This is a genomic window from Pseudomonas sp. NPDC089392 (assembly GCF_044749595.1).
In the GTDB taxonomy this organism is placed as follows: domain Bacteria; phylum Pseudomonadota; class Gammaproteobacteria; order Pseudomonadales; family Pseudomonadaceae; genus Aquipseudomonas.
This window is the reverse complement of sequence record NZ_JBIVIF010000027.1, coordinates 1-92982: the sequence shown is the minus strand read 5'-3', so window position 1 is coordinate 92982 and position 92982 is coordinate 1. Positions and strand designations below refer to the sequence as shown.

Here is a 92982-nt window from a genome sequence, read left to right as displayed (position 1 = left end):
AGGCGGCAGCGCAGTTATCCGAGGGTCGTCAAACCCAAGCCTGCCAAATATCCGAAAAAGAAACCTGGGGAGCTTAACTGACTGGCATTAGGGCAAGCCCGCTCCCACATTTCTTTCGGGCCAGTCTCTCCTGAGCCTTAGGCGCGCGTACCCTGAGTGCATGGCTGGAGAATGACGAAAAGCAGCGGCGCAACCTTCGATATTGAATGGAACAGACAAGGGCTCGCGCGCCAATGGCACAGACATCATTGGCCCGAAACAAATGTGAGAGCGGGCTTGCCCCGCGAAGCGCCGCGCGGGCGGCGCTCGATCTCATAGGCGCTGAATCTGTGTCGGCGAGCTTGCAGCACCAACACGATTCGCGCCAAAAACAAAGGCCGCGTAAGCGGCCCAATGGCAAGATGGTACTCGCCCGGATAACTTGAAACTTGCCCGGCGCACCAGTACCACCCTGCAAATCACCCTACCCTCCGAAAATTTATGGGGCAAGTAGACGGCAAAGTGCTGCAATGCTTTTGATTGGGCTGTGGAGTCAGGATTTTCTGATTTTGCCAAAATGGCTGTCCAGCTTGCAGCTTGGGAAATATCCTACGAGCCGCGTCCCCTGCCATCACCTTCTCAGTGGGAACCACTGCCCTTAGGCTTAAACCGTCGCCGAATAACTTGGCGATCGGGTGTGGTAACCCGAACCAGGGAGAGTTTCTGGCAGTCTATGGCGGCTGTACGCGGGAGGCTTTGTGCCTGCCGGGTTTTGGGAACTCTCTCCGGTTTACCACCCCGTGTACAGCTGCCACCTAATCGCGTGGTAACGAATAGGTGGGGCATTTAAGCGAGAGTTTCCAATGAAAAAGATAGTCCCCGATCCACCCCTACCCAGCACCTCCACCCGCCCCTTTGGCCGCTGCGACGCCGGCCATGACCCACTCTTCACCGTCAACCCGAACATTTCCGCCGAGGACGCTCTGGTCCACGTAGCCCTGTACCTGCGCAGCGCCTACGAGGCCGGCTACAAAGCCTTGGACTACATGCGCGAAGAAGGTCGCGGCATGTTCTGGTCGAACCTGCATGCGATTGAAATGGCGGAGGGTGTGATTGAGGCGATTCTCGATGGGATTGAGTCGACCCCTCCACCGCAAACAGGGTGTGAAGGCTGACAGGCGCCTGCCTCGAGGGTTTCAGCCCCTGTGAAATCGAGCGCCGCCCGCGCGGCGCTCGATTTATGCAACACCACAAAAATCAATGCGAGCACCATTTCCTACGCGTTCTGTCGAACGCGATCACCTGCCCATCAGAAGACTTCCAATTTATGCTTTGCATTCCCAAGGTTCCCGACCATGGGATGTTGAGGTTTGTACCTAGGCTTGTACAATGATTCAGCTGGTGCCTGTCAGATTCATTAGCAGAAACCACCAAGCCTATTGCCCGTTCAGCATTGTTGCCCGGGCCGAGAAAAACCCGAGCCAGGCTTGCCTGGAAAGGATTTGAAGCAATGCATGTACTGACTTTTAGCCAGGCTCGCGCCGACCTGAAGCAGACGATGGATGATGTATGTCGGGATCACGAACCCGCGATCATTACGCGCCAGCGCGGTGAGCCGGTGGTCATGATCTCGCTTGAGGACTACAACGGCATGCAAGAGACCATGTACCTGCTGGGTTCTTCAGCCAATGCCAAGCGCTTGCGCGCATCCATTGATCAGCTGCGGTCGGGTAAAGCTGCTACTCATGAGCTGCCCATAGATGAACATGAAGTCAAAACAACGCAACAAGACTGAAGCTCGCAATTCTGTAAGCGTTGCGTTTACTTCAGAAGGTTGGGAAGACTACTGCCATTGGAAAGATGCTGACACTGATGTGTTTACGACGATCAACGCCCTGATCAAGGAGTGCCTGCGTACTCCTTTCAAAGGCACCGGCAAGCCTGAGCCACTCAAGGGCGACCTTTCAGGATTCTGGTCTCGTCGTATTACTCGCGAACATCGACTGGTCTACCTCTTCGAAGGTGGGCAGATGACAATCTTGCAGTGCCGATATCACTACGACGATTGATCATGCCCCGCCTTTGCTGGCAAACCCAATCCCAATCGGATAACACCGTACTCAAGGCCGAAACAGCACTTGTGGGAGCGGGTTCACCCGCGAACACCGGTGAAGCCGGTGCCATACACTGCGATGGCTTTTTCGCGGGTAAACCCGCTCCCACAGGAACAGACGTTAGCCCATCGTTTCGCAATACCTGTGGCTCAGGGGATAAGTACAGTCGAGCCTACAGTCCGACGCGCCGACAGCTCCGCCTGCGCCTTGGCCGCCTCACTCAGCGGATACCTTTGCTGGATATCCACAACCAACTTGCCACTGCCAATCATCGCAAACAGGTCATCGGCCATGGCCTGGGTGTTCTCGGCATTATTGGCATAGGTCGCCAGCGTCGGCCGGGTCACATACAGCGAACCCTTCTGCGCCAGAATCCCCAGGTTCACCCCGCTCACCGCGCCCGAGGCATTGCCGAAACTCACCATCAACCCACGCGGCTGCAGGCAGTCCAGCGAAGTCAGCCATGTATCGGCGCCCACGCCGTCATACACCACCGGGCATTTCTTGCCATCGGTCAGCTCCAGCACCCGCTTGGCCACGTCTTCATGGCTGTAGTCGATGGTCGCCCACGCGCCCAACGCCTTGGCCCGCTCGGCCTTCTCGGCGGAGCTGACGGTGCCGATCAACTTGGCCCCCAGCGCCTTGGCCCACTGGCACGCCAGCGAACCCACGCCACCCGCTGCGGCATGGAACAGGATCACGTCACCCGCCTTCACCTCATAGGTCTGCTTCAGCAGGTACTGCACGGTCAAACCCTTGAGCATCACCGCCGCCGCCTGCTCGAAGCTGATGTTGTCCGGCAGCTTGACCAGGTTGGCCTCCGGCAGCGTATGCACCTCGCTGTACGCGCCCAGAGGGCCGCCGGCATGGGCTACGCGGTCGCCGACCTTCAGCCGGGTCACGCCCTCGCCCACCGCCTCGACCACGCCCGCTGCTTCAGTACCCAGGCCCGAAGGCAGGGACGGCGGCGCATACAGCCCGCTGCGGAAGTAGGTATCGATGAAATTCAGGCCGATCGCATGGTTACACACACGCACCTGCTGTGGCCCGGGCGGGGCGGGTTCGAATTCCACAAACTGCAGCACTTCCGGGCCGCCATGCTGGCTGAACTGGATACGCTTGGCCATCTCGCACTCCTGTAGTCGGGATCGGGAAAGGCTTTCTATCGGACGCCTTTGCTTGATCGCCGTCAACTGCGGCGCGTGCGCTGGCGGTGGTATGCTACGCGGCGAATTCTTCCCTGCCCGTTCCTGGTGACCCGATGACTAGCCGCACCGAGGCCGTGAAAGCCTACCTGCTCGACCTGCAAGACCGCATCTGCTCTGCCCTCGAAGCTGAAGACGGCGGCGCCCGCTTCGTCGAGGACGCCTGGGTGCGCGAAGCTGGTGGCGGGGGCCGCACGCGGGTGATCGGCGACGGCAAGGTGATCGAGAAAGGCGGGGTCAACTTCTCCCACGTGTTCGGCGCCGGCCTGCCACCGTCGGCCAGTGCCCACCGCCCTGAACTGGCGGGCCGTGGTTTCGAGGCGTTGGGCGTGTCGCTGGTGATCCACCCGCACAACCCGCATGTGCCCACTTCCCACGCCAACGTGCGCTTCTTCATCGCCGAGAAGGAAGGTGAAGAGGCGGTCTGGTGGTTCGGTGGCGGCTTCGACCTGACCCCGTATTACGGCAATGAAGAAGACTGCATCCACTGGCACCGCGTGGCCGAACAGGCCTGCGCACCGTTCGGCGCCGACGTTTACCCACGCTACAAAGCCTGGTGCGACCGCTACTTCCACCTCAAGCACCGTGGCGAGCCACGCGGCATCGGCGGCCTGTTCTTCGATGACCTGAACGAGTGGGACTTCGACACCTGCTTCGCCTTCATCCGCGCCATCGGCGATGCCTATGTCGACGCCTACCTGCCGATCATCCAGCGCCGCAAAGACACGCCCTATACCGCGGAGCAACGCGAGTTCCAGGAATACCGCCGTGGCCGCTACGTGGAGTTCAACCTGGTCTACGACCGTGGCACGCTGTTCGGTTTGCAGTCCGGTGGCCGCACCGAATCGATCCTCATGTCGCTGCCGCCGCAGGTGCGCTGGGGCTACGACTGGAAGGCCGCGCCCGGCAGTGAAGAAGCGCGCCTGACTGAGTACTTCCTGCAAGACCGCGACTGGCTCGGCCAGTAAGCCTGTGCACAACCAAGGAGCCGTCATGGACCAGTACGTCGTTTTTGGTAACCCGATCGGCCACAGCAAGTCGCCGCTGATCCACCGCCTGTTCGCCGAACAGACCGGCCAGGACCTGGAATATGCCACCCTGTTGGCGCCGCTGGACGAATTCAGCGATTGCGCGCGCGGTTTCTTCAAGCAAGGCAGCGGCGGCAATGTCACGGTACCGTTCAAGGAAGAGGCCTACCGCCTGTGCGACAGCCTGACACCGCGGGCCCAACGCGCTGGCGCGGTGAACACGCTGAGCAAGCTGGCCGACGGCACCTTGCAGGGTGACAACACCGATGGCGCTGGCCTGGTGCGTGACCTGACGGTGAATGCCGGGGTCGAGCTGGCTGGCAAGCGCATTCTCATCCTCGGTGCTGGTGGTGCGGTGCGGGGCGTGCTGGAGCCGATTCTGGCGCACAAGCCGCAATCGCTGGTAATTGCCAACCGTACCGTGGAAAAGGCCGAGCAGCTGGCGCGCGAGTTCGATGAGCTGGGGCCGGTGGTGGCCAGTGGGTTTGCCTGGTTGCAGGAGCCGGTGGATGTGATCATCAACGCCACTTCGGCGAGTCTGGCGGGTGAACTGCCGCCGATTGCCGACAGCCTGGTCGAGGCGGGGCGCACGGTTTGCTACGACATGATGTATGGCAAGGAGCCGACGCCGTTTTGCCAGTGGGCCGAGAAGCTGGGCGCGGCCAAAGTGCTGGATGGGCTGGGGATGCTGGCTGAGCAGGCGGCTGAGGCGTTCTTTATCTGGCGTGGAGTGCGGCCGGATACTGCACCGGTTTTGGCTGAGTTGCGCCGGCAGCTCGCTCGGGGCTGAGATTGCTGGGGGCCGCTTTGCGGCCCATTGCAGGCAAGCCAGCTCCCACAGGGATATCACAAGGCCTGAGGTCGGCGCTGTCCCTGTAGGAGCTGGCTTGTCGTGGCGACGAACCGCTGCGATGGGCTGCGCAGCAGCCCCAGGATCTCAAGCTCACTCCTCAAAGCGGATCGGACACAACTCCACCCCTTCCAGCTTCTGCAACTCTTCGATCACCTGCGGCCTGGCCCGATGCAAGGTCAGACTCCCGCCCATCCGCCGCAACCGCCGCGCCTCGCGGTGCAACATATCCACACCCGAGTAATCGATAAAATTCACCTGCCGCGCATCGATCACCACATGCGGCCCTTGGCAGCGCTGCAAGCGCACCTGCAGGTAATGCGCTGCACCAAAGAAGATCGACCCACCCACCCTCAGCACATCCGCCTCCCCTTCACGGCTTTGCTGTACCCGTGGCCGCGACGTGCGCTTGAGATAGAAGAACAGCGACGCCAGTACCCCGGCATAGATCGCCGTCTGCAGCTCCAGCAACAAGGTCGCCGCCGCCGTCAGCGCCATCACCAGGAACTCGGAGCGGCTGACCCGGAACAGTGCACGAATCCCCCGGTGGTCCACCAACCCCCAGCAGATCAACAGGATGCTGCCAGCCATGGCCGGGATCGGCAGGTGCGCGATCAACCCGGCGCCGGTAACGGCGAACAATGCCACCCACAGCGCTGAAAACACCCCAGCCATGGGTGAGCGGGCGCCCGCCTCATAGCTCAGGCCCGAGCGGGTGAAGGAACCGGCAGACAGGTAACCGGAGAAAAATGCGCCGGCAATATTCGACAGGCCCTGTGCGCGTATTTCCTGGTCAGGGTCGATCAACTGTTCCGAGCGTGCCGACAACGAGCGGGCAATCGACAGGCTGGTGACCAGCCCCAGCATGCCCACCGCCACGGCGCTGGGCAGCAAGCGCAGCATGAGTTCCACGTCCAGCAACGGCAGCGGGCTGAAGGGTGGGAGTTGCCCGGTGAACGCCGCCACCCGTGGTACATGGCCGAAGTAGCCGGGCAATAGCCAGGCCAGCAGGCTGACCAGGATCAGACTTATCAACAGGCTCGGCCAACGTGAGCGCCATAGTTTGAAGGCCACGCCGATCAGCACGGTAGCCAAACCCAGCATCAAGGAAGGCACGTCGACCTCCCCGGCATGGTTGGCCAGGTCCTGTACGGTCTTCAGCGCCGTGGCCTGGCTGGGCAGGTCCATGCCCAGCAGGTTGGGCAGTTGGCCCAGGGCGATGACGATGGCGGCGCCGAGGGTGAAGCCGAGCACCACGGAATGCGAGACGAAATTGACCAGCGCGCCGAAGCGCAAAAGCCCCAGCAGCAACTGGAAGATGCCGCCGAGGAAGGTCAGCAGCAGCACCAGGGTGATGTAGTCGGCGCTGCCAGCCACGGCCAGTGGGCTGATGCTGGCGTACAACACGATGGATATGGCGGCGGTCGGGCCGCAGATCAGGTGCCAGGACGAGCCCCACAGGCAGGCGATCAGTACCGGCACGATGGCTGCGAACAGGCCGTATTCGGCGGGCAGGCCGGCGATCAGGGCGTAGGCGATGGATTGCGGCAGGGCGAGGATGGCACCGCTCAGGCCCACCAGCAGATCCTGGCGCAGGCTGCAGCCCGATTGGCGGGGGAGCCAGGAGAGGAAGGGCAGCAGGTGAGTGAGGCGATGCATGAGTCATCCACGTTTGTGAAGGTTCACTGTCCTGATGTAGGAGCGGGTTTACCCGCGAATGCGTCGGTACATTCAAAGCAGCATTCGCGGGTGAACCCGCTCCTACAAGGGGCGGGTCGAGTCTGAGACTACAGCTTGGCTTTGACGGCCTCCAGGGCATTGCCATCGGCCTTGGTAGTCACCCCAGCCAACCACCCCTCCAGCAACTCTGGATGCGCTTTCACCCAACCTTTGGCCGCTTCATCGAAGCCGATCTTCTTGTCCACAACCTCGGCCATGATGGTGTTTTCCATGTCCAATGTGAACTTCAGGTTACCCAGCAGCTTCGCCGCATTCGGGCAGGCTTGTGGATAACCCTTGCGGGTCAGGGTGTACACCTCGCCCTTGCTACCAAACCACTTCTCCCCACCCGTCAGGTAATGCATCTTCAATTTCACGTTCATCGGGTGCGGGGTCCAGCCGAGGAAGGTGATGAACTGCTGCTTCTTCACCGCCCGGTCGACCTGGGCCAGCATCGCCTGCTCGCTGGACTCCACCAGCTTCCACTGGCCGAGGTTGAATTCATTCTTGTCGATGATTTGCTTCAGCGACAGGTTGGCCGGTGCGCCGGAGCCAATCCCGTACAGCTTGTTGTTGAACTGGTCGGCGTGTTTCTGCAGGTCGGCGAAGTCCTTCACCCCGGCATTCCACACATAGTCGGGCACTGCCAGGGTAAATTCGGTTCCCTCCAGGTTGCGCGACAACTGCTGCACGTCACCATTGGCGATGAACTTGTCATGAAAGCCCTGCTGCGCCGGCATCCAGTTGCCGAGGAAGGCATCGACCTGGCCATCCTTGAGGCCGCCGTAGATGATCGGCACGGCCAGGCTGTCGATCTTCACCTGGTAACCCAGGCTTTCCAGCAGCAGGCGGGCTACGGCGTTGGTCGTGGCGATGTCGCTCCAGCCGGGGTCGGCCATTTTCACGGTGCTGCATTGCGCGTCGCTGTCGGCGGCGTGGGCCGTGGCGGTGCCCAGGCTCAGGGCCAGGGCGAACACAGCGGCGGAGAACTGGTGCATGGCGGCCTCTCTTCTCAATCCATGGGGGCGGGCTGTGGGTAACGTGCCTTGCGCTCGAGGTCGTCGAGATCGATGTGGTTGCGCATGTACTGTTGGCTGGCGTCCACCAGCGGTTGGTGGTCCCAGCTTTTCAGCTTGCCGATGGCCAGCGCCTCGGCCACCAGGCGGCGGCGCCGCTGGCTGGCCAGTACCTGCTGGCGCAGGCTGGGGATATCCCACCGCTGCCGTGCTTCATCGACAAATGCCTGCAGCAGCGCCTGGTGCTCCGGGCTGCCGGCGAGGTTCTCCCGCTCGTGCGGGTCGCGGCTCAGGTCATAGAGTAGGCAAGGGTCGTCTTCGCTGTACACGAATTTGTACGGCCCGCGGCGGATCATCATCAATGGGCCGACGGTGCCTTCGGCCATGTACTCGCCGATTACCTCGTCGTGGCCGCCCTGCCCTTGCAGGTGGCCGAGCAGCGAGCGGCCATCCAGGTGCAGGGCTTTATCCACAGCGCCGCCGGCCAGTTCGACCAGGGTTGGCAGCAGGTCGCAGGTAGACACCGAGGCGCTGACCCGGCCCGCAGCAAAGTGCTTAGGCGCATGGATGATCAACGGCACCCGCGCGGACATCTCGAACCAGTGCATCTTGTACCAGAGGCCACGCTCGCCAAGCATGTCGCCGTGGTCGCCGGAGAACACGATCAGGGTGTCGTCGGCCAGGTTGCACTCCTCCAGGGTCTGCAGCAGCTGGCCGATGTTGTCGTCGATATAGCTGCAGGCACCGAAGTAGGCGCGGCGGGCGTCGCGAATCTTGTCCACAGGCAGCGGCTTGTTCCACAGGTCGTAGACCTTCAGCAGGCGCTGCGAGTGGGGGTCGAGTTCTGCCTGGCTGAACTCGGCACGGGGCATGGGGATATCCACACCTTCATAGCGATCCCAGTAGCGCTTGGGAATCGTGTACGGGTCGTGCGGGTGGGTCATCGACACCGTCAGGCAGAACGGCCGGCCATCGTTTTCGCGCACATGGTCGTACAGGTACTGGCGCGCCTTGAACACCACCTCCTCATCGAAATCCAGCTGGTTGGTGCGCACGCACGGGCCGGCCTGCAGTACCGAAGACATGTTGTGGTACCAGCTTGGGCGCACATCCGGTTCATCCCAGTTCACCGCCCAGCCGTAGTCGGCCGGGTAGATGTCGCTGGTCAGGCGTTCTTCGTAGCCGTGCAACTGGTCCGGGCCGCAGAAGTGCATCTTGCCCGACAGTGCGGTGCGGTAGCCCAGGCGGCGCAGGTAGTGAGCGTAGGTCGGCACGTCGGCGGGGAAATCGGCGGCGTTGTCGTAGGCACCGATGCGGCTGGGCAACTGGCCGCTGACCAACGTGAAGCGCGACGGTGCACACAGCGGGCTGTTGCAGTAGGCCGAGTCGAACACCACGGCCTGTTCGGCCAGGCGGCTCAGGTGCGGCATCTGGATCGGCGAAGGTCCGTAGATCGGCAGCAATGGCGCCGCCATCTGGTCGGCCATGATGAACAGGATATTCGGACGCGTCATGGTGGCTCCATTGTTGAGGGTTATGCGAACCGCTTGCCTACCAAGATGCGACTATGGATAACATGGGTAAAGCCCATGGCGGGCAATGACTGGGATTAGCTGCGCTTATGTTTGACCACCTGGCCGAGTTGTCGCTGGATACATTGCGTGTGTTCGAGGCCGCAGCGCGGCTGCGTGGCTTTACGGCTGCAGCACTGGAGCTGGGTACCACGCAGCCGGCGGTGAGCCAGCAGGTGAAACGGCTGGAGGCGCAGTTGGGCACGCGCCTGTTCGACCGCATCTACCGGGGTATCGAGCTGACCGAGGCGGGCCAGGTGCTATTCGAACAGGTGCACCAAGGCTTGCAAGCCATGGATGATGGTATTGCCCAGGCCAGCGGGCGCGGCCAGCGAGAGGTGTTGCAGGTGGCCACCGACTTCGCCTTTGCGGCGTTCTGGTTGATGCCACGGCTACAGCGCTTTCACGAAGCTTATCCACAAGTGGACGTGAGCCTGGTGACCGGTGAGCGCAGCCAGGGCATGTTGCGCCCGGACATTGATGTGGCAGTGCTATTTGGCGATGGGCGCTTTCACCAGGGTGAGAGCCGCTGGCTGTTCGATGAGGAGGTTTTCCCGGTCTGCAGCCCCCGGCTGATTCATGGCAAACCCTTGTCAGCCGTGGCTTTGCAACGTTTGCCACTGTTGCATTTGAAGGGCGAGCAGGCCAGCCGCTGGTTTGACTGGGCGGGGGTGTTTCGCGGGTTTGGTGTGGCCAGCCCGCCGCCGGCTGGGCAGTTGCGGTTTGATAACTATACGTTGCTGATCCAGGCGGCGATTGCTGGGCAAGGCGTGGCGATTGGCTGGGGGCACTTGGTGGATGGGCTGGTGGAGCAAGGGTTGTTGTGCCGGCCGTTGGAAGGGAGTTTGCGTTCGGCGCGCGGGTATTACGCGGTGTTGCCGCCGCGTAAGCGGCGTGGGGCGTTGATCGAGCGGTTTGTGGATTGGTTGGAACATGAGCGCAGCCTGTGACATCCCGGTGCCGCTTTGCGGCGCGATCGCTGTAGGAGCGGGTTTACCCGCGAACACCGGCGTAGCCGGTGCCACACACCGAGTTGCATGCTTCGCGGGTAAACCCGCTCCTACAGGCGATGGGCTGCGCAGCAGCCCCGGCAATCTAGACCACGAAGTTCAGGTGCTCGCCCCGGTGCAAATCCAGCTCCAGCATATCCACCATCCCTGCTGCGACCCTGGCTAGCCGCTGCAGCGGCTCTGCCAGCCCCGGCTCCAGCGTGCCCTCGGTACTGCGAAAATGCTCCATGCCCAACCCACCCAGTTCCTGCGGCGCATTGATCAGTGTCCAGTGCAACGCACTGCGCTGCAGCCCATCGACCACCTGATCCACACATTCCCGCTCTATTTCGCTGTACTTGCCCGGCTCATCCAGCACTGCGAAATCGCCCACCAGCAACAGCCGGCGTATAGTCGTACGCTTAAGCCCCGCCAGCAGCGCCTCGCTCAAGCGTGCCTGCCCCGGCAGGTCACCCGGCGCCAGCGCAGGCAGCAGGGCAATCACCGCCGAGCCGCCTGCCGCGCCCTGCTCCGCCTGGTGGGCATCACCCAGGCCGCCTATCTTGAAGTGCAGGCCCGGGCGCGGGGCATGGCGGTTGAGGTCGTCGACCACGGCGGTGACTTCGTGCTGGCGCGACAGCAGCTCGACCATCAGGGCACTGCCCAGGCTGCTTTCAGGCCCGAACAGGACCAGTTTGAACACTGGGGTTTCGGCGTTTTTCACTGCATCACTCCCTTTGCAGGTGGTGATAATTGGACCGCAATCAGGAGTTATCGTGCAGAGGATCAAGGGTTATCACGCCCACGTGTATTACGACGCAACGACCATGGAGCAGGCCCGTGAACTGTGCGAAGAAGCGGCGCGGCTGTTTCCCGTGACCATGGGGCGCATGCACCAGAAACCGGTGGGGCCACACCCGGACTGGAGCTGCCAGCTGGCTTTTGAGCCCGAATTTGTTGGCGTGGTGTTGCCTTGGTTGGCGCTGTATCGGAAGGGGTTGGTGGTGTTCATGCACCCGCTGACTGGGGATGAATTGGCGGACCACCGCGATCATGCGATCTGGATGGGGGCTGTGCGGCCCTTGGATCTGTCGATTTTTGGTGGGTAGATCGAGGTAGCCTGGGCTGGCCTCTTCGCGGGTGAACCCGCTCCTACAGGGACTTGTAGGAGCGGGTTTACCCGCGAATCAGGCGGCGCGGTTCAGCGACGAGCGCCACGCACCCCTTCAGCCAGCGCCGAGCACAGGCTCAGCACGTCGCTCACCGCCTGCTCGCCAGTCTTGGCCTGGGCAATCTTGTCGACCAGCGCCGACCCCACCACCACACCATCCGCCAGGCGGGCGATATTCGCCGCCTGTTCTGGCGTACGAATGCCGAAACCAACGCTGATCGGCAAAGCGGTATGCCGACGCAGGCGGGCAATGGCTTCGGTCACGTGTTCGGTGGTCGCCGAGCCGGCACCGGTCACGCCGGCCACCGACACGTAGTAGACGAACCCGGAGCTGCGCTCCAGTACGCGCGGCAGGCGCGCGTCGTCGGTGGTCGGGGTGGTCAGGCGGATGAAGTCGATACCCGCAGCCTGGGCGGGGGTGGCCAGTTCGGCGTCGTGCTCTGGTGGCAGGTCGACGATGATCAGGCCATCGACACCGGCTTGCTTGGCTTCGGCCACGAACTGTTCCACGCCAAAGCGGTGGATCGGGTTGTAGTAGCCCATCAGCACGATCGGCGTAGTCTGGTTATCCACACGGAATTCGCGAACCATCTGCAGGGTCTTGGGCAAGGTCTGGCCAGCCTCCAGGGCGCGCAGGGTGGCCAGCTGGATCGCCACGCCATCGGCCATCGGGTCGGTGAACGGCATGCCCAGTTCGATCACGTCGGCGCCAGCGGCCGGCAGGCCCTTGAGGATCTGCAGCGAGGCGTCGTAGCCCGGGTCGCCTGCGGTGACGAAGGTGACCAGTGCCGAGCGGCCTTCGGCTTTCAGCTCGGCGAAACGTTGTTCAAGACGGCTCATGCCTGTTTCTCCTGGGCGGCCATGTGGCTCATGACGGTTTGCATGTCTTTGTCACCGCGGCCCGACAGGCAGATCACCATCAGGTGGTCCTTGGGCAGCTTCGGTGCGCGCTTGATCGCTTCGGCCAGGGCGTGGGAGCTTTCCAGGGCCGGGATGATGCCTTCCAGGCGGCAGCAGGCATGGAACGCGTCCAGCGCCTCGTCGTCGGTGATGCTGACGTATTCCACGCGCTTCACTTCGTGCAGGTAGGCGTGCTCCGGGCCGATGCCCGGGTAGTCCAGGCCGGCGGAAATCGAGTGGGCGTCGGTGATCTGGCCGTCTTCGTCCTGCAGCAGGTAGGTGCGGTTGCCGTGCAGCACGCCCGGTACGCCGCCGTTCAGGCTGGCGGCGTGCTTGTCGGTATGCACGCCGTGGCCACCGGCTTCGACGCCGATGATTTGCACGCTTGGCTCTTCGAGGAACTCATGGAACAGGCCCATGGCGTTGGAGCCACCGCCGACGCAGGCGACCAGGCTGTCTGGCAGGCGGCCTTCCTTTTCTTGCAGCTGGGCACGGGTTTCCTTGCCGATGATGGACTGGAAGTCTCGAACCATGGCTGGGTAGGGGTGTGGGCCAGCCACGGTGCCGATCAGGTAGAAGGTGTCTTCGACGTTGGTGACCCAGTCGCGCAGGGCTTCGTTCATGGCGTCTTTCAGGGTGCCGGTGCCGGCGGTAACCGGCACGATCTCGGCGCCCAGCAGCTTCATGCGGAACACGTTGGCCTGTTGGCGCTCGATGTCGGTGGCACCCATGTAGATCACACAAGGCAGGCCGAAGCGCGCGGCGACGGTGGCGGTGGCCACGCCGTGCATGCCAGCGCCGGTTTCGGCAATCAGGCGCTTCTTGCCCATGCGCTTGGCCAGCAGCACCTGGCCGATGCAGTTGTTCACCTTGTGCGCGCCGGTGTGGTTGAGCTCTTCACGCTTGAAGAAGATCTTGGCGCCGCCGCAGTGCTCGGTCAGGCGTTCGGCGAAGTACAGCGGGTTGGGGCGGCCGATGTAGTCGCGCTGGAAGTAGGCCAGCTCTTCGAGGAACTTGGGGTCGGCCTTGGCCGCTTCGTACTCGCGGGCCAGGTCCAGCACCAGTGGCATCAGGGTTTCGGCCACGTAGCGGCCGCCGAACGAGCCGAACAGGCCGTTGGCGTCGGGGCCGGGGCGGTATTGGGACTGGGTCATGGGGCGCTCCAGGGCGTAATGAATGAGTGATGGGCTTTACTCTAACCACGGCAAGCCCGGCTGAAAACCGATAAGATTGCGCAAACTTGTCAGAAAAACTCACAGGTAACATGGCCCACGACCTCCCTCCCCTGAATGCCCTGCGCGCCTTCGAGGCCACCGCCAGGCTCAACAGCGTCAGCCAGGCGGCCGAGGCGCTGCACGTCACCCATGGTGCCGTCAGCCGGCAGATCAAGGTGCTTGAAGAACACCTGGGCGTTGCCCTGTTCGTCAAGGATGGGCGTGGCATCAAACTCACAGATGCTGGCGTGCGCCTGCGCGATGCCAGTGGCGAGGCCTTCGACCGCTTGCGCAGCGTGTGTGCCGAGTTGAGCCGCGATGTCAGCGAGGCGCCGTTCGTGCTGGGCTGCTCGGGCAGCCTGCTGGCGCGCTGGTTCATCCCGCGGTTGGGGCGGTTGCAGGCGGATTTGCCCGAACTGCGCCTGCACCTTTCGGCGGGTGAAGGCGACCTTGACCCGCGGCGGCCTGGGTTGGATGCGCTGCTGGTGTACGCCGAGCCGCCTTGGCCTACGGACATGCAGGTGCATGTGCTGGCCGAAGAACGTATCGGGCCGGTGCTAAGCCCGCATTTTGCCGGCTTCGAGCGCTTGCAGAAGGCGCCTGCCAAGGCCTTGCTGGACGAGGCCCTGCTGCATACCACATCGCGCCCGCAGGCCTGGCCGACCTGGGCGCTGGAGCAAGGGTTGGACCCGGCGGCCGTCCACTATGGGCAGGCTTTCGAACACCTGTATTACTTGCTGGAAGCAGCCGTAGCGGGTTTGGGCGTAGCAATTGCGCCGCAGCCGTTGGTCGCCGATGACCTGCGGGCCGGCCGTTTGAGTGCGCCGTGGGGCTTTTCACCAACCCCTGCGGCGCTGGCCTTGTGGGTACCCCGGCGCGCCGCAGACGGGCGCGCCGAGCAGTTGGCGCAGTGGTTACGGGCCGAACTGGCGCGGCAGAGCGCCTAGTTACGCTTGCACAGCAGATACGCCGCCAGCAGGCCCAGCGCGCCAATGGCCACGCCGGCGGTGGTGTACGGGTGCTCCTGGGCGTAGTCACGGGTGGCGATGCCGGTCTGGCGGGTGCGTTGCTTCACCTCGTCGTAGGCATCGCTCAGCAAGCTGCGCGAATGACGAAGGGCGCTTTCGGCGTTGCTGCGCATCGCCTTCACTGACTTCTGGGTTTCCTCGGAGGCATCGTGCTTCAGGTGCTCCAGGCTTTTCAGCAGGCTTTCGATCTCCGCTTCCATGCTCTCCAGGGACGTTTTACGCAGCGAGTTGCGGTGCATGTTGACTCTCCTTTGCAGTATGGACTGTAAGAAGTGCGACCTTTGGCTTTCGTGAAAGTGCGATCGAACTTTTGCCATTGATGACGCCTCGCAGGTAAACCCGGCCTGCGCTGCTAGGCTCAATTTCACCGTCATCCAAGGAGAGCGCTCATGACCGATCATCACACTTACAAGAAGATCGAACTGGTGGGGTCTTCGCCCACCAGCATCGAAGATGCGATCAACAATGCCCTGGCCGAAGCCGGCAAGAGCATCAAGCACCTGGAATGGTTCGAAGTGGTCGATACCCGTGGCCATATCCGTGACAACAAGGCGGCGCACTTCCAGGTCACGCTGAAGGTTGGCTTCCGTATCGCCAATAGCTGATACATCGTCGGGCTAGATGATCCCGGCGTGATGGAGTATTTAAAGAAGGGGGCGCCTTGGCGGGCGCCCTTTCTGATTTCATCTGCACAAGGAAAGCGAGTGATGAACAAACTGATTCTGGCGCTGGGCCTGATGACCCTGGCCGGCGGTGCGCTGGCAGCAGGCAAGCCGTGCGAGGAGCTGAAGGCGGAGATTGCGGCCAAGCTGGATGCCAAGGGCGTTACCGGCTACAAGCTGGAGATCGTCAAAAAAGGCGACCCGGCGGGCAAGGTGATTGGTAGCTGCGAGGCCGGTAGCAAGGAGATTGTGTACCGCCGCGGTTAACGCGTTGGCTTCTTCGCGGGTAAACCCGCTCCCGCAGGTACGGTGCCGGTCTCAGGCCCAGTGTTATCCCTGTAGGAGCGGGTTCACCCGCGAAGAAGGTCACGCGGTCTTCAGGGCCTGCGCCATCAATTCATAGGACCGCACCCGGTCCGCATGCTCATACAAGTCACAGGTAAAGATCAGCTCATCCGCCCCAGTCTGTTCCAGCAGCACCTCCACCTTGGCCCGTACCTTCTGCGGGCTGCCGATCATCGCCAGGCCCAGGAAGCTGCCCACCGCATCCCGCTCATGGGGCAACCACAGCCCATCCATGCTCTCCACCGGCGGCTTCTGCATCAGGCTCTGCCCGCGAATCAGCGCAAGAATGCGCTGGTACACCGAGGTTGCCAGGTACTCGGCCTTTTCGTCGGTTTCCGCCACCACCATGGGGATGCCCAGCATCACATAGGGCTTGTCCAGTGTGGTCGAAGGCTTGAAGTGGTTGCGGTACACGCGGATCGCCTCGTGCATGTAGCGCGGCGCGAAATGCGAGGCAAAGGCGTAGGGCATGCCGCGCATGCCGGCCAGCTGGGCACTGAACAGGCTGGAACCAAGCAGCCACATTGGCACGTCGGTGTCGTGCCCGGGTACGGCGATTACTTTTTGATCATCGGTGCGCGGGCCGAGGTAGCGCGACAGCTCCTCGACATCGTCCGGGAAGTCGTCCGGGCCGCCAGCGCGGTCGCGGCGCAGGGCATAGGCCGTCATCTGGTCGGAGCCTGGTGCGCGGCCCAGGCCCAGGTCGATGCGCCCCGGGTACAGGCTGGCCAGTGTGCCGAACTGCTCGGCAACCACCAGCGGTGCATGGTTGGGCAGCATGACCCCGCCAGAGCCCACGCGAATGCTTGAGGTACCACCGGCCAGGTAGCCGATCAGCACCGCTGTGGCCGAGCTGGCGATACCGTCCATGTTGTGGTGCTCGGCCACCCAGAAACGGTTGTAGCCAAAGCGCTCGACGTGCTGCGCCAGGTCCAGCGAGTTGCGCAGCGACTGCGCCGGGCCGGTTTCGGCGCGTACCGGCACCAGGTCGAGGGTGGATATCTTCAGGTCACGCAGCTGCGTCATGGGGCCTCCGCAAAGGTGGTTGGCCAACGGCCTTTTCAACTCTGTATGGGCACATTCGACGGATTCAATGCTTGCCGGGCAATTGGTCTGAACTTGGGGTAGTTGACTGGCCTCTCAACCCATAAGCATGTAACCCAGCGACCAGGAGGCATCATGAAAAAGACAGCATCGGCAATCTGGCAAGGTGGCCTGAAGGATGGCCAAGGCCTGCTTTCGACGGAAAGTGGCGCGCTCAAGCAGAACCCTTACGGCTTCAACACTCGTTTCGAGGGCTCACCAGGCACCAACCCGGAAGAGCTGATCGGCGCAGCGCATGCCGGCTGCTTCTCGATGGCGCTGTCGATGATGCTGGGTGAAGCGGGGCTGACCGCGGAGCGGATCGACACGGCTGCCGAGGTGACCCTCGACAAGCAGGCGGATGGCTTTGCCATTACTGCCGTGCACCTGGTGCTCAGGGCCAAGGTGCCCGGGGCAAGCGAGGCGCAGTTCCTGGAGATCGCCAACAAGGCGAAGGAAGGCTGCCCGGTGTCCAAGGTGCTGAACGCGAAGATCAGCCTGGACGCAGCGTTAGTGGGTTGAACGGTGCAACAGTGGCAGTTTGCTGTAGTCTTAACAGCGTCGGCAGCACATTGCCCTTTGAGGAGCCGTTCCATGATTCGCGTAGCAATCGCCGTGTTGGCTTCCCTGGTCGCCACGTCTGCGTTGGCGGCGGTCAAGCCGTGCGAGGAGCTTAAAGCCGAGATCGAGGTCAAGATCCAGGCCCAGGGGGTATCGTCCTACACCCTGGAGATCGTGCCCAACAGCGAGGTCAAGGACCAGAGCATGGTGGTCGGGAGCTGCGATGGTGGGACCAAGAAGATCATTTACCAGAAGAATGATCGGTAAGATTTGAGATTTTGGGGCCGCTTTGCGGCCCATTCGCAGCAGCCCCAGAGTCACGGAATGCAGAACACTTCGCTAGGCTCGTTCACCACCACCGTGCGGCTGGCGTCATATAGCAGCACCTGCGGCTCCATCACCGGCGCCCGTGCCTCCAGGCGATAGCGCTCGCCGGCCTTGAAGTTATCAAAGCGCACTGTCAGGTAGCAGGTACGATCCCTGGGCTGGGTCATGAGGCCGCCCCCGTAAATCTCATAATCGAAGCGCACCACCAGTTCGTGTTTGCCGGGCGTCACCTGGAAGTAACGGCCGTCTTCAAGGCGTTTGCCGTCGAGGCGGTCGGCCATGATGACCCTGCCGGGGGTCATGGTGTAGAGGTCGACCCAGGCCTGCTTGGGGTCGACGGGCGGCAAGGGGCTGGCGCAAGCCCCCAGTGCACTGAGAGCGATCAGCATCATGGGCTGGCGCATGGCAAAACTCCCACTTGCGATTCACAAGTTACAAGCATAGCGCCGTTTGCGCGGTCAGGTGCGTTGGCAGCCTGCTGGAAGGCCCTGGCTGACCAGCTTTTGCTGGTGGTCATAAAGTTTGATCCACGGGCGGAAGCCGATGCTGCCGGCCTGCAACTGGTAACGCTGCCCTGCCCCGAAGTCCTTGAAGGTCAGCTTGACCTGGCAATCGCGCCACATCGGCTCGTTGACCGGGCCGATATTGCTGGGGGTAACCGGGAACTGGTAGCGCACGGTCAGCTCATGGCTGCCGGGCTGTACTTCGAAATAACGGCTGTCGAGCCAGTCGCGTTCATCGACCTGCACGGCGTCCAGCGAGGTATTGTCGTAGGGTGTGAGGTCGATCCAGGCCTGGTTCGGGTCCGGATTTGGCAGCGTGGAACAGGCAGATATCAGCAGCACCGAGCCGGCGACCAGCAATGCACGCATGGCGAAACTCCCCCTTGGCGAGATAGTCTTGGAATGAATCGGCCTTGAGCGAGTCAGACAGTCCCGGATGCTTCGACTTTTTCTTATTCAGCGCTCAGGCCCTGAGCCACTCGACCGCATTTTCACCCGTTTGGTTCCGCTGCTGGCGGTGATCCTGCTGAACGGTTGCAGCAGCGCTGGCTACTACGGTCAGTTGGCCGAAGGCCAGTGGCAGCTGTTGCGTGCGCGGCAGCCGGTGGGGAAGGTTGTGGCCGATCCGGCCACCTCCCCGCAGTTACGCACGCGCCTGGAACATGCCGAGCAGGCACGGGTGTTTGCCAGTCAGCAGCTGAAACTGCCGGATAACCGCAGCTATCGGGTGTACGCCGACCTTGGTCGGCCCTATGTAGTGTGGAATGTGTTTGCCACGCCCGAACTGTCGTTGCAGCCGGTGACGCACTGCTTTCCGATTGCCGGGTGCGTGGCTTACCGGGGCTATTACCAGCAAGGCGCGGCGCGCGGCGCGGCGGCGTTGATGCGCCAGCAAGGCCTGGATGTGTACGTGGGCGGCGTGGAAGCCTATTCGACGCTGGGCTGGTTCGACGATCCGATTCTCTCGTCGATGGTGGGTTGGGGCGACGAGCGCCTGGCCACGCTGATCTTCCATGAGCTGGCCCACCAGCGCTTTTATGTGCAGGACGATACCGAGTTCAACGAGTCGTTTGCTTCCTTCGTCGAGCAGGAAGGCACGCGGCAATGGCGCGTGGCGCGTGGGCTTGCGGAAGTTGGCGGGGAGCAGGGGCAGCAGCGTGACCAGTTCATCCGCTTGGTGCTGGCCAGCCGTGAGCGGTTGCAGGCGATGTATGCCGGGCCATTGGATGATGCGCATAAGCGGTTGGCCAAACAGGCGGAGTTTGAGCGGCTGAGGCGGGAGTACCGGCAGCTGCGTGATGGCCAGTGGGGCGGGGACAAGCGTTATGACGCCTGGGTGTATGGGCCGATGAGCAATGCCAAGTTGTTGCCGTTTGGGTTGTATGACCAATGGGTGCCGGCGTTTGCGGCGGTGTTTCGTGAGGTTGGTGGGGATTGGGGGCGGTTTTATGAGCGGGTCGAGCAGCTGGGCGGGCTGCCGATCGCTGAAAGGAAGGTGGTGTTGCAGAGCTTGATGGTTGGCCTGTGAGATTTTGGGGCCGCTTTGCGGCCCATCGCGACGCAAGGCCGCTCCTACAAAGGCCCTGCATACGCCGAAAAATGTAGGAGCGGCCTTGCGTCGCGATGGGCTGCAGAGCAGCCCCCAGGGCCCTCAAGCCTTGATGAATGCCTGGTGCAGCTCAGCCAAGGTAGCAAAGTGGAAAGCAGGCTCTTCGGACATCAACTCCTCTCGGCTACCAAACCCATACCCCACCGCCACCGCCTGCAAGCCATTGCTGCGCGCGCCAATCAGGTCATGCTTGCGGTCACCGATCATAAGCGTCTGCGCCGGGTCCAGCCCTTCTTCATCCAGCAAATGGCGAATCAGCTCGACCTTGTTGGTGCGCGTGCCGTCCAGTTCGCTGCCGTAGATCACTTTGAAGTGGTGGTCGAAGGCGAAGTGCCGGGCAATTTCACGGGCAAATTCCCACGGCTTGGAGGTGGCGATGTACAGCGTGCGGCCTTGGCCGTTCAGGGCTTCAAGCAATTCCGGCACGCCGGTGAACACCAGGTTCTCGTACAGCCCGGTAACCCGGAAACGCTCGCGATAGAAATTCACCGCCTCCCAGGCCTTGGCTTCGTCGAAGCTGTAGAACTGCATGAAGGCCTGCAGCAGGGGTGGGCCGATGAAGTGCTCAAGGCGGGCCAGGTCCGGCTCGTCGATGCCCAGCTTGGCCAGGGCGTACTGGATCGAGCGGGTGATGCCCAGGCGCGGGTCGGTCAGGGTGCCGTCGAGGTCGAAGAGGATGTTTTGCTGGTGCATTTATGGGGTTCCACTTGAGTGTTGCGTGGCCATCATTCGCGGGTAAACCCGCTCCCACAGGGATATCACAGGGCCAGAGATATCCGTGTGGGAGCGGGCGAGCCCGCGAATACGGTCATTCAGGTTGGTCGTAGCCTTCGGCCAGATGCTGGTCCTTGAGCTTCACATAGTTGCCGGCACTGTAGGAGAAGAATGCACGCTCCTGGTCGTTCAGCAGCCGGGCCTGTTTCACCGGGCTGCCCATGTACAGGTAGCCACTGACCAGGCGCTTGCCCGGCGGCACCAGGCTGCCGGCGCCGATGATCACTTCGTCCTCGACAATGGCGCCGTCCATGACGGTGCTGCCCATGCCGACCAGGATGCGGTTGCCCAGGGTGCAGCCATGCAGCATCACTTTGTGGCCGATGGTGACTTCGTCGCCGATGATCAGTGGAAAACCGTCCGGGTTGAACGGGCCGGCATGGGTAATGTGCAGCACGCTACCGTCCTGCACGCTGGTGCGCGCGCCAATGCGGATGCGGTGCATGTCACCGCGCACCACGGTCAACGGCCAGACCGAGCTGTCTTCGCCGATCTCCACGTCGCCCAAAACCACCGCCGAACGGTCGACAAAAGCCCTGGGTCCAACTTTCGGAGTGTGTTGCTGGAAGCTGCGGATGGCCATGATAGCGTCTCTCATCTGTGCCGATAGGCAGGCTGCCTGCTGCGGTCGGCGTCGATTGTAATTAAGATGGGGCAGTGTTTCTTCTGCCAAGGTATCCGAACCGTGAGTGCGAACAACCCGCTTCTGCAGCCGTACGATCTGCCGCCCTTCTCGCAAATCCGTGCCGAACACGTGTTGCCGGCGATCGAAGCGATCCTGGCCGACAACCGTAAAGCCATTGCCGAGATCCTGAAACAGCAAGGCAAGACCCCTACCTGGGCCGGCCTGGTGCTGGCCATGGACGAACTCAACGACCGCCTGGGTGCCGCCTGGAGCCCGGTCAGCCACCTTAATGCGGTGTGCAACAGCGCCGAGCTGCGCGATGCCTACGAGTCGTGCCTGCCGGCACTGAGTGCCTACTCTACCGAACTGGGCCAGAACCGTGCGCTGTTCGAAGCCTACCAGGCGTTGATCGCCAGCCCCGAGGCCGCCGGTTTCGACGTGGCGCAAAAAACTATTCTCGAGCACGCCCTGCGTGACTTCCGCCTGTCGGGCATCGACCTGCCGGCCGACAAGCAGCAGCGTTATGCCGAAGTGCAGAGCAAGCTCAGCGAGCTGGGCAGCCGCTTCTCCAACCAGCTGCTCGACGCCACCCAGGCCTGGACCAAGCACGTTACCGACGAAGCCGCGCTGGCCGGGCTGACCGATTCGGCCAAGGCGCAGATGGCTGCCGCCGCCCAGGCCAAGGGCCTCGATGGTTGGCTGATTACCCTGGAATTCCCCAGCTACTACGCAGTCATGACCTACGCCAGCGACCGCGCCCTGCGCGAAGAGCTGTACGCGGCCTACTGCACTCGTGCTTCGGACCAGGGCCCGAACGCCGGCCAGAACGACAACGGCCCGGTGATGCAGGAAATCCTCGACCTGCGCCAGGAACTGGCCGAGCTGCTCGGTTACAAGAACTACGCCGAGCTGAGCCTGGCGACCAAGATGGCCGAGTCCAGCGACCAGGTGCTGAGCTTCCTGCGTGACCTGGCCAAGCGTTCCAAGCCGTTTGCCGCCCAGGACCTGCAGCAGCTCAAGGCCTACGCTGCCGAGCAGGGCTGCCCTGAGCTGGCCAGCTGGGACGCCGGTTACTTCGGCGAGAAGCTGCGCGAGCAGCGCTACAGCGTGTCGCAGGAAGCCCTGCGCGCCTACTTCCCGATCGACAAGGTGCTGGGCGGCCTGTTCAGCATCGTGCAGCGCCTGTACGGCATCGAAATCGCCGAGCTCAAGGGCTTCGACAGCTGGCACCCCGACGTGCGCCTGTTCGAAATCAAGGAAAACGGCCAGCACGTCGGCCGCTTCTTCTTCGACCTGTATGCCCGCGCCAACAAGCGTGGCGGCGCCTGGATGGACGGTGCCCGCGACCGTCGCCGCACCGCTGGCGGCCAGCTGCAGAGCCCGGTGGCCAACTTGGTGTGCAACTTCACCCCGGCTGCGCCTGGCAAACCGGCGCTGCTGACCCACGATGAAGTCACCACGCTGTTCCACGAATTTGGCCATGGCCTGCACCACATGCTGACCCGTATCGAACATGCCGGGGTTTCCGGCATCAACGGCGTGGCCTGGGATGCGGTCGAGCTGCCAAGCCAGTTCATGGAAAACTGGTGCTGGGAGCCCGAAGGCCTGGCGCTGATCTCTGGCCACTATGAAACCGGTGCGGCCCTGCCCCAGGACCTGCTGGACAAGATGCTGGCGGCGAAAAACTTCCAGTCGGGCATGATGATGGTGCGCCAGTTGGAATTCTCGCTGTTCGACTTCGAGCTGCACGCCAGCCATGGCGACGGCCGCAGTGTGCTGCAGGTGCTCGAAGGCGTACGCGACGAGGTTTCGGTCATGCGCCCACCGGCGTACAACCGCTTCCCCAACAGCTTCGCGCACATCTTCGCGGGCGGTTATGCGGCGGGCTACTACAGCTACAAGTGGGCCGAAGTGCTGTCGGCTGATGCCTTCTCGCGCTTCGAAGAAGAAGGCGTGCTGAATGCCGATACTGGCCGTGCCTTCCGCGAGGCGATCCTGGCCCGTGGTGGTTCGCGCGAGCCGATGGAGCTGTTCGTCGACTTCCGCGGCCGTGAGCCTTCCATCGATGCGTTGCTGCGCCACAGTGGCCTGAGCGAGAGCGCTGCAGCATGAGCGAGGTAGCCGTGAACAAGACCAAGAAGCGCTTCATCGCCGGGGCGGTATGCCCGGCGTGCAGTGAGCCCGACAAGCTGATGATGTGGAACGAAGACGGCGTGCCGCACCGCGAGTGCGTGGCCTGCGGCTTTACCGACACCCTCAACGAACAGGGCTTGTCGGTGCCGAAGGAACTGGGCACCCGGGTTAACCATCTGGAGCCGAAAGCGGCGCCGGCCAAGGTGCAGACGGTGCAGTTCTTCCCTAACCCGAAGCTGAAGAAACCGGCTGAATAAAGCCACCCTGCCGCCCGGGCGCAATGCCCGGGCAGGCATGAATGGGTGGTAGATAGTCAGGCCACCCTTCCTCCGCTGGCCATCCATGCTCGCCTGATCCTCGATCAGCAGGCCATGCCCACCTGGGATGACATGGCCTGCAGTAGACAGACCAGAGGCGCTGGTAAGATCCATGCATGCGCGATACTGTACATAAGCACAGTATAGGGGCAGGCCATGATTACTCCAGCACCGCAAAAGGGCCGTGGCACGGCACACAACCCGCATAACCGCTTCGCGCCGAGCCATTCGGTGGCAGAGGATGACGGTTGGCATCAGGAGGTGCCGCAGACTCAGGGTACCGAGGTACGGATAGAAACCGCCAAGTCGGTGATCAGCCGCAATACCTCGCCCGACCTGCCCTTTGATCGCTCGATCAACCCTTACCGCGGCTGCGAGCATGGTTGCATCTACTGCTATGCGCGCCCTTCCCATGCCTATTGGGACCTGTCCCCCGGCCTGGACTTCGAGACCAAGCTGATCGCCAAGACCAACGCCGCCGAGGTGCTGGCGCAGCAGTTGAGCAAATCGGGCTATGTGTGTGCACCGATCAACCTGGGCTCCAACACCGACCCTTACCAGCCAATTGAGCGCGAGCAGTTGTTGACCCGGCGCCTGCTTGAAGTGCTGTTGCGTTTTCGTCACCCGGTGACCATTGTCACTAAAGGGTCACTGGTATTGCGCGATCTCGACCTGCTGGCCGAGATGGCCAGCCAACGCCTGGCGCGGGTGATGATCAGCCTGACCACACTGGACGACGACCTCAAGCGGGTACTGGAGCCGCGTGCGGCGTCACCCATGACGCGGTTGCGGGCGATCCGCGTATTGCGCGAGGCGGGGGTGCCGGTGGGCGTGTTGTGTTCGCCGATGATTCCAATGATCAACGACAGTGAACTGGAACGGCTGCTGGAGGCTGCCAAGGCGGCTGGCGCACAGAGTGCGGCCTATATGATGTTGCGCCTGCCGCTGGAAGTGGCGCCGCTGTTCGAACAATGGTTGCAGGACCATTACCCGCAGCGGGCGGCGCATGTCTTGAGCCTGATCCGCCAGAGCCGCGGTGGCGAGTTGTACGACAGCCGGTTTGGCGCACGCATGCGCGGCGAAGGGGTGTTTGCCGAATTGCTGGCGCAGCGCTTTGCCAAGGCCATGAAGCGGCTGGAGTTCGAAGGGCGGGAAGCGCAGGCGCTGGATTGCTCGGCGTTCTGCCCGCCGGGTGGGCAGATGGCGCTGTTCTGATGTTGAACGCTGCGCGGGCGCCTTGTAGGAGCGGGTTTACCCGCGAATCCGTCGGTGGCCTAAATGACGCATTCGCGGGTAAACCCGCTCCTACAAAGTCCGCGCTCTGCTCACAACCCTACTAATAACAGCCAATAATCAAGCTAATACATATTGGCATCTGATGTTTTTTTGCTATTATTCAGATCCCGCCTTGCTCATCTGGAACACCCGTTCTAGAGCCTTCGAATTAAGTTTCAGTTAAGTTTTCCCCGCTAGCGTAGGAAATCAGTCCACACCGACTGTGATCTATGGCCCGTGCGTGTCATCTAAATCCCTGCATAGCCAGAATCTTTCACCGGTAAAATGGATTTACCTACACACCGTCAAGAGGATGAATCATGCCCGTAAAGGACCCATCCAAGGTCGCTCCGCAGGTCCCCGCGGAGAGCGCCGATGCCGCCCTGAAGCACATTGTCGACGGCTTCCTGCGCTTTCACCATGATGTCTTCCCCGAGCAGCAAGAGCTGTTCAAGAAGCTCGCCACTGCGCAAACACCACGCGCCATGTTCATCACCTGTGCCGACTCGCGTATCGTTCCCGAGCTGATCACCCAGAGCTCGCCGGGCGACCTGTTCGTGACCCGTAACGTCGGCAACGTGGTACCGCCTTATGGCCAGATGAACGGCGGCGTTTCCAGCGCCATCGAATACGCCGTGCTGGCACTGGGCGTGCACCACATCATCGTCTGCGGCCACTCCGACTGCGGCGCCATGCGTGCCGTATTGAACCCGCAATCGCTGACCAAGATGCCGACCGTTTCCGCCTGGTTGCGCCATGCCGAAGTGGCCCGCACCGTGGTCGAGAACAACTGCTCGTGCGGCAGCGAACACGAAACCATGCAGGTGCTGACCAAGGAAAACGTCATTGCTCAGCTGCATCACCTGCGTACCCACCCTTCGGTTGCCTCGCGCCTGGCAGCCGGTGAGCTGTACATCCACGGCTGGGTCTACGACATCGAGACCAGCAAGATCGAAGCCTACGACGCCGCCACCGACAGCTTCCTGCCGCTGGCCGCTGGCGAGCCGGTCCCCTGCGCTACTCCGAGAGGCCGCTACTAAGCGACCCATCCACCGCTAGAACCTTGATTGCCGGCCGCACCCTCTAGGGGTGTGGCGCGGCCTTCGGCTGCCTTGAATTCCCTGACTGCCCTGCCGGCACGCCCGCTGGCGGCCCGCGCCTGCGCGCTCGTCAGGGGCAAACGTGCCCACGGCCAGGGGAATGGCCGTGCGACAGAGAAAGGAGAAACACGGTGAACATTACACAGTTGAAAGCGGCCCTGCCGCGTGAGTTGCTGGCGTCGGTGGTGGTCTTCCTGGTGGCCCTGCCGTTGTGCATGGGCATTGCGATCGCCTCGGGCATGCCGCCGGCCAAAGGCCTGATTACCGGCATTATCGGCGGCATTGTCGTGGGTTTCCTCGCCGGTTCGCCGCTGCAGGTCAGCGGCCCGGCTGCAGGCCTGGCGGTGCTGGTGTTCGAACTGGTGCGCGAGCATGGCATGGCCATGCTCGGGCCGATCTTGCTGCTGGCTGGGGTCCTGCAATTGCTGGCCGGGCGCCTGCGCCTGGGCTGCTGGTTCCGCGTCACTGCACCGGCAGTGGTGTACGGCATGCTGGCGGGCATTGGCGTGCTGATCGTGCTGTCGCAGGTGCATGTGATGTTCGACACCGCGCCGCAGCCATCGGGCATGCAGAACCTGCTGGAATTCCCGGCAACCGTGGCCGCTGCCCTGCCACAGGAAAGCGCTGGCTCCGGCTGGATAGCCGGTGCGCTGGGCCTGGGCACCATCGCCATCATGTGGGGCTGGGAGCGCCTGCGGCCCCAGCGCCTGCGGTTTGTTCCTGGCGCCTTGCTGGGTGTGACGGCGATGACCGCCATCGCCATGTGGCTGGCGTTGCCGGTAAACCGCGTGCAGGTGCCGGCGGACCTGTCGCAAGCCATCGACTGGATCCGCCCGGATGACCTGATGAAGTTGGCAGACCCTGCCCTGCTGGTAGCGGCCTTTGCCCTGGCTTTCATTGCCAGCGCAGAAACCTTGCTGTCGGCCGCGGCGGTCGACCGCATGCACAGCGGCCAACGCTCGGACTTCGACCGTGAGCTGTCGGCCCAGGGCATCGGCAATATGCTGTGCGGGGTGCTAGGTGCATTGCCGATGACCGGCGTGATCGTGCGCAGCTCGGCCAACGTTCAGGCCGGTGCGCAGACGCGGGCCTCGGCGATCTTCCACGGGCTGTGGTTGTTGGCGTTCGTGGTGGTGTTGAGCAGCGTGCTGCAGCAGATCCCGGTGGCGAGCCTGGCGGGTGTGCTGGTGTTTACCGGGGTCAAGCTGGTCGACTTCAAGGCGTTTCGTGGGCTGGGCCGCTATGGCCGCATGCCGATGTTCACCTACGCGGCGACGGCGCTGGCGATCATTTTTACCGACCTGCTGACTGGCGTGTTGCTGGGCTTTGCGCTGACCTTGCTGAAGCTGGCGTTCAAGGCGGCGCGGCTGAAGATCAACCTGGTCAGCCTGGAGAAGGCTGGGCATATGGAATTGCGGCTCAGTGGCGCGGCTACCTTCCTCAAGGTGCCGGCGTTGACCCAGGTGCTTGATGGCGTGCCAGCGGGGACTACGTTGCATGTGCCTCTGGGTAACCTGAGCTACATCGACCACTCGTGCCTTGAGTTGCTGGAAGACTGGGGCCGCAGCAATTCGGCTAATGGGTCGCGGTTGTTGGTTGAGCAGCGGCGGCTGAAGCGGCGGATCGAGGGGCGGATGCGGACTACGGCGGGGGTTGGGGCCTGAAGCTTAAGTTTTGTAGCGCCTGAACTGGCCTCTTCGCGGGTGAACCCGCTCCCACAGGTACTGCGCAGGCCTCGAAACCTGTGTTGAACCTGTGGGAGCGGGTTTACCCGCGAAGGGGCCGGGACAGGAATATCAGGCCGGCTGCCCCAACTCGACACCCAGCTGCCGCGACAGGCAAGGCCAGCGCTTCCAGGCCTCGCCGGTAGCCGGGCTGCTCAACTTCTCGCGGTAGGCCTCCACCGATTCCACCGCAAAGCTTGCTTCATTGAGCATCTCGTCGACCGAATGATGCACCACCTCATCCAGCTGGTTGGCGAATGCCTCGCCAATCAGCTGATGAGCAATCAGGTTGGCCATGGTGGTATCGAACGGAATCAGCGGCTGCTGGAAGTGGCGGATATACAGGTCGTTCACTTCTTCCACCAGGCGGTGCGCCAGGTAGGCCTCGTCCAGCAGGCAGTCCAGGCCCACATGCCCTTGCATCACGCTGGGCGGCTGCAGGAAGTAAGCCTCGGCAATTTTCAGTACCGGCTTGATCTGTGATTCGATCCCGGCCTCACGGGCGACCTCTTGTGCGGCCTCAAGCAGTTCCGGAACCTGGTCGATGTAGGCGCTGACGAAGCGCGCCAAAGTACCCTGGGCGTCCTGCTCAGGCAGTTGGATCGAGGGGTGCAGGTGGGGCAGTTGCAGCTCGAGACGCGCTTTCAATTGGCCGGTCTGGCCTTCATGTTGATGGGCTTGGCTTACCTGCTCGCGTACAGCAGCGATGTTCATGACAACTCCAGGGACATAACGTTTCAAACGGAAGACACTAAATTAGCTCGGTATACAGAATACCTAAGACGCATTTGTTATAAGTCGCGCAAACGTGTGCGTTCTCTGGCATATCCAGCGGCCATTATTGCGCCATACCCTCTCAAGCGCGCGGTTTTCAGGGCATGTGCTCATTTCGTGAAGTTCATTTCACGGGCTTCATTGCGTGCCATTGGTCGCTGACTATACTCCCGTTGAACGTGATTCGTTGATGAGGCCCAGCTGCTTTTAGCAGGGGCTCGGTCGTCGAAGCCAGCAGTCTTGACCGCCGTTCCCTCTTGCCGCAGGCCACGCCTCCGGGACAACAAGAACGAGAAGGGGAACCCGCAATGATGCGACATCCACATGTCTGGATGGGCCTCCTGTTGTGGTCAGTTTTTGGTCAGGCCAACGCCGCCTGGACCGTGAACATGCACCCGGGGGCGACGGAAGTCTCCAACGCCGTCTTCGACCTGCACATGACCATTTTCTGGATCTGCGTGATCATCGGCATCGTGGTATTCGGCGCGATGTTCTGGTCGATGGTCATCCACCGCCGCTCTACCGGCCAGCAGGCCGCGCATTTCCACGAGCACACCTGGGTGGAAATTCTGTGGACCGTGGTCCCTTTCCTGATCCTGGTGGCCATGGCCATACCGGCCACCAAGACCCTGATCGACATCTACGATGCCAGTGAGTCGGACATCGACATCCAGGTCACCGGTTACCAGTGGAAGTGGCACTACAAATACCTGGGCCAGGATGTGGAGTTCTTCAGTAACCTGGCCACCCCCGCCGATCAGATTCACAACAAGGCACCCAAGGACGAGCACTACCTGCTGGAGGTCGACCAGCCGCTGGTGCTGCCAGTGGGCGCAAAGGTGCGCTTCCTGGTGACCGCTGCCGACGTTATCCACTCCTGGTGGGTGCCGGCCTTTGCGGTCAAGCGTGACGCCATCCCCGGCTTCGTCAACGAAGCCTGGACCCGTATCGAAAAGCCCGGCATCTACCGCGGCCAGTGCACCGAGCTGTGCGGCAAGGACCACGGCTTCATGCCGGTGGTGGTCGAGGTCAAGTCCAAGGCCGATTACGACACCTGGCTTGGCGAGCGCAAGGCCGAGGCCGCCAAGCTCAAGGAACTGACCAGCAAGGAGTGGACCCTGGAAGAACTGGTGGAGCGCGGCGACAAGATCTACCACACCACTTGCGTGGCCTGTCACCAGGCCGAAGGCCAAGGCTTGCCGCCGATGTTCCCGGCGCTCAAGGGCTCGAAGATCGCCACCGGGCCGAAGGAAGGCCACCTGAGCATTGTCTTCCATGGCAAGCCTGGCACCGCCATGGCTGCCTTCGGCAAGCAACTGTCTGAGGTCGATATCGCCGCGGTGGTCACCTACGAGCGCAACGCCTGGGGCAACAACAAGGGCGACATGGTCACGCCGAAGGACGTGCTGGCGCTGAAGCAGGCAGAAGCCAAGTGAACCGGGTTACTCGCGGCAATCAATGGATTGCAGGAGACAGGACATGAGTGCAGTGATCGACGACCACGCCCACGGCCATGAGCATGCGCACGGCCCGGCCAAGGGCCTGATGCGCTGGGTGCTGACGACCAACCACAAAGACATCGGCACCATGTACCTGTGGTTCGCCTTCATCATGTTCCTGCTCGGTGGCTCGTTCGCCATGGTGATCCGCGCCGAGTTGTTCCAGCCCGGCCTGCAGATCGTGGAACCGGCGTTCTTCAACCAGATGACCACCATGCATGGGCTTATCATGGTGTTCGGTGCGGTGATGCCGGCGTTCGTCGGCCTGGCCAACTGGATGATCCCGCTGATGATTGGCGCGCCCGACATGGCCCTGCCGCGCATGAACAACTTCAGTTTCTGGCTGCTGCCAGCGGCCTTCCTGCTGCTGGTCTCGACCCTGTTCAGCCCGGGCGGCGGGCCGAACTTCGGCTGGACCTTCTACGCCCCGCTGTCCACCACCTACGCGCCAGCCAGCGTCACCTTCTTCATCTTCGCCATCCACCTGATGGGAATCAGCTCGATCATGGGCGCGATCAACGTGATCGCCACCATCCTCAACCTGCGTGCCCCGGGCATGACCCTGATGAAAATGCCGCTGTTCGTCTGGACCTGGCTGATTACCGCGTTCCTGCTGATTGCGGTGATGCCGGTGCTGGCCGGCGTGGTGACCATGATGCTGATGGACATTCACTTCGGTACCAGCTTCTTCAGTGCCGCGGGTGGCGGTGACCCGGTGCTGTTCCAGCACGTGTTCTGGTTCTTCGGCCACCCCGAGGTGTACATCATGATCCTGCCGGCCTTCGGCGCGGTCAGCTCGATCATCCCGGCGTTCTCGCGCAAGCCGCTATTCGGCTACACCTCGATGGTGTACGCCACCGGCGCCATCGCCTTCCTGTCGTTCATCGTCTGGGCCCACCACATGTTCGTGGTCGGCATTCCGGTGGTCGGCGAGCTGTTCTTCATGTACGCCACCATGCTGATTGCCGTGCCCACCGGGGTGAAGGTGTTCAACTGGGTCAGCACCATGTGGGAAGGCTCGCTCACCTTCGAAACACCGATGCTGTTCGCCATTGCCTTCGTCATCCTGTTCACCATCGGCGGCTTCAGCGGGTTGATGCTGGCGATTGCCCCGGCGGACTTCCAGTACCACGACACCTATTTCGTGGTGGCGCACTTCCACTACGTGCTGGTGCCTGGGGCCATCTTCGGCATCTTCGCCTCGGCCTACTACTGGCTGCCGAAATGGACTGGCCACATGTATGACGAAACCCTCGGCAAGCTGCACTTCTGGCTGTCGTTCATCGGCATGAACATGGCCTTCTTCCCCATGCACTTCGTGGGGTTGGCCGGCATGCCACGGCGCATCCCCGACTACAACCTGCAGTTCGCCGACTTCAACATGGTGTCGTCGATCGGTGCATTCATGTTCGGCGCCACGCAGATCTTCTTCCTGTTCATCGTCATCAAGTGCATCCGCGGCGGCGCGCCGGCACCGGCCAAGCCCTGGGATGGCGCCGAGGGCCTGGAGTGGTCGATCCCCTCACCTGCGCCTTACCACACCTTCCAGACACCACCGGAAGTGAAATAGGAACGCTGCCATGAAAGGCCTGTCGCTGAAACGCCTGGTCACGCGCCTGCTGATGCTGACGGTGGTGATGTTCGCCTTCGGCTTCGCCCTGGTGCCGATCTACGACGTGATGTGCAAGGCCTTCGGCATCAACGGCAAGACTGGCGGGCAGTACGAGGGCAGCCAGGTCAGCGACCCGACGCGCTCGGTGCGGGTGCAGTTCATGTCGACCAATGCCAGCGACATGGTCTGGGACTTCTACTCCACGGCCGACCAGCTGGAGGTCAACCCAGGCGCGGTTAACCAGATGATCTTCATCGCCCACAACCCGACCGACCGGCCGATGAGTGCGCAAGCCATACCCAGCATCACCCCGGCCGAGGCCGCGGCGTACTTCCACAAGACCGAGTGCTTCTGCTTTACCCAGCAGGTGCTGCAGCCCGGCGAACGCATCGAAATGCCAGTGCGCTTCATCGTCGACCGCGACCTGCCGGCCAGCGTGAAGCACCTGACACTGGCCTACACCTTGTTCGACATCACCGCTCGCCACCCGCCGGTCGCGCATGTTGCGGCCCAGGACGTCCAGGGCGCCCGTTAAGGGAAGGAGAACAGCAATGGCAAGTCATGAGCACTACTACGTCCCGGCGCAGAGCAAGTGGCCGATCATCGCCACCATCGGCATGTTCATCACGGTGTTCGGCTTGGGCACCTGGTTCAACGACATGAAGGCCGGCCACCCGGATTCGCACGGGCCGCTGATTTTCTTCGTGGGTGCGTTGTTCCTGGCCTACATGCTGTTCGGCTGGTTTGGCTCGGTGGTGCGAGAGAGCCGCGCGGGGCTGTACAGCCCGCAGCTGGACCGCTCGTTCCGCTGGGGCATGAGCTGGTTCATCTTCTCCGAGGTGATGTTCTTCCTGGCCTTCTTTGGTGCGCTGTTCTATGTGCGCGTGCTGGCCGGGCCATGGCTGGGGGGCGAAGGGGCCAAGGGCGTTGCGCACATGCTGTGGCCGACCTTCGAATTTACCTGGCCGCTGCTGCACACGCCCGACCCGAAACTGTTCCCGCCGCCCAAGGAGGTGATCGACCCGTGGCACCTGCCGCTGATCAACACCATCTTGCTGGTCAGCTCCAGCGTGACCATCACCATTGCCCACCACGCCCTGCGCCGGGGGCACCGTGGGCCACTGAAGTTCTGGATGGCGCTGACCATTCTGTTGGGCATCAGCTTTATCGCGCTGCAGGCCTTCGAGTACCACGAGGCCTATACCAAGCTGGGGTTGACGCTGGGCTCGGGGATCTATGGGGCGACGTTCTTCATGCTCACCGGCTTCCACGGCGCCCACGTGACCTTGGGCACGATCATCCTGATCGTGATGTTCGTGCGGATTTTGCGTGGGCACTTCAACCCGGAGAAACACTTCGGCTTCGAGGCGGCCAGTTGGTACTGGCACTTCGTTGATGTGGTTTGGGTGGGGTTGTTCATCTTTGTGTATGTGCTCTAGGGCCAATCGCCGGCAAGCCAGCTCCCACAGGGGCTCACTGGGCCTTGAGGCATGTGGGATACCTGTGGGAGCTGGCTTGCCGGCGATGAGGCCATCAAAGCAAATGCAGATTCAGAAGGGGGCATGTGAAACCAGCTGACCACTGATGAAGCCCCAGGCGACCAGGCCGATAGTCAGCGCCGCCAGGGTCACCCGCACAGTCAGCGCTTTCAGCAGGCGGGTCGAGTTTTCATCGTCCTTGACCAGAAACACCAGGCCACTGAACAGGCTGGCAATCGTGGCCAACAGCATCAGGACAATCGCGGCCTTGAGCATGGCGCTACTCCGGGGGGATGCGGTGATGTTGATAAGTATAGCGATTGACCCGGCGAGGCTTCGATGAGGCCATTCAGTCCGGGCTGGATACCGACCCTGGTAGTGCTTGCGCTGCTGCCGGGGCTGATCGCGCTTGGCTGCTGGCAACTGGGCCGCGCCGAGGAAAAGCGCGTGCTGCTGGCCAACTACGCCGAGCGTCGCGTCGAGGCGCCGTTGGCCACGGCCCAGCTGACAGCGGATGACGACAACGCCTTCCGTCGCGTGCACCTGTATGGCCGCTTCGACGCCGAGCACAGCCTGTTGCTGGATAACCGCATGCGCGACGGCCAGGCCGGTGTCGAGTTGCTGCAACCTTTCCATGACCAGGCCAGCGGCTTGTGGCTGCTGGTCAACCGCGGCTGGCTGCCATGGCCGGACCGCCGCGTGCCGGTGCACTTCGAAACCCCTGCCAAGGCCTTGGCGCTGGACGCTTCGGTGTATGTCGCGCCCGGCAGCTCCTTCCAGCTGCACCCGGACCCTGTTGGCGGCCAATGGCCGCATCTGTTGACCGCCATCGATGCCGCGCAGCTATGGCCGCAGCTCGGTCGCGAAGGTTACGCCCACGAATTGCGCCTGGAGCCCGGCCCGGCGACCTATCGCCTGGATTGGCCGGTAGTCGCCATGGGGCCGGAAAAACACTTGGGCTATGCCGTGCAGTGGTTTGCCCTGGCTGCCGCTCTGGTACTGCTCTACCTCTACTTCGGCTGGCACCAAAACAAGGAGAAACGCCATGGCCACCGCCACTCCACTGGAAGTGCCTGAACGTAGCAAACCCAGAGCCCGCGGGCGTTTGCAGCTACTGCTGATCCTGCTGGTGGTGCTCGGGCCGATGATCCTGGCCACCAGCATGTACAAGCTGAACTTCTGGGTGCCCGATGGCCGCAGTTACCACGGCGCCATGATTGGCAACGGTGAAAACCGCGCCGATCTCGGCGTGGCTGGCCAGGACGAGCGCTGGCAGCTGCTGGTCAGTGCGCCCGAAGCCTGTGCCGAGGACTGCCAGCGCCTGGTGTACCTGGCCCGGCAGATCCAGGTCGGCCTGGGCCGCGATGCCAGCCGCGCCAGCCATGCGCTGGCCGCCGCCCAGCCGGTGAGTGCTGATTACCAGGCATTGCTGGGTCGCGAGTACCCGCAATTGCAACGCTACCCGCTGGATGCCCAGCGCTATCGGCAGCAGGTGGGCGAACCCGGCCCGCAGCTGTGGATCGTCGACCCGCACGGCAACCTGGTGCTGCGATATGACGCCAAGGTCAACGGCAAGCATGTGCTGGATGACCTGCGCCATCTGCTGAAGCTGTCCAACATCGGCTAGGAGCCTGCCATGGCCAGACCCGGATTTCGCCTTGCTGTGTTCGCCACCCTGCTGGCACTGCTGGTTGTCCTGCTCGGTGCCTATACCCGCCTGACCCACGCCGGCCTCGGCTGCCCTGACTGGCCGGGCTGCTACGGCTTCATCAGCGTGCCCAAGAGCGAAGCGCAGCTGGCCCATGCCGAGCTGCACTTCCCCGAGCACCCGGTGGAGGCAGCCAAAGGCTGGGCCGAGATGGTCCATCGCTACTTCGCCGGCACCCTGGCCGTGGTGATTGCCCTGCTCGCCTTGCAGGCAGTGCGTCGGCATGCCCGCGATGGCCAGCCGTATCGCCTGCCGGTGCTGTTGCTGGGCGTGGTGCTGGCCCAGGCAGCCTTCGGCATGTGGACGGTCACCTTGAAGTTGTGGCCGCAGGTGGTCACCGCGCATTTACTGGGTGGCTTCACGACCCTGAGCTTGCTGTTGCTGTTGTCCCTGCGTCTATCCCGGGCCTTTGCACCTTTGCCAAAACTGCCGTTAAGCCTGCGCCGGATCGCCGCGTTGGCCCTGCTGGTGGTGATCGGCCAGATTGCCCTGGGCGGCTGGGTCAGTGCCAACTACGCGGCGGTCGCCTGTATCGACCTGCCCACCTGCCATGGCCAGTGGTGGCCGGCGGCGGACTTCAGCAATGGCTTCCATTTGACCCAGCACGTCGGCCCCAATTACCTGGGCGGGCAACTGGACAGTGATGCGCGCACGGCCATCCACATCAGCCACCGCCTGGGCGCGCTGCTGGTGACCTGTGTGCTGCTGATGCTCAGCTGGAAGCTGCACCGCTGTGGCCTGCCCGGCCTGGCACGGCTGGTGTTGTTGGCGCTGGCCCTGCAAGTCGGCCTGGGCATCAGCAACGTACTGTTCCACCTGCCGCTGGCTGTGGCGGTGGCGCACAACGCTGGCGGGGCGCTGTTGTTGCTGAGCATGGTGCTGGTGAACTACCGCATTCGCGTGGTCGACAAGGTGCGCGTGGGTGTCGGCCAAGGCTGGCGCCTGCGGCCGGTGGCTGGCGTGGGCATTTCCCATCACATGAGGAACGATTCGTGGCGACGCTTCTGAGCGTACGGCGGGCCAGTTGGCGCGACTACCTGGAGCTGACCAAGCCCAAAGTGGTGGTGCTGATGCTGATCACTTCGCTGGCGGGCATGTTCCTCGCCACCCGCGCGGGTGTGAGCTGGAGTGTGCTGCTGTTCGGTAACCTGGGCATCGGCCTGTGTGCCGGCGCTGCGGCGATGGTCAACCATGTGGTGGACCGGCGCATCGATGCGCTGATGGCACGTACCCACAAGCGGCCACTGGCCCAAGGCCGTGTCGAGCCGCTGCCGGCGTTGCTGTTCGCCCTGGCCCTGGCGCTGCTGGGCATGGCCCTGCTGCTGGTGTTCACCAACGCCCTCACCGCCTGGCTGACCCTGGCCTCCCTGCTGGGCTATGCGGTGCTCTACACCGGCTTTCTCAAGCGTGCCACGCCACAGAACATCGTTATCGGCGGCCTGGCTGGGGCTGCACCGCCATTGCTCGGCTGGGTAGCGGTCAGCGGCCATGTCAGCGCCGAGCCGCTGCTGCTGGTGCTGATCATCTTCGCCTGGACCCCGCCGCACTTCTGGGCCCTGGCCATCCACCGCAAGGAGGAGTACGCCAAGGTCGATATCCCGATGTTGCCGGTGACCCACGGTGAGCGTTACACCAAGCTGCATATCCTGCTGTACACCCTGGTTTTGCTGGCGGTGAGCCTGCTGCCGTATGCCATCCACATGAGCGGCCCGCTGTACCTGGCCTGTGCCCTGGTGCTGGGCCTGCGCTTCCTGCAATGGGCCTGGGTGTTGTACCGTGGCAGCCGGCCGCACGCGGCGATCGGTACCTTCAAGTACTCTATCGGCTACCTGTTCGCGTTGTTCATCGCGTTGCTTCTCGACCACTACCTGTTGCTGAACCTATGACCCGAACCCAGAAAACCGTCTTCATTCTCGTTGCCCTGGTCGCGTTGATCCTGGGCCTGACCGTCAACAAGGTGCTCAATGGCCGCGACCAGCCCAACCCCACCGAGCTGATTGATGCCGGCATCATCCTGCTGCCGCAGAGCCGCACCGTGGCCGACGTGACCATGACCAACCAGGACGGCCAGCCGGTGCAATTGGATGACCTGAAAGGCAAATGGTCGCTGCTGTTCTTTGGCTACACCTACTGCCCGGACATCTGCCCGACCACCCTGGCCCAGTTGCGCCAGGTGAAGAGCGAGCTGCCCAAGGAAGCCGTCGACCGGCTGCAGGTGGTGCTGGTGAGCGTGGACCCGAACCGCGACACGCCGAACCAGCTGAAGCAGTACCTGGGCTATTTCGACAAGGACTTTGTCGGGGTGGCGGGGTCGATCGAGGATACCCAGAAGCTGGCCAATGCCTTGAGCATTCCGTTCATTCCGGCGGATACCAGCAAGCCGGGGTACACCGTGGACCACAGCGGCAACCTGGCGGTTGTGGGGCCGGATGGGCGTCAGCGTGGGTTTATTCGGGCGCCGTTCAACAACCAGAAGCTGGTGGCGCAGTTGCCGGGGCTGGTCAAGCGGGATTGATGGGGCTTTAAAAGCTTCGCGGGTAAACCCGCTCCTACAGGGATTTCACAAGGCTTCTAGCCTGCACTGCTCCTGTGGGAGCGGGTTTACCCGCGAAGAATCCAGCGCGATTGTTCGGCTTAGAACGCCGGAACCACAGCGCCTTTGTACTTCTCGTTGATGAACTGCTTCACCTCAGGCGAGTGCAGCGCTGCTGCCAGCTTCTTCATGGCATCGGAGTCCTTGTTGTCCGGGCGGGCAACCAGGATGTTCACGTAAGGCGAGTCGCTGCCTTCGATGGCCAGGGCGTCTTTCTCAGGGTTCAGCTTGGCTTCCAGCGCGTAGTTGGTGTTGATCAGGGCAGCATCGACCTGGGTCAGCACGCGCGGGATGGTGGCTGCTTCCAGCTCGCGGAATTTCAGGCCTTTCGGGTTCTCGGCAACATCCTTCACGGTCGACAGGATGTTCTTGTTGTCCTTCAGCTTGATCACACCGGCCTTGTCCAGCAGCAGCAGGGCGCGGCCGCCGTTGGTGGCGTCGTTGGGGATGACCACGGTGGCGCCGGAGGACAGCTCATCCAGCTTCTTGATCTTGGTCGAGTACACGCCCAGCGGCTCGATGTGCACGCCAGCCACGCTCACCAGGTTGGTGCCCTTGGCCTTGTTGAACTCATCCAGGTACGGCTGGTGCTGGAAGAAGTTGGCATCCAGGCGCTTTTCGGCAACCTGCACGTTCGGCTGGATGTAGTCGGTGAATTCCTTGACCTTCAGCTCCACGCCTTCTTTGGCCAGCGCAGGTTTGACGAAGTTGAGGATCTCGGCGTGCGGCACCGGGGTGGCGGCAACGGTCAGGGACTCGGCGTGGGCCGAGAAGGCCGCGACAGCGGCGACAACAGCAAGCAGCTTCTTCATTGATCACTCCTTGTGAGGGCCGCGACGGCCCCCGAACGGGTCGGCCGGGCCGACCCCATTGGGGTTACTTACGGGAAAAATGCACAACCAGTTTGTCGCCCACGCTTTGCAGCACCTGAACCAGTACCAGCAACAGCACCACGGTCACTACCATCACATCGGTCTGGAAGCGCTGGTAGCCGAAGCGGATGGCCAGGTCGCCGAGGCCGCCGGCACCGACCACACCGGCCATGGCGGTGTACGAAACCAGGGTGATGGCGGTTACGGTAATGGCTGCGAAGATACCTGGGCGGGCCTCCGGCAGCAGGGCGCTGGTGATGATCTGGCGGGTGGTGGCGCCCATCGACTGGGTGGCTTCGATGATGCCGCGGTCCACTTCACGCAGGGCGGTTTCCACCAGGCGGGCGAAGAACGGCGTAGCACCTACCACCAGCGGCGGGATAGCGCCGGCGACGCCCAGCGAGGTGCCGGTGATCAGCACGGTGAACGGGATCATCACGATCAGCAGGATGATGAACGGCAGCGAGCGCAGGATGTTCACCACCAGCGACAGCAGCGCATACACGCCCTTCTGTTCGAACATCTGCTTTGGCCCGCAGAGGAACAGCAGCACGCCCAGCGGCAGGCCCAGCAGCACGGTGAAGAACAGCGAGCCGAACAGCATGATCATGGTGTCGATGGTGGCCAGCCAGATTTCGGCCCAGTCGACGTTGGCAAAGAAATTCAGGGCGTCCATCAACGCAGTACCTCCATATGTACGTCAGCTGCCTTGAAGCGGGCGAACGCCGCTTCCATGTCTCCGCCGATCAGGGCGAGGGTGAGCTGGCCATAGGGGACATCCTTGATGCGGTCGATACGCCCGGCGAGGATGCTGTAGTCCACACCGGTTTCGCGGGCCACGGTGCCCAGCAGCGGCGCGTAGGTGGCGTCGCCCTGGAAGGTCAGGCGCACGATGCGGCCCGGCACGTGGGCAAAGTCGTCGCGCTGCTCGCCTTCGTCGACCTGCTCGTCTTCCTGGACAAAACGCTTGGTGGTGGCGTGCTGCGGGTGCAGGAACACGTCGGCCACCGAGCCTTGCTCGACGATCTGGCCGGCGTCCATCACTGCCACGCGGTCGCAGACCCGGCGGATCACGTCCATCTCGTGGGTGATCAGCACGATGGTCAGCTTCAGTTCACGGTTGATCTCGGCCAGCAGTTGCAGGACCGAAGCCGTGGTTTGCGGGTCGAGGGCGCTGGTGGCCTCGTCGCACAGCAGGATCTTCGGGTTGGTGGACAAGGCGCGGGCGATGCCGACGCGCTGCTTTTGGCCGCCGGACAGCTGCGCCGGGTACTTTTTGGCGTGGTCCGATAGGCCGACGCGGGCCAGCAGCTCGGTGACGCGCTTGTCGATTTCGCTGCGCGACAGCTCGCCGGCCAGGGTCAGTGGCAGGGCGACGTTGTCGGCAACGGTCTTGGAGGCCAGCAGGTTGAAGTGCTGGAAGATCATGCCGACCTGCTGGCGGAAGCCGCGCAGCTGGTTGGCGTTGAACGCGGTGACGTCTTCGCCGTCGACGATGATCTTGCCGCCGGAAGGCTCTTCCAGGCGGTTGATCAGGCGCAGCATGGTGCTTTTGCCGGCGCCGGAATGGCCGATCAGGCCGAACACCTGGCCATCTTCGATGGTCAGGCTGGTCGGATTCAGTGCGGGGATTTCCCTACCGGCAACGCGGTAGGTTTTATGTACCTGTTGGAACTCGATCACGTAGCGAACCTTGTGGGGCGCATGGAATTTGGGTCAGCGGTTAGCTGGGTCGCGCATTTTAGCCTTTTCCCATAGCTGTTCTTAGCATTTATTTCGTAATGCACCAATCCTTCGGGCATATCGCGACAACCGGTAATCCTGATTGAACGCTCGGCAAAGCCTCCCAGTCACTACTTGCACAAGCCCGCAACGGGCACGCCTGAAGACTGATGAGGAGAGCCGACCATGCCCAGCAAGAACACGGACGCGCCAAAGCACAGTGAAGCCGCCGGCACGCAGACCCCGGACCGGGCCAACACCAATGCCAAGCTGCAAAGCCTGGAGGATGTGCGCAGCGATGCCACTGGCCAGGCCCTGCGCACCAACCAGGGGGTGCGAATCGCTGACAACCAGAACACCTTGAAGGCGGGTGATCGTGGCCCCTCGCTGCTTGAAGACTTCATCATGCGCGAGAAGATTACCCATTTTGACCACGAGCGTATCCCCGAGCGTATCGTGCATGCCCGCGGCACGGGCGCGCATGGCTTTTTCCAGAGCTATGGCGACCACGCCGAGCTGACAAAAGCAGGCTTCTTGCGGGACCCTGAGAAAATCACGCCTGTATTCGTGCGATTTTCCACTGTACAAGGCCCTCGTGGTTCCGGGGACACAGTGCGTGATGTGCGCGGTTTCGCGGTCAAGTTCTTTACCGACGAAGGTAACTTCGATCTGGTCGGCAACAACATGCCTGTATTCTTCATCCAGGACGCGATCAAGTTCCCCGATTTTGTCCATGCGGTCAAACCCGAACCGCATAACGAAATCCCTACCGGGGGCTCGGCGCACGACACGTTCTGGGACTTTGTTTCGCTGGTGCCGGAGTCGGCCCACATGGTGATGTGGGCCATGTCCGACCGTGCTATCCCACGCAGCTTGCGTATGATGGAAGGTTTCGGCGTGCATACCTTCCGCCTGATCAACGCCGAGGGCGTGGCCAGTTTCGTCAAGTTTCACTGGAAGCCGCGACAGGGTGTGCATTCGCTGTTGTGGGACGAGGCGCAGAAACTGGCGGGCAAGGACACTGATTTCCAGCGCCGTGACCTGTGGGAAGCGATCGAGACGGGTGATTACCCGGAATGGGAACTGGGCGTGCAGATTGTGCCCGAGGCCGACGAGCATAAGTTCGACTTTGACTTGTTGGACCCGACCAAAATCATTCCGGAAGAGCTGGTGCCCGTAACGCCACTGGGCAAGATGGTGCTGAACCGCAACCCTGACAATTTCTTCGCCGAGGTTGAACAGGTCGCGTTTTGCCCTGGCCATATCGTACCGGGAATCGACTTTACCAACGACCCGCTGCTTCAGGGCCGGCTGTTCTCGTACACCGATACGCAGATCAGCCGCCTGGGTGGGCCGAATTTCCACCAGATTCCGATCAACCGCCCCGTAGCGCCTAACTACAATAACCAGCGTGATGCGATGCATCAGCACGTCGTGCACAAGGGTCGGGCTTCCTACGAGCCCAACTCGATTGACGGCGGCTGGCCGAAGGAAACCCCGCCTGCAGCGCAAGACGGCGGCTTCGAGAGTTACCAAGAGCGTGTCGATGCGCACAAGATTCGTCAGCGCAGCGAGTCGTTCGGCGATCATTTCTCGCAGGCCCGGCTGTTCTTCCAGAGCATGAGTGCGACCGAGCAACTCCACATCATCAAGGCCTACAGCTTTGAGCTGGGTAAAGTTGAGCGCGAACATATCCGTGCCCGGGAAGTGAATGAAATTCTCGCCAATATCGATTTGAAACTGGCGGCGGCGGTTGCAGCCAACTTGGGCCTGCCTGCGCCGAAAGCGGGAACGGTACAGGTGAAGGGTAGCCAGCTGGCGCAATCGCCTGCCTTGAGCCAGATGAACCACCCAGGTTCGGTAGGTATCAAGGGGCGCAAGATTGCCGTGCTGGTGGCCAATGGCGTGGACGCTGTCAGCGTGGACAAACTGGTCAAGGCGCTTGAAGCGCACAGCGCCCGGCCGATGCTGTTGGGGCCGACCTCGGCGCCGGTGAAGGCGGCCGATGGCAAACAGCTGCCGGTGGATGCGTCGATGGAGGGGATGCCCTCGATCATGTTCGACGGGATTGTGGTGCCGGGAGGTAAAGCTTCAACGGATGCCCTGGCGGCTAGCGGGTTGGCCAAGCACTTCTTGCTGGAGGGCTACAAGCACTTGAAGGCGCTGGTGTTGACCCAGGAATTGGTCAAGGCGCTGGGGCTCAAGGAGGACAAGGGGTTGTTGCTGGGGGATGAGCAGAAGGTGGTGGATGCCTTTGTCAAAGCGGTAGAGGGGCATCGGGTGTGGGAGCGGGAGGCGGCTGCGGAGGCTATTCCAGCCTGATAGGGCCTCTTCGCGGGTAAACCCGCTCCCACAGGTACAGCACCGACCTCGAAACTTGTGCTATCCCTGTGGGAGCGGGTTCACCCGAGAAGCTTTTTACTGCTGATGCGGAACCAGCACCACCCGCGCTGGCAGCGTACGCTGGATTTCATGCTTCTGCTTCAGCTCAAACCCGCTGTCGATCTTGCGCACGCGTTTCTCCAGCAAGGTCTTCAGCCACGGCGCATCGTCAGTGCGCGGCACCTGGAACACCACTTCACAGTCATAGCTCACCACATCGGCAGCAATTTCATCCAGCTGGCGGCGCATGGCGCGGCTGTCGGTGGTCTTCAACGCCACCACGGTGCTAGGCGCGGTCGGGTCGATGATGCGTGCCCTGGGCTTGGCTTCGGCGGCCTTCAACGCAGCCTCGGCCTTCTCCAGCTCCGCCTTGCGGGCCTGGGAAAGGGGATCGCCACCGGTCACTGCCGGGGCCTGCGGCATCAGTGCACGGGCGCGGGCCAGGGCCGTCGCCGCCGCGTTCACATCGCCCTTCTGCAGCACGACCTGGCTGCGGCGCAGGTAGGCTTCAGCGAGCTGGCGCTGGTATTGCTCCAGGCGTGCGTCATCCGGGGACTGGGCCTGCAGGGCTGCCAGCTGGTCTTCGGCGGTGGCCAGCTCGTTGCTGGCGATGTTCTGTTGCAACTGCTGCCAGGCATCGGCTTGGGCAGGTGCGGTGGCCTGTTCGACCGGCGCGCTGGAGCAGGCAGCCAGGAACAGGGAAAACGCGGCAACAAGCAGATAACGGGAGGCGAACGGCTTCATTCCTGCGACTCTCTATTTGCGCAAAAAGCGAGCAAGTCTACACCCAGGTGCGCACGCTCGAAAACAGGTCTTACAGACCCTTTACCCGGCAATGGGTTGCAAGGCGTGCCGGCACACGCCCTGTTTTCAGCGCTTTGGCAGGGCCAGGCTCAGCAAGAATAGCACCGCTGCACAGACCACGATCGACGGGCCGGCGGGGGTGTCCTTGAACCAGGACATGGCCAGGCCGCCGCAGACGGCGGTGACGCCCAGCAGGCTGGCGCCCAGGGCCATCTGCTCGGGCGAGCGGGCGTGACGCTGCGCCGCAGCAGCGGGGATGATCAGCAGCGAGGTGATCAGCAATACGCCGACAATCTTCATGGCCACGGCAATCACCACCGCGATCAGCAGCATCAGCGCCATGCGCAGGCCGGCAACGGGCAGGCCTTCGACCATGGCCAGCTCTTCGTGCACGGTGACTGCCAGCAATGGCCGCCACAGCGCTGCAAGCAGCAGCAGGACCAGCGCACTGCCACCCAGGATCCAGGCCAGGTCGGTGGTGCTGATGGCCAGCAGGTCGCCGAACAGGTAGGCCATCAGGTCGATGCGCACGTCATGCATGAAGCTCAGCACCACCAGGCCCAGCGACAAGGTGCTGGGGGCGAGGATACCGAGCAGGGTGTCGGAAGCCAGCGGTTGGCGTTGTTGCAACGTCACCAGCAGGATCGCCAGCAACAGGCAGCCGACGGTTACCGCCAAGGCCGGGCTCACATCCAGTACGAAGCCCATCGCCACGCCCAGCAGTGCGGCGTGGGATAGGGTGTCGCCGAAATACGCCATGCGCCGCCACACCACGAAAGAGCCGAGCGGGCCCGCAACGACTGCCAGGGAAAGGCCCGCAAGCAAGGCGTAAAGAAGAAAATCAGCCATGCTTGCAGTGCTCTCCGTGAACATGGGTGCCGGGGGCGACGACCGAGCCGTGCAGGTCGTGGCTGTGGTCGTGATGGTGGTGGTAAACGGCCAGGCTCGGGGCGTTCTGGCCGAACAGCTCGACGAAGGCCGGGTCGTTGCTGACTTGCTCCGGGTGGCCCGAGCAGCACACGTGGCGGTTCAGGCACACCACCTGGTCGGTAGCGCTCATGACCAGGTGCAGGTCATGGGAAACCATCAGCACGCCGCAGCCGTGACGGTCGCGCAGGCGGGTGATGAGGTTGTACAGCTCGGTCTGGCCGACCACGTCCACGCCTTGAACCGGCTCGTCGAGCACCAGCAGCTGGGGCTCGCGCAGCAGGGCGCGGGCCAGCAGCACGCGCTGCATCTCACCACCGGAAATGGTCTGGATCGGGCTGTCGATGACTTGTTCGGCGCCCACTTCCTGCAGCGCCGACAAGGCTGCCGCGCGGTCTACGCCGGGCACCAGGCGCAAGAAGCGCAGCACCGACAGCGGCAGCGTGGCATCGACCTGGATCTTTTGCGGCATGTAGCCAATGCGCAGCTTCGGCTTGCGCCATACCTTGCCGCGGTGCGGCTTGAGCAGCCCGAGCACGGCGCGCACCAGGGTGGTCTTGCCCGCCCCGTTGGGGCCGATCAGGGTGACGATCTGGCCCGGTGCGACCGACAGGTCGATGCTGTCGAGCACCGCCTCGCCGCCAAAGGTGACGCCGACCTGCTCCAGGCGGATCAGTGCGTCGCTCATGCCGCGCTCCGGCAGTTGCCGCACAGCCCGACCACTTCCACGGTCTGGGTCTCGACGGCGAAGTCCACGCCCTTGGCGCTGTTGATAATCGCCTCGCTAATGCTGCTCTGCTCCAGCTCGATGGCCACATGGCAGGTGCGGCAGATCAGGAACTGGCCCTGGTGCACGTGCTCCGGGTGGCTGCAGCCAATGAAGGCGTTGAGCGAAGCGATGCGGTGCACCAGGCCGTTTTCCAGCAGGAAATCCAGTGCGCGGTACACCGTAGGCGGCGCGGCGCGGCGGCCGTCCTGCTCGCTGAGCACGGCGAGGATGTCGTAGGCGCCCAGTGGCTTGTGGCTTTGCCACACCAGCTCCAGCACCCGGCGGCGCAGCGCGGTCAGGCGCAGGCCCTGGCGGGTGCACAAGGCGTCGGCTTCAGCCAGTGCGCTGTGTACGCAATGGGAATGATCGTGAGGACGGTTGGCCAGCGGCGTGATGGACATGGGCAGCGACGGTTCTGGATGGAGACGTTATTATGTTACCTGTTTCTGACGACTCGAGTATCCACCGTGTCCCGATTCCTAGCTCTGTTTGTCGCTTTCATCGCATTTTCCGCCCAGGCCGACGTGCGTGTGCTGACCAGTATCAAGCCCCTGCAACAGATTGCCGCCGCCGTGCAGGAGGGTGTCGGCAGCCCGGAAGTTTTGTTGCCACCAGGTGCTTCGCCGCACCACTACGCGCTGCGCCCGTCTGACGTACGGCGTGTAGGCGATGCCGACCTGCTGTACTGGATCGGGCCGGACATGGAGAACTTCCTGCCACGCGTACTGGGCAGCCGCAGCAAAGCCACCGTGGCCGTGCAGTCGCTGCCAGGCATGAAGCTGCGTCACTTTGGCGAGGACAGCCATTCCCATGAGGAAGCGGATCATGACGACCATGACCATGACCACCGCCCGGGCAGCCTGGATGCGCACTTGTGGTTGTCGTCGGTTAACGCGCGGGTAATCGCGGCGAAAATGGCAGATGACCTGGCCCAGGCCGATCCGGCCAACGCGGCGCGCTACCAGAGCAACCTTAAGACCTTCTTAGGCCGTATGGATGCGCTGGACGGGCGGATCAAGGCGCGGGTGGCGGGTATTGCGGACAAACCGTACTTCGTGTTCCACGAGGCGTTCGATTATTTCGAGGCTGAGTATGGCCTGAAGCATACCGGCGTGTTCAGCGTGGCATCCGAGGTGCAGCCGGGGGCCCAGCATGTGGCGGCCATGCGCAAGCGCCTGCAGGAAGTGGGCAAGACCTGTGTGTTCAGCGAGCCGCCACTGCGACCGCGGCTGGCCGAGACACTGACTGCCGGGCTGCCGGTGCGCCTGGCTGAGCTGGATGCACTTGGTGGTACTGATCCGGTGGATGGCAAGGGCTATGAGCGGTTGCTGGAGAAGCTTGGGGGTGACCTGGCTGGGTGCCTGGAGCAGTTGTAAGCCGGGTTTTGCTGGAGATTGCATCAGGGCGGACAGGTGCTTGTCTTGATTTTTGTGTGTTGCGGAGATCGAGCGCCGCCCGCGCGGCGCTTCGCAGCACAAGGCTGCTCCTACATCTGTTTCGGGCCAGTAACGCCTGTGCCAATGCGCGCGACCGCCTTGTTTGTCCGACACGATATCGAGGTGAACACTAAGGGGCCGCGCGCCTTTGCCTCAGGAATAATTGGCCCGAAACAGATGTAGGAGCAGCCTTTTGCTGCGAAGCGCCGCGCGGGCGGCGCTCGATCTTACAGGCGCAGAAAGCATCAAGGCGGGCACCTGTCAGCCCTCCCCCAACCCCGCGCCAGGCACCACCAGCCTCACATCTGAAGCAGTGCGCGCCCGTTGTAGGAGCGGCCTTGTGTCGCGATAGGGCCGCAGAGCGGCCCCAGGATCCCAGCGTCGCAGCAGAAATTGCTGGGGCCGCTTTGCGGCCCTATCGCGACACAAGGCCGCTCCTACAAAGAGCAATCGCGGCTGGGTTCAGAGCGCAAACGGCAGGTGCAACGCCACCTGCTGGCGCTGCGCCAAACGCACTTCGAACTCGCTCGGGTCATGGATCATCACATCCATCCCGGCAAACGATTCCGCCGCAATCAGACGCGACAGCCAGAAACGCACACAACCTACCCGCAACATTTCCGGCCACAGCTCGGCCTCGGCTGCAGTGAACGGCCGCAGCGCCGCATAGGCTGCCAGCAGTGCCTGGGCGCGGGGCACATCGACCGCACCGTGCTCGTCCAGGCACCAGTCGTTCACGGTAATGGCGATGTCATACAGCATCGGCCCCGAGCAGGCGTTGTAGAAGTCGATCACGCCGGTCAGGTGGGTGCCTTCGAACATCACGTTGTCGCGGAACAGGTCGGCATGCAGGTTGGCCCGTGGCAACGCCAGGATCTGCGCCTTGTGCGCGCTGATCTCGTCCAGTGCCGGCTGCAGCAGCGCAGCTTGTTCGGCAGTCAGGCGTGGCAGCAACTCGGCACCGGAGGCCAGCATCCAGTCCAGGCCACGGTCGGTGCGGCGCTCGATGATGTGCTCGCGGGTGGCCAGGTGGATGTGTGCCAGCAGCTCGCCGACCTGGGCGCAGTGCTGGGCGTTGGGGGCCTTGATGTGCTTGCCCGACAGCCGTGGCTGCAGCAGCGCTGGCTTGCCACACAGCTCGCGCAGGCCGTTGCCGTCGCGGTCACGAATGGCATACGGCACCGGCATGTCGGCCGCGTGCAGGGTGTCGAGCAGCTCGATGAAGAACGGCATGTCCTCGCTGGGCCCACGCTCGATCAGCGTCAGGACGAACTCCCCCTGTTCGAGGCTGACGAAGAAATTGCTGTTCTCGGTGCCGGCGGCAATGCCCTGGAAGTCGAGCAGACGGCCCAGCTCGTACGGCGCCAGAAAGGTTTCCAGCTCAGGCCGGGTCACGGGGGTGAAGACTGACATGATGAAAAATTGCCCATACGGGCACTTCCGCCGGGAAGTGCCGGGTTGATGTGAACGGTGCGCGTCAGATTACCACTCGAAGATCTTCCAGGACGGAATCAGCATGTCCGGCTGGTCGGATCGAATGAAATTGCCATCAGAGCCATCGGCGCGTACCAGGAAATAAGGCTTGCCGTTTTTCGGCGTGATCTTGATTGCATACAGGAAGCCGTTCTGCCGGTATTCCTGGATGGTCTTGTCGCCTTCCGTGCGAATGGTCACCTCGGGATCGGCCGAGGGGGCGTCTTCCGCCGCCAGGGTGACGACAGGCATGGTTGCCAACAGGCCGAGCAGTAACAGGCGATTGAGTGTACGCATGATAACCTAGTCCCTTTGTCGTCAATGATTCTGGCTATTCTAGCGCCGGACCCGTCGAAAAGGTTGATTCTGCTCATGAGCCAAGCGCCCCTCGTCCTGGTGGACGGTTCCTCCTACCTGTACCGCGCCTTCCACGCGCTGCCGCCGCTGACCACGTCCAAGGGCATGCCGACCGGTGCGGTGAAGGGTGTGCTGAACATGCTCAAGAGCCTGCGCAAGCAATACCCCGACAGCCTGTTCGCAGTGGTGTTCGACGCCAAGGGTGGCACCTTCCGTGATGCCATGTTCGCCGACTACAAGGCCAACCGCCCGAGCATGCCCGACGACCTGCGGGTACAGGTCGAGCCGCTGCACGCCAGTGTCAAGGCGCTGGGCTACCCGCTGCTGTGCGTCGAAGGCGTCGAGGCCGATGACGTGATCGGCACCCTGGCGCGCAGCAGTGCCACCCAGGGCCGCCCGGTGATCATCTCGACCGGCGACAAGGACATGGCGCAACTGGTGGACGGCCACGTGACGCTGGTCAACACCATGACCGGCAGCGTGATGGACGTTGCCGGCGTGCACGAGAAGTTTGGTGTCGGCCCGGAACACATCATCGACTTCCTCGCCCTGATGGGCGACAAGGTCGACAACATCCCCGGCGTGCCGGGTGTAGGCGAAAAGACCGCGGTCGGCCTGCTGACCGGTATCGGCGGCGGCCTCAGTGACCTGTACGCCAACCTCGACAAGGTCCCGACCCTGGCCATCCGCGGCGCCAAGACCCTGCCGGCCAAACTTGAAGAACACCGCGACTCGGCGTTCCTGTCCTACGAACTGGCCACCATCAAGTGCGACGTGCCACTGGATGTCGAGGTCGAGGCGCTGGTTTGCGGTGAGCCGGACCGCGAGGCGCTGCTGGCGCTGTACACCGAAATGGAGTTCAAGAGCTGGGTCGCCGAGGTGCAGCGCGAGGCGAGCAAGGCTGGCGATGTTGTCGCCCCGGTTGCTGACGAGCCGGCTGCCAAGGTCGAGCCCAAGTACGAAACCATCCTCGACCAGACCCGTTTCGATGCCTGGCTGGAGAAGCTGCGCCAGGCGCCGCTGTTCGCCTTCGACACCGAAACCACCGGCCTGGACGCCCAGCAGGCGCAGCTTGTGGGCCTGTCGTTCGCGGTCGAGCCGCATGTAGCGGCCTATGTGCCGCTGGCCCACGACTACGAAGGCGCGCCGGCCCAGCTGGACCGCGAGGCCGTGCTGCTGGCGCTGAAGCCACTGCTGGAAGACCCGGCCAAGGCCAAGGTCGGGCAGAACGCCAAGTACGACATCAACATCCTCGCCAATGCCTCGCCGGCCATCGAAATGCGTGGCGTTGCTTACGACACCATGCTTGAGTCGTATGTGCTCAATTCCACCGCCACCCGTCACGACATGGACAGCCTGGCGCAGAAGTACCTCGACCACACCACCATCGCCTTCGAGGACATCGCCGGCAAGGGCGCCAAACAGCTGACTTTCAACCAGATCAACCTGGACAAGGCCGGCCCCTACGCTGCCGAAGACGCCGACATCACCCTGCGCCTGCACCATGCGCTACAGGCACGCCTGGCGCAGACGCCAAGCGTACAGCCGGTGCTGATGGACATCGAGATGCCGCTGGTGCCGGTGCTGGCCAAGATCGAGCGCCAAGGCGCGCTGGTCGATGCCGCACTGCTGCATGTGCAAAGCGGTGAGCTGGGCGTGAAGATGGCCGAGCTGGAGCAGCGCGCGTACGAGCTGGCCGGTGAAGAATTCAACCTCGGCTCACCCAAGCAGCTGGGCGCGATCCTGTACGACAAGCTGGGCATGCCGGTGCTGAGCAAAACTGCCAAGGGCCAGCCCTCCACCGCCGAAGCGGTGCTCGACGAACTGGCCGAGCAAGGCTATCCGCTGCCTGAGGTACTGATGCAGTACCGCAGCCTGAGCAAGCTCAAGAGCACTTACACCGACAAGCTGCCGGGGCAGATCAACCCGCGCACGGGGCGTATCCACACCTCGTACCAGCAGGCGGTGGCGGCTACCGGCCGGCTGTCGTCGAGCGACCCGAACCTGCAGAACATTCCGATCCGTACCGCCGAAGGCCGGCGCATCCGCCAGGCGTTTGTCGCCAGCCCGGGCTACAAGCTGCTGGCGGCGGACTATTCGCAGATCGAGCTGCGCATCATGGCCCACCTGGCCAAGGACGAAGGCTTGCTGCATGCCTTCCGCAACGACCTCGACGTGCACCGCGCCACGGCTGCGGAAGTCTTTGGCGTGGCGTTGGAAAACGTCACCACCGACCAGCGCCGCAGCGCCAAGGCCATCAACTTTGGCCTGATCTACGGCATGAGCGCGTTTGGCCTGGCCAAGCAGATCGGCGTCGACCGCAAGCAGTCGCAGGACTACATCGACCGCTACTTTGCCCGCTACCCGGGCGTGCTGGCCTACATGGAGCGCACTCGCGCCCAGGCAGCCGAGCAAGGCTTTGTCGAAACCCTGTTCGGCCGTCGCCTTTACCTGCCAGACATCAATGCCAAGAACCCGGCCCTGCGCAAAGGCGCCGAGCGCACGGCGATCAACGCGCCGATGCAGGGCACTGCGGCCGACATCATCAAGCGGGCCATGGTCAATGTGGATAACTGGCTGAGCGAGAGCGGGCTGGATGCGCGGGTGATCCTGCAGGTACACGACGAACTGGTGCTGGAAGTGCGCGAAGACCAGGTAGGCCAGGTGAAAGATGAAATTCGCCAGCACATGAGCCGGGCCGCGCAACTGGATGTACCGCTGCTGGTGGAGGCAGGAATTGGTGCGAATTGGGACGAAGCTCACTGATTGAGCGGGGAAAGCTGTGTAGGATCTGCGACGTAGTGACGCGGATCCTGGCACCGCTAGTGCCATTGGTGCTGAGGTTTCATGAAACTATCGCAAATAGTTTTCAGGGCTTCGGAACTAAACCGGTGAACCGGAACTCAGAGTAACTGAATGGCTGGTGAAGCCCTTCGATGCTCCTATGTTGTGTTAAGTGTTGGCAGATATCTGGACCCCGCCCTAGCGGTCCGGACTTGGACCCCGAACTTCCCCCTCCCCATACGAAGTCCGGGGTTTTTTTTGCCCGGAATTTGACCTGAGTCTGGTGAAGAACCCTGTAGGAGCGGGTTTACCCGCGAATGCGATGCCGCTTGCACCGCCGCATTCGCGGGTAAACCCGCTCCTACAAGGATACGGGCAAACCTTTAGATGGCTGGCTTGTCTTCCAGCTCCATCCAGTCCGCCAGCACCCGGTAGGCGTCTTCCACGCCCAGGCGCTTGGGCGCCGAGAACAGCTGGATGGTCACGCCATCGCCCCAGCCCTTTCTAATCTCCGACTGCACCTTCAGCAGGGTGTTCTTGCCCGCGCCGTGGGTCAGCTTGTCGGCCTTGGTCAGCAGGATGTGCATCGGCATGCCGCTGGCCTTGGACCAGTCGAGCATCATCTTGTCGAAGTCGGTCATCGGGTGGCGCACGTCCATCATCAAGATGATGCCGCGCAGGCATTCCCGGCTGCCCAGGTAGGCTTCAAGGTGTTTCTGCCAGTGCTGCTTGAGCGGAATCGGGACTTTTGCATAACCGTAGCCCGGCAGGTCGACCAAACGCCGTTCATCGTCCAGACTGAAGAAATTCAAAAGCTGGGTGCGCCCTGGAGTTTTCGAGGTACGCGCCAGGCTGGCATGAGTCAGGGTGTTGAGGGCGCTGGATTTGCCGGCGTTGGAGCGGCCGGCGAAAGCCACCTCGTAACCCTGGTCGTCCGGGCATTGTTCGACCTTGGCTGCGCTGAGGGCGAATTTGGCTTTCTGGCAGAGGCCGAGGATGGGGTTCTTGACTTGCATGGGATATCCGATGTGGGTGTTGCCAAAGCCTAGGCCGGCAAGCGGTGTCGTTTCCGTTTGGCTGACAGAAGTATATAATGCCCCAGTTTTTGTGTGCCCATTCTCCCAGCGAAGGAGAACGGGCATGGGGTGCCGAACTATAGCTTGCGCATCAGAACGCAGCGCGTCCCCCAACCCTGTCAGGTCGTTTCGCCTGGCGAAATGGCTGCTAGCTGTCGGTATGTTCCTGCCGTATTTCAGCGCACAGGCTACACAGGATCCCGAGGTGTTGTACAACCGCACGTGTGCGGCCTGTCACACCGGGCAGTTGCCACAGGCACCCAGGCAGGGTGACCGGGCAGCGTGGGAGCCAAGGCTGGCGCAAGGCATGGATGTACTGGTGAAGCACGTGACCCAGGGTTTCAAGGCTATGCCGCCGCGTGGATTGTGCATGGACTGCAGTGCCGAGGACTACCGTTTGGTCATCCTTTGGATGAGCGGCAGTCCCGATACATAACATTTCACCCTTAGCCGTGTTGGATTAGCTGATGAACAAACTAGTCGTGAGTCTGCTGTTGACCCTGGGTGTCGCAGGTGCGGCCACTGCTGCGCAACCTATCAAAGGCGATGCCGCCGCTGGCCAGGCCAAAACAGCCGTCTGTGGCGCCTGCCACAACCCAGACGGCAACAGCCTGGCACCGAACTTCCCGAAACTGGCTGGCCAGGGCCAGCGCTACCTGGAAAAACAACTGCACGATATCAAGTCGGGCAAGCGTACCGTGCTGGAGATGACCGGCATGCTGGCTGCGTTCAGTGACCAGGACCTTGCCGACATTGCCGCCTACTTCTCCAGCCAGAAAGGCAGCGTGGGCGCTGCCGATCCCAAGCTGGTCGAGCGTGGCCGTGCGCTGTTCAACGGTGGCGACATGGAAAAAGGCATGCCGGCCTGTACGGGTTGCCACTCGCCGAACGGCGCGGGCATCGCCCTGGCTGGCTTCCCGCACCTGGGCGGTCAGCACTCGCAATACGTGACCAAGCAGCTGACCGACTTCCGCGAAGGTAACCGCACCAATGATGGCGATGCCATGACCATGCGCACCATCGCCGGCAAGCTGAGCAACCACGATATCGAGGCGTTGGCCAGCTATATCCAGGGCCTGCACTGACTAGCGGCGCGGTCCCTTTGTAGGAGCGGGTTTACCCGCGAATGCGGTGGCGGCTGCAACAGCGAACGGCCAGGAATATTGGCCCGCAGGCCGGGCCTCTTCGCGGGTGAACCCGCTCCTACAGGTGCTGTACATGCCTTCAAGGGCGCTGCATTAACTTTCAGTTAATGTTGTAGGCCAATGATGAAAGGGCGGCCGGGCCGCCCTTTTTTCAGTCCGCAGCCGTTACACTACAGAACTCGAGCCCTTCCCGGCCTGTCTCAGTGCAAGTCGTGTCGTGGCGACCCATGAATGCTCAGGAGTAAAGCATGCGTAAAATGATTCTCAGCGCTGCGCTGGTCGCCGCCAGCGTATTCGGTATGACCGCCGTACAGGCCGCCGAGCCTGTCGCCGGCAAGGAATACCTGGAGCTGAGCAACCCTGTTCCGGTGTCTGTACCTGGCAAGATCGAAGTGGTCGAGCTGTTCTGGTACGGCTGCCCACATTGCTACCACTTCGAGCCGACCATCAACCCATGGGTTGAAAAACTGCCCAAGGACGTCAACTTCAAGCGCGTGCCAGCCATGTTCGGCGGCCCGTGGGACGCTCACGGCCAGATGTTCCTCACCCTCGAAGCCATGGGTGTCGAGAACAAGGTACACGCGGCGGTGTTCGATGCCATCCAGAACCAGAAGAAGCGCCTGACTGACAAAAACGACATGGCCGACTTCCTCGCCACCCAGGGCGTGGACAAGGACAAGTTCCTCGCCACCTTCGATTCGTTCGCCATCAAGGGCCAGGTCAACCAGGCCAAGGAACTGGCGAAGAAGTACGAAATCACTGGCGTACCGGCCATGGTGGTCAACGGCAAATACCGCTTCGACCTGGGTACCGCTGGCGGGCCGGAAGGCGTGCTGAACGTCGCCGACCAGCTGATCGCCAAGGAGCGCGCCGCCAAGTAGGCGGCGTAACCCATGCCCCGCTTCAGAACTACGCGTGGCATTGGCCTGCACCAGCCGCAGGTCAACGAGCATCACCTGCTGGCCTCTGGCCTGCCTGAGGATGGTCGCCTGCGGCTGCTCAGCTTCAACATCCAGGTGGGGATCAGCACCGAGCGCTACCGGCATTACCTGACCCGTAGTTGGCAGCACCTGCTGCCGCATAACGGGCGTGCCGGCAACCTGCAGAAGATCGGTGAGCTGCTGGGCGACTTCGACCTGGTAGCCTTGCAGGAAGCCGATGGCGGCAGCCTGCGCTCGGGTTACGTCAACCAGGTCGAACACCTGGCTCATCTGGGCGCCTTCCCCTACTGGTACCAGCAACTCAACCGCAACCTCGGGCGTTTCGCCCAGCACAGCAATGGCGTGCTCAGCCGCCTGAAGCCGCAACTGCTCGAAGACCACCCATTGCCCGGCCCTTCAGGGCGTGGTGCGATCCTGGTGCGTTTTGGCGAGGGTGAAGATGCGCTGATCGTGGTGATGATGCATCTGGCCCTCGGCGCCAAGACCCGCGCCCTGCAACTGGGCTACATCCGCGAGCTGATTGGCGGTTATCGCCATCAGGTGCTGATGGGCGACATGAATACCCATGCCACCGACCTGCTGGAGCACTCACCGCTGCGTGACCTGGGCCTGATTGCCCCACAAGTCGAAGCCACCTTCCCCAGCTGGCGACCGCAACGTTGCCTGGACCACATCCTGCTCAGCCCAAGCCTCACGCTGGAGCGTGTCGAGGTGCTGGCGCGGCCAATTTCCGACCACCTTCCCGTTGCTGTCGAGATTCGATTGCCTGATGCATTGACTGTGGATACGCTGCCGGTCTTGAGCTAATTGCCATCACCGTTTGCGGACCCAGGCATGACTGAAGACGCTGAGCGCTGGAAAGAAAAGTACCTTAAAAGCATCGAGCAGCAGGAAAAGCTCGAACGCCGTTGGGACGCCCGTCTCGACCTGCTGCGTCGCGGCCTGGTGCGCAGCACCCTGGCTGCCGAAGGCAGTGACAAGGTAGTCGACGAGTGCATGAAGGAAATGCGCGAGGTCATCCGCAGCGACACCATGGACGCTGGCCTTGCCGGGTTGATTCCGCGCCTTGAGAAAGCGGTGCTGGACTCTGAGCAGCGCCGTGAAACCCGCATGATCCAGGTCAGTGATGCACTGACCGCGCTGGTTGGCCAACTGCAAGTGCTGCCGCTGCCAAGCGATATCTCGCGGCCATTGAAAAAACTGGCGAAGAAGCTCGACGGTGGTGTTAGCCAGTCACGCGACCTGCCGCCGTTGCTGGGCGAATTGAGCGGCCTGCAGGGGCGCGCGCTGTCGGCCCTTGGCAAACCGGGTGAAGAAGCCCGGCCCGGGTTTCTACAACGCTTGTTCGGCAGCCGTGACGATGACGCCCAAGGCGAGCCAGAGCTTGCGCTGGCGGCTGCTCCTGCTGCCCTGATGCAGGCCCAGGCGGTGCCGGGCATCGCCGAAGCCTCGCAACCTGACGATGCAGATGCGCTACAACCGCTGGCAGTCCCTGCTGCCGAGCCAGACGCAGTGCCCGAACCCACTCAGGAGGCTTCAGGCCCGGCGCTGATCGACGCCGCAGAGACGCAGCCAGGCCCGCTGCAGCAAATGCCAGAACCGCAAGCTGGCGATGCACTGGCTCAAGCAAAACCGACAAGCACACTCGAAGAAACCTTCGGTGAAGACGGCCCCTATGCCCTGCCCTACGCCGTGGAACCGCCTTACAGTCAGGTCGCTGCGCACATCGAGCAGACCTTGCTCGGCCTGCTCGACGACCTCAGCCTGCCCGAGCGGCACAAGGCCCAGGCCTTGGCAATGCGAGAGCGAGTCGCCCGCGGTTTGAACTGGTATGAGCTGATCCCGGTGCTGGATGACCTGGCCGTGCTCATGTTGGCGATCACCGACAGCGGCCAGCACGAATTCGAGACCTACCTGCAGCAGCTCAACGAGCGCCTGGAAGGCTTCCAGAGCCACCTGCACGAGGCCAGCGCCGGCCACGCCGACAACAGCTCCGCCGCCCGCGCGCTGGATAGCCAACTGCGTGAGCAGGTCGACGGTTTGCAGACCAGCGTGCAGGGTGCCGCTGACGTGGACAGCCTCAAGCACATCCTGGAAAACCGGCTGGAAGGGCTGCTGGTGACCATGGACGAACACAAGCATGAGCGTGATCGCCGCGAGCAAGAGCTGGCAGGTCGCCTGCAAGGGTTGTCCGAGCGGGTGGCGAGCATGGAGCATGAGGCGCTCGGCTACCGCGAGCACCTTGAGGAGCAGCGGCAGAAGGCCCTGCTTGACCCTCTCACCGGCCTGCCCAACCGCGCGGCCTGGAGCGAGCAGGTCGAGCGCGAAGTGCTCGATTGGCAGGAAAACGGCGGCCACCTGGCGATGGCGATCCTCGACTTGGACCATTTCAAGCGCATCAACGACAGCTATGGGCACCTGGCCGGCGACAAAGTACTGAAGATCGTCGCTGACCAGCTGCGCAAGCGCCTGCGCGGCCGTGACTTCATTGCCCGCTTTGGCGGTGAGGAGTTCGTGCTGCTGTTGCCACAGACCTCGCCGGCCGCGGCCGCCCAGGTGGCCGAGGTATTGCGGGCCACGGTTGAAGCGTGCCCGTTCCACTTCAAGGGCGAACGGGTAGTGATCACCACGTCCATCGGCCTGGGCGCATTCCATTCAGGCGAGCGCGCCGATCAGGTGCTCAAGCGTGCAGATGCAGCGTTGTACCGGGCCAAGGAGCATGGGCGCAATCGCGTCGAGCAGGGGTAGATAGTTACCGCATCCTTGGTGGTAAGTGGATCGACACTGGCAGGCCTGGCTAGCAGGTGGCTGGCCATCGTCGATCCACACAAGGAACCGGAACATGAAAATTCGAGCATGCTGCGTGGCGCTCATGATCGGGCTGGCCTTCCAGACCGGCGCCCATGCTAGGGAAACCGTCCTGACAGCACATGTAGCCGCAGATGGCACGCTGCTGCAGCAATCCCCTCAATGGATCAGCAGCGTTGAACTGCAAGCACAACCCAACTACTACAACCAGTACAAGGTTTTGCTCAAGCCTTCCGCCATGCCAGGCAAGCCTCGTTTCTGCGTGGCTTCGCCTATCGATGCCAGTAGCTATGAGCGGCAACTTCATGGCCAGGCCAAAGTCATCGGAGTACCGCGAGCCAGCCATGTAACGGTGATGACCCAGTTAGTGGATGTGCAAGGCCCAAGCGGCGACAACGCGCTGGAGTTCATGCTGATGTGCAGCCGCTGACTCGCGGTAAGCGCGGCCGTGGAGAGCACGTTATACTGTAGCGCTCATACGCTGAGGCCACTGATGTGCTTTCCACGCTTAAAAAAACCCTGATTTCCTTCCTGCTGTTGTCTGTCGCCGGTTGCTCGACGGGCCTGCGCATCGACCGCAGCCACCCTTCTGCCAACCAGGACAACCGCATCCAGTTCGTTGTCCTGCACTACACCAATGCCTCCCTTGAGCGTTCTCTGGCGTTGCTGACCCATGGTGAAGTCAGTAGCCATTACCTGATTGGTGACGGCCCGGCCACGGTCTACCAGCTGGTGGATGAAAACCGCCGCGCCTGGCACGCTGGTGATAGCCAATGGCAGGGGCGGACCTGGCTGAACTCTTCGTCGATTGGCATCGAAATCGTCAACCCGGGGTTCACCGATACACCCAATGGCCGAGTCTGGCACCCTTACAGCGAAGCGCAGGTCCAGTCGCTGATCGCGTTGCTCAAGGACATCGTCAAACGTAACAACATCGAACCACGGCACATCATTGGTCACAGCGATATTGCGCCGATGCGCAAGCTGGACCCGGGGCCATTGTTCCCATGGAAGCGCCTGGCCGATGCCGGGCTGGGTGTCTGGCCGGATGCGAATGCAGTGGCGCGCCAGCAGGCCTATTTCAGTGTCAACCCGCCGAGCATAGGTTGGTACCAGCAGGAACTGGCGCGGTTTGGCTATGCGATCGTTCAGACCGGCGTACTGGATGTCGCCACCCGCAATGTGATCGCTGCGTTCCAGATGCGCTTCCGCCCACAGCGTTTTGATGGCATGCCGGATGCGCAGACGGCGGCGATGCTCCAGGTACTCAATCGGATGCGTTGAGCCGCCAATTGCGGGGCCGCTTTGCGGCCTTTTCGCGACACTTGGGCGCCTACGCAAGTTCCTGCTCAGCTTGCTACAAGGCGCCAAACGGTGAGGGTGATTCTCGATTCAGTTGCTATACCTTAGTAATCAACTGGATGCCCTCGATGTCAGCTCTTATTACTACGCTGCGCCAATTTTTCTACCGCCCCTGGATGCTGGCCACCCTGGCAGCACTGGCCAGCGCTGCAATATTGCTCTCTGCCAGCATCGGCATTGCCCTGCAACAGATGAAGCAAAGCGAGAGCGAACAGATGAATGCCCAGGGCGAGCGCTTTCTCGATCGGCTCGAGCAGGTGTTTGGCCAGTTACGTGAAGGGGTCGACCTGCTGCAGGCGCAGCCTTTGCGTGGTTGCAGCCCGGCGATGCTGGCGGCATTGCAGCAGGTTGGCCTGAGTTCGCGGTTCATTTATGAAGCAGCTTACGTGGACGGCAACGTTGCCTGCTCCAACCGCGGTGATGAACGGGCGTTTGAGCCCTTGCGGGCACCGGACATCCAGGGGCCGACCTACAGCTACTGGCTGAACACCACGACCGAACCCAACGAGAACCTGGCCGCACTGATGCTGGGGCGGGGCAAGTTCGTGGTTTCCACCTCTCGCGGGCACCTGACCGATGTCGTCGACCTGCCCCCCGGCGGCAGCCTGGTGGTGGTATTGGACAACGGCACCCGCGCCATCCCCGTATTGGGCCCGCCACAGGTATGGCCGCCGCCCTCGGCCTGGTCGACCAGCCACAAGTCGCTGCTTGAACTCAGCGACCGGTTGATCTACCGCATGCCAACCAAGTCACCGGATTATCAACTGGTGCTGATTGCCCCACGGGCCAGCCTGCCCATCAGGATGAACGGCATGCTCTGGCTGCTGTTCCCAGGCAGTGTGCTGGCGGCCTGCTGTATTGGCTGGCTGGTGCTGCAACTGATCCTGCAACGGCGGTCGATGAGCTCGGAATTGCAGAATGCCTTGCGCCGCGGCGAGCTGCAGGTGCTGTACCAACCGATCTTCGAGCTCGACAGCCGGCGCTGTGTGGGTGCTGAAGCACTGGTGCGATGGCGGCGCCCGGACGGCACGCTGACCAGCCCGGACCTGTTCATCCCGCTGGCAGAGAACACCGGGCAGATCCGCCAGATCACCGACTTTGTCCTGCAGCGCGTACTTGAACAGCTGGGCCAGCTGTTGCGCTCGCATCCTAAACTGTACATATCGGTAAACCTGGCGGCCTGCGATGTGATGGTGCCGCGTATTGGCCGGGTGGCAGCACGTTTGCTGGCCTTGCACAGGGTGGCGGCCAGCCAGATTGCCTTTGAGGTGACCGAACGTGGCCTGATCGACGTGGTGGTGGCCCGTGACAACCTGCAGGCCCTGCGCTCTGTGGGGCATCAGGTGCTGATCGACGACTTCGGTACTGGCTATTGCAGCCTGGCCTACCTGCAGACCTTGCCGGTGGACTGCCTGAAGATCGACAAGGCGTTCATCGATGCCTTGGGGCATGACGCTGCCAGTAGCGGTGTCGCCCCGCATATCATCCGCATGGCCCATGACCTGCACCTGCGGGTGATTGCCGAAGGCATCGAATGCGAGGACCAGGCGGTGCTGCTCAACAGTGAAGGGGTGAATTATGGCCAAGGCTGGCTGTTTGCCAGGCCACTGAATGCCCGCCAGTTTGCCGAGCTGGTGACTCGCGGGCAGGTGCCGCGGCGGGTTGAGCATTGAGCCTCGTCACCCCAGCCATGTGCAGTACCTGTAGGAGCGGCCTTGTGTCGCGATAGGGCTGCGAAGCAGCCCCAGGGTTTCAGCACAGATGCACAAATTGCTGGGGCTGCTTCGCAGCCCTATCGCGACACAAGGCCGCTCCTACAAGGGCTGCCAGTGCAGGCTGTACTCAGACCGGCAGCGCCATATAGAACTGGGTCCCCTGCCCCGGCCGGGAAAACACGCCCATGCGCCCGCCATGCAGCTGCACGATCTCCTTGCACAGCGCCAGCCCCAGCCCCGCGCCACCTTTCTTGCGCCCTACCTGCACGAAAGGCTCAAAAATGCGCCCCTGCTGCCCATAGGCAATGCCCTCGCCGTTGTCCTCGACACTGATGATCACCCGCTCCGCATGCCGCCGTGCATGCAGGCGGATACGGCCGCCATTGGCGGTATGGCGGATGGCGTTGTGCAACAGGTTGTCCAGCACCCGGTCGAGCTGGCCAACATCGGCCTGGATACGCGGCAATGGCGGTTCAAGCGCGTGGAGCAACTCGATCTGCTTGTTCGCAGCCTGCTCGGCAAAGCGCAGTTGCGCGCGGTCCAACAGCTCGCCGATGGCGCAAGGGGCCAGCTCAAGTTTCTGTAGCCCGCTCTGGTAGCGGGAAAAGTTGAGCAGGTCGTTTATCAGCTGGGTCAGGCGCTGCATTTCTTCGCCAATGGTTTCCAGCAGGTCATTCTCGCGCGCCTCGGGCGGGAACTTGACCCGCTCGCGCAGCAGGCCGAAGGCCATGTGCATACCGGTTACCGGGGTACGCAGCTCGTGGGATGCGCGCAGTACGAACTCGCTGCGCACGCGTTCGAAAGCCCTTTGTTCGGTGACATCGTGCAGCACCATGACAGCACCAAGGATCGGCCCTTGCGGGTGGCTGACCGGGGTCAGGCTATAGGTGAGCAGGCGCGCTTCTTCATCGACCTCCATGTTCAGGTCGTCCGGCGGGCGATCGAGGCTGCCGCCGCGCAACACCTGGCGTAATTGCTGCTCCAGCTCTGGGCGTTGCAGGGCTTCTGCCAGGCCACTGCCCACGCGGCTGTCATTCCAGCCCAGCTGGCGCTGCGCCACGGGGTTGAGATGTTCCAGGCGGCCCTGGCGATCAATGATCAGCAGGCCATCGTCGATGCTGTCGAGCACGGCCTGCAAGCGTTGCTGGCCGGCCAGCAGCTCATCGACATTGGTGGCCTGGTGCTTGCGCAAGGCATCGGCCATGAGGCCGAAGCGGCGGGTCAGCTGGTTCAACTCAGTGGCCTGGGTGACCGGCAGGGTGATGTCGAAATTGCCTTTGCCCAGCTGGTCGGCGGCTTTGGCCAAGGCTTCGATCGGCTGGCCGAAACGCCGGGCGATGTTGTGCGCGGTGATGAAACCCAGCACCAGTACCACCAGGCCCATCATGCCCAGTACGCCGCTCACCAGCAGGGCGCGGTCACGGCTGTGTTCCTCGCTGCGGGTAACAAGCTCCAGGGCCTGCTTGTGGGAGTCGATCAGGTCGGTGCGCACCTGGTTGAACGCAGCGCCCAACGGCTGTTCGACACCCATGCTGCGGGCCGGCGCGGGGCTGTCGCGGTAGGCCTGGAGGAAGGCCTGGTAGTTGCTGCTGGCCTTGCTGAAGCCGGTGCGTTCGCCGCCTTGCTCCAGCCCTTGGCTCAATAGGGTCTGGAAGTTGTCCTGCAGCAGCCGCAGGTTTTCCGGCGCGGTGTCTTCATCGAGGATCAGGGTCAACTGTTCGCCGAGGTTCTGGCGCAACTTCAGCCCTACTTCCAGCGCATGGGTGGTATCGCGCACCAACTGCTGTTGCACTGTGGCCATCTGCAGCACGCTGACCAGGCCCAGCAGCAGCCCGAGCAAGGCCACGGTGACCAGCGCCGAGATACTCAGGAAAAGCCGCGTGCGCAGCTTCATGGGGGGCCATTTCATAGGTTGTACTGCTTGCGCTTGCGGTACAGCGTGGAGGCATCGATCCCCAGGGTCTTGGCGGCTTGGTCGAGGGTGTCGCTGGCGGCCAGCACCGCGCCGATGTGGGCACGCTCCAGCTCATCCAGGCTCAGCGCGGCGCCGACGCGCGGGGCATTGCCGGCAGGCTGCTCGCCCATGCCCAGGTGGCTGATTTCAACACGCTCCTGCGGGCAGATGATGCTGGCCCGCTCCACCACGTTGCGCAGCTCGCGAATGTTGCCGGGCCAGCGATAATTGAGCAGGGCCGTTCGGGCTTCGTCACTGAAGCCACGGGCGGGGCGGGAGTATTCCTTGACGAAGCGGGCGAGGAAGCGGTCGGCCAGGGTCAGAATGTCTTCGCTGCGCTCGCGCAGGGGTGGCAAGTGCAGGGTGATGACGTTCAGGCGATACAGCAGGTCTTCGCGGAAGCGGCTTTCGCGCACCATTTCTTCAAGGTTGAGGTTGGTGGCGGCCAGAATACGCACATCGGCGCGGCGGGTGACCGGGTCGCCGACGCGTTCGTATTCCTTGTCCTGGATGAAGCGCAGCAGTTTCGGCTGCAAGGTCAGCGGGAAATCGCCGATTTCGTCGAGGAACAGCGTGCCGCCGTCGGCCTGGTTGACCCGCCCCAGGGTGCTTTCACTGGCGCCGGTGAAAGCGCCGCGGGTGTGGCCGAACAGCTCGCTTTCCATCAGCTCGGCGTTCAGCGACGGGCAGTTGATGGTCACGCAGGCTTTGCGCGCCCGCTTGCTCCAGCCATGGATGGCGCGGGCCAATTCACCTTTACCGGTGCCAGACTCGCCAAGGATAAGGATGTTGGCGTCGGTGATAGCGACCTGGCGGGCGGTTTCCAGCACCGCCATCATGGCCGGGCTGTGCGAGTCCAGGCCGTCCTTGGGTTTGCGTACTTCGCCTTCCAGGGCCTCCAGGCGCGCGGAAAGCTGGCGTACTTCCAGCTGCTTGGCAGTGGCCAGGCGCAACTGGTCGGGGCTGCACGGCTTGACCAGGTAATCGGCGGCGCCGGCCTGGATGGCGTCAACCGCCGTGTCGATTGCCGAATGCGCGGTAACGATCACCACCCGCATCCAGGGCGCCTGGATACGCATCTGCGCCAGTACGTCGAGGCCGTTGTCCTCGCCCAGGCGCAAATCGAGGAAGCACAGGTCGAATACCTGGCGCTGCAGCAGGGTTTCGGCCTGGGCTGCGCTGTTGGCCGTGGCCACGCTATACCCTTCGTCCTCCAGGCAGTAACGGAAGGTGCGCAGGATTGCGGACTCGTCATCCACCAGCAGAATGCGGCCTTGGTTGTCCTGAGCTGATTCCATTTCCTGCGCTCCTTAGGGTTAGGTCTTCAATTAGTGTGGGAAAAATCGGGCAAGTTGCATGGTCAATTCTGAAGGATTCTGTCCTTTGCATGCTAGCCAATGGCCAATGGACGCCTGCAGACCGCTCTATCCCGATGATTTGCTTAGAGCTACGCAGTGGCACATTGGTTGCGATGATTTTCAGATTTTGCCTATAAAAGGAGGCACTGCCATGCCCTTCTCCATCCGTAAAGCCGTGTTGGCAGCCACCCTGCTGCCGGTATTTACCCCGGTATTCGCTGACCCTGTGCAGGACGCTCGCCTGGAAGGCGCCCTGCAAACCGCCCTGTCGCTGAACCGCATGCTCGACCTGTTCCGCATTGAAGTGGAAGTGGACGGCAAGCAGGCGCGGCTGTCCGGTGAGGTGGAGAACGACGTCGAGCGCCAGCTGGCCGAGGATGTCGCTCTGGCTACCCACGGCATCGAGCAGGTGGATAACCAGCTGCGGGTCAATGCTCAGTTGGTGGAGCGCCCACTGGCGCTGCGTGCCTACGCCCAGCGCCTGGAGGACGCTACCCTGGCAGCGGTGATTCGTGCACGGTTGCTATGGAGCCGCACCACCGAAAAAGCGCCTATAGAAGTGCATAGCAGCGAAGGTGTGGTGACGCTACGCGGGAAGGTCGACAGTGCAGAAGCCAAGGAGCTGGCGGGTGTGGTGGCGCGAACCACCGTCGGCGTGCACCTGGTCAACAACCTGGTCAGCCTCGACACCGCCGCCATGGCCAAGGCCCGGGAAACCCCAGTAGGGGCACCGACCGGGCCGCAACCGAGCGACAGCTGGATCATCGACAAAATCCAGAACAGCTACCGCTTCAGCCGCAACCTCGATGGCCTGAACCTGAAAGTGGCCAGTGAACAGGGCCTGGTACGGCTGTCGGGCGAGGTGGTCAGTACCCAGCAGAAAACCATCGCCGTGGAGATCGCCCGGCAGATCATCGGCGTGCGCGGTGTGGATGCCGACCTGCTCAAGGTGGCGTCCAAGGTAGAAGGCTGATCGTGCAATTCGCACGATAGCAGGGGCGGCATCGTGCAGGATACGTCCCGATTGATGTCGCTACTTTGAGGTAACGTATTGATTTGGATGGATTTTTATAGATAGCAAAGGCTGGCATGCAGGCTGCAATTACTTGTTCAGGTGAACAAAAATTACAGCAGGAGGAGCCGGCATGAACCGTCAATCCGTCAACCGCTCACAGACCGCCGCACTGCCCCTGCGCCAGATGCTGTCACTCGGCATGGCGCTGCTGCTGACCTTGGCCGCTGGCCTCTTCTATTACAGCTGGCAGACCGCGCGCCTGGCCGAGCAAGTGGCGGCGCAGACCGCCCTGTTGACGCAGATTCAGGCAACCCGTGCCAGCACCCTGGTCAAGGCTGCTGAACCGCTGCCAACTGGCCAGGCTACTGCCTCACCGGCCACCTTGGAACATGTCGTGCCCCAGGACCGCTGGGTGTTCTGAGCTGCTGGCCAGACCCATTCCAAAAAAGAAAGGAGAACCACCATGCTGAGTTGGGCTATCACTTTCCTCATCATCGCCATTGTCGCCGCCGTACTGGGCTTCGGTGGTATCGCGGGCGCTGCCACGGGTATCGCGAAGATTCTGTTCATTGTCTTCCTGGTGCTGTTCGTAGCCTCCTTCTTCTTTGGACGTGGACGAGGTTGAACAACGGCAGAAAGCTTTGCCGGGGAACGCTTGGGCAATTGGGTGGTCAATTCGACCGCACGAAGGCAACGCTGCAAGCGCAGCACAAGCGTGACCCGCATCGGTATCGAGCATTTGCAGCCGGTACGGATGAAAGGTCACCCACTGTCACGTAATAGAAGCTGAACCTTTCTATATTTCAGCATTCTACGATGCGCCGCCCCGAGGAGGGGCTGCACATGACCAAGGGGCCGGGCTGTTCTGATTGTTGCAGGATCGGAGTGGCCTAGGGGTACAGGGAGTGCCTCCAGACATGGGCCGGGTCAGGAAAGGCGGAATCGGAAGTATCAGGTCGGCGGTGTCATAGGGGATACCTTGCCAGACCTGACTTCCGAGGAGCCCTGTAGGAAACGTCGCTATCCTTGCGCGTTTTTTCTTCTGAGACACATTTTGTCTCGACCGTACATCAAATTTTTTTCGACCTTCCTGGTGCTTGTACAAGCGGCATTTCTGCCATTCGGATTGTCGAACAAGCCATCTGCCCTGTCCTTTCCCCACTGCCAAATCTGCCGAAATATGGCGGTTTGGTCTTGTTCGGGATTCCGAACGTTGTAAATCAAGCACTTGCGAGCACCCTGTTTTGGTGCAAAACAGTATGCATAACCGGTATAGGGTATGCGCTTCCGGCATTAGATTTCCCCCTTTGCCATCGCAATAGTTGCCGCCTTTTTCGCTGGCCAGAGCGCCCTGTCGCTCGCCTGCGGTGTCCTTACATGAAGTCGCCGGATGGAACATTTGCTGCCCGTGACCAAGCCAAAGGCTCTGTCACGTGTATTTCCGTTGGGTGCCATGACCACTAGAACAAAGGGTAAAGACATGAAGAAGGCAAAACTGAGCCTCGCCTGGCAGATCGTTATCGGTCTGGTCCTGGGCGTTGCAATCGGCGCGCTGCTGAACCACTTCAGCGCGGAAAAGGCCTGGTGGATCAGTAACGTCCTCCAGCCCGCCGGTGACATCTTCATTCGCCTGATCAAGATGATCGTCGTCCCGATCGTGATTTCGTCGCTGATCGTGGGTATCGCCGGGGTTGGCGACGCGAAGAAACTGGGCAGTATCGGCCTGAAAACCATCATCTACTTCGAGGTGGTGACCACCATCGCCATCGTCGTTGGTCTGGTGCTGGCCAACCTGTTCCACCCGGGCGCCGGCATCGACATGAGCACCCTGGGTACCGTGGACATCTCCAAGTACCAGGCCACTGCGGCTGAAGTGCAGCATGAGCATGCATTCATCGAAACCCTGCTGAACCTGATTCCGTCGAACATCTTCGCAGCGCTGATGCGTGGCGAGATGCTGCCGATCATCTTCTTCTCGGTATTGTTCGGCCTGGGCCTGTCGAGCCTGCAGGCGGACCTGCGTGACCCACTGGTACGCACCTTCCAGGGCGTATCGGAAACCATGTTCAAGGTCACCCACATGATCATGAACTACGCCCCGATCGGCGTGTTCGCCCTGATCGCCGTGACCGTCGCCAACTTCGGCTTCAGCTCGCTGCTGCCGCTGGCCAAGCTGGTGCTGCTGGTGTACTTCGCCATCGCCTTCTTCGCCTTCATGGTGCTGGGCCTGGTCGCCCGCCTGTTTGGCTTCTCGGTGATCAAGATCATGCGCATCATGAAAGATGAGCTGATCCTGGCTTACTCCACCTCCAGCTCGGAAACCGTGCTGCCGCGCGTAATCGAGAAGATGGAGAAGTACGGCGCGCCGAAGTCGATCTGCTCGTTCGTGGTACCGACCGGCTACTCGTTCAACCTCGACGGTTCGACCCTGTACCAGAGCATCGCGGCCATCTTCATTGCCCAGCTGTACGGTATCGACCTGTCGTGGAGCCAGCAGTTGCTGCTGGTACTGACCCTGATGGTCACCTCCAAAGGTATCGCAGGCGTGCCGGGCGTATCGTTCGTGGTGCTGCTGGCCACCCTGGGCAGCGTCGGCATTCCACTGGAAGGCCTGGCCTTTATCGCCGGTGTCGACCGCATCATGGACATGGCCCGTACCGCGCTGAACGTGATCGGCAACGCCCTGGCGGCACTGGTCATCTCCCGCTGGGAAGGCATGTACGATGCGGCCAAGGGCGAGCAGTACTACGCCTCGCTGATGGCCGACAAGCAGCAAGCAGCGGTGGTTGGCGAAGCTGCCAAGCGCTGAGCCTGATGGCTGATTGATCAAAAAGCCCCGACTTGTCGGGGCTTTTTGTTGTCTGTGATTCCCCAGGCATTCGCGGGCCCTTGTGTAGGAGCGGGTTCACCCGCGAACACCGGCGGAGCCGGTGCCATGCTCCGCGTTGCCTGATTCGCGGGTAAACCCGCTCCCACAGGGCCGGCGTAATGCCTACGTTCGCCAGCCATGGGCTGCGATACGCTATCATTCGGGCATTTTTCAGGGGGAACATACGGATGCTCAACGGCCTTTGGCTCGGCTTTTTCCTGGTGGCGGCAGTCTCCGCCCTGGCCCAATGGCTGGTAGGCGGCAACGCCGGCATCTTCGCAGCAATGGTCGAAAGCATCTTCGCCATGGCCAAGCTGTCGGTCGAGGTGATGGTGCTGCTGTTCGGCACGCTGACCCTGTGGCTGGGCTTTCTCAAGATCGCCGAAAAGGCTGGCATCGTCGAATGGTTGGCCAAGGTGCTGGGCCCGCTGTTTGCCCGCCTGATGCCAGAGGTACCGCCCGGTCACCCTGCCCTGGGCCTGATCACCATGAACTTTGCCGCCAACGGCCTGGGCCTGGACAACGCCGCCACGCCGATTGGCCTGAAGGCAATGCGCGCGCTGCAGGAGCTGAATCCCAGCAGCACCACGGCGAGCAACGCACAGATCCTGTTCCTGGTGCTCAACGCCTCGTCGCTGACCCTGCTGCCGGTAACCATCTTCATGTACCGGGCCCAGCAAGGTGCGCCGGACCCGACCATGGTGTTCCTGCCGATCCTGCTGGCCACCAGCGTCTCGACCCTGGTCGGCCTGCTGTCGGTGGCTGTGATGCAGCGCCTGCGCCTGTGGGACCCGGTGGTGCTCGCCTACTTCATCCCCGGCGCCTTGCTGCTGGGTGGCTTCATGGCTTTCCTTGGCACATTGTCGGCGGCGGCTCTGGCCAGCCTGTCGTCGATCCTGGGTAACCTCACGCTGTTTGGCGTGATCATCCTGTTCCTGGTAATCGGTGCCTTGAAGCGGGTGAAGGTGTACGAAGCCTTTGTCGAAGGCGCCAAGGAAGGCTTTGACGTGGCCAAGAACCTGTTGCCCTACCTGGTGGCGATGCTGGTGGCGGTGGGTGTACTGCGTGCTTCAGGCGCCTTGGAACTGGCCCTGGACGGTATTCGCCATGCAGTGAACTGGATGGGCCTGGACACCCGCTTCGTCGAGGGCCTGCCGACGGCGCTGGTCAAGCCATTCTCTGGCAGTGCGGCGCGGGCGATGCTGATCGAGACCATGCAGACCCAAGGCGTGGACAGCTTCCCGGCGCTGGTGGCGGCGACTATCCAGGGCAGTACCGAAACCACCTTCTACGTGCTGGCGGTGTACTTTGGCGCCGTGGGTATCCAGCGCGTGCGCCATGCGGTCGGCTGCGCACTGCTGGCCGAATTCTCCGGTGTGGTCGCCGCGATCTTCGTCTGCTACTGGTTCTTCGCCTGAGTTATCTGCCGGGTATGCACAGCCCCTTGTAGGAGCGGCCTTGCGTCGCGATGGGGCGCGAAGCGGCCCCGGCGATTTCAGCATTGACGCCCACATCTGGGGGCCGCTTCGCGGCCCATCGCGACACAAGGCCGCTCCTACAACAGCGAGCAGGCCTTCAGCGGCTTGAGATACTGCCAGCCTGGGCAATCGTCCACCCCACCACCTGCCCGCTCAGCTGGTCACACGCCTGACCAAACCCGACCACCACCGCTGACACCTGCTTGTCAGCCAGCGGCTGGCGAATCTCGAAGCGCTTGCTGGCGAGAATTCGCTGGGTACGGCCTTGCACCAGGCGCGCGTCATAGCGGATCACCACCTCCACCACGCCATCCTCACGGTATTCACTCTGGAACGCCTGCAGTTCACCGGCCAGCTCGTAGTCGGCCTGCAGGTTGCTGTCATCGGCGCTCAGGCGCTGTACCTGGCCATCCCGCTGGAAACCGTCGAGCAGGCGGTTGCGCAGCAGTACCGGCGCCGCATCGCTCCAGCGCGCGCCCTTGTAGCTGCTGATCACATTACCCTGGGGAATCACGGCAATCCGTGGTCCGGCCAGCACCTCGCTGGCCAGCGGTTTGTTCAGGCGCAACGACCAGTCCAGTGCCGGCGCCGTACGGCTGGGCTGGTTGACCGGCAGGCGGTAGAGGTCGACGGGTTCGCTCTGCGGCAGGATCGAGCAGGCACTGGCCAGGCTCAGCGCGGCGGCCACGGCCAGCAGGCGCAGCGACGGTTTCATGGCTGGAACTCCTTGTTGTTGTCGCGGCCAAGCAGGTAGCCGCTAGGGTCGGCCTCCAGTTGCCGGGAAATGCCTTTGAGTGCGTTGAGGGTTTCGCGCAGTTCGCGAATGGCAGGCGTCAGCTGGTTCAGGCCCTGGGCGCCGTCGCCGATGGCCTCGCTGTTGTTCTTGAGCAGGTTGTTGATGGTGGCAGTGCTTTCGGCCAGCGACTGCATGGCCTGCTCGGCGCTACCGATGGCCTGCTTGCCCTCGCTGCCCAGCAGGCCGTCGGCATTGCGCATCAGCGCCTGGGTTTCGGCCAGGGTAGCGCTGGCCTGCTTGCCGACCTGCACCAGTTGCCCGATGGCCTCGGCGATGCCGCCGTGCTGGCCGGCAAAGGCGCCGGTGGTCTTGTCGAGGTTGGCCAGGGTGTTGCTGAGGTGGCCGATGTTATCTTCGGAGAACATCTGGTTGGCGTTGTGCAGCAGCAGGTTGATGTTGGTCACCAGGTCGCTGCTGTCATTGAGCAGGCGCGAAATGGGTGACGGCGAGGCGATGATCACCGGCAGCTTGCCGTCCTTGCCCTTCAGTTCAGGGCTCTGCGGGGTGCCGCCGCTAAGCTGGATGAACGAGTTGCCGGTAACGCCAGCCAAGGTCAGTTTGGCCTGGGTATCCTCCTTCACCGGGGTGTCGGCGCTAAGGCGCACGCGGGCCAATACCCGGCGCGGGTCTTTCGGGTCCAGGCGCAGGGTGGACACATCACCCACCTTGATGCCGTTGTACTGCACCGGGCTGCCGCGGGACAGGCCGGAGACAGCCTCGTTGAACACCACTTCGTAGTCCTTGAAGGCGTCGTCGACACTGGATTTGGCCAGCCACAGGCCAAACAGCATGGCGCCGGCTACCACCAGGACGGTGACCAGGCCGATAAGGACGTGATGGGCTCGGGTTTCCATTGCTCAGCGCTCCTGCCCGGCACGGGTGGCGGCCTGTTCGGCGGCGCGCCCGCGGGGGCCGTGAAAGTATTCTTGAATCCAGCTGTCGTTGGTCTGCTCGACTTCGGCCAGCGGGCCGGCCACCAGGACCTTCTTCTGTGACAGTACGGCGATGCGGTCGGTAATGGTGTACAGGGTGTCGAGGTCGTGGGTGATGAGGAACACCGACAGGCCAAGGGCGTCGCGCAGGGTCAGGATCAGCTGGTCGAATGCGGCAGCACCGATCGGGTCCAGGCCGGCGGTGGGCTCGTCGAGGAAAAGGATGTCCGGGTCCAGTGCCAGGGCTCGGGCCAGCGCCGCGCGCTTGATCATGCCCCCCGACAGCGAGGCCGGGTACTTGTCGGCGGCCGAGATCGGCAGCCCGGCGAGGGCCAGCTTGACCCCGGCCAGGTGCTCGGCATCGGCGCGGGACAGCCCGGCATGCTCGATCAGCGGCAAGGCCACGTTCTCGGTCACCGTCAGCGAAGAGAACAACGCGCCCTTCTGGAACAGCACGCCAAAGCGCCGCTCGACCAGTGAGCGCTGTTCTTCGCGCAGGCCGGCCAGGTCCTGGTCGAACACCTTGATCTGCCCTTCATTGGGGCGGCGCAGGCCGATGATGCTGCGCAGCAACACCGACTTGCCGCTGCCTGAGCCGCCAACCACGGCAAGGATTTCGCCGCGGTACAGGTCCAGGTCGAGGTTTTCGTGCACCACCTGGCGGCCGAAGCGGTTGCAGATGCCGCGGGCTTCGATCACGCGCTGTTTGCCACTCACCAACCCATCTCCATACAGAACAGGGCAGCCACCGCGTCCAGCACGATAACCACGAAAATCGACTGCACCACTGCCGAGGTGGTGTGTGCCCCCACCGATTCGGCGCTGCCGCTGACCTTGAAGCCTTCCAGGCAGCCGATGGCGGCGATCAGGAAGGCGAAGAACGGTGCCTTGGCCAGGCCGACCAGGAAGTGCTGCACGCCGATGTCGCTTTGCAGCAGCGACAGGAACATGGCTGGCGAGATATCCAGCGTCAGGGCACAGACCACTGCGCCGCCAACGATGCCGCAGATCATTGCGACAAAGGTCAGCAAGGGCAGCGATATCAACAGGGCCAGTACCCGCGGCACCACTAGTAGTTCCATGGGGTTCAGGCCCAGGGTACGGATGGCGTCGATTTCTTCGTTGGCTTTCATCGAGCCGATCTGCGCGGTGAACGCGCTGGCGGTGCGGCCGGCCATCAGGATGGCGGTCAGCAGCACGGCGAATTCGCGCAGGAACGAAAAGGCCACCAGGTCGACGGTGAAGATGCTCGCGCCGAAGTCAGCCAGCACCGTGGCGCCGAGAAAGGCCACCACCGCACCCACCAAAAAGGTCAGCAGGGCGACGATGGGGGCCGCGTCCAGGCCGGTCTGTTCGATGTGTGCCACGACCGGGGTGAAGCGCCAGCGGTGCGGCTGCAGGGCGCGGCGTAGCAGGGTTTCGAGAATTACGCCGACGAAGCCGAGCAGCTGCATGGTGTCTTGCCACAGTGTGCCGACAGCACAGCCGATGCGCTCTAGCAGCAACAGCAATACGTTGCGTTCGGGCTCCCTGACCGGGATGCAGTAGTCCTGTACCGAGCAATAGACGTTCTTGAGCAGTGCGCGGCTGGCTTCAGGCAGTTCGTGGGTGCAACGCGACAGTCGCTCGGAGCCAAGCAGCTCGGCCAGCAGCGAGGCGCCAGCAGTGTCCAGGCGGCCCAGCTGGCTGAGGTCGGCAATGGTGTCGGCGGCGTACTGCTCGCGCAGGCGCTCGCTTTCACGCTTGAGGCTGGCGTAGTGCGCCAGGGTCCAGTCACCGGTAATGCGCAGGCAGGCCGGTTGGCTGCTGGTGTCCAGGGTGGCGCTGGGGGTGGTCATAGGCTCCATGCAATTGACTCGGCGCTAAGGCTTAGGGGCTGATCATAGCGCAGCGGGCATGGGCTGTTTGTTGATAATGTGCTGTCTGTACTGGCCTAGGGGGCCGCTTTGCGGCCCATCGCGACACAAGGCCGCTCCTACAGGCGACCGCGTACCCCTGTAGGAGCGGCCTTGTGTCGCGATGGGGCGCAAAGCGCCCCCTTTCAATCACTGCGCTGGTGCATCGTCCACCACCTTGAAGCGCAGCACACCAATCACCTGGCCATCTTCGGTCAGCACCCGCACCTGCCACTTGCCCACCGGGTTCGGCGGGAAGTTCTGCTTGTGTGTCCAGGCCCGGTAGCCTTCCTTGCGCCCGCCATGGATGTCCAGGGCAATGCGGTCGACCTCCTGGCCGTCCTTCTGCCATACATGGTAGATCCGCTCGTTCAGGCCGCGTGGCGCGTTGATAGCGGTGTAGGCATACAGGCCGCTGCTACGGATGCGACTGGCGGCAATCTCTTCCAGTGAATCACCCGGCTGGCGGTTCAGCACTTCGGTGCTCACCGCCACTTCGGTCATCCACAACGTCGCGGGTGGCACCCAGGAGCGCAGCAGCCAACCCCCGGCGCCGACCGACAGGGTGACCAGCACCAGGGCCACGGCGCGGCGCCAGTTGTTGATCGGGAAGCTGCTGGCCAGGCTGGGGAACGACAGGGCCATGGCCGCGATCAAGGCCAGCTTGAAGCTTTGCGCGGTGGTCAGGTGCAGGATGATCGGCAGCGCGGTCAGCAGCGCGGCGAACAGGGTCAGGGTATGCAGCGCCAGGAACAGCCAGCGCCGTGGTGCCAGCCATTTGTAGTAGAGAGGGTCGGTGATCGAAATCAGGCCCGCAGCGCCAAGCAGGCCGGTGAACACCAGCTGGCCGCTGTTCCAGGTGGTGGTGATGAAGAAGAACGGCAACACGAAGAACAGCGTTTCCTGGTGGATCATCTGCGTTGCATAGCGCAACAGCGGCTGCGGGATTTCGCGGTTGAAGGTGCGTGCGAACAGGCCGGTGAGGGTGTTTTCCAGCATCAGCCACACCCAGCTGACCAGCATCAGTATGGCCACCCAACTGGCCAGGCCGGCCTGGCGGTCGACCAGGATGAAGCTACCGATACCGGAGAGGAAACCGCAAAGCGCGATGATGCCGGGGTAGCGTTTGAGCAGTTCGATGATGCGCAGGACGATATGGGGGATTTGGGGCATTGGGTCTACAACAGGGAGGAATGGGGTGGCTGTGCTGGCCTATTCGCGGGTGAACCCGCTCCCACAGGGTTAGTGCAATGGCTGAAGTTTGCACTGCACCTTGTGGGAGCGGGTTTACCCGCGAAAGGGCCGGTACTGGCAAAAGGATACCGCCGATTCACCGCTGCCGTGTAGCACCACTCGGCCTTTCAGGCCCACGCCGCCGCCAGCGCAGCAGCCCGGCCGCCAAAATCAGCCCCGCCAGCAAGGCCACCAGCCCGTAAAGCTCGTCATAACCCAGCAACGGCTTTTCGATGCGCACATAGCCATCTTCCTTGAGCAACTCCTTCAGCGCCTCGTTGGCCTGCGCCAGGCTGACCTGGCGCAGCTTGCGCACCGGGTTGGCAAAGCGCCCGTCGGTATAGTCGTTCAGCGCCCCCCAGTAGTAGTCGGCCAGGGCGCTGTTGCCTTGGGTACTCCAGCTTTCCTTGGCGACACTGGCGTCTTTGATGCGGGCGAAGGTGTCCGGGTCGAGGCCTTCCTTGCGCAGATGGTCGAACAACGCCTGCATCACCGCGACGGCCTTGTTGATGTCGTCGCGCTCAAGGTCTGCATTGAGGCTGAGCAGGCCGGTGTCACCGAAGCTTTCACGTTGTATCGACGGGCCGTAGGACAGCCCGTTGCGCAGGCGTAGCTGGTCGTACATCGCCCAGTCCAGGTAGCGCGAGAGCACGTCGAGGGTGGCCTGGTGGTCGTTGTCCAGCACCGGCTCGATGAACAGCCAATGCAGTTTGACGCTGTCGCCCAGCCAGCCGCGGGTCAGGTCGCGGCGTTGCTCGGCTTGCTGGGTGATGCTTTCCAGGGTACGGCGTTCCTCCGGCTCGGTGGCCGGCAGTTCGCCAAAGGTACGCTCCAGATAGGCCGGCAGCAGGCGGTCGAGGCCACCGACGACGATCAGGGTCATGTTGTTGGCCGCGTACCAGCGGTCACGCAGGGCCTGTACCTGCTCCAGGGTCATGTTGTCGAGGTTGGAGCGCTCCGGGCACTTCAGGCCAAGCTCGGTGGCCAGCTGATCGCTGGCGGGGTGGCCAATGTCCTGGCGGTCGAGCCAGCGCTGCAGGTGGCCATAGTGGCCGCCATCTTCACGTTCGATGATGCGCTTGGCGGTGGCCAGGGCCTTGGCATCGATACGGGTGTCGCGGATCACCGCCAACAGCAGGTCGAGGACTTTGCGCTGGTTGCGCGCCGGGGCTTCGATGACGAAGGTGGTGTCGGCACTGCTGGTATAGGCGTTCCACTCGCCGCCAAGCGATTGCAGGCGTTCTTCCAGGCCGCCCTCGCCCGTTTCGTCGATGCCGCTGAACAGCAGGTGTTCGAGCAGGTGTGGCAGCTCTTTCTGCTCGCAACTGAAGTCGTCGAGGCCCACCCCGACCACCAGGCGGATCGCCACATGGTCACGTTCGTAGCCGTTTTTCAGGATGACCTGCAGGCCGTTGGGCAGCAGGTAGCCTTCAACCCGCGAGCGGTCGAGGGCGAATGAGGTCAGGCTGCAGATCAGCAAGCATACGAACATCAGGCAACGCATGGGCGAGCGTGGGTCCTCTGGTAGGCGAAATCACGGCAGACGGGCTTCGTCCGGCACGCTGTCGAGCATCAGCCCGCCCGTGTCCGAGCCGCCCAGTACCACATAGGCACTGCTACAGAACAAAGAGTTCAACCGCTTCATGTCGGCGATCAGCTCCAAGTGTAGCGAACTGGTCTCGATACTTTGCATAACCTTGCGCTGCAGGCGGCTGACATGGGCGTGGGCAAGGCGCCGTTCGTGGGCGCGAAAACGGCGCTTTTCCCGCAGCAGCAAGCGGGCGCTTTCCGGGTCGGCGCTGAGGAACACCGACAGGCCTAGGCGCAGGTTGGCCAATAGCTGTTCCTGCAGGCCGGTCAGTTCTTCAAGGCCCACTTGGGAAAACTCCCGGCGCTGGCTGGTTTTCTGCTGCTGGACCTTGCGCAGCATGCGCTCTATCAGGTCACTGGCCAGCTTGAGATTGATCGCTAATTCGATGATTTCGGCCCAACGGCGGTTGTCCTGCTCGCTGAGGTCTTCGCGTGACATCTGCGCCAGGTACAGCTTGATCGCGCTGTACAAGGCTTCGGCGTCCTCGCCCAGTTCGCGGACCTGCTGCGGCAATGCCGTGTGGGTGCCGCGCAGGGCGCCGAGCATGGCCTCGAGCAGGCTGTCGACGATATCGCCCAGGCGCAGGGTTTCGCGGGCAGCATTGGCCAAGGCAAGGCTGGGTGTTTCCAGCGCCGAGGTGTCGAGGTGGCGCGGGCGCACCTGGCCGTTGCTGGCTTCCCGCTCGGGCAGCAGGATGTTGCACAGCCGGCCCATGGGTTTGACCGTCGGCAGCATGAGCAGGCAGCGCAACGTGTTGTAGAGCAGGTGGAAGCCGATAACCAGCTCCTGCGGGCTGAAGCTGAGCGAGTCCATCCACTCCACCAGCGGGTGCAGCACAGGGATGATCAGCAGCAGGCCGATCAGCTTGTATAGCAAGCTGCCCAAGGCCACGCGGCGCCCGGCGGCGTTCTGCATGCTGGTGCTGATGAAGGCCAGCAGGCCGCTGCCGATGTTGGCGCCGACCACCAGGCCAATGGCCACCGGCAGGCTGATGACTTCGGCACCGGCCAGGGTTGCGGTTAGCAGTACGGCGGCCAGGCTGGAATAGGAAACCATGGCGAACATGGCGCCGACCAAGGCGTCGAGCATGATGTCGCCGGTCAGCGAGGCGAACAGCACTTTCACGCCCTGGGCGTGGGTGATCGGCGCAGCTGCCTGCACGATCAGCTCCAGTGCCAGAATGATCAAGCCAAGCCCGATGCCTACCCTGCCCAGTTGGCCGGCCCGCGTCTGCTTGCGCGAGAGGAAGAAGATCACGCCCAGGAAGATCAGCAGCGGCGACAGCCACGACAGGTCGAATGTCAGCACCCGGGCCATCAGCGCGGTACCCACATCAGCACCGAGCATGATTGCCAGGGCCGGCGTCATGGCCATCAGGCCCTGGCCGACGAACGAGGTGACCAACATGGCCGTGGCGTTGCTGCTTTGCACCATGGCGGTGACCAGAATACCGGCGATGAACGCCAGCGGGCGCTTGTTCATGTTCTGGCTGATGATGCGCCGCAGGTCCGAGCCGAATACCCGGAGGATGCCGGTACGCACGATGTGGGTGCCCCAGACCAGTAGCGTCACGGCCGAAAGCAGGTTGAGCAGGGTCAGCATGGCGAAGGCCCCCTGTGCACTGGCCCAGTGGGCCAAGAGAAGAAGCGTGAGCGTTTGAAGAATTTTCAGTGCTCACTCAAAGCTTTAGTTGTTTTGCGCAGCTGTCGCCAGCTTCGCATGGTGGTCATTTATTTGAAATACATAGGAGATGAATGTTGCCTGTGCCGGCCTCTTCGCGGGTGAACCCGCTCCTACAGGGAGCGCGTAACCTTGTAGGAGCGGGTTTACCCGCGAAGAGACCCGCACTGTAAAAGCCGTTTTCCAGCCATCCAGAAATGAAAAAGGGCCCCGAAGGGCCCTTTCTGTCCTGCACTTCCTGATCTTATTGACCCGGAATGTCCTTGCGCAGTTTCACCGGCTCATGCTCTTTGCCTTCCTTGCGGGCCAAGGCAGTACGCATGCGGATGTTGATCGCTTCCACCGCCAGCGAGAAGGCCATGGCGAAGTAGACGTAGCCTTTCGGCACATGCACGTCGAAAGCTTCGGCGATCAGCACGGTACCGACCACGATCAGGAACGACAGCGCGAGCATCTTCAGCGACGGGTGTTTGTCGATGAAATCGCTGATGGCGCCAGCGCACAGCATCATCACCAGCACGGCAACGACGATGGCAGCGATCATCACCGGTACGTGGGAAACCATGCCCACCGCGGTAATCACCGAGTCCAGCGAGAACACGATGTCGATGATGGCGATCTGGATGATGGTGTAGAAGAACTTGCCGCCCGCACCTTTCGGTTCGTCGGCGTTCTCGTCCTCGCCTTCCAGGCCGTGGTAGATCTCTTGCGAGCTTTTCCACAGCAGGAACAGGCCACCGAAGAACAGGATCAGGTCACGCCCGGAGATACCTTGGCCGAACACCACGAACAGGTCGGCGGTAAGGCGCATGACCCAGGTAATGGACAGCAACAGCATGATACGGGTGACCATGGCCAGGGCCAGGCCGAAGATCCGGGTACGCGGCTGCATGTGCTTGGGCATGCGGCTGACCAGGATCGAGATCATGATGATGTTGTCGATCCCGAGGACGATCTCAAGCGCGGTAAGGGTAAAAAAGGCAACCCAGATTTCCGGGCTGGTCAGCCATTCCATGTTTTTTCCTTCGAACGGTAAAGGCGACGCGCCCCAACATGGGGCGCGTCGCGGTAGGGTAATACGTGTTTATTAAAGACTACTGAACAGCGGGAAAATGCCCATCAGCAGCGCGGCGAACATTATGCACAGGCATACCAGCACTGCCCACTTGAGCGTGAAGCGCTGATGGTCGCCGAATTCGATGCCGGCCAGGGCCACCAGCAGGTAGGTGGACGGTACCAAGGGGCTGAGCAGGTGTACCGGCTGGCCGACGATCGACGCACGGGCCATTTCCACCGGGCTGATGCCGTAGTGGCTGGCGGCTTCGGCCAGCACTGGCAGTACGCCGTAGTAGAACGCATCGTTGGACATGAAGAAGGTGAACGGCATGCTCACGATTGCAGTAATCACCGCCAGGTAAGGGCCCAGCGCCTCGGGGATGACCGCCAGCAGGCTCTTGGACATCGCGTCGACCATGCCGGTGCCCGACAGGATGCCGGTGAAGATGCCCGCAGCGAAGATCAAACCGGTCACCGCCAGCACGCTGCCGGCGTGGGCGGCGATGCGGTCTTTCTGCTGCTGCAGGCACGGGTAATTGACGATCATGGCGATGCTGAAGGCGATCATGAACAGCACCGGCAACGGCAGCACACCGGCGATCAGGGCGACCATCAGGGCGGCGGTCAGGGCGCCGTTGAAGTACAGCAGCTTGGGGCGGCGCGCTTCAGGGAACTGTGAAACGGTGATTTCGCTGTGGTCGATGTCGTCGGTAGGCAGGTGCAGTTCGCCCAGGCGGGCACGTTCGCGCTTGCCGTACATGTAGGCAATGGCCAGGATCGCCAGCACACCGAACAGCATGGCCGGGATCATCGGCACGAAGATGTCTGACGGGTCCACGTGCAGGGCGCTGGCGGCGCGGGCAGTCGGGCCACCCCAGGGGGTCATGTTCATCACACCGCCGGCGAGGATGATCAGGCCGGCCATGATCCGCGGGCTCATCCCAAGGCGGCTGTACATTGGCAGCATGGCGGCGCAGCAGATCATGTAGGTGGTGGCACCGTCACCGTCGAGCGAGACCACCAGGGCCAGCACGGCGGTACCTACCGAGACTTTCAGCGGGTCACCCTTTACCAGTTTGAGGATCTTGCGCACGGCCGGGTCGAACAGGCCGGAGTCGATCATCAGGGCGAAGTAGAGGATGGCGAACATCAGCATCACGCCAGTAGGCGCGAGCTTGCTGATGCCCTCGAGCATCATGGGGCCGATCTTGGCGGAGAAACCGCCGAACATGGCGAACAGGATCGGTACCAGGATCAGCGCGATCAAGGCCGACAGGCGCTTGGTCATGATCAGGTACATGAAGGTGATGACCATGGCAAAGCCGAGGAAGGTCAGCATGGCAATACTCCAGGCGTGGCGCTACGAAAGGAAAATCGATTCGGGCAGATCAGCGCGTTGGGCGCTGCGCGGGGAGCATGCGGAGGGGGACTGCAGGAAGGCGGGCACAGGAATACATCAGAATCACCATTGTTGTTGTTGATTGGGCCGGGCGCGGTATTGACCGGGAGCCCTGGCTGACCGGTCTTGTGCCGGTAGTGGGGGCTATCCTATGAGGGGAAGCTTTCAGCCAGCTTTCGCTGAAACAAAGGCGACGAGAGGTAGGTGATGCAGGATGTAACCGAAGGTGGCTGCCATTGCGGCGCCTTGCGATATCGCTTGGAGGGTGACCTGACGGACATTGCCCACTGCCACTGTTCGATCTGCCGGCGGGTCAGCGGCGGGCTGGTGGTGACCTGGCTTACCCTGCCCCGTTCGGGGTTCAGGTGGTTGGCGGGTGAGCCGAGTTGCTATGTGGCACCGGCCAGTTGCAGCCGGTACTTCTGTGGGCATTGCGGGGCGCATGTGGCGCTGGTGACCACGCACAGCCCGGAGACGGTCGATGTGACGGTGGCGACGCTGGACCACCCGGAGCGGGTACGGGCCAACCGGCATATCTGGGTGGGTAGCCGGTTGCCTTGGTTGCACCTGGATGAGGATTTGCCTTCGGAGACAGAGGAAAGGCTGTAGGCCTTGTGCTGCCTGCACTGGCCTCTTCGCGGGTAAACCCGCTCCTACACAGGTACGGCGCAGACCTCAAGTGCTGTATAGATCCTGTGGGAGCGGGCTTGCCCGCGAAGAGGCCAGCCCTGCAAACATCACAACTGCAGGCCACCGGCAGCCTTGTGTAGCGCCCGCAAATGTTCACCGATCTCCTTCACATTGGCCTCGACCGCAGCAATTTCCTTGGCCCGCGAAGGCTCCAGCAGCGCCCTCACCTCTTTGTCCAGGTTCGTGCTCAAGCGCAACAACTTTGCCTGCCGCTCGCTGCTCTCCTGCTCCAGGTGCTTGCGCTCCTCCGGCTGCGGCAGCCCGTAGCCCTTGGCATCGAGCAACTCTGCCGGGCGACTGAGGAAGCCGCTATTGGCCAGCATCTGCTTGAGGGTTGCATCGGCCTTGTTGATGCTGCCGTCTTTCAGCGCTGCGGCATTCAGGTAGCGTTGCTTGACCTCGTCCTGGGCCAGCAGCAGTTGCTGGCGCAGGCTGGCCTGTTCAAGCAGGAGCAAGGCAGCGCTGGTGCGCAGGTCGGCCTTGGCGAACCAGGGGCGGCGTTGTTCGGCACTCAGGGCCAGCCAGTCTTCAACCTGGGCCTGCTTGATCGGCAGTTGCTTGCGCAGTACGCCGAACATGGCCTGGTAGCGGTCGCGGTAAGAATCGAAGCGATAGCCCAGGCGCAACGCCTCGCGCGGGTTGTCGAGCACGCTGGTGTCGGCCAGCCCCCTCCCCTTGAGCACGGCCAGCAAGCCATTGGGCATGATGCTGTCGAGGTCGTTCAGGTGCGGGTTGGCGGTGCCGCTGCGCAACAGTTTCAACGATTCCACCGCACAGTTGTTGGACAGGAACCAGTAGTTGCCATCGTAGCTCCAGTGCATCTCGGCAGCCTGGCGCACCAGGTTCTCGACTTCATCACGGTTGAGCTTCAGGGGCACCGAGGCCAGGCTGCGCAGTTCGGTCTTGGTGTATTCGTCAATCACCTGGCCCAGCGGCAGCACGAACAAGCGCGAGGGGTAGGCGCCGACCAGGCCATCCCAGCTGGACAGCTGTACGTCGTTGACGAAGGCGCGGTACGACAGCACCAAACTCTGGTCGAGGTCCAGGCGGCAGTCCGGCCCGCGTGGGCGGCCAGGTTTGCAGATCACCAGGCGCAGCATGCTGTGGCCCCAGCGGCTGACCAGGTTCTGGTTGGCTTCGGCCAGCAGGTAATCCACCTCATAGACCCGTTCGGGGTCGATTTCGCCCAGTGGTTGGCGGGCGAAGTCGCTGCCGGCATTCAGGAACGGCAAGCCCTTGGCGCAGGTGTCCTGTTGTGGTGCCCAGCCGAAGTGATCACGCAGGTACTGGTTGAGCGCCGGTCGACGGCACGCGTAGCTCGGGTCGAGGAGGAAGTACTCCATGTTGACCGCGATGTATTCCTTGGGGCTGCTCAGCTCGTAGCTGTCGGGGCTGCGAACGAACTGGCCGTTCTGCTGTTCGCGTTCGCCGCGGCGGCCGACGTATTGCTGCCAGCCGGCCAGGTCGAGCAGGCGTGGGTCGTCACTGAGGGTGAAGCGGCGCTCGGCCTGGCCACGGCACTCTTCGGGCAGGCCGACCTTGCCCAATGTGCCTTGGCGGCGCTTGCAACGGGTGATCAGCGCACTTTCGGCGCTGGGCCACAGCCGGGCGCGGTCGTAGATGTGGGTGAGTTCGTGCAGGACGGTGGCCAGTAGCTCTTCACGCACGGTGCCATGGGGGCGGTTGGTACGTTCGGTGGCGGCACTGCCATCAGTCAAACCGGGCAGCAGACGGCGGTTGAGCGCCAGGGTCGATCCCAGAGATGCCTGGCCATAGGCATCGGCAGGCATGTTGTCGCTCCAGCTGACTGTGACGCGCCTGTCCAGCTGTTGCTTGAAGCGTGGCGGCAACTTGCCCAGCGCCTCGTCGAGCAGGGCATGGGTGGCTTGCGCCTGCTGTGGGTCGAGGCCGGCCGCCTGCAGGTCCAGCTGCAGGTCGGCCAGGGCGGGCGAGCCCAGCAGCGTCAGGGCGCAGCCGAGCAGCCAGGCACGCACACGGTTCACAGCGCGAGGATGGCTTCGGCCAGTACCTGGTCGCTGGCATCGCGAGCTTCAGGTACGCGCTCGCGAAGGGTGTGGAATGCGGCTTCGAGTTGCGCGCCACGGATATCGCCATTGCTGGCGACGAAGCTGGCGGCGTCGTCATGGGCCTCGCGCACGACCTTGGAGTCGCGGATCGAGGTGGTGGTGTCAGAGGTGAAGTCGATCGAACGGCCAAAGGCACGCACGATGATGTTGCTGGTGGCCACCAAGGTCTGTGCCTGGGCCAGGTCGGCCAGCAGCAGCATGCCGAGGGTAGCGGCAATCAGCGGTTTACGCATGGAGCATCTCCGAAAAATACAGGGAGTCAGGTGTAGTTATTGGACGAGAATTGCTTCTGCCAGTTCAAGGTCACCGACGGAGTGCCGGGCGCAGTTGTGACGCAGCGAGTCGAGTGCCGCTTCCAGGCGCGCACCGCGGATCAGGCCATCGGTGGCAACGAATGCGGCGGCATCGTCGCGAGCCTGTCTGACCAGTTTGCGATCGAAAGGTGCGGTGGTGACCTGGCTGGTGACATAGCCCGTGATGACCAGGCCTTGCGTGGTGGTATCCATGGCATGGGCGCTGGCCATGCCAGCGGCGGTGAACAGCAACGGCAACAGATAACGCATGGGCTTTCTTGAAGGCTAGGAAAATGGACGGCGAAGGCTACCCCAGGTGCGAGGGCCGTAGCCAACGCACCTGTTTTGCATAGCGTGTATCAGATCGCCAGGATGGCCTGGGCCAACTGTGCATCGCTGGCTTGCAGAGCCGGCATGCTCGAACGGATGTGCAGGAAAGCGCTTTCCAGTCGGGCGCCGCGGATAGCGCCTTGAGTGCCGACGAAGCTGGCAGCGTCATCGCGCGCAGCCTGAACAATCTTGTCGTCGCGGAACGACGAGGTCAGGTCGGAAGTGGCGTCGGTGGAGGCAGCAACAGCGCGTACGACTGCATCCGTGGTGACAACGAAACTGCTGGCGTTGGCAGTGCCGGCCAAGCCGAGCAGCAAGGCGGCGCCAATCAGGTGTTTACGGGACATGATCTTGGACTCCTGGGTAGGGTCAGTTTGGTTCTGCGTTATCGGACGCTTGCACGGCTCGTCGCGGTACTTTTTCAACAACTGGTTCTAAACCAGACTGTTTGGCAAAGCGTATCACGCACTGCTGTATCTGGAGGTTAATGAGTGCTTTACCGGTCAACTGTTATGGTTTGTTCTTGGTGGTTTTGAAATTGTACTGGTATTTGACTCGACCGCTCTGGAGCAAGCCTTTCGGGCAACAAAAAACCCGCTGCAGTCGCCTGCAACGGGTTTGGGAATTCGCGGTGCCGGCAGAAGCCGGCTAGCCGGAGCTTAGCGCCAGAAAGGCTTGCTCAGCTCTTCGTAACGCTGCGACTCGCTGATACCGGCGTCAGCCAGCAGGCGGCCGTCCAGGCGAGCCAATTGACGGCGGCTGGCCATACGGCGCTGCCACAGCAGCAGGGTGGACAGGGCACGCAGCGGCAGCGAGGCGTTGGATTGTTGGGTGTTGCTTTCAAAAACCAGACCGGAACTGAGGGTACGTTCCATGATGTTTCATCCTTCCGCTCATGGCGGGATTAGGTAGTGATTTAACTGATGCCAATGATCCTCCTCTGCTGTCCATAACAGTAGATACAGTTCAGTTGAAAGACGATGGCTCAGTTAACTGTGTAACCCTACTGTTGCACTCGAAATAGGCGCAACTGTACTGGTCTGCACCTGAATGGTGCGTTTTGGCTTTGGTAAAGGGATTCATGAAGCGAGGAAGAGTGAAATTACCAGTACAGTAGTACAGTTTATGCTGACTGTTGACCGCAAGGTGTTCTGATAGAAGGATTTGACTGTTATGGCCCTCTCGCGGGCAAGCCCGCGAAGAGGCCGGAACAGCGGAAGCAGGGCCGCTGTTCCGTACCACCGCTGGATCAGCTGGCCAGCATGCGACCGGTTTCTTCCAGGTTTTCGTGCCAGCTCAGCGCTTCACGCAGAATGTGCGGGGTGTGGCCCCCACGCTGGCAGGCGCGATCGAAGTAGTCGTTCAGCGCAGCGCGGTAGTCTGGGTGCACACAGTTGTCGATGATCGCCCGTGCACGCTCGCGCGGTGCCAGGCCACGCAGGTCGGCCAGGCCTTGCTCGGTGACCAGGATGTCCACGTCGTGCTCGGTATGGTCGACATGGCTGACCATTGGCACCACGCTGGAAATCGCGCCGCCTTTGGCAATCGACTTGGTGACGAACACTGCCAGGTGGGCATTACGGGCGAAGTCACCCGAGCCACCGATGCCGTTCATCATCTTGGTGCCACACACGTGGGTGGAGTTGACGTTGCCGTAGATATCGAACTCCAGTGCGGTGTTGATACCGATGATGCCCAAGCGACGTACCACTTCCGGGTGGTTGGAAATTTCTTGCGGGCGCAGTACCAGCTTGTCTTTGTAGCGCTCCAGGTTGCCGAACACATCGGCATTACGGCGCGTCGACAGCGTAATCGAGCTGCCCGAGGCAAAGCTCAGCTTGCCGGCGTCGATCAGGTCGAAGGTAGAGTCCTGCAGTACTTCGGAGTACATGGTCAGGTCTTCGAACGGCGACTCGATCAGGCCGCACATCACCGCGTTGGCGATGCTGCCGATGCCTGCCTGCAGCGGGCCGAGTTTGTTGGTCATGCGGCCAGCTTCCACTTCCTGCTTGAGGAAGTTGATCAGGTGGTCGGCGATGCCCTGGGTTTCGTCATCCGGCGGCAGCACGGTGGACGGCGAGTCTGGCTGGTCGCTGATGACGATGCCAACGATCTTGGCGGGGTCGATCGGGATTGCAGTGCTGCCGATACGGTCGTCGACCTTTACCAGCGGGATAGGCGTGCGGGTCGGGCGGTAGGTCGGGATATAGATGTCGTGCAGGCCTTCGAGGTTGGCGTTGTGCGACAGGTTGATCTCGACGATCACTTGCTTGGCGAAAATTGCGAAGCTGGCCGAGTTGCCCACCGAAGTGGTTGGCACGATGTGGCCTTGCTCAGTGATGGCCACGGCTTCGATGACCGCGATGTCCGGCAGCTTCAGCTGCTGGTTGCGCAGTTGCTCGACGGTTTCCGACAGGTGCTGGTCAATGAACATCACCTGGCCGTCGTTGATGGCCTTGCGCAGGGTGCTGTCGACCTGGAACGGCATGCGGCGAGCCAGCACGCCGGCCTCGGTCAGTTGCTTGTCCAGGTCATTACCCAGGCTGGCGCCGGTCATCAGGCTGATTTTCAGTGGCGACTGCTTGGCACGTTCGGCCAGTGCATGTGGTACGGCCTTGGCTTCGCCGGCGCGGGTGAAACCGCTCATGCCGACGGTCATGCCGTCCTCGATCAGACCAGCGGCATCAGCCGCACTCATTACCTTGCTGTGCAGGGAGGACAAGCGGATACGATCACGGTACATGGATTGTTATCTCGGGCTACTGAAACTACTGCAGCGCAGTCTAGAGATTTCGCCCAGTGCCGTCCCACGACCATGGTCGTATGAGAAGCCTTGAAGTAGAGCCGTTGATCCGGATCAATAAAAGAAAAGCCCCGGCAGATTCTGACCGGGGCTTCCTTTATATCAGCTGGTTTGCAGCGGCAGGTCTCACTCCACCGCCTTGACCATGTCTTCGATGACCTTCTTGGCGTCGCCGAACACCATCATGGTCTTGTCCAGGTAGAACAGTTCGTTATCCAGGCCGGCATAGCCGCTGGCCATGGAGCGCTTGTTGACGATGATGGTCTTGGCCTTGAACGCTTCGAGGATCGGCATGCCGGCGATGGGCGACTTGGGATCGTTCTTCGCCGCCGGGTTGACCACGTCGTTTGCGCCCAACACCAGCACCACGTCGGCCTGGCCGAACTCGGCGTTGATGTCTTCCATCTCGAACACCTGGTCGTATGGCACTTCGGCCTCGGCCAGCAGCACGTTCATGTGCCCGGGCATACGCCCCGCCACCGGGTGGATCGCGTACTTCACGGTCACGCCGTTGTGGGTCAGCTTCTCGGTCAGTTCCTTCAGTGCGTGCTGGGCACGGGCTACCGCCAGGCCATAACCCGGGACGATGATCACGCTGTCGGCGTTGCTCAGCAGGAAGGTGGCATCGTCGGCCGAGCCGGACTTCACCGGGCGCTGTTCTTGCGAACCTTGCGCGGCGCCGGCATCGGTATCGCCGCCGAAGCCGCCGAGAATGACGTTGAAGAACGAACGGTTCATCGCCTTGCACATGATGTACGAGAGGATGGCACCGGACGAGCCGACCAGGGAGCCTGCGATGATCAGCATCGAGTTGTTCAGCGAGAAGCCGATACCGGCCGCCGCCCAGCCCGAATAACTGTTGAGCATCGACACCACCACCGGCATGTCGGCGCCGCCGATCGGGATAATGATCAGCACGCCCATGATGAAGGCCAGAACCAGCATCAGGGTGAAGGCACTGTAATGGCCGGTGAAGGTGAACAGCAGGCCCAGGGCGATGGTGGTCAGGCCGAGGATCAGGTTCAGCTTGTGCTGGCCGGCGAACTGTACCGGTGCGCCCTGGAACAGGCGGAACTTGTACTTGCCCGACAGCTTGCCAAAGGCGATCACCGAACCGGAGAAGGTAATGGCACCGATGGCTGCGCCAAGGAACAGCTCCAGACGGTTACCGGTGGGGATCGGGTCGCTGATGGCGGCAACGATGCCCATCGACTGTGGCTCCAGCACGGCGGCGATGGCAATGAACACCGCAGCCAGGCCGATCATGCTGTGCATGAAGGCCACCAGCTCAGGCATCTTGGTCATCTCGACGCGCTTGGCCATGATCGAGCCGGCGGTGCCGCCGACCAGCAGGCCGACGATCACGTAGCCGATGCCGGCAGTAGCAAGCTCAGCCCCCAGCTTATAGATGAGGCCAACCGTGGTGAGGATGGCGATCCCCATGCCGATCATGCCGTACAGGTTGCCGCGCCGCGAGGTAGTCGGGTGCGACAGGCCTTTGAGCGCCTGGATGAAGCACACCGAGGCGACGAGGTAGAGGAGCGTTACCAGATTCATGCTCATGCTTACTTCTGCGCCTCGTTCTTGGTTTTCTTCTTGAACATCTCAAGCATGCGGCGGGTGACCAGGAAGCCACCGAACACATTGACCGCGGCCAGGGCCACGGCGAGGGTGCCCATCAGCTTGCCGGCCGGGGTCACGGTCAGGGCCGCAGCCAGCATCGCGCCGACGATGACGATCGCCGAGATGGCGTTGGTGACCGCCATCAGCGGGGTGTGCAGCGCCGGGGTAACGTTCCACACCACGTGGTAGCCCACATAGATGGCCAGCACGAAGATGATCAGGTTGTAGATGCCATGGGAAATCAGCATGTCTTCCATTGTCGTGCTCCTTAGCCGTTCTTGCGGACGACCTGACCATCGCGGCACATCAGGCAGGCCGCGACGATGTCGTCTTCGAGGTTGATGACCAGTGCGCCGTCCTTGTCGAACAGCAGCTTCATGAAGTCCAGCAGGTTGCGTGCATACAGCGCCGAGGCATCGGCACCCACCTGGGCCGGCAGGTTGGTAGGGCCAACGATGATCACACCGTTTTCCTGCACCGCCTGGTCGGCGACGGTCAGCGGGCAGTTGCCGCCCTGGGCTGCCGCGAGGTCGATGACCACCGAGCCGGGCTTCATCTGCGCGACGGTTTCGGCGCTGAGCAGGGTCGGTGCCTTGCGGCCGGGGATCAGCGCGGTAGTGATGACGATATCGGCCTGCTTGGCGCGCTCGTGCACGGCCTGGGCCTGGCGTTGCATCCAGCTGGCCGGCATCGGGCGGGCATAGCCGCCTACGCCTTCGGCGCACTCGCGTTCCTCATCGGTCTCGTAGGGCACGTCGATGAACTTGGCGCCCAGCGACTCGATCTGCTCCTTCACGGCCGGGCGTACGTCGGACGCCTCGATCACCGCGCCCAGGCGCTTGGCCGTGGCGATGGCCTGCAGGCCGGCAACGCCCGCCCCCAGGATCAACACCCGCGCGGCCTTCACGGTACCGGCCGCGGTCATCAGCATGGGCATGAAGCGAGGGTAGTGATGGGCAGCCAGCAACACGGCCTTGTAACCGGCGATGTTGGCCTGCGACGACAGCACGTCCAGGCTCTGCGCCCGTGAAGTGCGCGGCGCGGCTTCCAGGGCGAAGGCGGTAATACCGCATTCGGCCATCTTGCCGATCAGCTCGCTGTTGAAGGGGTTGAGCATGCCCACCAGGAGGCTGCCGCTGTTGATCAGGGCCAGTTCCTGGTCGTTGGGAGCGACCACTTTGAGGACCAATTGGGCGCCGTAGGCATCGGCTGCGCTCCCCAGGGAAGCACCCACGGCCTCATAGGCACTGTCCGGAATGCTGGCGTTGAGCCCTGCCCCCCGTTGGACGGTGACCTGATGGCCCTGGCCAATCAGTTTCTTGATGGTTTCCGGGGTCGCAGCGACCCTTGTCTCACCGGTCTGCGTCTCGAGAGGAACACCAATGTGCACGACTATTTCTCCTGCGGTGACCTTTTGTCTTTGTAAAAGCCAGCACACTTCGGATGGTGCGCTGGGGCGGCTGTGGAGCGCCAGCCCGCCGGATTCCGGGCGGGCGAAGCATTTTGCAGACGAACCCAGAGGCCTTCAACCGGTTCTGGAGCGAAACTAAGTTAAAACTACAAGTCACCCTGTGACCGCTTGTCGCAGCTGTAAGGCCGCAGCCCGTCAACCATAGGCTATTGGCAGATTAGGAGAAAAAATGAAAAAAATTGCGGTCAATTCGCTTACGGCTTGGTGAATGTCGCAAAATAACCCGCAAAGCCGCGCAGTCAGCAGGGTTAAAGGGTGTTTTTGTGCTTGCGTAACAGTTTACTTAAATGCGACAAATACATATATCTGTAGGTGTTCAAAATAATTGACTACGGAGTCAATTTGTCGCACTTGCTTAGCCTTTTGCTGTGTACGCCTGGGCTTGGTTCACCAGCCAGTCGCGGAATGCACGTAGCGAGGCTGACTCCACCTTGCGCTCTGGAATCATCAGATAGTAGGCCTTGTCACTGCTCAGGGCATGCCTGTTAGCGACCACCAGCCTACCCTCCTCCAACTCGCGCTGGATCAGGAACGGTGGAATCAGGGCGATGCCCATTTCGTGCATGGCCGCCTGGGCGAGCATCGAGAATAGTTCATAGCGCGGGCCTGTCATGTCGCGCTCCACATTCAGGCCCACGCTGCCGAACCATTGCCGCCAGGCATAGGGGCGCGTGCTTTGCTGCAGCAGGGGTAGCTGGGCGATGCGCTGTGCTTCGAGCGTGCCCTGCCCGCCCAGCAGCGCCGGGCTGCAGACGGGCACGGGGTTTTCTCCCATCAGCCTGTGCGACTGGGTGCCGGACCAGTCAGCGTCGCCGAAATAGATGGCGGCATCGAAAGTGGTGTCGGCAAACAGGAATGGCCGGGTGCGGTTGGTGAGGTTGACCGTGACTTCCGGGTGGCGCTGCTGAAAGTCCTTGAGCCGCGGTAGCAGCCATTGGGTGCCGAAGGTGGGCACCACTGCCAGCTCGATCACATTGGCGCCCTGCTGGCGCATCACCGATAAGGTGTCGCGCTCTACGGCATCCAGTTGTGCGGCCACCTGACGGCTATAGGACAGGCCGGCTTCGGTCAGCTTCACGCCGCGACGCGAGCGGCGGAACAATTCCACATTTAGAAATGCCTCCAGGCCACCGATCTGCCGACAGACGGCGCCCTGGGTCAGGGCGAGCTCCTGGGCGGCCTTGGTAAAGCTCTCGTTACGCGCCGCCGCCTCAAAGCAAACCAGGGCGGCGGTACTGGGGATCTTGCGACGCATGTACGTCAACCTCACTTGTAAGGCTGTCAATATGGCGTTTTGCCGATTTACGAAGTGACAAATTATCACTAATTGGTGCGCAATCCTCGTTTGTCCCGGCGGCCGATCAGGCCTAGGCTCAAAGGCACAAGAAACTGCTCCCTATTTCGAGGATTTCGCTCATGGCCGGTAAAGCAAGCTTCAACTGGATCGACCCGCTGCTGCTGGATCAGCAGCTCACTGAAGAAGAGCGCATGGTGCGTGACAGCGCTTATCAGTTCGCCCAGGACAAGCTGGCCCCGCGTGTGCTCGAGGCCTTCCGTCACGAGCAGACCGACCCGGCGATCTTCCGCGAGATGGGTGAAGTCGGGCTGCTGGGTGCAACCATTCCCGAGCAGTACGGCGGCAGCGGCCTGAACTACGTGTGCTATGGCCTGATTGCGCGTGAAGTGGAGCGCATCGACTCGGGCTACCGTTCGATGATGAGTGTGCAGTCGTCGCTGGTGATGGTGCCGATCAACGAATTTGGCACTGAAGCACAAAAGCAGAAGTACCTGCCCAAGCTGGCCAGTGGCGAGTGGATTGGTTGCTTCGGCCTGACCGAGCCTAACCATGGTTCCGATCCGGGCTCGATGATCACCCGAGCCAAAAAGGTCGACGGCGGTTATCGCCTGAGCGGCAGCAAGATGTGGATCACCAACAGCCCGATCGCTGATGTGTTCGTGGTCTGGGCCAAAGATGATGCAGGTGATATCCGGGGCTTCGTCCTGGAGAAAGGATGGCAAGGCCTCAGTGCCCCGGCGATCCACGGCAAGGTTGGCCTGCGCGCCTCGATCACCGGCGAAATCGTCATGGACAATGTGTTCGTGCCCGAAGAAAACATCTTCCCCGACGTGCGTGGCCTCAAGGGCCCGTTCACCTGCCTTAACTCGGCCCGCTATGGCATTTCCTGGGGGGCGCTGGGCGCTGCCGAAGCCTGCTGGCACACCGCGCGTCAGTACACCCTGGACCGTCAGCAGTTCGGCCGCCCGCTGGCTGCCAACCAGCTGATCCAGAAGAAGCTGGCCGACATGCAGACCGAAATCACCCTGGCGCTGCAGGGCTGCCTGCGCCTGGGGCGCATGAAGGACGAAGGTACGGCTGCGGTGGAGATTACCTCAATCATGAAGCGCAATTCCTGCGGCAAGGCGCTGGATATTGCCCGCATGGCGCGTGACATGCTGGGCGGTAATGGCATTTCCGACGAGTTCGGTGTGGCCCGTCACCTGGTCAACCTGGAGGTGGTCAATACCTATGAAGGTACCCACGACGTGCATGCACTGATCCTGGGGCGTGCGCAGACCGGTATCCAGGCCTTCTATTAATAAGGAGCCAGCCCATGGGCGCGCTATCACATCTGCGGGTGCTGGACCTTTCGCGCGTGTTGGCCGGCCCATGGTCTGGCCAGATTCTCGCTGACCTTGGCGCCGACGTGATCAAGGTCGAGCGCCCGGGCAGTGGTGATGATACACGCTCGTGGGGGCCGCCCTTCCTCAAGGATACCGAGGGTGAGAACACCAGCGAAGCGGCTTACTACCTTTCAGCCAACCGCAACAAGCGCTCGGTGACCATCGACTTTACCCAGCCCGAGGGGCAGCGCTTGGTGCGTGAGTTGGCGGCGAAGTGCGACATTGTCATCGAGAACTTCAAGGTGGGTGGGTTAGCTGCTTATGGTCTGGACTACCAGAGCCTGAAGGCGGTCAACCCGCGACTTATCTATTGCTCCATCACCGGCTTTGGTCAGACCGGGCCGTATGCCAAGCGCGCTGGCTATGACTTCATGATCCAGGGGCTGGGTGGGCTGATGAGCCTGACCGGTCGCCCGGAGGGCGAGGAAGGTGCGGGGCCGGTCAAAGTGGGTGTGGCGCTTACCGACATTCTTACTGGGCTGTATTCCACGGTGGCCATGCTCGCCGCCCTCGCCCACCGTGATCAGGTCGGGGTTGGACAGCATATTGATATGGCCTTGCTAGATGTACAGGTGGCCTGCCTGGCGAACCAGGCGATGAATTACCTGACCACGGGCAACCCACCTCGCCGCCTGGGCAATGCGCACCCCAATATCGTGCCTTATCAGGACTTTCCGACCGCGGATGGCGACTTCATTCTTACCGTGGGTAACGACAGCCAGTTCCGCAAGTTCGCCGAAGTGGCCGGGCAGCCGCAATGGGCGGACGACCCGCGCTTTATTACTAACAAGCTGCGGGTGGCCAACCGGGGTGAGCTGATTCCATTGATTCGCCAGGCTACGGTGTTCAAGACCACTGCAGAGTGGGTGAGTCAGCTGGAGGCTGCGGGGGTGCCATGTGGGCCTATCAATGACCTGGCGCAGATGTTCCAGGACCCCCAGGTACTGGCGCGTGGGTTGGCGGTGAATATGCCGCATCCGTTAGCGGGAAGCGTGCCGCAAGTGGCGAGCCCGATACGGTTGTCGGAGACGCCGGTGGAGTATCGCCGGGCGCCACCACTGCTGGGTGAGCATACCGAGGTGGTGCTGGGGGAGGTGTTGGGGCTGGATGCTGGTGAGGTGCTGCGCTTGCGCGGTGCTGGTGTGCTTTAGGGGTGGAGGGTTGTATTGAAAAGCGGGGTGGCCGTCAGGCCGCCCCGCTTTTGCTTTTGGGCTTTTGGGCTTTTTGGTGTGTCAGGGCGGCGATGGGCCTGTCTATAGATGGTGTTGGCTTTGAGAAGTGTCCGCCACAACACCTTCAGCGCCTGTGAGATCGAGCGCCGCCCGCGCGGCGCTTCGCGGCTAAAGCCGCTCCTACGTTTGTTTCGGGCCAGTATCGCCTGTGCTAGGCGCGCGCGACCGCCTTGTTTGTACGACGCGATGCCAAGACGGGCACCCAGGCGTCCGCGCGCAAACCCCACAGGAATAACTGGCCCGAAACAAACGTAGGAGCGGGTTTACCCGCGAAGCGCCGCGCGGGCGGCGCTCGATCTCATAGGCGCTGAAGGTGTTGTGGCGAACACCTGGTGGCCCTGACACGGTCTTTTCCCTCAATATTTCAATTTCATGAAATTAAAGGTTGACCGGCCTCCGAATCCCCTTATAATGCGCCCCACTTCCAGCGGCATCGGAACAACAAACTCCTTGAAA

92 protein-coding genes are annotated in these 92982 nt (G+C 62.4%); 46 read left to right on the top strand and 46 right to left on the bottom strand.

The features are described from left to right. Positions 1–842: 842 nt before the first annotated feature. The 3 genes from ACIP1G_RS21395 to ACIP1G_RS21385 all read left to right on the top strand — a co-directional run bounded on the left by ACIP1G_RS21395 (position 843) and on the right by ACIP1G_RS21385 (position 2048). Positions 843–1154, top strand: a complete 312-nt coding sequence (locus ACIP1G_RS21395; RefSeq protein WP_400740550.1) for a hypothetical protein — start codon at positions 843–845, stop codon at positions 1152–1154. Between the two features lie 335 nt (positions 1155–1489). Next, the gene (locus tag ACIP1G_RS21390; RefSeq protein ID WP_172286922.1) at positions 1490–1774 is read left to right on the top strand and encodes a type II toxin-antitoxin system Phd/YefM family antitoxin; all 285 of its coding nucleotides are present in this window, start codon (positions 1490–1492) and stop codon (positions 1772–1774) included. Further along, positions 1740–2048 carry a Txe/YoeB family addiction module toxin gene (locus ACIP1G_RS21385; protein ID WP_400740548.1) on the top strand — a complete coding sequence of 103 codons (309 nt, stop codon included), beginning with the start codon at positions 1740–1742 and terminating at the stop codon, positions 2046–2048. Before ACIP1G_RS21390 ends, ACIP1G_RS21385 begins: the two co-directional genes overlap by 35 nt. 194 nt (positions 2049–2242) lie before the next feature. Here the strand turns inward: ACIP1G_RS21385 and ACIP1G_RS21380 are convergent, their stop codons facing one another. Further along, positions 2243–3220, bottom strand: coding sequence for an NADPH:quinone reductase (locus ACIP1G_RS21380; RefSeq protein WP_400740546.1), 978 nt, complete (start codon positions 3218–3220; stop codon positions 2243–2245). 134 nt (positions 3221–3354) lie between these two features. Here ACIP1G_RS21380 and hemF point away from each other — a divergent pair, with 134 nt between their 5' ends. Together hemF and aroE are read left to right on the top strand one after the other, a co-directional pair. After that, entirely contained in the window at positions 3355–4266 is a 912-nt protein-coding gene (gene hemF / locus ACIP1G_RS21375) for an oxygen-dependent coproporphyrinogen oxidase (protein ID WP_400740545.1), read from the top strand. Positions 4267–4291: 25 nt separating this feature from the next. Continuing rightward, positions 4292–5116 carry a shikimate dehydrogenase gene (gene aroE, locus ACIP1G_RS21370; RefSeq protein ID WP_346642576.1) on the top strand — a complete coding sequence of 275 codons (825 nt, stop codon included), beginning with the start codon at positions 4292–4294 and terminating at the stop codon, positions 5114–5116. A 153-nt stretch (positions 5117–5269) separates the two neighbouring features. On the opposite strand, the gene ACIP1G_RS21365 is transcribed toward aroE, so the two are convergent. From ACIP1G_RS21365 to betC, 3 genes are all read right to left on the bottom strand, one after another. Beyond that, positions 5270–6835, bottom strand: a complete 1566-nt coding sequence (locus tag ACIP1G_RS21365) for a SulP family inorganic anion transporter (protein ID WP_400740543.1) — start codon at positions 6833–6835, stop codon at positions 5270–5272. 128 nt (positions 6836–6963) lie between these two features. After that, a complete protein-coding gene (choX, locus tag ACIP1G_RS21360) occupies positions 6964–7893 on the bottom strand; it encodes a choline ABC transporter substrate-binding protein (protein ID WP_400740541.1) in 930 nt (309 codons plus the stop codon). A gap of 14 nt (positions 7894–7907) precedes the next feature. Beyond that, positions 7908–9425, bottom strand: a complete 1518-nt coding sequence (gene betC / locus ACIP1G_RS21355; RefSeq protein ID WP_400740540.1) for a choline-sulfatase — start codon at positions 9423–9425, stop codon at positions 7908–7910. Between the two features lie 107 nt (positions 9426–9532). Here betC and ACIP1G_RS21350 point away from each other — a divergent pair, with 107 nt between their 5' ends. Beyond that, a complete protein-coding gene (locus ACIP1G_RS21350) occupies positions 9533–10432 on the top strand; it encodes a choline sulfate utilization transcriptional regulator (protein WP_400740538.1) in 900 nt (299 codons plus the stop codon). Positions 10433–10577: 145 nt separating this feature from the next. Here the strand turns inward: ACIP1G_RS21350 and ACIP1G_RS21345 are convergent, their stop codons facing one another. Further along, complete coding sequence (locus ACIP1G_RS21345; RefSeq protein ID WP_400740536.1) at positions 10578–11195, bottom strand: NAD(P)-dependent oxidoreductase; 618 nt, start codon at positions 11193–11195, stop codon at positions 10578–10580. 52 nt (positions 11196–11247) lie between these two features. Here ACIP1G_RS21345 and ACIP1G_RS21340 point away from each other — a divergent pair, with 52 nt between their 5' ends. Next, positions 11248–11580, top strand: coding sequence for a DOPA 4,5-dioxygenase family protein (locus ACIP1G_RS21340; protein WP_400740534.1), 333 nt, complete (start codon positions 11248–11250; stop codon positions 11578–11580). A gap of 92 nt (positions 11581–11672) precedes the next feature. On the opposite strand, the gene trpA is transcribed toward ACIP1G_RS21340, so the two are convergent. Both trpA and trpB read right to left on the bottom strand, forming a co-directional pair. Then, positions 11673–12482, bottom strand: a complete 810-nt coding sequence (gene trpA / locus ACIP1G_RS21335; protein WP_400740532.1) for a tryptophan synthase subunit alpha — start codon at positions 12480–12482, stop codon at positions 11673–11675. Further along, the gene (gene trpB / locus ACIP1G_RS21330; RefSeq protein WP_133969820.1) at positions 12479–13696 is read right to left on the bottom strand and encodes a tryptophan synthase subunit beta; all 1218 of its coding nucleotides are present in this window, start codon (positions 13694–13696) and stop codon (positions 12479–12481) included. Before trpB ends, trpA begins: the two co-directional genes overlap by 4 nt. A 110-nt stretch (positions 13697–13806) precedes the next feature. Here trpB and ACIP1G_RS21325 point away from each other — a divergent pair, with 110 nt between their 5' ends. Then, complete coding sequence (locus ACIP1G_RS21325; RefSeq protein WP_400740530.1) at positions 13807–14703, top strand: LysR family transcriptional regulator; 897 nt, start codon at positions 13807–13809, stop codon at positions 14701–14703. On the opposite strand, the gene ACIP1G_RS21320 is transcribed toward ACIP1G_RS21325, so the two are convergent. Further along, the gene (locus ACIP1G_RS21320) at positions 14700–15023 is read right to left on the bottom strand and encodes a YqjD family protein (RefSeq protein WP_400740528.1); all 324 of its coding nucleotides are present in this window, start codon (positions 15021–15023) and stop codon (positions 14700–14702) included. The two genes, ACIP1G_RS21325 and ACIP1G_RS21320, sit on opposite strands and share 4 nt — an antisense overlap. A 150-nt stretch (positions 15024–15173) precedes the next feature. Between ACIP1G_RS21320 and ACIP1G_RS21315 the strand changes: the two genes are divergently transcribed. Both ACIP1G_RS21315 and ACIP1G_RS21310 read left to right on the top strand, forming a co-directional pair. Beyond that, on the top strand, positions 15174–15389 hold the full coding sequence (locus tag ACIP1G_RS21315; RefSeq protein WP_012269893.1) for a dodecin: 216 nt from the start codon (positions 15174–15176) through the stop codon (positions 15387–15389). Positions 15390–15491: 102 nt separating this feature from the next. Then, the gene (locus tag ACIP1G_RS21310) at positions 15492–15713 is read left to right on the top strand and encodes a DUF1161 domain-containing protein (protein WP_400740527.1); all 222 of its coding nucleotides are present in this window, start codon (positions 15492–15494) and stop codon (positions 15711–15713) included. Positions 15714–15812: 99 nt separating this feature from the next. On the opposite strand, the gene ACIP1G_RS21305 is transcribed toward ACIP1G_RS21310, so the two are convergent. Beyond that, positions 15813–16817 carry an LLM class flavin-dependent oxidoreductase gene (locus tag ACIP1G_RS21305; RefSeq protein WP_400740525.1) on the bottom strand — a complete coding sequence of 335 codons (1005 nt, stop codon included), beginning with the start codon at positions 16815–16817 and terminating at the stop codon, positions 15813–15815. 153 nt (positions 16818–16970) lie between these two features. Between ACIP1G_RS21305 and ACIP1G_RS21300 the strand changes: the two genes are divergently transcribed. Then, a complete protein-coding gene (locus tag ACIP1G_RS21300) occupies positions 16971–17396 on the top strand; it encodes an OsmC family protein (protein WP_400740523.1) in 426 nt (141 codons plus the stop codon). 72 nt (positions 17397–17468) lie between these two features. Then, complete coding sequence (locus ACIP1G_RS21295) at positions 17469–17702, top strand: DUF1161 domain-containing protein (RefSeq protein WP_400740521.1); 234 nt, start codon at positions 17469–17471, stop codon at positions 17700–17702. A 50-nt stretch (positions 17703–17752) separates the two neighbouring features. Here the strand turns inward: ACIP1G_RS21295 and ACIP1G_RS21290 are convergent, their stop codons facing one another. Both ACIP1G_RS21290 and ACIP1G_RS21285 read right to left on the bottom strand, forming a co-directional pair. Continuing rightward, entirely contained in the window at positions 17753–18166 is a 414-nt protein-coding gene (locus ACIP1G_RS21290; RefSeq protein WP_400740519.1) for a hypothetical protein, read from the bottom strand. A gap of 54 nt (positions 18167–18220) precedes the next feature. Then, positions 18221–18634, bottom strand: coding sequence for a hypothetical protein (locus tag ACIP1G_RS21285; RefSeq protein ID WP_400740517.1), 414 nt, complete (start codon positions 18632–18634; stop codon positions 18221–18223). Positions 18635–18719: 85 nt separating this feature from the next. Here ACIP1G_RS21285 and ACIP1G_RS21280 point away from each other — a divergent pair, with 85 nt between their 5' ends. Next, on the top strand, positions 18720–19793 hold the full coding sequence (locus ACIP1G_RS21280; RefSeq protein ID WP_400740552.1) for an aminopeptidase: 1074 nt from the start codon (positions 18720–18722) through the stop codon (positions 19791–19793). A 123-nt stretch (positions 19794–19916) separates the two neighbouring features. Here ACIP1G_RS21280 and ACIP1G_RS21275 read toward each other — a convergent pair whose 3' ends face one another. Both ACIP1G_RS21275 and ACIP1G_RS21270 read right to left on the bottom strand, forming a co-directional pair. Next, the gene (locus ACIP1G_RS21275) at positions 19917–20567 is read right to left on the bottom strand and encodes an HAD family hydrolase (RefSeq protein WP_400740515.1); all 651 of its coding nucleotides are present in this window, start codon (positions 20565–20567) and stop codon (positions 19917–19919) included. A gap of 115 nt (positions 20568–20682) precedes the next feature. Continuing rightward, entirely contained in the window at positions 20683–21231 is a 549-nt protein-coding gene (locus tag ACIP1G_RS21270; RefSeq protein WP_400740513.1) for a gamma carbonic anhydrase family protein, read from the bottom strand. A gap of 102 nt (positions 21232–21333) precedes the next feature. Between ACIP1G_RS21270 and prlC the strand changes: the two genes are divergently transcribed. From prlC to ACIP1G_RS21245, 5 genes are all read left to right on the top strand, one after another. After that, complete coding sequence (gene prlC, locus ACIP1G_RS21265) at positions 21334–23385, top strand: oligopeptidase A (protein ID WP_400740511.1); 2052 nt, start codon at positions 21334–21336, stop codon at positions 23383–23385. After that, positions 23382–23663 (top strand): YheV family putative zinc ribbon protein, encoded by a 282-nt coding sequence (locus ACIP1G_RS21260; protein WP_085621407.1) that lies wholly within the window; start codon positions 23382–23384, stop codon positions 23661–23663. Before prlC ends, ACIP1G_RS21260 begins: the two co-directional genes overlap by 4 nt. A 216-nt stretch (positions 23664–23879) precedes the next feature. After that, entirely contained in the window at positions 23880–24938 is a 1059-nt protein-coding gene (locus ACIP1G_RS21255; RefSeq protein ID WP_400740509.1) for a PA0069 family radical SAM protein, read from the top strand. 380 nt (positions 24939–25318) lie between these two features. Next, positions 25319–26038, top strand: coding sequence for a carbonic anhydrase (locus ACIP1G_RS21250; protein ID WP_400740507.1), 720 nt, complete (start codon positions 25319–25321; stop codon positions 26036–26038). Between the two features lie 191 nt (positions 26039–26229). Further along, positions 26230–27762 (top strand): SulP family inorganic anion transporter, encoded by a 1533-nt coding sequence (locus ACIP1G_RS21245; protein ID WP_400740506.1) that lies wholly within the window; start codon positions 26230–26232, stop codon positions 27760–27762. A gap of 132 nt (positions 27763–27894) precedes the next feature. Here the strand turns inward: ACIP1G_RS21245 and ACIP1G_RS21240 are convergent, their stop codons facing one another. Next, positions 27895–28536, bottom strand: a complete 642-nt coding sequence (locus ACIP1G_RS21240) for a hypothetical protein (protein WP_400740504.1) — start codon at positions 28534–28536, stop codon at positions 27895–27897. A 368-nt stretch (positions 28537–28904) separates the two neighbouring features. On the opposite strand from ACIP1G_RS21240, the gene coxB reads away from it, so the two are divergent. From coxB to ACIP1G_RS21220, 4 genes are read left to right on the top strand one after another with little or no spacing between them, the layout of a single operon-like run. Beyond that, positions 28905–30032, top strand: a complete 1128-nt coding sequence (gene coxB / locus ACIP1G_RS21235; RefSeq protein WP_346642551.1) for a cytochrome c oxidase subunit II — start codon at positions 28905–28907, stop codon at positions 30030–30032. A gap of 43 nt (positions 30033–30075) precedes the next feature. After that, positions 30076–31665 carry a cytochrome c oxidase subunit I gene (gene ctaD / locus ACIP1G_RS21230; RefSeq protein ID WP_400740502.1) on the top strand — a complete coding sequence of 530 codons (1590 nt, stop codon included), beginning with the start codon at positions 30076–30078 and terminating at the stop codon, positions 31663–31665. A 10-nt stretch (positions 31666–31675) separates the two neighbouring features. Further along, a complete protein-coding gene (locus ACIP1G_RS21225; protein WP_400740500.1) occupies positions 31676–32242 on the top strand; it encodes a cytochrome c oxidase assembly protein in 567 nt (188 codons plus the stop codon). A gap of 16 nt (positions 32243–32258) precedes the next feature. Then, a complete protein-coding gene (locus ACIP1G_RS21220) occupies positions 32259–33146 on the top strand; it encodes a cytochrome c oxidase subunit 3 (RefSeq protein WP_400740498.1) in 888 nt (295 codons plus the stop codon). A 111-nt stretch (positions 33147–33257) separates the two neighbouring features. Here the strand turns inward: ACIP1G_RS21220 and ACIP1G_RS21215 are convergent, their stop codons facing one another. Then, positions 33258–33461 carry a twin transmembrane helix small protein gene (locus tag ACIP1G_RS21215; protein WP_003258925.1) on the bottom strand — a complete coding sequence of 68 codons (204 nt, stop codon included), beginning with the start codon at positions 33459–33461 and terminating at the stop codon, positions 33258–33260. A gap of 63 nt (positions 33462–33524) precedes the next feature. Here ACIP1G_RS21215 and ACIP1G_RS21210 point away from each other — a divergent pair, with 63 nt between their 5' ends. Genes ACIP1G_RS21210 through ACIP1G_RS21190 form a run of 5 tightly spaced genes read left to right on the top strand, consistent with a single transcriptional unit; the run spans position 33525 to position 37408 of the window. Beyond that, positions 33525–34262: an SURF1 family protein gene (locus ACIP1G_RS21210; RefSeq protein WP_400740496.1), complete on the top strand. Its 738-nt coding sequence runs from the start codon at positions 33525–33527 to the stop codon at positions 34260–34262. After that, on the top strand, positions 34231–34812 hold the full coding sequence (locus tag ACIP1G_RS21205; protein WP_400740495.1) for a hypothetical protein: 582 nt from the start codon (positions 34231–34233) through the stop codon (positions 34810–34812). The genes ACIP1G_RS21210 and ACIP1G_RS21205 overlap by 32 nt, the downstream gene beginning before the upstream one ends. 9 nt (positions 34813–34821) lie before the next feature. Continuing rightward, positions 34822–35901, top strand: coding sequence for a heme A synthase (locus tag ACIP1G_RS21200; RefSeq protein WP_400740494.1), 1080 nt, complete (start codon positions 34822–34824; stop codon positions 35899–35901). Next, the gene (gene cyoE / locus ACIP1G_RS21195) at positions 35886–36779 is read left to right on the top strand and encodes a heme o synthase (protein WP_400740492.1); all 894 of its coding nucleotides are present in this window, start codon (positions 35886–35888) and stop codon (positions 36777–36779) included. Before ACIP1G_RS21200 ends, cyoE begins: the two co-directional genes overlap by 16 nt. After that, entirely contained in the window at positions 36776–37408 is a 633-nt protein-coding gene (locus tag ACIP1G_RS21190; RefSeq protein ID WP_013970305.1) for an SCO family protein, read from the top strand. The genes cyoE and ACIP1G_RS21190 overlap by 4 nt, the downstream gene beginning before the upstream one ends. 119 nt (positions 37409–37527) lie before the next feature. Here ACIP1G_RS21190 and ACIP1G_RS21185 read toward each other — a convergent pair whose 3' ends face one another. The 3 genes from ACIP1G_RS21185 to ACIP1G_RS21175 form a co-directional block, all read right to left on the bottom strand. Further along, positions 37528–38298, bottom strand: coding sequence for a MetQ/NlpA family ABC transporter substrate-binding protein (locus ACIP1G_RS21185; protein WP_400740490.1), 771 nt, complete (start codon positions 38296–38298; stop codon positions 37528–37530). A 64-nt stretch (positions 38299–38362) separates the two neighbouring features. Next, positions 38363–39034, bottom strand: coding sequence for a methionine ABC transporter permease (locus ACIP1G_RS21180; RefSeq protein WP_012269918.1), 672 nt, complete (start codon positions 39032–39034; stop codon positions 38363–38365). After that, entirely contained in the window at positions 39034–40041 is a 1008-nt protein-coding gene (locus tag ACIP1G_RS21175) for a methionine ABC transporter ATP-binding protein (RefSeq protein ID WP_201206677.1), read from the bottom strand. Before ACIP1G_RS21175 ends, ACIP1G_RS21180 begins: the two co-directional genes overlap by 1 nt. A 225-nt stretch (positions 40042–40266) precedes the next feature. On the opposite strand from ACIP1G_RS21175, the gene katE reads away from it, so the two are divergent. Beyond that, the gene (katE, locus tag ACIP1G_RS21170; protein ID WP_400740489.1) at positions 40267–42402 is read left to right on the top strand and encodes a catalase HPII; all 2136 of its coding nucleotides are present in this window, start codon (positions 40267–40269) and stop codon (positions 42400–42402) included. A 96-nt stretch (positions 42403–42498) separates the two neighbouring features. Here the strand turns inward: katE and ACIP1G_RS21165 are convergent, their stop codons facing one another. The 4 genes from ACIP1G_RS21165 to zur form a co-directional block, all read right to left on the bottom strand. After that, complete coding sequence (locus ACIP1G_RS21165; protein WP_400740487.1) at positions 42499–43206, bottom strand: PA5502 family lipoprotein; 708 nt, start codon at positions 43204–43206, stop codon at positions 42499–42501. A gap of 126 nt (positions 43207–43332) precedes the next feature. Further along, complete coding sequence (gene znuB, locus ACIP1G_RS21160; protein WP_274081509.1) at positions 43333–44115, bottom strand: zinc ABC transporter permease subunit ZnuB; 783 nt, start codon at positions 44113–44115, stop codon at positions 43333–43335. Then, complete coding sequence (gene znuC, locus ACIP1G_RS21155; protein ID WP_016712841.1) at positions 44108–44881, bottom strand: zinc ABC transporter ATP-binding protein ZnuC; 774 nt, start codon at positions 44879–44881, stop codon at positions 44108–44110. The genes znuB and znuC overlap by 8 nt, the downstream gene beginning before the upstream one ends. Continuing rightward, positions 44878–45363 carry a zinc uptake transcriptional repressor Zur gene (gene zur / locus ACIP1G_RS21150; RefSeq protein WP_400740486.1) on the bottom strand — a complete coding sequence of 162 codons (486 nt, stop codon included), beginning with the start codon at positions 45361–45363 and terminating at the stop codon, positions 44878–44880. The genes znuC and zur overlap by 4 nt, the downstream gene beginning before the upstream one ends. A gap of 18 nt (positions 45364–45381) precedes the next feature. Between zur and ACIP1G_RS21145 the strand changes: the two genes are divergently transcribed. After that, a complete protein-coding gene (locus ACIP1G_RS21145) occupies positions 45382–46338 on the top strand; it encodes a zinc ABC transporter substrate-binding protein (RefSeq protein ID WP_400740484.1) in 957 nt (318 codons plus the stop codon). Between the two features lie 522 nt (positions 46339–46860). Here the strand turns inward: ACIP1G_RS21145 and ACIP1G_RS21140 are convergent. Both ACIP1G_RS21140 and ACIP1G_RS21135 read right to left on the bottom strand, forming a co-directional pair. Next, positions 46861–47811, bottom strand: coding sequence for a homoserine kinase (locus ACIP1G_RS21140; protein ID WP_346645372.1), 951 nt, complete (start codon positions 47809–47811; stop codon positions 46861–46863). A gap of 69 nt (positions 47812–47880) precedes the next feature. Beyond that, a complete protein-coding gene (locus ACIP1G_RS21135) occupies positions 47881–48168 on the bottom strand; it encodes a DUF2782 domain-containing protein (protein ID WP_015268476.1) in 288 nt (95 codons plus the stop codon). 75 nt (positions 48169–48243) lie between these two features. On the opposite strand from ACIP1G_RS21135, the gene polA reads away from it, so the two are divergent. Then, a complete protein-coding gene (gene polA / locus ACIP1G_RS21130) occupies positions 48244–50994 on the top strand; it encodes a DNA polymerase I (protein WP_400740482.1) in 2751 nt (916 codons plus the stop codon). A gap of 401 nt (positions 50995–51395) precedes the next feature. Here the strand turns inward: polA and yihA are convergent, their stop codons facing one another. Next, on the bottom strand, positions 51396–52028 hold the full coding sequence (yihA, locus tag ACIP1G_RS21125; protein WP_400740480.1) for a ribosome biogenesis GTP-binding protein YihA/YsxC: 633 nt from the start codon (positions 52026–52028) through the stop codon (positions 51396–51398). A gap of 193 nt (positions 52029–52221) precedes the next feature. Between yihA and ACIP1G_RS21120 the strand changes: the two genes are divergently transcribed. The 8 genes from ACIP1G_RS21120 to ACIP1G_RS21085 all read left to right on the top strand — a co-directional run bounded on the left by ACIP1G_RS21120 (position 52222) and on the right by ACIP1G_RS21085 (position 60017). Next, positions 52222–52524 carry a c-type cytochrome gene (locus tag ACIP1G_RS21120; protein WP_391132045.1) on the top strand — a complete coding sequence of 101 codons (303 nt, stop codon included), beginning with the start codon at positions 52222–52224 and terminating at the stop codon, positions 52522–52524. A 31-nt stretch (positions 52525–52555) separates the two neighbouring features. Continuing rightward, positions 52556–53173 (top strand): c-type cytochrome, encoded by a 618-nt coding sequence (locus tag ACIP1G_RS21115; RefSeq protein ID WP_400740478.1) that lies wholly within the window; start codon positions 52556–52558, stop codon positions 53171–53173. Between the two features lie 308 nt (positions 53174–53481). Then, complete coding sequence (gene dsbA / locus ACIP1G_RS21110) at positions 53482–54114, top strand: thiol:disulfide interchange protein DsbA (RefSeq protein WP_400740476.1); 633 nt, start codon at positions 53482–53484, stop codon at positions 54112–54114. Between the two features lie 12 nt (positions 54115–54126). Then, the gene (locus tag ACIP1G_RS21105) at positions 54127–54981 is read left to right on the top strand and encodes an endonuclease/exonuclease/phosphatase family protein (protein WP_400740475.1); all 855 of its coding nucleotides are present in this window, start codon (positions 54127–54129) and stop codon (positions 54979–54981) included. A gap of 27 nt (positions 54982–55008) precedes the next feature. After that, on the top strand, positions 55009–56922 hold the full coding sequence (locus ACIP1G_RS21100) for a diguanylate cyclase (RefSeq protein WP_400740474.1): 1914 nt from the start codon (positions 55009–55011) through the stop codon (positions 56920–56922). Between the two features lie 94 nt (positions 56923–57016). Next, positions 57017–57412 carry a hypothetical protein gene (locus tag ACIP1G_RS21095; protein ID WP_400740472.1) on the top strand — a complete coding sequence of 132 codons (396 nt, stop codon included), beginning with the start codon at positions 57017–57019 and terminating at the stop codon, positions 57410–57412. Positions 57413–57477: 65 nt separating this feature from the next. Continuing rightward, the gene (locus tag ACIP1G_RS21090) at positions 57478–58266 is read left to right on the top strand and encodes an N-acetylmuramoyl-L-alanine amidase (protein ID WP_400740470.1); all 789 of its coding nucleotides are present in this window, start codon (positions 57478–57480) and stop codon (positions 58264–58266) included. 146 nt (positions 58267–58412) lie between these two features. After that, positions 58413–60017, top strand: coding sequence for an EAL domain-containing protein (locus tag ACIP1G_RS21085; protein WP_400740469.1), 1605 nt, complete (start codon positions 58413–58415; stop codon positions 60015–60017). A gap of 169 nt (positions 60018–60186) precedes the next feature. On the opposite strand, the gene ACIP1G_RS21080 is transcribed toward ACIP1G_RS21085, so the two are convergent. Both ACIP1G_RS21080 and algB read right to left on the bottom strand, forming a co-directional pair. Then, the gene (locus ACIP1G_RS21080) at positions 60187–61968 is read right to left on the bottom strand and encodes a KinB sensor domain-containing domain (RefSeq protein ID WP_400740468.1); all 1782 of its coding nucleotides are present in this window, start codon (positions 61966–61968) and stop codon (positions 60187–60189) included. Next, complete coding sequence (gene algB, locus ACIP1G_RS21075; RefSeq protein WP_400740466.1) at positions 61965–63311, bottom strand: sigma-54-dependent response regulator transcription factor AlgB; 1347 nt, start codon at positions 63309–63311, stop codon at positions 61965–61967. The genes ACIP1G_RS21080 and algB overlap by 4 nt, the downstream gene beginning before the upstream one ends. A gap of 211 nt (positions 63312–63522) precedes the next feature. On the opposite strand from algB, the gene ACIP1G_RS21070 reads away from it, so the two are divergent. The 5 genes from ACIP1G_RS21070 to ACIP1G_RS21050 all read left to right on the top strand — a co-directional run bounded on the left by ACIP1G_RS21070 (position 63523) and on the right by ACIP1G_RS21050 (position 68673). Then, positions 63523–64344: a BON domain-containing protein gene (locus ACIP1G_RS21070; protein ID WP_400740465.1), complete on the top strand. Its 822-nt coding sequence runs from the start codon at positions 63523–63525 to the stop codon at positions 64342–64344. 172 nt (positions 64345–64516) lie between these two features. Further along, on the top strand, positions 64517–64807 hold the full coding sequence (locus tag ACIP1G_RS21065) for a hypothetical protein (RefSeq protein ID WP_400740463.1): 291 nt from the start codon (positions 64517–64519) through the stop codon (positions 64805–64807). 42 nt (positions 64808–64849) lie between these two features. Continuing rightward, positions 64850–65011 carry a DUF1328 domain-containing protein gene (locus ACIP1G_RS21060; protein ID WP_003252966.1) on the top strand — a complete coding sequence of 54 codons (162 nt, stop codon included), beginning with the start codon at positions 64850–64852 and terminating at the stop codon, positions 65009–65011. An 855-nt stretch (positions 65012–65866) separates the two neighbouring features. After that, the gene (gltP, locus tag ACIP1G_RS21055; RefSeq protein WP_400740461.1) at positions 65867–67195 is read left to right on the top strand and encodes a glutamate/aspartate:proton symporter GltP; all 1329 of its coding nucleotides are present in this window, start codon (positions 65867–65869) and stop codon (positions 67193–67195) included. Positions 67196–67443: 248 nt separating this feature from the next. Continuing rightward, a complete protein-coding gene (locus ACIP1G_RS21050) occupies positions 67444–68673 on the top strand; it encodes a nucleoside recognition domain-containing protein (RefSeq protein ID WP_400740459.1) in 1230 nt (409 codons plus the stop codon). A gap of 157 nt (positions 68674–68830) precedes the next feature. Here the strand turns inward: ACIP1G_RS21050 and ACIP1G_RS21045 are convergent, their stop codons facing one another. From ACIP1G_RS21045 to ACIP1G_RS21005, 9 genes are all read right to left on the bottom strand, one after another. Then, positions 68831–69448, bottom strand: coding sequence for an ABC-type transport auxiliary lipoprotein family protein (locus ACIP1G_RS21045; RefSeq protein WP_400740458.1), 618 nt, complete (start codon positions 69446–69448; stop codon positions 68831–68833). Then, positions 69445–70383, bottom strand: a complete 939-nt coding sequence (locus tag ACIP1G_RS21040; RefSeq protein ID WP_400740456.1) for an MlaD family protein — start codon at positions 70381–70383, stop codon at positions 69445–69447. The genes ACIP1G_RS21045 and ACIP1G_RS21040 overlap by 4 nt, the downstream gene beginning before the upstream one ends. A gap of 3 nt (positions 70384–70386) precedes the next feature. Further along, on the bottom strand, positions 70387–71178 hold the full coding sequence (locus tag ACIP1G_RS21035; protein WP_400740455.1) for an ABC transporter ATP-binding protein: 792 nt from the start codon (positions 71176–71178) through the stop codon (positions 70387–70389). Beyond that, positions 71175–72308, bottom strand: coding sequence for an ABC transporter permease (locus ACIP1G_RS21030; protein WP_400740454.1), 1134 nt, complete (start codon positions 72306–72308; stop codon positions 71175–71177). The genes ACIP1G_RS21035 and ACIP1G_RS21030 overlap by 4 nt, the downstream gene beginning before the upstream one ends. 198 nt (positions 72309–72506) lie before the next feature. Continuing rightward, entirely contained in the window at positions 72507–73529 is a 1023-nt protein-coding gene (locus ACIP1G_RS21025; RefSeq protein ID WP_400740453.1) for a DUF5924 family protein, read from the bottom strand. A gap of 157 nt (positions 73530–73686) precedes the next feature. Beyond that, positions 73687–75093, bottom strand: a complete 1407-nt coding sequence (locus ACIP1G_RS21020) for a M16 family metallopeptidase (RefSeq protein WP_400740451.1) — start codon at positions 75091–75093, stop codon at positions 73687–73689. Positions 75094–75123: 30 nt separating this feature from the next. Then, the gene (locus ACIP1G_RS21015; protein WP_400740449.1) at positions 75124–76782 is read right to left on the bottom strand and encodes a Na/Pi cotransporter family protein; all 1659 of its coding nucleotides are present in this window, start codon (positions 76780–76782) and stop codon (positions 75124–75126) included. Positions 76783–77104: 322 nt separating this feature from the next. Then, positions 77105–77875 (bottom strand): TerC family protein, encoded by a 771-nt coding sequence (locus ACIP1G_RS21010; protein ID WP_400740447.1) that lies wholly within the window; start codon positions 77873–77875, stop codon positions 77105–77107. A gap of 72 nt (positions 77876–77947) precedes the next feature. After that, positions 77948–79255, bottom strand: a complete 1308-nt coding sequence (locus ACIP1G_RS21005; RefSeq protein ID WP_400740445.1) for a CitMHS family transporter — start codon at positions 79253–79255, stop codon at positions 77948–77950. 267 nt (positions 79256–79522) lie between these two features. On the opposite strand from ACIP1G_RS21005, the gene ACIP1G_RS21000 reads away from it, so the two are divergent. Beyond that, positions 79523–79924 carry a GFA family protein gene (locus ACIP1G_RS21000; protein WP_400740443.1) on the top strand — a complete coding sequence of 134 codons (402 nt, stop codon included), beginning with the start codon at positions 79523–79525 and terminating at the stop codon, positions 79922–79924. Between the two features lie 128 nt (positions 79925–80052). Here ACIP1G_RS21000 and ACIP1G_RS20995 read toward each other — a convergent pair whose 3' ends face one another. From ACIP1G_RS20995 to ACIP1G_RS20950, 10 genes are all read right to left on the bottom strand, one after another. Further along, positions 80053–82008: a DUF4105 domain-containing protein gene (locus tag ACIP1G_RS20995; RefSeq protein WP_400740442.1), complete on the bottom strand. Its 1956-nt coding sequence runs from the start codon at positions 82006–82008 to the stop codon at positions 80053–80055. Then, entirely contained in the window at positions 82005–82325 is a 321-nt protein-coding gene (locus ACIP1G_RS20990; RefSeq protein WP_400740441.1) for a DUF2388 domain-containing protein, read from the bottom strand. The genes ACIP1G_RS20995 and ACIP1G_RS20990 overlap by 4 nt, the downstream gene beginning before the upstream one ends. A gap of 36 nt (positions 82326–82361) precedes the next feature. After that, complete coding sequence (locus ACIP1G_RS20985; protein WP_400740439.1) at positions 82362–82655, bottom strand: DUF2388 domain-containing protein; 294 nt, start codon at positions 82653–82655, stop codon at positions 82362–82364. 89 nt (positions 82656–82744) lie between these two features. Further along, the gene (locus ACIP1G_RS20980; protein ID WP_400740438.1) at positions 82745–83062 is read right to left on the bottom strand and encodes a DUF2388 domain-containing protein; all 318 of its coding nucleotides are present in this window, start codon (positions 83060–83062) and stop codon (positions 82745–82747) included. Positions 83063–83374: 312 nt separating this feature from the next. Continuing rightward, entirely contained in the window at positions 83375–83590 is a 216-nt protein-coding gene (locus tag ACIP1G_RS20975) for a DUF1127 domain-containing protein (RefSeq protein WP_400740436.1), read from the bottom strand. A gap of 374 nt (positions 83591–83964) precedes the next feature. Beyond that, positions 83965–85458 carry an acetyl-CoA hydrolase/transferase family protein gene (locus tag ACIP1G_RS20970; protein ID WP_346646476.1) on the bottom strand — a complete coding sequence of 498 codons (1494 nt, stop codon included), beginning with the start codon at positions 85456–85458 and terminating at the stop codon, positions 83965–83967. 186 nt (positions 85459–85644) lie between these two features. Further along, positions 85645–87081: an NAD(P)(+) transhydrogenase (Re/Si-specific) subunit beta gene (locus ACIP1G_RS20965; protein WP_400740434.1), complete on the bottom strand. Its 1437-nt coding sequence runs from the start codon at positions 87079–87081 to the stop codon at positions 85645–85647. Between the two features lie 2 nt (positions 87082–87083). Continuing rightward, a complete protein-coding gene (locus tag ACIP1G_RS20960; protein WP_003256966.1) occupies positions 87084–87398 on the bottom strand; it encodes an NAD(P) transhydrogenase subunit alpha in 315 nt (104 codons plus the stop codon). An 11-nt stretch (positions 87399–87409) separates the two neighbouring features. Next, the gene (locus tag ACIP1G_RS20955) at positions 87410–88531 is read right to left on the bottom strand and encodes a Re/Si-specific NAD(P)(+) transhydrogenase subunit alpha (protein WP_400740433.1); all 1122 of its coding nucleotides are present in this window, start codon (positions 88529–88531) and stop codon (positions 87410–87412) included. Between the two features lie 436 nt (positions 88532–88967). After that, positions 88968–89867, bottom strand: a complete 900-nt coding sequence (locus ACIP1G_RS20950) for a LysR family transcriptional regulator (RefSeq protein ID WP_400740431.1) — start codon at positions 89865–89867, stop codon at positions 88968–88970. A gap of 161 nt (positions 89868–90028) precedes the next feature. Between ACIP1G_RS20950 and ACIP1G_RS20945 the strand changes: the two genes are divergently transcribed. Both ACIP1G_RS20945 and ACIP1G_RS20940 read left to right on the top strand, forming a co-directional pair. Next, positions 90029–91210 carry an acyl-CoA dehydrogenase gene (locus ACIP1G_RS20945; RefSeq protein WP_400653785.1) on the top strand — a complete coding sequence of 394 codons (1182 nt, stop codon included), beginning with the start codon at positions 90029–90031 and terminating at the stop codon, positions 91208–91210. 14 nt (positions 91211–91224) lie between these two features. After that, complete coding sequence (locus ACIP1G_RS20940) at positions 91225–92445, top strand: CaiB/BaiF CoA transferase family protein (RefSeq protein WP_400740429.1); 1221 nt, start codon at positions 91225–91227, stop codon at positions 92443–92445. The last annotated feature ends 537 nt before the right edge of the window (positions 92446–92982 follow it).

Excerpts from the sequence above, each read along its gene's own strand:
- ACIP1G_RS21395 (WP_400740550.1), top strand. The coding sequence starts at position 843 with ATGAAAAAGATAGTCCCCGATCCACCCCTACCCAGCACCTCCACCCGC.
- ACIP1G_RS21390 (WP_172286922.1), top strand. The coding sequence starts at position 1,490 with ATGCATGTACTGACTTTTAGCCAGGCTCGCGCCGACCTGAAGCAGACG.
- ACIP1G_RS21385 (WP_400740548.1), top strand. The coding sequence starts at position 1,740 with ATGAACATGAAGTCAAAACAACGCAACAAGACTGAAGCTCGCAATTCT.
- ACIP1G_RS21380 (WP_400740546.1), bottom strand. The coding sequence starts at position 3,220 with ATGGCCAAGCGTATCCAGTTCAGCCAGCATGGCGGCCCGGAAGTGCTG.
- hemF (WP_400740545.1), top strand. The coding sequence starts at position 3,355 with ATGACTAGCCGCACCGAGGCCGTGAAAGCCTACCTGCTCGACCTGCAA.
- aroE (WP_346642576.1), top strand. The coding sequence starts at position 4,292 with ATGGACCAGTACGTCGTTTTTGGTAACCCGATCGGCCACAGCAAGTCG.
- ACIP1G_RS21365 (WP_400740543.1), bottom strand. The coding sequence starts at position 6,835 with ATGCATCGCCTCACTCACCTGCTGCCCTTCCTCTCCTGGCTCCCCCGC.
- choX (WP_400740541.1), bottom strand. The coding sequence starts at position 7,893 with ATGCACCAGTTCTCCGCCGCTGTGTTCGCCCTGGCCCTGAGCCTGGGC.
- betC (WP_400740540.1), bottom strand. The coding sequence starts at position 9,425 with ATGACGCGTCCGAATATCCTGTTCATCATGGCCGACCAGATGGCGGCG.
- ACIP1G_RS21350 (WP_400740538.1), top strand. The coding sequence starts at position 9,533 with ATGTTTGACCACCTGGCCGAGTTGTCGCTGGATACATTGCGTGTGTTC.
- trpA (WP_400740532.1), bottom strand. The coding sequence starts at position 12,482 with ATGAGCCGTCTTGAACAACGTTTCGCCGAGCTGAAAGCCGAAGGCCGC.
- trpB (WP_133969820.1), bottom strand. The coding sequence starts at position 13,696 with ATGACCCAGTCCCAATACCGCCCCGGCCCCGACGCCAACGGCCTGTTC.
- ACIP1G_RS21325 (WP_400740530.1), top strand. The coding sequence starts at position 13,807 with ATGGCCCACGACCTCCCTCCCCTGAATGCCCTGCGCGCCTTCGAGGCC.
- ACIP1G_RS21320 (WP_400740528.1), bottom strand. The coding sequence starts at position 15,023 with ATGCACCGCAACTCGCTGCGTAAAACGTCCCTGGAGAGCATGGAAGCG.
- ACIP1G_RS21315 (WP_012269893.1), top strand. The coding sequence starts at position 15,174 with ATGACCGATCATCACACTTACAAGAAGATCGAACTGGTGGGGTCTTCG.
- ACIP1G_RS21310 (WP_400740527.1), top strand. The coding sequence starts at position 15,492 with ATGAACAAACTGATTCTGGCGCTGGGCCTGATGACCCTGGCCGGCGGT.
- ACIP1G_RS21305 (WP_400740525.1), bottom strand. The coding sequence starts at position 16,817 with ATGACGCAGCTGCGTGACCTGAAGATATCCACCCTCGACCTGGTGCCG.
- ACIP1G_RS21300 (WP_400740523.1), top strand. The coding sequence starts at position 16,971 with ATGAAAAAGACAGCATCGGCAATCTGGCAAGGTGGCCTGAAGGATGGC.
- ACIP1G_RS21295 (WP_400740521.1), top strand. The coding sequence starts at position 17,469 with ATGATTCGCGTAGCAATCGCCGTGTTGGCTTCCCTGGTCGCCACGTCT.
- ACIP1G_RS21290 (WP_400740519.1), bottom strand. The coding sequence starts at position 18,166 with ATGCGCCAGCCCATGATGCTGATCGCTCTCAGTGCACTGGGGGCTTGC.
- ACIP1G_RS21285 (WP_400740517.1), bottom strand. The coding sequence starts at position 18,634 with ATGCGTGCATTGCTGGTCGCCGGCTCGGTGCTGCTGATATCTGCCTGT.
- ACIP1G_RS21275 (WP_400740515.1), bottom strand. The coding sequence starts at position 20,567 with ATGCACCAGCAAAACATCCTCTTCGACCTCGACGGCACCCTGACCGAC.
- ACIP1G_RS21270 (WP_400740513.1), bottom strand. The coding sequence starts at position 21,231 with ATGGCCATCCGCAGCTTCCAGCAACACACTCCGAAAGTTGGACCCAGG.
- ACIP1G_RS21260 (WP_085621407.1), top strand. The coding sequence starts at position 23,382 with ATGAGCGAGGTAGCCGTGAACAAGACCAAGAAGCGCTTCATCGCCGGG.
- ACIP1G_RS21255 (WP_400740509.1), top strand. The coding sequence starts at position 23,880 with ATGATTACTCCAGCACCGCAAAAGGGCCGTGGCACGGCACACAACCCG.
- ACIP1G_RS21250 (WP_400740507.1), top strand. The coding sequence starts at position 25,319 with ATGCCCGTAAAGGACCCATCCAAGGTCGCTCCGCAGGTCCCCGCGGAG.
- ACIP1G_RS21240 (WP_400740504.1), bottom strand. The coding sequence starts at position 28,536 with ATGAACATCGCTGCTGTACGCGAGCAGGTAAGCCAAGCCCATCAACAT.
- coxB (WP_346642551.1), top strand. The coding sequence starts at position 28,905 with ATGATGCGACATCCACATGTCTGGATGGGCCTCCTGTTGTGGTCAGTT.
- ctaD (WP_400740502.1), top strand. The coding sequence starts at position 30,076 with ATGAGTGCAGTGATCGACGACCACGCCCACGGCCATGAGCATGCGCAC.
- ACIP1G_RS21225 (WP_400740500.1), top strand. The coding sequence starts at position 31,676 with ATGAAAGGCCTGTCGCTGAAACGCCTGGTCACGCGCCTGCTGATGCTG.
- ACIP1G_RS21220 (WP_400740498.1), top strand. The coding sequence starts at position 32,259 with ATGGCAAGTCATGAGCACTACTACGTCCCGGCGCAGAGCAAGTGGCCG.
- ACIP1G_RS21215 (WP_003258925.1), bottom strand. The coding sequence starts at position 33,461 with ATGCTCAAGGCCGCGATTGTCCTGATGCTGTTGGCCACGATTGCCAGC.
- ACIP1G_RS21210 (WP_400740496.1), top strand. The coding sequence starts at position 33,525 with ATGAGGCCATTCAGTCCGGGCTGGATACCGACCCTGGTAGTGCTTGCG.
- ACIP1G_RS21205 (WP_400740495.1), top strand. The coding sequence starts at position 34,231 with ATGGCCACCGCCACTCCACTGGAAGTGCCTGAACGTAGCAAACCCAGA.
- ACIP1G_RS21200 (WP_400740494.1), top strand. The coding sequence starts at position 34,822 with ATGGCCAGACCCGGATTTCGCCTTGCTGTGTTCGCCACCCTGCTGGCA.
- ACIP1G_RS21190 (WP_013970305.1), top strand. The coding sequence starts at position 36,776 with ATGACCCGAACCCAGAAAACCGTCTTCATTCTCGTTGCCCTGGTCGCG.
- ACIP1G_RS21185 (WP_400740490.1), bottom strand. The coding sequence starts at position 38,298 with ATGAAGAAGCTGCTTGCTGTTGTCGCCGCTGTCGCGGCCTTCTCGGCC.
- ACIP1G_RS21180 (WP_012269918.1), bottom strand. The coding sequence starts at position 39,034 with ATGGACGCCCTGAATTTCTTTGCCAACGTCGACTGGGCCGAAATCTGG.
- katE (WP_400740489.1), top strand. The coding sequence starts at position 40,267 with ATGCCCAGCAAGAACACGGACGCGCCAAAGCACAGTGAAGCCGCCGGC.
- ACIP1G_RS21165 (WP_400740487.1), bottom strand. The coding sequence starts at position 43,206 with ATGAAGCCGTTCGCCTCCCGTTATCTGCTTGTTGCCGCGTTTTCCCTG.
- znuB (WP_274081509.1), bottom strand. The coding sequence starts at position 44,115 with ATGGCTGATTTTCTTCTTTACGCCTTGCTTGCGGGCCTTTCCCTGGCA.
- znuC (WP_016712841.1), bottom strand. The coding sequence starts at position 44,881 with ATGAGCGACGCACTGATCCGCCTGGAGCAGGTCGGCGTCACCTTTGGC.
- zur (WP_400740486.1), bottom strand. The coding sequence starts at position 45,363 with ATGTCCATCACGCCGCTGGCCAACCGTCCTCACGATCATTCCCATTGC.
- ACIP1G_RS21145 (WP_400740484.1), top strand. The coding sequence starts at position 45,382 with ATGGAGACGTTATTATGTTACCTGTTTCTGACGACTCGAGTATCCACC.
- ACIP1G_RS21140 (WP_346645372.1), bottom strand. The coding sequence starts at position 47,811 with ATGTCAGTCTTCACCCCCGTGACCCGGCCTGAGCTGGAAACCTTTCTG.
- ACIP1G_RS21135 (WP_015268476.1), bottom strand. The coding sequence starts at position 48,168 with ATGCGTACACTCAATCGCCTGTTACTGCTCGGCCTGTTGGCAACCATG.
- polA (WP_400740482.1), top strand. The coding sequence starts at position 48,244 with ATGAGCCAAGCGCCCCTCGTCCTGGTGGACGGTTCCTCCTACCTGTAC.
- yihA (WP_400740480.1), bottom strand. The coding sequence starts at position 52,028 with ATGCAAGTCAAGAACCCCATCCTCGGCCTCTGCCAGAAAGCCAAATTC.
- ACIP1G_RS21115 (WP_400740478.1), top strand. The coding sequence starts at position 52,556 with ATGAACAAACTAGTCGTGAGTCTGCTGTTGACCCTGGGTGTCGCAGGT.
- dsbA (WP_400740476.1), top strand. The coding sequence starts at position 53,482 with ATGCGTAAAATGATTCTCAGCGCTGCGCTGGTCGCCGCCAGCGTATTC.
- ACIP1G_RS21105 (WP_400740475.1), top strand. The coding sequence starts at position 54,127 with ATGCCCCGCTTCAGAACTACGCGTGGCATTGGCCTGCACCAGCCGCAG.
- ACIP1G_RS21100 (WP_400740474.1), top strand. The coding sequence starts at position 55,009 with ATGACTGAAGACGCTGAGCGCTGGAAAGAAAAGTACCTTAAAAGCATC.
- ACIP1G_RS21095 (WP_400740472.1), top strand. The coding sequence starts at position 57,017 with ATGAAAATTCGAGCATGCTGCGTGGCGCTCATGATCGGGCTGGCCTTC.
- ACIP1G_RS21085 (WP_400740469.1), top strand. The coding sequence starts at position 58,413 with ATGTCAGCTCTTATTACTACGCTGCGCCAATTTTTCTACCGCCCCTGG.
- ACIP1G_RS21080 (WP_400740468.1), bottom strand. The coding sequence starts at position 61,968 with ATGAAATGGCCCCCCATGAAGCTGCGCACGCGGCTTTTCCTGAGTATC.
- algB (WP_400740466.1), bottom strand. The coding sequence starts at position 63,311 with ATGGAATCAGCTCAGGACAACCAAGGCCGCATTCTGCTGGTGGATGAC.
- ACIP1G_RS21070 (WP_400740465.1), top strand. The coding sequence starts at position 63,523 with ATGCCCTTCTCCATCCGTAAAGCCGTGTTGGCAGCCACCCTGCTGCCG.
- ACIP1G_RS21065 (WP_400740463.1), top strand. The coding sequence starts at position 64,517 with ATGAACCGTCAATCCGTCAACCGCTCACAGACCGCCGCACTGCCCCTG.
- ACIP1G_RS21060 (WP_003252966.1), top strand. The coding sequence starts at position 64,850 with ATGCTGAGTTGGGCTATCACTTTCCTCATCATCGCCATTGTCGCCGCC.
- gltP (WP_400740461.1), top strand. The coding sequence starts at position 65,867 with ATGAAGAAGGCAAAACTGAGCCTCGCCTGGCAGATCGTTATCGGTCTG.
- ACIP1G_RS21050 (WP_400740459.1), top strand. The coding sequence starts at position 67,444 with ATGCTCAACGGCCTTTGGCTCGGCTTTTTCCTGGTGGCGGCAGTCTCC.
- ACIP1G_RS21045 (WP_400740458.1), bottom strand. The coding sequence starts at position 69,448 with ATGAAACCGTCGCTGCGCCTGCTGGCCGTGGCCGCCGCGCTGAGCCTG.
- ACIP1G_RS21040 (WP_400740456.1), bottom strand. The coding sequence starts at position 70,383 with ATGGAAACCCGAGCCCATCACGTCCTTATCGGCCTGGTCACCGTCCTG.
- ACIP1G_RS21030 (WP_400740454.1), bottom strand. The coding sequence starts at position 72,308 with ATGGAGCCTATGACCACCCCCAGCGCCACCCTGGACACCAGCAGCCAA.
- ACIP1G_RS21025 (WP_400740453.1), bottom strand. The coding sequence starts at position 73,529 with ATGCCCCAAATCCCCCATATCGTCCTGCGCATCATCGAACTGCTCAAA.
- ACIP1G_RS21020 (WP_400740451.1), bottom strand. The coding sequence starts at position 75,093 with ATGCGTTGCCTGATGTTCGTATGCTTGCTGATCTGCAGCCTGACCTCA.
- ACIP1G_RS21015 (WP_400740449.1), bottom strand. The coding sequence starts at position 76,782 with ATGCTGACCCTGCTCAACCTGCTTTCGGCCGTGACGCTACTGGTCTGG.
- ACIP1G_RS21010 (WP_400740447.1), bottom strand. The coding sequence starts at position 77,875 with ATGGAATGGCTGACCAGCCCGGAAATCTGGGTTGCCTTTTTTACCCTT.
- ACIP1G_RS21005 (WP_400740445.1), bottom strand. The coding sequence starts at position 79,255 with ATGCTGACCTTCCTCGGCTTTGCCATGGTCATCACCTTCATGTACCTG.
- ACIP1G_RS21000 (WP_400740443.1), top strand. The coding sequence starts at position 79,523 with ATGCAGGATGTAACCGAAGGTGGCTGCCATTGCGGCGCCTTGCGATAT.
- ACIP1G_RS20990 (WP_400740441.1), bottom strand. The coding sequence starts at position 82,325 with ATGCGTAAACCGCTGATTGCCGCTACCCTCGGCATGCTGCTGCTGGCC.
- ACIP1G_RS20985 (WP_400740439.1), bottom strand. The coding sequence starts at position 82,655 with ATGCGTTATCTGTTGCCGTTGCTGTTCACCGCCGCTGGCATGGCCAGC.
- ACIP1G_RS20980 (WP_400740438.1), bottom strand. The coding sequence starts at position 83,062 with ATGTCCCGTAAACACCTGATTGGCGCCGCCTTGCTGCTCGGCTTGGCC.
- ACIP1G_RS20975 (WP_400740436.1), bottom strand. The coding sequence starts at position 83,590 with ATGGAACGTACCCTCAGTTCCGGTCTGGTTTTTGAAAGCAACACCCAA.
- ACIP1G_RS20970 (WP_346646476.1), bottom strand. The coding sequence starts at position 85,458 with ATGTACCGTGATCGTATCCGCTTGTCCTCCCTGCACAGCAAGGTAATG.
- ACIP1G_RS20965 (WP_400740434.1), bottom strand. The coding sequence starts at position 87,081 with ATGAGCATGAATCTGGTAACGCTCCTCTACCTCGTCGCCTCGGTGTGC.
- ACIP1G_RS20960 (WP_003256966.1), bottom strand. The coding sequence starts at position 87,398 with ATGGAAGACATGCTGATTTCCCATGGCATCTACAACCTGATCATCTTC.
- ACIP1G_RS20950 (WP_400740431.1), bottom strand. The coding sequence starts at position 89,867 with ATGCGTCGCAAGATCCCCAGTACCGCCGCCCTGGTTTGCTTTGAGGCG.
- ACIP1G_RS20945 (WP_400653785.1), top strand. The coding sequence starts at position 90,029 with ATGGCCGGTAAAGCAAGCTTCAACTGGATCGACCCGCTGCTGCTGGAT.
- ACIP1G_RS20940 (WP_400740429.1), top strand. The coding sequence starts at position 91,225 with ATGGGCGCGCTATCACATCTGCGGGTGCTGGACCTTTCGCGCGTGTTG.